This is a genomic window from Paraburkholderia aspalathi (assembly GCF_905220735.1).
GTDB classification, from domain to species: domain Bacteria; phylum Pseudomonadota; class Gammaproteobacteria; order Burkholderiales; family Burkholderiaceae; genus Paraburkholderia; species Paraburkholderia aspalathi.
The window spans coordinates 1,841,801-1,954,966 of record NZ_CAJNBA010000001.1; the positions used below are offsets into that span (position 1 = coordinate 1,841,801).

Consider the following 113,166-nt stretch of genomic DNA (forward strand, 5'->3'; position numbering starts at 1 on the left):
GGTGCGCTGTTTGTCTGGTGGATCCGGCGCGCGTTGCCGGAAAGCCCGCGTTGGCTCGCGCAACAGGGGCGTCTCGTCGAAGCCGATCGCGTGATGAGCGAGCTTGAAGCGAAAGTACGCAGTGAATACGGCCGTGAACTGCCGCCGCCGGCGCCGCCCGCGCCGGTCGCGCCGCGTGGCAGCTTCCGCGATATGTGGGTGCCGCCGTACCGCAGCCGCACGCTGATGATGACGATCTTCAATATCTTCCAGACCGTCGGTTTTTACGGCTTTGCGAACTGGGTGCCGACGCTGCTGATCAAGCAGGGCATTACGATCACCACGAGCCTGATGTACTCGAGCGTGATCGCGTTAGCTGCGCCTATCGGTCCGATTATCGGCCTTTTTATCGGCGACCGCTTCGAACGCAAGACGGTGATCGTAGTGATGGCGGCCGTGAATATCGTGTGCGGTTTGTGGTTTAGTCAGGCGTCCGGCGCGGTGTTGTTGGTGAGTCTCGGCGTGTGTCTGACGCTCGCGGGTAACATCATTTCGTACAGCTACCATGCGTATCAGACCGAGCTTTTTCCGACCAGCATCCGCGCGCGGGCGGTGGGCTTCGTTTATTCGTGGAGCCGCTTCTCGGCGATTTTCACGGCCTTTCTGATTGCGGCGGTGTTGAAGCACTTCGGGACGACTGGCGTGTTTGTGTTTATCGCTGGGGCGATGCTGATTGTGATGCTGGCGATTGGCTTGATGGGGCCGCGGACGAAGGGGCTTGAGTTGGAGAAGATTTCCAGGTAGACGGGGGTGGGGCACGAATGAGTGCTCCCGGCCCACAACGGTCCTTCAGTTGTGACTAGTTCGCTGAACCCTTCGGACGCGCTTCGCGTTCGAGATACCCTAGACAGAGCGACTCAAGTTGACCGCGAAGCTTGCGGATCATTGATTGCGGCAACTTCCCCTCAAGCAGCAAACGCATGGGGCCGACCAATGCCCCCGTGAACATGAAAATGGTCGTGGACATGTCGTCAAAATGCGCATCGGAAGCCGTCTTCAGCATAGCCTCCAGCGCCGCGCGGTTGCGAGCCTCCACTTCACGAACGTAGCCGCGTGAGTCGAGTTCGAGGGCAACCGCATATAGCGCACGCGATTCGTCCAGGTTCTCCGTCTTTGCTTTCACGAATGCTGCAACCACGGCCTTCACCATCGTCGACAAACACGCGTTATGCGCTGACGCAGTGGCGTCCTCGATCGCTTTCACCACTCTTTCCAGATGCCGCTGCAGCACGGCAAAAAGAAGCGCCTGCTTTTGAGGGAAGTACTGATAAAGCGTTCCGACAGATACGCCGGCTCTCTCGGCAACCCGGATAGTGGTAAGCCGCTGCAAGCCCTCAGCCAGCAAAACCTGAATAGTCGCATCGAAAATCGCGTCCACGGTAGCCTGGGAACGCGCCTGCTGCGGCTGTTTGCGGGCGTCCAGCCCCTGTCCGTTATCTGTCCGCATATGCGAATTCACAATCTGAATGATTATTCGTATTCTATCCGAACACTTTGCAGCTACCGAAACAAAACCCGAAAGAAGGAGTGCATCAATGGCTGACGTTACGCGAGCTGGTACTTTTCAACTTGGCGACCTGTCTGTTACGCGCATGGGCTACGGCGCGATGCAGCTAGCGGGTCCTCACGTTTTCGGCCCACCGAAAGACCGCGCCGCAGCGATAGCAGTGCTTCGTGCCGTTGTTGAAAGCGGAATCACGCACATTGACACGAGCGATTTCTATGGCCCCCACGTTACCAATCAGCTTATCCGCGAGGCGCTCCATCCCTATCCTGACGCTCTCACTATTGTCACGAAGGTAGGGGCCAGCCGGGGTAGCGATGGCTCGTGGAATGTTGCGTCATCGGCGGCCGAACTGGAATCGGCGGTGCATGACAACCTTCGCAATCTCGGTCTCGATACGCTGGACGTCGTGAATTTTCGTGTGATGTTCGACGTCGCAGCACCGACTGAGGGCGACATCGAAGAGCCTTTGACGGCGCTCGCGGAGCTGCAGACGAAAGGCTTGATTCGTCACATCGGGCTGAGCAATGTGACCGCACGGCAGGTGGCACAGGGTCGCGCGATTACGCGCATTGCGTGCGTGCAGAACATGTACAACCTTGCTCATCGGAACGATGACACGCTGATCGACAGTCTTGCGGAAGAGGGCATCGCCTATGTCCCGTTTTTTCCGCTCGGGGGCTTCTCTCCGCTGCAGGCTGATGCGCTGAGCCACGCTGCAGACCAATGCGAAGCGACACCGATGCAGGTAGCGCTTGCATGGTTATTACAGCGCTCTCCGAACATCCTCCTGATACCCGGTACCTCGTCAGTCGAGCATCTGAAGCAGAACATTAAAAGCGTCAACCTTCACTTGCCGGAGGATGTTTTGTCGTCGTTGGACAAAATCGGTTCCGGGAAGATGCAAGGCTAGGTCGGTCGTGTCAGCTGCTTCGGCTGCCGGTTTGACCTTTGATCTGCGCGGTGCAATCGGCGCGGTAACCGCTAGAAGCTAGAATTGCGGTTTTACCCCGGAATACGCCGATGTCTTTTGCCTCGCTTGGCCTGATCGATCCCTTGCTGCGTAATCTGCAGGACCTCAATTACCAGACACCTACGCCGGTGCAGGCCAAGGCGATTCCTGCTGTGCTCAGCGGCAAGGACGTCATGGCTGCGGCACAGACCGGCACTGGCAAAACGGCGGGTTTCGCGCTGCCGCTGTTGCAACGGCTGGTGCAACACGGCCCGGCGGTGTCCAGCAATCGCGCGCGCGTTCTGGTGCTGGTGCCCACGCGTGAACTGGCCGAACAGGTGCTGCAAAGCTTTATCGAATACGGCAAAGGCCTCGACTTACGATTTCTGGCCGCCTACGGCGGTGTGAGTATCAACCCGCAGATGATGAAGTTGCGCAAAGGCGTGGATGTGCTTGTTGCCACGCCGGGCCGTTTGCTGGATCTCCATCGCCAGAACGCAGTGCAGTTTGATCAAGTACAAACGCTGGTGCTGGATGAAGCCGACCGCATGCTGGATCTGGGCTTTGCGCGCGAACTCAACGCCGTCTTCGCCGCTTTGCCCGTTCAGCGCCAGACTATGCTGTTCTCTGCCACGTTTACCGACGATATCCGCGCCATGGCGGCGGGCATTCTGCGCGGCCCGGTCAATATCAGCGTCAGCCCGCCCAATGCCACGGCCAGCAAGATCAAGCAGTGGGTGGTGACGGTGGATAAAAAGAACAAGCCAGATCTCTTCATGCACCTTGTGGCTGAGAACAACTGGGAGCACGCGCTGGTGTTCGTCAAAACCCGCATTGGCGTGGATTACCTGGCGGCCATGCTGGATGACGCGGGCTATGCGGTCGACACCATCCACGGCGACAAACCGCAACCCGCGCGCCTGCGTGCGCTGGAGCGCTTCAAGACGGGCGAAGTCCATATGCTGGTCGCCACCGATGTGGCTGCGCGCGGGCTGGATATCGACGACCTGCCGCTGGTGATCAACGTTGATCTGCCGATCGTGGCGCAAGACTATGTGCACCGTATTGGCCGTACCGGGCGCGCGGGCGCCAGCGGCGTGGCGGTGTCCCTTGTGTGTGCCGATGAAGCGCCACAACTGGCCGCGATTGAAGCGCTGATCCGGCAGACACTGCGTCGCGAAGAAGAGCCGGGTTTTGAAGCCGAACACCGCGTGCCGCAAACTAGCACGACAGGCGAGATCATCAAGAAACCCAAAAAGCCCAAGAAGCCGAAAGTGCCGCAAGTTGCGCCGCGCGCCACGCAGGTGCTCAGCAATAAACCGCGCGCGCAAAGTGGCGAAAACAAACGCAAGCCTGCGGCGCAGCGCACTGTGGCCGCGGGCCAAGGCACAAGCTTCTCCAGCGGTAGCCCATTCAGCGTGCAAAAGCCACGCAGCAAACCCGCCAGCAAGCCAGCTGCGGGTTCACCTAAAGCGGCTGGCAAACCGGCCGGTGGCCGCGGCAAACGCTAACCCTGATCTGTGGGGATGAGGACGACGCGGTATTAGACCTTCAATGCATCCGTGTCGCCCGGACTTTGCGCCGGCGCCACCATTGCCATAGTCCCGTCGCCGCCATCGCGACGGCGGCCGGCACGGTGCCTGGCGCGCGCAATCAGCGACGAGGAATCGCCGCCTCGGTAATTCTCGGATGGGGCGCGCTAGCCGGTGCGATGTTCTGTGCCGCATGGGCCCTCGCGACACACTCAGCATTCACCTTTGACCCGTCACTGCGGTATATCGGCAGCCCCTGCTGTATCTCGCGGTCGCAGCGTCGTGCGGCGGCACCTCGCTTGCGACACTGGCCGCGAAGCTGGCGCGCTATGCGGACTTCGAACAGCGATTCGAATCGCGCTACGGCAAAGTGGTCGTGTTTGCGCCTTACGGCTACGACGCGATGATGTGGCTCGCCGATGCGATGCGTCGCGCGCATTCAGTCGATCCGCATGTCTAATCTGCCTGCGCTGGAAACCGCTAACTATACCGGCGTGATTGGCACGATTCGTTTCAACCCGCAAGTTTCCCCTCTCTTTGAGGCCGAAAGCGTCAAAGAATCATCTAGAGCGTAAGCCTGCTGCACGACGGATTCAGGCATGCAATAAGTCTTGCATTAATCGGTAAGGATTCTATTTATTAATTCTTAATAGAACATGATACCGTTGCGCAGGTGTGCACTGCTGGATAAGCTGCGCCGCCGACCTCCTGGTCTGGAAGTCGGAACATCCTGGTATCGGGAGTCAGAATTTGCGATGAGAGATTTTTCTCGCTATATACGGCTTGAATAATTTCGGCATTGTCCGGGTCGGCACGCTAAAAGCACATAATTCTGCATTGGTCATGTCATGCTCACAGCAACAAACGAAATATCGAATCCAGCTTCCACACTGGGTAGCAAGATACGCTCGCTGCGACTGCGGCTGAAACGCACTCTCGAAGAAACGGCAACGGGGGCGGGTATTTCGAAGCCCTTCCTCTCGCAAGTCGAGCGAGGTCTGGCATCTCCTTCTATCACTTCGCTGACAGGCATTGCAAACGCCCTCGGCGTAACTGTGCGGTATTTTGTCGAACGGCCCAGCGAAGAGCGCTCGGTCTGTCGTGGTGACCAGGTGAGTTTTTTTGGTTTTGCAGACTCGGCGAATCGGTTTGCACGGTTGACAAACTTGAGAGGCGGGTGTCAGTTAGATCCGATTCTTGTGAAGATGCCTCCCGGGCAAAAGCGTACCGAAGTCGCAACGCATGCAGCTGAGGAGTGCTTGTACGTCATTGCCGGCGAGGTGTTGCTGACATTGGAGGGCGAAACTTTCGTATTGAAGGCCGGAGACAGTGCGCATTACGAATCGAAGGTGCCGCACAGTTGGGAAAATACAGCACAGATTGAATCTGTCTTTCTTTGGGTCGGGACGCCCAGGCTCCTTTGAATAGCAGCGCAACTGTCAATTGGTTTCGGAAAGCGAAAGCGCTGCTGAGCGGCTCTTCCAATATTGCCTTCGCACGAGGGTATCGTCCCGCCAGGAGTCAGTCGCCTGGCGGGGGAAACGCGTACAGTGATCTATATCTTCGGTCGTCCGGCGAGGCATAGCCGGAGCTGTTCGCGCGCCTGCAGGCCGTCGTGGTAGAACGTGTCGATTACCTGCTTGCCATCCACGGACACTTTGAACGTCATATCGTTCTTGGTCATCCCTTGCAGCAGCGCCTCGGCAGTGGGGATGCCGAACGAGACGGCACCAAGCTTGCCCTGCGCCACGGCGTAATTGAAGACGTTCACGGTTTGCGGATTGCCATCGCCTTGATCCAGCGTGACTTTGATGTGCGCGACTGTCGAGGGCTTGGGGATATCCAGGCCCATCAAGGTGAGCATCGCTCCTTTGTAGGAGCTGCCAGGTCCCGACAGTTGGACGGCACCCTTGAGGTTCTGGAAAAGCGCCACGCACTTTTGTCCCGAGCTGGGCTGCTGGGTGTCGTGGAAGTAGCTCCAATAACCCGTTCGAAGCTTCCTGAATTCAGGGTCCTGCGCCGTTTTGCTCATATCCTCCAACAGATATATCTGGCTTGTGGCGAGGCCGCCCATCGCCTTCGCGAGCCCGGCAGCAGCATCCGCTTGCGGATCCGCGGCGCGGCCCGGTTGTGATTGCTGTTGGGATTGTGCGTCCTGGACGCACATGGGCACGGGTGCGACGCCGGGAGAGCCACCCGCCATGCCGATCTGGCGTTCGCCTGGCCCAGGGCCAGTCGGACACACAAAGCTCCCGCCGAAAGCGGCCGACGATATACCGAACGATATGGCCAAGACGCCCAATATTTTGCGATTCATTCCAGCAATCCGTAGTTGTTGATGGCGTTGCGAGTATAGCGGGCTGACCTGCTTCAGCAGCCCAGCCGTCAAGTCGCGCAGTGCTTGCGCGTCCAGGGCGTTGAGGTCAGGCGGGATGAGTGTCAGACGCTGCTTTGAGCCGCTGAGCCCCGGGCTTCGTGAAGAATCCATTTCGCAAATGCCTGTAGTGGGGCTTCACTTAACTCGATTGGCTCAGGAAGAACAAGGCAGAAGTTTTTGGTAATCGCTTTGCCGTCCGGCCAAGGCGCTACCAGGCGGCCTTGCTCAAGCTCTGCCCCGATGTAAAGACGCGGCACCAATGCAACACCCAAGCCCGCTAGCGCCGCCTCGATCAGCATGGAATGGAGATCGTAACGTGCGCCAACCGCCGAATTCGTCAGCACGATGCCGGCCTCTTGTGCATAAACCTGCCACGCGTCCGGGTTTTGTCGCCTGTGAAGGCGTGGGAGTTCGTTTAGCGACATGTTCGCATCGGCGTCTGCGAGGAGCGCGGGACTACAGACGGGAACAAGCACCTCCTCTAGCAGGCGATGTAGATGCATACCCGCCCATGCTGGATGCTCAAAATGGATTGCTGCGTCAAAACCGCTACCCGCAAGGATGAAGGGTTCCATACGTTCGGCGATATGCACCGTGATGTTCGGATGTTTATTTTGAAAGCGTTTCAGCCGAGGGATAAGCCAACGGGTGGCGAAGGTCGGAATCGCGGCGATATCAATGCTCGCGCCTTCGATGGGCTGCCCCATCAGATATAGGCTGTCCCGTTCCAGTCGATCCAGAATCTCGCGAACCTGCACAGCGTATCGCGTGCCGTTGGGAGCAAGCCGTACCCGATTTCCAACGCGCTCGAACAGCGCGACACCCAAAAATGCTTCCAGTCGACCGATCTGACGACTGACGGCGCCTTCGGTCAGCGCTAGTTCTTCAGCCGCGCGGGCGAAGCTGCCGTGTCGAGCCGCGGCCTCAAAAGCCTGGAGCGCGGAATTGCTTGGGATCTTACGTCGCATTGGGTCTCGCCGATTGATATGCGTTCAATGTCAGCTTGAGTAAATATCACTGAAGGCTGACTTTATATCGTTATATACGCCGAAAATCTCAGATTAGCATTACGTTACCGCAATGAACATGGATCGTTTGCAGCAATCTGCTTACGCGCCACGAAGGATAATCTGATGATCTACACCGTGGAATGCAGCTTCGCCGATCTAAGCAGCGAAGCCGAATGGAACGACTTCTACAGCCTTGAGAAACTGCCCGCCCTTATCTCGGTTACCGGCTTTCACACGTCACAGCGCTTCAAGTCGTTAAGCGATGGTTGCCCGGCCTACCTTGCCGTCCACACGATCGACGGTCTCGATGTCCTGACGGGAGAGGAATATCGCCAGAAAGGCGGCGGCAATTTTGCAAGGTGGCAGCAACACATCGCCGACTGGCACCGAAATCTCTACAGCGATATTGGCCTTGCGCCGGCGGTCAATGCAGACGAACTCCTCGTGCTTTGTGCAAACGGCCCCGAACCGCTGATCCAAATGGGCCTCACACCGTTGGCCATGCGAGCAGTTGCGCTGGAGAAGTTTCCGGAACACCGTTGGCTCGCAAAACTGCCTCGGCAAAACGCACAGCTTGTCGGGAGCATGCCCGAAGGTGTCCACCTCTACTCGCCGATGACGGAACAACTGACACGCTCCTCCACCGTTTCGACCGGACAGGAAAAATAGGTCCGCGATGCCCAATGTGACTATCTACATCCCTACCGGGCACATGCCGTCTGATGAGAGGCTTGCCGATCTTTCCTGCGACTGCGTCAAACTCTGTACTGGTGTCCTTGAAGCGGCACTCGAAAACGTTCATGTCATCTATGTCGACGTTCGGCAAGGGCACGGACATCCCGTCTTCGCGGAAGTCCAATATCGCCTTGAGACATTTCGCACGCCTCCGGTGATGAACCAGTTCATGGAAGCCCTGGACGACGCCATCGAGTGCTGCACGGGTCTCACAGCGCGCATCCGTTGTTTTGGTTATGCCGCGTCGAACATTCACGCCCGAAATTAGGAAGTCTTCCGGAGAAGAATTGTGTCCACCATTACCTTTCCAAGTCAGCGAGCCGGGGATTTCACGATCACCGCAATCAGCGACGGCTACCTCACTGCTAGTCTGGACTTCCTCTCGAATATCGACCCTTCCGAAGCCTCCAGAATACAAAGTGACGCAGGGCAGAAGGAGCCTTCCGCCGTGCATATCAACTGCTATGTAGTACGCGGAGCGGGCCGCACGATTCTCATCGACGGTGGGGCTGGAGGCATCAAGCAATGGGGCGGTCGCCTGAGAACCAATTTATCGCTTGCTGGCGTCGAACTATCCGAGATCGACACAATCCTGCTCACGCACGCCCATCCCGACCATGTCGGAGGGCTAGTTGACGCGGCCGGACAAATTACCTTTCCGAATGCGGAGCTAGTTGCCCATCATCGAGAGGTCGAATTTTGGCAGGATGACGGAAATCTAAGTCGTGCCAGCGAGCGTGCCCGCGGTAACTTCCTGATAGCGCGCCAAGTGTTCGACGGCTACCGCGACAAGCTCCGTACTTTCGATGAGGGGGAAGTGCTTCCCGGTATCAGAGCGATGCCACTACCGGGACACACAGATGGACACTCTGGATATCTGCTCGAATCCCGCGATCAGAGCCTGCTTGTCTGGGGAGATATTGTTCATTTTCCTCACATCCAGATTGAACGGCCAGACGTATCGATTGCATTCGATCAAGACCCTTCCCTGGCAGTCACCACACGATCACGGCTTCTGGACCTGGTCAGTTCGGAGAGACTGTTGATTGCCGGTATGCATTTGGGGGAACTCGGCTTCGCGCGAATAAAGCGAACAGGCGGGAGCTACGGCCTGCTTTACGAGACCGAAGCATGAGGCCGCGAACAGAAGCAACCACATCTGATACCACTCCGGCATTCTGCACTGGAGCAACTACGCACACTCCGTTGCGGTGACAACGGCCTTGGCCGCTTCGTGCTTTATAGGGGACATCCGGTTGCACTAACGGGGCAGCCGCTTCGGCCGAAAAAGGAGCGTTTGTCTCTCTCGATCGGATGATCGGTTACAGGGGCAAGCCGACGCATAAGCGTCCGACCGACAACGCATGTTAAAGGCGGCTCATGGCTGCACTGTGAGGGATGACGATCGGCTCAGGCCGACCCGATTCGGTCCTTCGACTCGGCGCGACCTCAACGGCGGCTTCCACGGTTCAGCGGTCATTCACGCCTTCCCCGTTCTAGTCATTCCGCAATGCCCGCTTTCGTGCATTGATCAATTTGAAGAATGGATTAGGTGTCCAGGTGGATCACATTTACTCGACTTCATAACTAAAGCAGGGCAGTTTTAAATCCACATTTATATATTGGCCCTTGGTCAATGTGCATGAGCGGAATTCATATTCGCCATTATTGTCGCGAATTTGACCCTCAAAATCACCCCACAGATACTGGATTCCATGCGGCGCCGCGCACCCCGCCTTACGACATGGGCACCATCGTGGGCAAATGATGTTTCACGCACCTGGACAGGATAATGAAATCCACTAATACGCCAAGAAATCACGTGTTGGAAAAATTCAGATTTTACGCGGTATTGACGCAAACCAGATTGAAACGCTTACCGACACTCCTGGTCTCGTCCAGTGTTGCTGTAATGCTGGGGGGATGTGGTGGTAGCGGCCCGTCGACCACGCCGACTATCACCATGACTGATGCCGGCGCGGTGCAGGGCGCGACGGCCAAGGGCGTCATTGCTTACAAGGGCATCCCCTTTGCGGCTCCGCCGGTCGGCAACCTACGCTGGCAACCACCTCAACCTGTGGCGGCCTGGAACGGCGTGCTCCAGGCCACGTCATTTGTTCACGACTGCATGCAGCCTGTCGACCCGGCGGTTACGCCGCTGGCCACGACGCCGTCCGAAGATTGTCTGTATCTCAACATCTGGCGTCCCACCAGCAGTTCCGGGTCCTCGTCAAACACCAAGTTACCGGTCATGGTCTGGATCTACGGCGGTGGATACGTCGTGGGCGGCACATCCATGCCCGAATATGACGGCACGCAATTTGCCAAGCAAGGCGTCATCCTCGTCACTTTAAATTATCGTGTCGGCCGCTTCGGTTTCTTTGGCCATCCCGCGCTCACCGCGGCCGCGGCGCAGTCCGGCCAGGTGTTGGGCAATTACGGCTACATGGATCAAATCGCCGCGTTGAAGTGGGTGCAGCGCAACATCGCCAATTTTGGTGGCGACCCCGGAAACGTCACGCTTTTCGGCGAATCGGCCGGCGGTGAGTCGATCCATAATCTTTTGACGTCACCATCGGCCGCAGGATTATTTCAGAAGGCAATTAACGAGTCTGGCAATGGACGCGTAAATCAATATTACGGGCGTTCCCTTACACGTAACTCAAAAACCGTCGGCGCCTCCGCCGAAGAACAGGGTACCGTATTCGCTCAGGAATTCGGTATCAATGGCGCCGACACGAACGCGCTGCAAGCGCTGCGCGCGCTGTCCGCAGATCAAGTCGTCAATGGACTCGACATTACGACGTTGAATACTCCGCAAAACGTCGCTACCTTTTCGGGCGGCGCGATCGTCGATGGCAAATTGGTGCTCGATGAACCCGAAAACCTATACAACAGTGGGCAATTCGCCAAAGTGCCTCTCATGCTCGGGGTAAACAATGCCGACCTCGGCTTTTCTACTCCCGGTATTACGACGAAAGACCAGGCGTACGCGATCTTTGGCGCTCAAAATGTAGCCGCAGCAAGCGCGGCATTTGATCCCACGGGCACGGCCACCGTCGCCGCCGTCGAAAGCCAGATCTCCCGTGTAATTACGATGGACGAGCCCGCGCGTTTTGTTGCACGAAACTTCACCTCCCGAGGCGCCCCCACCTACTTGTATCGCTTTTCGTACGTTGCACAATCAGTGCAAAACACGGTCAGCGGCGCAGTGCATGCTGCCGAGGTACCGTATGTCTTCGACACCCTTGCGTCACAGTACGGCAACGCGGTCACGAGTCAGGACGAGCAGGTCGCCCAACGCATGAATGCGTATTGGGCGGCGTTTGCCAAAACGGGAAATCCATCTGACGCGGGCGTCACCAACTGGCCGGTGTACAGCATCACGCTCGACAATCAGATCGAGTTTACCGCGGCCGGTACGGTGCAAGTGGATCAACCAAATCCGGTGAAAGCACAAATCGATCTTGTGCAGCCACTTAACGACGCAAACCTGACGGTTAACCGCCAATACCAGTAAGCATGCGAGATTAAGATCCATACCTGCTTAATGGTACTAAGGGAAAAGTGTCAGGACTATTTCGAATGGAGGGAATCGGTATTGGATGACGCTTTGGCTGACCAAATCGGCCAGCGTCATCCAAGGCGGTGCAAATAGTCGATATGCACCTCGCTATAGAATTCGTATCGAGCCTCGATTTTGCAGTTGGCATCTTTGAGCGATTTGAACCAACGGTAAACGCGCGATAGACAGTGTGGATTGCGCGACGTGAAAGGATTTGCGTCAGTCTACCGAAGCAATTAGCCGCCAAAGTAGGAGGGCAGCCAGCACCGGGCGAATAAAAGACGCATCGTGAGTGTTCATGGCCGCCAGCGATGACATCCTCGTCGGTTCCATGGCCGCCGAAGCAGGCAAGAATTTCCGAACCGACAACGTCAGTATCGCTATGGTTGTTCGGCATATAGGCTTTCGCCTGGGTTATACCCGGAAGCACTACCCTGGGCCCTTAAGGGCGTGCTAAAAATAGTCGATATCCCGTAAGCGCGGGTGAAGCTCCGGTCCGGAGATTGGAGAATCCCACGCGGTCTGTCGCACGGAATTCCGAGGTGAAAGTATGGAAAAAAAAGTGCTCGTCGCGGTAGCCGCTGCGCTTGTGTCTTCTGTGGGCGCGCTGCATCCCGAATCCGCCCGTGCCGCTGATGCTGCACCCTCGGCCTTCGAAGACTCCACCGTCGACGCATCTCTCGACCCCGGCGAGAAACGCGTCTCCACTGATGCCGACATTCAGGCGCGCCTGGCAGACCTGCGCTATGCGTATTTCATCGGCTATAACGCGCGCGCCAGGGAAGACTCGAAATCCTATGCGACGTTGGGCGACGAGGTGAAGCACCGGCAAAAGCAGCCTGCTGCGCCGGCCATACCCGCATCGCCGAAGCCGGTTGCCGAGCGTGTTGCACCCCCAAGGCGGGTCGTAGCGCAAGCCGCGCCGCCGAGGCAGGTATCCGCGTCGGTCACATTGCCGAAGCGGAATGCTGCTGCGCGAGCCACGCCGGTGAGGCAGGTCGTCGTGCAGGCCAGTCCTGCGCCGCTGAAGCATGCCCCCGTGCAAGTCGCGTCTGCGCCGCCGAAGCGGGTCACTGCACCGGTCGCGGTCGCGTCGATGAAACAGGCTTCACTGCGGGTTACGCCGCCTAAGCGGGCTGAAATGCAGCCCGTGCCGCTGAAGCAGGTTTCTACTCGGACCACGTCGCCGAAGCTGTTTGGTCCCGAGTCCCAGCCTCCCATACTGATTCCGACGCAAGCCGTGACGGCATTGCCGCATGATGACGACGCGCAGGTGACGCAGAGGCGCGATGTGCAGAACGCTCAGCGGGCGGTACCGCAGTATCGGCAGGCCGCCGATGAGGAGCCGCAATACGCGGCGGAGCAGGGAACTCAAGCGGCTTACAACCGGCAAGCCCGGCAATATCAGAATCAGCAGCCGCAGCAATACGCAGCGGCGCCGGCCTATAACCAGACGTCAGCAGAGTCTCAGGCGGCAGGTGGGTACGCGAGGCGGGACTACGCGCCGCCGGCTCGAACTGTTCAGGCTAACCAATACGCGCCAGCTCCGTATCCGCCCGCGCGATACCAAACGGCTGACGCGCAGTCCGCCTATGTGCCTCGGCCGCCCACTCAAGCGGCGCAGCAGGTCATCATAGTGGGCCGCCCGCCTGCCTATCCGGCATACAACGAGATGTACACGCCGCCGGAGCAGCGTCGGCCGTACCCTGCCGGTTACGGCAATCCGGCGCAGCCTGCGGGATATCAGGGATGGGAGTAGGCGCACTCACTCACATGAGCCGCTGCGTGCGCTGACTCACGTATGCAACGGGCCGTGACAGGCGTCCCGTTTCCATGATGGCGGCAACATGCGCATGCCGCACACGGGCGATGGCACTGCCGTGACTCCGCTCGCCCATCAGGGCGATTCCTGCGAAGGTCCATAATCGTACCGATTGTCGCCACTGGAGCATTCCCCACCGGCGTGACTCGACGGCTGGTTCATGCCGAAACTTGCTGGATAGGTAAGGCGGGGCGTCTCGACCGATACCGTTACAGGCGGCTTTCGTTAGAATGTGTTTGCGATCCTTATATTCGTCTAATAACCGGAGACAAACGTGCCAGGCTTACTTCCCGATGTCGACCGCGAGGGACTGCTCGAGTATTCAGTCGTGTACACCGACCGATCAATCAATCATATGTCGCAGCTCTTTCAAGGAGTCATGCGCGATATTTCCGCTTCGCTGAAGAAAGTCTACAGCGCGAAGTCGGCCGTTGTGGTGCCGGGCAGCGGGACGTTCGGCATGGAAGCCGTTGCCCGGCAGTTCGCCACCAACAAGAAGTGTCTTGTCATCCGCAACGGCTGGTTCAGTTTCCGCTGGTCGCAGATTTTCGACATGGGCAGCATTCCGTCTGAATCGATCGTGCTGAAAGCGCGCCCGGTCGAACAGGGGAGACAGGCTGCCTATGCACCGCCGCCGATCGAAGAGGTGGTCGCTGCGATCAGGGAAAACAAACCGGATCTGGTCTTTGCGCCGCATGTCGAAACCGCATCCGGGATCATGCTGCCGGACGCTTATTTGCGCGCGGTGGCCGACGCTGTGCATGACGTCGACGGCATGTTTGTACTGGATTGCATTGCCTCCGGCACGGTCTGGGTCGACATGAAGGCGAGCGGCGTTGACGTCCTGATCAGCGCGCCGCAAAAGGGATGGAGCGCGTCACCGTGCTGCGGGCTGGTCATGCTTAGCCCGCTTGCCCGCGAAAGAATCGACGGAACGACCAGCACCAGTTTCGCTTGTGATCTTCGCAAGTGGCTGCAGATCATGGAAGCCTACGAGAATGGTGGGTTCGCGTACCACGCCACGATGCCCACGGACGGTCTCGCTACGTTGCGTGACGTCATGAAGGAGACCGAGGCATACGGCTTCGATAAAGTGAGAGTAGAGCAGCTTGAACTCGGCAAGCGCGTTCGCTCACTCCTCGCGGACAAGGGATTCAAAAGCGTGGCGGCCGAAGGTTTTGAGGCTCCGGGCGTCGTCGTCAGTTACACGGACGATGACGGAATACGATCCGGTAAGAAGTTCGCTGATGCAGGGTTGCAGGTCGCGGCTGGCGTCCCGCTTCAATGTGACGAGCCTGCGGATTTCAAGACCTTCCGTATTGGGTTATTCGGCTTGGACAAACTGCATGACGTTGAAGGGGCGGTGGGCAGGCTTGCGAAGGCGCTGGACAGTATTCGTTAGGGCGGTTTTTCTTTTTGCGGAGGGAGGTTGATCTGTACAGGAAGCGCGTTCCCGCCAGCTTCGTAGAAATTGGAACCGTCACATCGCCTTCAGATCAGGCAGCAGTCTTTCGCACTCTTTCCTGACAACGCGATAGCACTCGCACGCGCGCTTTTCGACCAGATGCGGGGCGACGCGTGCCCACTCCGACTCGTCCAGCACCGCAAGAAGGTGATTACCGGTTCGATTGTCTTCCTTCAACATTTGCCGCATTCCTCGCAGACTGTCTGGAAACCGCACCGTGTTGCCGATCTGTTTCTGTGCGTGACACAACGATGAGGATATTGGAAGCACGGCGCATAGTACGGCGAGCATGGGAGCGCGAGTCTGTTTTCACATCAAACGCGTCCTCGCCGGGTCCGTTTGCGACGCTGGACGATAAAAGCTGAATGCCCCTGCGCCTGAAGTTCGATCAGCCGCCGCGTAATAGGCGCTACACTGGCGATCCAGCAGTCGTCTCCAGCGTGGCGCCATGAATGATTCCAATAACACTTCTGCTGCGCCAGGGCTGGTCGTCGCTCCCCGCATAGTCGCAATCGGTGCGTCGGCCGGTGGCCTTCATGCGCTGAGCCTGTTTTTCAGGGCGGCTTCCGAAATTCCGGCCGACGTTGCCTTCGTGGTCGTTGTCCACCTGGCTCCAGGCGCCGAGAGTCATCTCCCGGGGTTGCTGGCGAAAGACACGGCTTTGCCTGTGTCGGCGATTGAGGACGGCGCAATACCGCGTGCGGGGCACGTCTATGTCATCCCGCCGAAGGTGTCGGTTGTTATCGAGCAAGACGCGTTCAGGCTGCGTGCAGCCGTTGATCGTCCAGCAATCCCCATGCCGATCGACGCGTTCTTCACTTCGCTGGCCGCTGACCAGCACGATCGCGCTATCGGGATCGTGCTCACCGGCGCGAACGCAGACGGTTCAGCGGGCCTGAGAGCGATCAAGGCCGAGGGCGGCATGGTCATGGCGCAAACGCCTGACACGGCGGAGCACAGCGCAATGCCTGGCCATGCAATCGCAACGGGGTTGGTCGATTATGTGCTGCCGGTTGAAAACATGCCTGCTGCGCTGTTCGATTACATCACACGATCCACGGCAGGGACGTCACAGGCCGCCTTGGATGCCGCGCGGCCGGTCGATCTTGAACCGGTGCTCAGGGCGCTTGCGGCTGCCGGATCAGATTTCAGGGGCTACAAACGGGGAACGCTTCAGCGTCGCATTGCCCGCCGCATGGCGGTCAACCGGATTGATAGCCTTGATGCCTATTGCGGCGTCCTGTCGGCCTCGCCCGAGGAGGCTCAGGCACTCAGTCTCGATATGATGATCGGTGTGACGGAGTTCTTCCGCGATCCTGATGCTTGGACCGCACTGTCCGAACGCGTGCTGAGCGTTCTGCTGGAGGAGCCGCAGAGCGAGCAGCCGATTCGTGTATGGGTGCCGGGATGCGCAACGGGCGAAGAAGCCTATTCGATGGCCATGCTGCTGACCGAGGAGATCGAGAAGCGCCGGGTGACGCGGCCGTTCATGATCCTTGCCTCCGACGTGAACCGCGTTGCGCTGGGACGCGCACGCCAGGGCATCTATTCGGCCAGCGTCGCGTCACCAGTGGGTGAAGCGCGGCTCGAGCGTTTCTTTCAGACGCACAGCGATGGATTCCAGATCCGGCAGGAACTTCGCGAAACGGTTCTGTTCACCCCGCAGAACCTTATTGCTGATCCACCGTTTTCCCGCGTCGATCTGATCAGTTGCCGGAACCTGCTGATCTACCTCGAGCCCGAAGCCCAGCAGCGGGTATTTGAGTTATTCCACTTCGCGCTCAATCCGAAGCGCTACCTGTTTCTGGGACGATCGGAAAGTACCGATCCCGATTCCACCCAGTTCCAGGAGGTGTCAAGAGCCTGGCGTATTTACCAGCGCAGTCCGGTCATCGCACCGGCTGTCACTGGCTACCGGTTTTCCGCAAGTACGGCGCGCCGCGAGGAATTCCCGCCCGCAAGCCGCGTTGGTGTCCGCAGCAAAGGTTACGCGGAACTGGTCAACGCCACGCTGCTGGAAGAGCACCATGCCGCCTCCGTGCTGATCAATTCTGCTCACCAGGTGCTCTACGTGAGCGGCTCGACGGACGAATACCTGACGCAGCCGGCAGGTGAGCCAACCGGCAATATTCTCGACATGGCGCGCGACGGCCTGCGCCTCAAGCTGCGGATTGTATTGCGCCGGGCGGTCCAGGACCAGGCAGCCTCGCCGGTCAGTGAAATCGTCGCTGACGGTGGTGCGCCCGCGGTGAAAATCACGGTGACGCGACCGTTCGACACGATGCATGCCGGCAAGGCATTGCTTGTCATCTTCGCGAGGTTGCCGACGGCCGACCGGCCTGCGTCGACGGCGCCCTCCGGCGCGGATTCCGACCTCTGGCATCTCGAGAGCGAGCTTCGCACAACGCAGGTGGAGCTTGGCAGCACAATCGAGGAACTGGAGGAGAGCAATAGCGAATTGCGGGTATCGAACGAAGAAATCCTTTCGATGAATGAGGAACTGCGCTCCGCGAACGAAGAGCTCGAAACGTCGAAAGAGGAGCTACAGGCGGTCAACGAGCAATTGAATGTCGTCAATTCCCAGCTCGAGCAGAAGGTCCATCAGTTGGAGGTTCTCAGTGAGGACGTCACGAATCTGCTTGCCAGCACGGAAATATCAACACTGCTTCTCGACAGGCAGGGTCTGATCAAACGGTTTACGCCCAGCGCGGCGAGGATCCTGGGACTTGCGCCGCCGGACATCGGGCGCAGGATCGTAGAGGTTCTCGGCAACCCGCTCGGCAACGCGTTGCCGGAGGAGGTCGACAGGATACTTCTGGGCCTCAACGAGAAGGTGGAAAAGGAAATCGAAACCGCGACCGCGGAATGGTATGTCCGCCGCATTACGCCCTACATTGCGGTTCGCGGAATGCCGCCTGCTGGCGTCGTGGTCACATGGACCGATATCACCCAGGTCAAGCTGTCCGACGAACGTGCCCGGCGCCTTGCCGCCGTGGTTCAGGATTCGAACGACGCGGTGACGGTATTCGACCTCAAAGGCCGCTTTCTCGCCTGGAACCGCGCGGCTAGCGCGATGTACGGCTATAGCGAGACTGAAGCGTTGTGTATGACCGTCTCCGACCTGGTCCCACGCGGCGCCAGGCAGGATCATCTCGACTTCATCCACCACGCTGAGCACAATGAGGCGCTGCATTCCTACGAGACACAGCGGGTCACGAAGGACGGACGCGTGGTTGATATCTGGCTCACGCTGTCGGTCCTGTCGGACGACGCGGGCAACGCTATTGCGGTGTCATCAACTGAGCGCGATCTCGTCAATCGCAGTGTGAGCAATGCTCACCTTCGCGAGCGTGCCGAACAGCTGGCGGTCGCCGACCGGCGAAAAAACGAATTTCTGGCCATGCTTGGCCATGAGCTGCGTAATCCACTTGCAGCGCTGGTTTCCGCTGGAAATCTGCTCGCGTCGGAAACGGTCCCAGTCACGCAGAGGGACTGGGCTGCCGGCGTCATTCAAAGGCAGGGGCGTGCAATGATGCACCTCGTGAACGACATGCTCGATATCACCCGGATAACGAGTGGCAGCATCGAGTTGAACCGACAGACGGTTCTCCTTAAAACAATCGTTCAGAGCGCCATCGAAGTTTGCCAGCCGATCGTCGATGAGCGTCGCCATTCATTGTCCGTCTCCCTGCCGGAAGAACCCATCTGGCTAAACGCAGACCCGACCCGCCTGTCGCAGGTCATCGAGAACATCGTGATCAACGCGGCGAAATACACCGCGCCGGGCGGCTCCATACAGTTGCGGGCGACCACCGCGGCGCATCGGCTATCGCTCAGCATCAAAGACAACGGGAGAGGTATCCCATCCTCGATGCTCGGGAGTCTTTTCGACATGTTTGTCCAGGGGCCCGCGTCCAATAGCCAGCGCAACAACGGCCTGGGTGTTGGCCTGTCCGTGGCGCGGCGACTGGTCGAGTTGCATGGCGGTTCGGTTCGGGCCATTAGCGATGGCAAGACTGGCAGTGAGTTTGTCGTCGATCTGCCTCTCGATCCGGGACCCGTCCCCGGAGATCGGATCAGTTCGCAGCCGGCACCGGTCACCGCCCGCCCGCAGCGGATTCTGATTATTGATGACAACGCCGATGCGAGTGAGGCGTTGGGCATGCTTCTCGCCAATGAGGGGCATCAGGTCGAGACGCGCATAGACGGTGTTTCGGGACTCAGCGCTGCGGCGGCCTTCAACCCTGACTTCGTACTTCTCGACATCGGACTCTCAGGCATGGACGGATACGAAGTAGCGAGAAGGCTACGCGAATCCGGGGCAAATCCAAATGTGATCCTGGTGGCCGTCACGGGATACGGACTGCCGGCGGATCGCATCAAATCAGTCGAGGCGGGGTTCGACCATCATCTGACCAAGCCGGTCGACTATGAAGCCTTGATCCGCTTATTTGGCGCAGGGACGCAGGGGACGCCACGCACGTAGAGGTTCCTTCGGCCACCACGCGGTCCGCCACCGTACCGACTTTCTCCGGGTGACACGGCAGAGTGGGTTCAAGCGACGACAGTCGCGCGTCAGTTCAACCGCCCGAACAGACATGAACCACTGCGTACGGGCCGATCCAATGCAACCGGAGTTACCTACAATGAAAGCATTCGTTTATCTTGGTGCTGGCAAGAAGGCTGTTGAAGAACGGCCCAAACCCGAGATCGAGGCGTCCACCGACGCCATTGTCAAGATCAGCAAGACGACAATTTGCGGCACGGACCTGCACATTCTCAAGGGCGACGTCGCGACCTGTCAGCCCGGCCGCGTGCTCGGCCATGAAGGTACAGGCGTAATCGAGCGGGTCGGCGCAGGCGTCACGGCGTTCAAGCCAGGCGAACGCGTCCTGATTTCTTGCATCAGCGCATGCGGTAAGTGCATGTACTGCCGCAAACTCATGTATTCCCATTGTGTCAGCGGCGGCTGGATTCTTGGCAACAGGATCGACGGCACGCAGGCCGAGTTCGTGCGGATTCCGCACGCGGATACCAGTCTTTACCGGATTCCCGACGGCGCCGACGAAGAAGCGCTGGTGATGCTGAGCGATATCCTGCCGACGGGCTTCGAGTGCGGTGTACTCAATGGGAGGGTGCAGCCCGGCAGCATCGTGGCTATTGTCGGCAGCGGGCCGATCGGGCTTGCGGCATTGCTCACCGCCCGTTTCTATTCTCCCGCCGAAATCATCATGATCGATCTGGACGATAACCGGCTTGAGACCGCAAAGCGCTTCGGTGCGACCGCGGTGATCAACAACGCGGATGGTAGTGCGGTGAAGGCGATCATGAAACTCACGGCCGACCGCGGCGTCGATACCGCAATAGAGGCGGTCGGCATTCCGGCTACCTTCGAAATGTGCGAGGCTATCATCGCGCCGGGCGGGACGATAGCGAATGTCGGAGTGCATGGCGTGAAGGTGGATCTTCATCTGGAGCATCTGTGGGACCGAAACATCACCATCACCACGCGGCTGGTCGATACCGTCAGTACACCGATGCTGATGGATACGTTGCGCGCCCGCAAGCTCGACGCCAGCCTTCTGATTACGCACCGCTTCAGGCTCGATCAGATTCTCGACGCTTACGAGACCTTCGAGCGTGCTGCGGACACGCGCGCGCTGAAGGTGATCATCTCTGCATAGCCGGTCGCCCCTTGGGAAGCGGCACTTGGCGCGCGTATTTGCGCCACTGCGCTATTTCAGGTTGTTGAGCTCGGCACGTGCAAGCGTCTCGGCCGATTCCCATGCAGCATCTTCACGTTCGAAGAAAGTGTCGAGTTTGATGATGGGTTCGTTGCTCTTCGCTGCGCCCTTCGGAACGACACACACGCTCGCCACCCAGCCATCGGCAATATGGTCTCTGACTGTCATGTAAGCGTCATGTGTTGTGCTTGAGATGATTCTTTCCGCCATGGTGTCGCCCGTTTGAGTAAACGACAGCCACATTGGCCGTCGTCGCTGCTGGTAAATCTCGCGGGTCATCGATAACAGTCGGCGCTGCTATGTTCCGAACTTATGTTCCGCAATGTATTTGTCGCCGTACGCAAGTGCTGCCGCATAGCCTTCCTTGCTCGTCGCAAAAACGCCGACGTCGTAGTGCTTGTCGGCCGAAGGAAGGCAGCCTTCAACAGCATGCCGAAGATGAAAATCGAATGTCCCGTCCTGTAGTTCCTGACATTCGGGGGTGAATGTATGGATACGGGCTTGATACAATTTCTGAATGTTCTGCCTCATGACCTGCTCCCGCCTTAAACGCCTTTGAAGGTTCTCGTTTTCGGTTGATCTGGCACGGTCCGGATTTGATGAGGACCGTGGTCCGTGCGGCGGTTCATTCCGATGCGACTGGCTCGTCGGCGCCTGCGTCCGACCAATATCCATGCTTGTCGTAAAACTGGTGCAGAACGACCTCGTAACGCCGGTCGATCGGCATCGAGTCGTCATAAGCCGGGCTATTCTTGATGACGTCACGCGTCAATTTCGTCGATACGGTTGAATCGAACCAGTCGACTTCGTCTATCCAGTGAATCGCGATGAGCACGGCCTTGCCACCGGGCCACCAGTTGTGCGTCTCTACGACCAGGTAACGAATCGCCCAGTCGGTGTCGTCGTAAATGAAGTCCGATACGTGACCGATGCTGCCGTCGGCCGTCTTGAGGTGGTATCCCTTGACCTCGTCGGTGCTACGCAGATGGACGTCGGGTTGCGGTTTGCTCGTATCAAGGGTTGGCCCTGGCGGCTCATCGGGCAGGGCATCAGGCGCTACACCCGTTGGGTCATAGGCCGGGTAGGCGCCCATCCCCCATAGATTTGGGCCGCCCCAATAGGTCGGATAGCTGTAGTAGCGCAGATACTCGATCTCGTGCTGCCGCGATACCGGCTTGTGGGCGTCCAGCATTGGGCTGTCCCTCACTTGCTGCTGAGAGAGGCCGACATGCACGACGCTCGATCCGGGATCGGTGTGTTTCACCGAATACGGCGAAACCAGCACTTGCCGGTCATTGAGCCAATTGCCTGTTTCGACCACCAGGTAGCGCACACCCCATGACTCGTCGTCGAAATAGGCCTGGCTAACTGAGCCGATGTCGCCGTCCACTGCGCTAACTGTGCTTCCGTGCAAGTCTCGCATGCTTCGTAACATGGTTTCTCTACCCTGTGTTTCGACGAGGGCGCACATCACGCGCGTCCCTCGGCCTCAATTTCAAAGCGACGTGAGCCGCGTGACTTTTGTGCCTTCCAGCGACGCGCCCGCCATCAGGCCAGTGTTGGTCAACACGAAAGCGTCGACCTGTCCGGTCGCGGTGCTAGTGTCGAGATTGCCGTTCGCACCGACTTTCAGCAGGGCCACGGAGGCGTCGCCGCCAGCCGACCATCCGTCCCTGCTACGGAAGCGGTTGAGCGACTCGTCGGTCATGAACAGGAAGACGATTGCGCGCGATTGCGCGCCGATCTGCCAGCCGATCGAACCGGTCGCCGTGCTGTAGTAGCCGACCGTGTGTCCGCCGACGCGCAAGGAGCCTTCGCCATACTGACCGCCGACCACGAAGCCGGCATCGATCACCGACGGGAACGTCAGTACACCGTGCGCCTTGCCGACCAGTTCGCGTGATCCGCTTGCCATACCGTACAGGCGAGTCAGAGTCGAGTCGACGCCTGCATCGATGGTGCGGCGCTTGTCCATCTGCTGACTGCGGCTCGCATCGGAAGAAGAGGTGGTAGTGCAACCTGAGAGCGCTGCGCCGAGCACCAGAAGCGATCCGGATGTGCTCCAGATAAAGGTTCGTCTAAGCATGATTTTCTCCGCGCTGGTCAACGATAGAAGTCACGCTACGCGCACGCGCGGCAGAAAGCGGTACGACAACGTACAGAGATCTGTCTATGTTCAAACGCACAATCCGCGCAGACCCGTTAAGGCGTGGCCGGTGGCGCGCCGCGACGTACCACCAGACGCACGCGAACTATAATTTAAACAGGGTTTCATCTGGTTCGACGTCCTCTCCCCAGTCATCTGGCGCATTCATGCAACTACTGCTGATGCCTGATACTGTTAAGAACAATTCTGCGAAAACGGCGCAGTTTCTGGACGGGATGTCGGGGAGCGATAAATGGAAAACGAGCAACATTCCAAAGAAAACCACCTGCTTTCGGTTCTGCCGGAAGCAGAGCGGGCGCGCGTAGCGCCGCATCTCGTACCGGTCGAAATGCCCTTGGGGCAGGTCGTGTACGAGTCTGGCGATCGCCTTGATCATGTCTATTTTCCGACTACGTCCATCGTATCGCTGCTCTATGTGATGGAGGACGGCGCGTCCGCCGAGATCGCAATTGTGGGCAACGAAGGGATCATCGGTATTGCGCTCTTCATGGGCGGTGAAACAACGCCAAACCGGGCAGTCGTGCAAAGCGCAGGACGGGCGTATCGACTGGATGCGCGCATCCTGAAAGAGGAATTCCATCGCGCTGGCCCGGTGCAGCGGTTATTGCTGCGTTATACCCAGGCATTGATTACACAGATGGCCCAGACCGCCGTCTGCAACCGGCATCATTCGATCGACCAGCAATTGTGCCGCTGGCTGCTGCTCAGCATGGACCGCCTGCCGTCAAACGAGCTGAAGATGACACAGGAACTGATCGCCAACATGCTTGGCGTGCGCAGATCCGGCGTGACGGAAGCGGCGCTGAAACTCCAGGACGCGGGGCTGATCCGCTACGGTCATGGCCACATCGAGGTACTGGATCGACCGGGACTCGAAAAGCGTGTGTGCGAGTGCTATGGCGTGGTGAAACGGGAGTTCGACCGGTTGTTGCCTGATCTGAGGGCGATATAAACGCGCATTATTCCGTCGGACGAGGCGCGGCCCGGCCCCATTTTTAGCAAATTTTTCGTTCTTTCGATGGCGACGGATTAACTCCAAAATTGGCTTCTTTTTAACGGATTGGACTCCCCATCGTCGGCGCACACTGACATCGTGCCAATCGCGCAGGGAGCCTGAGATGTCTTTCCGCCACGACAAAAGTTACCAGTTCGAAGTTGGCCTGCCGGACGTATCTATGTCCGATGGGAACGGTCCTTCGCCATACTCCGACGCGGGCATGATGCGCGGCCTGCACCTCGCGTCGGAGTCCGTGTTGCGCCTCGCGACGCAGACTCACAACGCCGTCGCACGTGGCGACACGGTGGGTGCGGAAGTAGCGCGCGTATCGCTCGAAAAGCAACTGGCACTGACCACGTGCCTGATCGATGAGCTATTGCTCAAAGGTACCGACCAACCCACGACACATTGATTGGCCGTCAGGCCAGACAGAACTAATCGCAGTGTCGAACTTCTGAAGACTGAAATGAGTGCCTTGACCGTAATTCTTAGCATTTGGACGATGGTAGCTATCTGCGCGATCCTCTTCATCCGCGGCGCCAGCCCGCGCGTTGAGCGGACCACCAAATCGCCGCAACGCCGCCCGGCGCGCTTTTCAATCGCTGAGTAACGGCGATCAGCCTGCCAATACGGCGGCGGGCGCGGCCGCTTCTTCGACCTCACCCGAATTGCTTCCTTCGTTAAGTGATTGTCGTGAAGGGCAACACTTAGCAAACGCCGTGCTGCGGATACTCCGCGACGGCGAGGCAGACGAACACGAGGGGCGGTAGCCTCCATAGCCTAGCTGTCAGCTTGCGGCCACAAGTGGACGTTCGACACACCGGCTTAGATCCCCGACAATCGCGTGCAGAACCTTCATTAGCGACGTCGCTACCATGACTACCACCGTCTACGAAACAATCCTTTGGTTACAGTCGAAAACCAGCGAAAAGCAATTCCCCATCGTCGAATTTTCCGCTGATACCGACATGGCTACTCTCGGATGGGTGTCTTTAACGAGCACAGACCGACCCGAAATCGTTGTCACTCAGGCAACAGCAGAGGAGTTCCGAGCAATAGCAGATGACCTAGATGGTTACCTAGGAGTTGAACACCGAGTAAACACCGCTCTTAAGCGCTGCGACCTCAAATGCTCATGGCTGGTTCGTGTTGAAAACGTAACTTCAAGCGCCGAAGGCCTCTCGTTCCAAGAATTCAGAAAAGCGTATCAACCACCAAAGCTATTTTTTCGCGACATTCTGCATTGCGATTCACTAGCGGTGGAAGTCAGTCGTACCACACGCTCCGAGTTTGAGCGCAACGGCGGAAAATTCATCATTCTCCAATGAGGCACCACCAGCCAGCCGACTTGCTAGGGCACATTGTCAGCCGCCCCTCAGGTGAAGGACCATGTTAATGTCTGCTTCCGGGAGTTTTGACCGGCCGCTCGGGGTCGATCAGAGCCGGTCGTCGTCGGGCTCAGTTCGGCCACTAAGGGCCAGTCGCGAATGTGCGAGCGACGGCCGCAGCTTCGACGTTATCGGTCATTCGATTGATGCGAAATTCTGGACCGTGCGCCGTGCTCATGACAGCTAGTTGATACCTCAATTGTCGGCGTGCTCACGCGCGTTGCGGCGAATAGCCTGAGGTGGCTCACCGAAAGCTCGCAGAAACGCACGGCGCATTCTGTCTGGATCAGCAAAACCCGTTTCCCGCGCAACGACGTCAATCGGCAGCCTGCCCTGCTCGACCATGAGTCGCGCTGCTTCCAACCGCAAGTTCTCGACAGCTTTCGCAGGTGATTGCCCGGTCTCCTCACGGAACGCCCGGCTAAATTGCCGCACACTCAGATTGGCGGCTTCAGCGAGTCTGTCTACCGTCAGTGGGGTGTGCAAATTGCTTTTCGCGTAGACCAGCGCGGTTTGTATCCGGTCAGTTTTTGCATCGAGGTCCAGCAGTGTGGAGTGCTGTAGCTGTCCGCCGGCACGTCGATGGAACATGACCATTCGCTTGGCGACAATTCGCGCTACCTTTGCACCAAGATCTCTTTCCACCATCGAAACCGCAAGATCGGTCCCCGCAGTCATGCCCGCGGATGTCCATACTGGACCATCCACGATAAATATCCGATCTTCTTCGACTTTGACTTTCGGATACGTCGTCTGCAATTCGCGCGCGTGTGCCCAGTGAGTCGTGGCACGCCGATCGTCCAGAACGCCGGCTTGAGCCAAAAAGAACGCACCCGTGCACATTGAGGCAACGCGCCGGGTGTTTTTCACCGCGCCTCTTAAATATTCAATCAGCGCGGCGCTCGCCGGGTACGCGCCAGTGATGACGCCGCCGATGATCACCGTATCGAACCCACCTTCAGCGAAACTATCCGTCATGACGGAGTATCCGAGAGAACTTTGAACCGGCCCACCGCTTTCAGATATCAGACGTATCTCGTAGTACGGCTCCTTGGTCAGTCGGTTTGCGAGCTCAAACACTGTTAGTCCGCCGAAAACCATGACCTGGAAGCCTGGAACGACGATGTAGCCAATGCGCAGCATGATAGGTCCCGGAAAATAGCAGGACATAACGTTACGTCCTGCGCGCTGGCGCCTGGCGCGAGCCGTCGCCTGCTGAGCTGTGATTCTAACCAGCGATCCCGATGCCGATAAGAGTGGCCGCGCCAGAATGGCCAGAATTGTCGGAAATACGTCCCTCCTGCCTCGTTGAGGGCTTCTACCATTAGCGGATTCCCGAGTCTCACATCGGACCAATCGAGAAACCCCTATGGAAAGCAACCTCTCTGGAACAGTGTCTATTCCTGCACCCTCTATCTCGCGCCGCGCGTTCCTCGCGAGCGGGACGGCCTTTGGTGCAAGCCTGCTGCTGGATCGCGGGGCGCAGGCGCAAAGTCCTGGAACCGGCGGCGTACCGGGTATCAAGGAGTACGACGTCAATACCAATGGCATCACCATGCACGTAACCGAACAGGGAGATGGGCCAGCCGTACTCTTCTGCCACGGGTTTCCGGACACTTCCTACACGTGGCGCCGGCAGATGAAAGCGGTGGCGTCTGCCGGATATCGGGCAATTGCTCCCGATATGCGCGGCTACGGACGCAGTTCGGCGCCGACGGACCCAACCTTGTACACGCCACTGCAAACGGTCGGCGACCTGGTTGGCCTGCTCGATGCGTTGAAGATTCCAAGCGCTGTCCTTGTGGGTCATGACTGGGGTGCAACGCATGTGTGGCAAGCAGCGTTGATGCGTCCCGATCGATTCAAGGCCGTGTTCTGTCTGAGCGTGCCATTCGTTCCTCGTGGGGATGTCAGCGTCTTCGAGAAGATGCGCAGGTCCGGCCACCAGGATGATTTCTACATGTTCGAACAGATCCGGCCAGACGCCGATCAGATCTGGGCCGACGCCACGGTGACCATTCCAGGAATGCTGTACTGGGCATCGGGCTCCGCTCCCGCAGACAAGCGGTGGAGTCCGATGGATCCGGCACGCAGCCTTCACCGTGCGGCCCCCGGACCGTTACCGTCATGGGCGGAGCCTGATTACGTCGCTTATAACGTGGCGGAATTTCAGCGCACCGGCTTTCACGGTGCCCTGAACTACTATCGGGCCGCTGAACCGTACTTCTACCTGTCCGCTCCTTGGAAGGGCGCCAGGATTACCCAGCCTTCATTTTTCATCTGGGGGAAGGCGGATGGCTTGAAAGAGCTTTATCCGCTGACCATGGACCAGATGCGCTCCGGCGTTCCCAGTCTCATTGGCGGTCTCGAACTCGACAATGTGGGCCACTGGGTACAACACGAAGCCCCTGATGTGGTCAATGAGCAACTCGTGAAGTTTCTGCAAACCGTAACGACCACCTGACTCGCGCTGGGATTGATACGAGGAAGGGACATCTATCCTGCGTGATAGCACCCGATTCCACGCACTTTGCAGCAGCCGCGCCGGCAAGAACTACATCCAACTGAAACGGATTTAACGATGGTGACAGGCAAAAGCCCCGTGTACAGGTTGAACAATGGAATCGAGATGCCCGCATTCGGACTTGGGGTGTTTCGTAGCGAGCCTGAGAAGACCGTAGCTGCGGTCAGATCGGCAGTCGCAAACGGATACCGGCTGATCGACACCGCTGCGGCCTATATGAACGAGCAACAGGTTGGGGAAGGTATCTATGTCAGCTATGTCACGCCGCACTCTGCTCGCCAATGGAACCGCCTTTGGTGCAAGTCTGTTGATGAGTAAGACAGCTTTTGGGTCTGGGTCTGGGTCTGGGTCTGGCGCTGCCGGCGGCACGGTAGTCGTCGGTGCCAGTGCAGATAACGTCCCTAACCTGACCGTGCATACCTTCAGCTCGCCGCGCCACACAACGCGCTACCTGGCGGCTGGCCCGGCCGATGGGCCGTTGATGATTCTCCTCCATGGCTGGCCCGAGATCGGCCTGATGTGGCGCGCGCAGATCGAGGCGTTCGCATCCGAAGGCTGGCGCTGCGTTGCACCGGATATGCGTGGCTATGGCGGCTCATCGGCGCCGGCCGCTTCCGAGGCCTATGCCTTGAACGAGATCGTCCACGACATGGTCGAACTGCACGACCATTTGGGGGCACGCCCGGCAATCTGGGTTGGCCACGACTGGGGAAGCCCGGTGGCCGGAGCGCTCGCTGCGCACCACGGGGCGCGCAGTCGCGGCGTGGTGCTGATCTCAGTCCCTTACTTTCCGGAGGGCTTCGCGCTGCCCAATCTCGTGCCGCTGATCGACCGTCAGTTGTACCCTGCGGATCAATATCCGGATGGGCAGTGGGATTACTTCCGCTTTTACCTGACGCACTTCAGTCAGACGGTTAGCGATTTCGAGGCGGACACCCCGGCAACGCTCGCGTCGCTCTATCGGCGCGGCAATCCTGCGTCTGTCGGCCAGGTCTCTCCGTCCGCCCTGATCACAAAAAACGGCGGGCGTTATGGCTCGGCGCATCGCGCCCCGGCGACGCCGCCTGATCCAGCGCTCTGGACGCCCATCGACTTTGACGCGCTGGTCGATGCGTTCGATGTCAGTGGTTTCCGTTCGGTCAATGCCTGGTACCTGAACGACACCGCCAACATTGCATACGCGCGCACAGCGCCGAAAGGCGGCCAGCTACGCCAGCCCGTTTTGTTCGTCAACGGTGATTGGGACGCAATCTGCGACATCAACCGCAGTCGCCTCGGAGAACCCATGCGCAGCGCCTGTGCCGACCTTTCCATAACGAACCTGCCCGCTGGCCACTGGCTTCCGCTTGAGCGCAAGGCTGAGCTTGTCCAAGCGATTCGTGCGTGGCTTAAGACAAGCGGGTTGTAGCGGGTGGACCGGCCGGGTGAACGTTTCCCGGTCGAAGTGAACCAGTTCGTCGATTGGCTGAGGCAAAGCTTCCTCGCATGAGGTTAATCACGCACCCCGACGTGCCACAGATCCAACAGCCCTTTCCCTACAGCGTGGAGTGTTCGAAATGTCTGATAAGAAAATTTTTGTTGCCGGAGCGACAGGCGATACCGGTGGAGCAGCTACCGAAGCACTTGTAGCGGCCGGTGAAAAGGTACGCACGCTGGTGCGGAAGGAGGACCAACGTTCGGAACGACTGAAGTCGCGTGGAGTCGAGGTTTTGGTCGGTAACCTTTCCAGTCTGGACGACGTGGCACAAGCTCTCGAGGGCATTTTTTCCGCGTACTTTGTCTATCCAATCGAAGCAGGGGGAATACAGGCGAGCGTCTATTTTGCTCAGGCGGCCCGGGAGGCTGGAATCGGCGGGATCGTGAACATGTCGCAAATTTCCGCTCGCAGGAACGCAACGAGTCACGCCGCACGTGACCACTGGATCTCGGAGAGGGTATTTGACTGGTCGGGAATCCCGGTCACCCACATTCGCCCGACGTTCTTCGCACAATGGCTAACTTATCCCGGCCAGGTTGCAAACGTCAAAAAGGACGGAACGTTGAGGCTGCCCTTTGGTAACGGGCGTCATGCACCGATTGCAGCCGAAGACCAGGGGCGCGTCATCGCTGCGATTCTTCGTGATCCAGCTCCTCACGCTGGCAAGGTCTACCCGCTATACGGCCCCGTCGAGATGAACCACCATCAGATTGCTGATGAAATGAGCAAGGTTCTGGGCCGGGAAGTGAAGTACCAGCCGATTGACCTCGATATGTTCGAAAAGCGTTTGAATACCGATTCGAAATTTAGCGATGCATTTTCACAGCATCTCCTGTCTGTCGCTGTCGACTATCAAAATGGCGTTTTCGCCGGTACCAATACGCTGGTCGAGGAACTAACGGGCACCCCGCCCATGACCGTCGAGGCGTTCATCCGGAAGCACGTGGCGGTCTTCGCAGACTGACGGTCTAGTCCTGCCCTCGAAAGAAGCTGCTCGCGATTGTCTGGACTTGCGTAGGACGCTTCGTGAGCAGGTATCCCGATCACCAGAGAACGCATGAAGTAGTTGGCACTGAGCGCAAAGTGCGAACCCTTCCGGTTCCAATACCCGCGATATATGACGTAGTTGATTCTGAATCGGATTCGAAACTTTGACCCGAGAGAGCGGACTGTGCATACGGCCGCTACCGAATGCAAAGGAGTCGTTCCTGTGGCGGCGCCGACTGGCAGTTCCGGGTCAATGCTGGTGAAAAATGCTGGAGGACACTCCGAGTTCATGGGTTGCTTTGTGAGTGGGTATGCAGAGGCATGCGAGCGTATTCGCGCGACGCTGCTCGACGCTCCGCCTGAGAACGGAAAGCGTGTGCTGCTTTACATCTGCCCAGAGTGCGGCGATGTTGGCTGCGGCGCATATTCGGCCCTCGTGCGGCGCGATCGCGAATCCTACGTCTGGGAAAATTTTGCCTACCAGGTGGGCGAATATGATTCGACGTCACTTGAGGCAGTTGGACCGTTTGTTTTCGAATTAAGTCTATATAAAGCCGGTTTGCTCAATGGGTCACGATTTTGACGGACCCGAATAGGTGTGAGGCCCCAGTCGGCCACCAAGAGTCATTCGCCGGCAGCGTCGATTGGACATCAAGGCGATCGCTGCACACCGGCAACCGGCCGTTTGACAGGTGTTGCTGAAAGACTCGGGCCGACAATGCGCGCTTCCATCGGCTCGCACCAAGCCCGGTAGGTCTCTTCGAGCTGATGGTCACGCGACTGCCCCTTCGCGCCGATTCCCCCGTGCTCCGAACTGGATTAACGCGGCCGACGTATGTCAGTCACGATGATCCTCTGGGCTGTCGGGCCGTCTTGTAGTTCACCAGGCTAGTCATTGCGCAGCAGCAGTCGAGATTCCGGGCGAGCAGGAGCGCCGCTGGCGTCGTTCAGGTCGTCGAGCCTTTTCAAATCCCGAATCACGTGGAAACGATCACGCATTGAATCAAGATCAATCAGTCTCAAAAACGCAAAGGTATCCTGATAAGCTCGCATCCAGGGGCTCATTGCGGAAGCCACAGCTTTTCGTCCCTCGGTCGTCACGGCGAGCTGACGTGTCCGCCGATCTCCCTTGTGGGTGATCGATGAGATGAGCTTGCGACGGAACAATGGTGCCAGATTGGCCGACAGGTTCGATCGGTCCATTGCCAGTTCTGCTGCCATGTCGCCGAAAACCATTGGTTCGCGTAGATGTAGCAAGGCGAGCATACAAAACTGGGATGCGTTGACGTCGGTATCCCGCAGCGCTTCGTCGAAATGAGCCCATAAAGCGCGCATTGCGCGCTGGGCGAAAAAATGGTTGAGCGCGAGAGCGGAGATTTCTCCGATTGCGAGCATCGACGACTCGAAATTCTGACTTTCCATATGTGCGGTTCCGGGTGCGTACGGGCTCGGTTGCAAAGAGTTCCGTGCTGCTGCGGGCCGTGGTTGAAAGGCGCCGAAGTTGTCATGACCATGGACGGCTGAAGCTAATCACTCGTCGGCGCAGGGCAGGCCCGCGAACGTGATGCACGTTGCGGCGGGAGAGAGGATTTCACGCGAGCCCGAATGTTTTCCTCAAGCTTGCATCCACGGGGCCGGAGGGCATGAAGCGCCGCAATTTGCGCAACAGGGATGCTTCGCCGGCCGGCGTGCGACGCATACGCCAGGTACCGAGCGCCGCTTCAACGATTGTCTTCGCTACGCCGTCGGGCGCGGGGGCGCCATTGACACTGTTGACGACTGCACTTGATGCAAGGACCCGCTCGCGATCATAGTCGGCGATCTTCGAACTCACCTCCGGTGCATTGACATCGAGATTTGTGCGGGTAAAGGACGGCTCGACCAACGATACTCGGATACCGAACTGGCGCACCTCATGATCCAGGGTCTCGGTCAGCCCTTCGACGGCATGCTTGGACGCGGAGTAGAGTCCCATGTAGGGGGCGGGCAAGAACCCGAGCACCGAACTGACATTGATGATCCTTCCGCCATGTTGTGCACGCATATGGGGAAGTACTGCCTGCGTCGTGCGCAGAATGCTGAAGACGTTGGTATCGAACAGCGACAAGGCCTCGGCAGCCGAAGTTTCCTCCACGGCACCGATCAGGCTCGTTCCCGCATTATTGACGAGGACGTCGATTCGCCCGGTGCATTCGATGACGGACTGGATTCCGGCCTGGACCGAAGCATCGTCGCGAACATCCATCTCGACAAGCTCGACTCCGGAGATAGGCACCGCTTTTGCAATGCTGCGCACTGTGCCAAACACGCGGCAATCTCGCCTCGTAAACCTCTCGGCGGTGGCGCGTCCGATACCCGATGACACGCCGGTCACAACGACAACCGTGGAATGCGACATGAAAAGCTCCGTTTGGTGATTTGATGGTGTTTCAACGCGCGTCGAGCGCATCCTGGGTCATCGGTTCGGAGCGCGAAGACTGGTGATTCCGGCTCTTGTGCGAACCCACAGGGCTGCCGGGGCGGATCCTGAACCAGATCGCGAACATGGCCGGTAGGAACACCAGCGTGAGAATCGTTCCGGCTAACGTGCCGCCGATCAGCGTGTAGGCGAGGGTTCCCCAGAACACCGAATGCGTCAGCGGGATGAATGCCAGGATCGCCGCCATGGCCGTGAGAATCACCGGGCGCGCCCGCTGCACAGTGGCTTCGACGACCGCATGGAACGGATCCAGCCCGGCATGTTCGTTCTGGTGAATCTGCCCGATCAGGATCAGCGTGTTGCGCATCAGGATGCCCGACAGCGCGATGAGACCGACCAGCGCGTTGATGCCGAACGGCTGCCGGAACAGGATCAATGTCGGAACGACGCCAATGAGGCCGAGCGGACTCGTCAGGAACACCATCACCATCGCCGAGATCGAGCGAACCTGGAGAATGATGATGATCAGCGTGATCGCCAGCATGATCGGGAACAGCGGCAGCATCGCAGTCGTCGCTTTGCCCGATTCCTCGATGGAGCCAGCCTGCTCGATCCGGTAGCCGGTCGGCAGCTTCGCGATGATCGGCTGAAGCTGCCTGGTGATTGCCGTTGATACGTCCGGTGGCTGCAGATTTTCGGCAATGTCGCCACGTACCGTGATCGTCGGCACGCGGTCGCGCCAGCGAATGATCGGCTCCTCCATGCGCACGTCGACCTTGCCGACCTGCGACAGCGGAATGCGCTGCCCGTTGGCGCCGGCTAGCGTTAAGTCGCCGAGCCGGGCAGGGTCGAGACGCACATCGCCGGCCGAGCGCGCGATCACCTGCACGGTTCGGATATCCTCACGCACGGCGGTGACAGGCACGCCGGTGAGCAGGAACTGCAGCTGTTGCGCGACGGCGCTGGACGTCAATCCCACCGCCTGCAAGCGATCCTGCTGCAACGTGAAGTGCAGCGTCGGTGAGCGCGTGCCCCAGTCCGTGTTGACCGTGCGCATCATCGGACTGGCCTCCATCACCTGCTGGACTTGAGCCGCGATTCCACGCAGTTTGTCCGGGTCCGGACCGGTGACGCGATAGGCGACCGGGAACGGCGAATATGGCCCGAACACGAGTTGCGTGACGCGCACGCGCGCTTCGGGCACAAGACCATCGGCGATGGCTCGCCTCAGTCGCGCCTTCAGTGCATCGCGCTCCTCCTGACTGTCCGTGCGGATCACGATCTTTGCGAACGACGGATCGGGCAGTTCCGGTCCCATCGCCAGGAAAAAGCGCGGTGCACCTTGCCCGACGTACGCGGTGACGATCCTGGCGTCCTTCTGTTCAGACAACCATGCCTCCACCTTTCGCGTGGCGATGCTGGTCTGCGAAATCGATGTGCCGTAGGGCATCTGCACTTCGACCAGCACTTCGGGGCGATCGGAGATCGGGAAGAACTGCTTCTTGACCACACCCATACCGAGGATGGCCAGGGCAAAGAGGCCAACGACCGAACCGGCGACCAGCCATTTGCGCGCGATCACGCGCGTCAGCAACTGGCGGAAGCGGTTGTAGCGCGGCGTGTCATAGATCGCGTCATGCCCACCTTCGACCTTTTTGAAGTCGGGCAGCATCTTCACGCCGAGGTAGGGCGTGAAGAACACGGCAACGACCCAGGATGCGATCAGTGCAATGCCGACTACCCAGAACATATTGCTGGTGTATTCGCCCGCGGTGGACCGCGCGAAGCCGTTGGGCATGAAGCCCACGGCCGTCACCAGCGTGCCCGACAGCATGGGGGCGGCAGTGTGGCTCCAGGCATAGGCAGAGGCGGCCACACGGCTGTAGCCTTCCTCCATTTTCACCACCATCATTTCAATGGCGATGATCGCGTCGTCCACCAGCAGGCCCAGCGCCAGGATCAGGGATCCCAGCGTGATGCGATCGAAGTTCTTGCCTGTCGCGGCCATCACCACGAACACCACGGCCAGCGTCAACGGCACGGCGGCGGCAACCACCAGGCCCGCGCGCCAGCCCATGCTCACGAAGCTCACGAGCATGACCACCAGCAGGGCGACAAAAAACTTGAGCATGAACTCGTCGACCGCCGAATGAATGTTGACGGCCTGATCGGTGACCTTTGTCAGGCTCATGCCCAGCGGCAGCCCGGCGTTGATTGCGCCGACCTCGCTGTCCAGTGCCTTGCCGAGATCGAGCCCGTTCCAGCCGTCGCGCATCACGATGCCCAGCAGCAGCGCGGGCTCGCCGTTGTTGCGGATCATGAATGTCGCCGGATCTTCATAACCGCGCTCGACGGTGGCAATGTCCGACAGTTTCAGCGTGCGGCCCTGCACGACGACCGGCGTGTCGCGGATCTTCTGCAGGTTGTCAAAGGCGCCGTCCAGGCGAATGAACACCTCTGGACCTTTGGTCTCCACGGAGCCGGCCGGCGTCAGGGCGTTCTGGCCATTGAGCGCGGCGAATACGTCCTGCGGACTGACACCGAGCGTTGCCAGCCGGTCATGCGAGAACTGGACGTAGATGCGCTCGGCCTGCTCGCCGATGATATTGACCTTCTTCACGCCCGGCACATGCAGCAGCCGTTGCCGCAGCGTCTCGGCATCGCGCACGAGCAGCCGTTGCGGTTCGCCCCGGGCTTTCAGTGCGAAGAGCGCAAACGTGACGTCAGCATATTCGTCATTGACCATCGGCCCGATCACGCCAGCCGGAAGGTTGGCCGTTTCGTCGCCGATTTTTTTCCGGGCCTGGTAGAACTCCTCCTGCACTTCCGACGGCGGTGTGCTGTCGAGCAACGTCAGCGTTGTGAATGCCAGGCCAGGTCGTGTGTAGGTTTCGGTCCGGTCGTACCAGCGCAGCTCCTGCATGCGCTTTTCGATCTTTTCGGCGACCTGGTCGTGCATTTCCTGCGCAGTGGCCCCCGGCCATACGGTGATGATGGTCATCACCTTGATTGTGAACGCCGGGTCTTCGGCGCGACCCAGCTTGAAGAACGACAGGAGCCCGGCCAGCGAGATCAGGCAGATCAGGAACAGGGTGATGGAACGCTCGCGCACGGCGAGCGCCGACAGATTGAATCGGCCTTCGCTCACGGACGTGCTCCTTCGTTTGCCATCGCGACGGCCTGGCCGGACACGCGGACCTGCTCGCCTTCGCGCAGCAACTGGGCACCGAGCGCAATGACGCGATCGCCTTGCTTCAACGCACCGGACACGCGCGCGCTGTCGTCGTCCAGGTGAAGGACCGTCACCGGCTGCCATGCAACCCTGGCCGGCTCGCCGTTGGCGATCCACACGCCGGGCCCTTTGCCCGCGTCAAGCACCGCGCCGATCGGAACCTGCATGCCGTCCTGGAGCGCCACGCGTGCGTCCGGTATCTCGATCGTGACGGTTGCGCCTAGCGGCGCGTCGGCGAGCGCGTCCTGCAACACATAACGCGCTTCGAATGTGCGGGTACGCGGATCCGCCGTATCCGAGAGCTGGCGCAGCGTGGCTGGCACGCTGACGCCGCTGTTGCCGAACAGGGTCGCATGGGCGACCGAACCGATGGCGGGGCGCAGAGTTTCCGGTAGTTGGATCACGGCCTCGCGGCGCCCGGCATGGGCCAGGCGCACCACGGGCTGTCCGGCGCTGACGACCTGGCCCGGTTCGGCCAGCGTTTCCATCACGACGCCATCGCCGTCCGCGGCCAGATTGGCGTAGTCCGTCGCATTGCGCGCCACGTCGGCGTCGGCCTGGGCCGCGCTGAGCTGCGCCCTGGCGGCATCGGCGGCCGCCTTGGCCTGGTCGTAGGCCGAAGCCGAGATCGCACCCGTGCCGCGCAGGTCGCGATAGCGCTCCTCATCCTGCGCGGTCTGCTGCGCCCGCGCCCGCGCGGCGGTCACCGCCTCCTGCCGGGCCTGCGCGGCAAGCTTGAGATCGATGGGATCGAGGCGCATCAGCAGTTGGCCGCGTTTGACGGTTTGGCCGGTATCCACAAGCCGTTCCAGCACCTTGCCGGAAACACGGAAACCCAGGTCGCTTTGCACGCGAGCCGCGACAGTCCCCGTAAACGAACGGGCTGCGGGGACGGCGCTCTGAACGATGGCCGTGCGCACCAGCGGCACCTCGGTGCGCGGATCGGACGGTGCTTTTTCGCCGCAGGCCGCTAGCGCAAGCGGCAGCGCACAGGCGAGTGCGGAGGTGGCGAAGCGACGCGAGAACATGAAAGTCCCATCGATGAAGTGATGACGGCTTTCATTATGGTTCTAGTGACCAAGTTAGTCAAGAGTCACTAGTGTTGATCGCGTCAGGGCGACAGACTTCGGAGAACCAGGCTGGACAGCTGCGCAGGCGCGACATCGGTGGTGTCGCGGTTGTACTGCAGGAGTAGCGGGTTGAGGTACGGGCGCAGCACCAGGTAGATTGCCATCGCGGTTTCGTCCAGCGGCGTCTTGCGTTCGAAGTCTCCGCTTTGCCGACCTTCCTGCAGAACTTCCTGGAGCAGCTTCTGAACACGTGCCTCATAGGCTTGCACCGCCTGCCAGTTTTCCGTGGCGGCCGATGCTGCGATTTCGTATAGCTTGCGGTCCCGGAAAAACAGCCTGAGGCTCGCTTCGGTAAAGACCTTGAAGATCCGTCGCAGCTTCTCCGGCGGCAGATCGGTCTCTGCGACGGCTGTCCGGACCTCGCTTTCGATTTCGCGCAGGCAGTTGACGCAGATCATCTCGCCAATGGCCTGCTTGGATTCGAAGAACTTGTAGATGTAGGCCTTGGAAAACCCGATCGCCCTGGCAAGGTCAGAGACCGTCGTTTTCTCGTAGCCATACCGGCTGAAGTGCTCGGTGGCGGCGGCAACGATCTGGTCCCGCACTTCGTGATCAGCCGGGCCACGCGCGGGGGCGGAGGAAGTGGTGGTGTTTTTCATGGGCATAGCATACAGGAATGGACAACAAGTGACTATTTGGTATTATAGTCACATCCGGAACTTCGCTAAGACGCTCATGCTACCCAAACACCTCCTTGCTGCGGTCATTGTCGCCAGCCTCTCGGCGGCCTGCGCTGTCGGCCCCGACTATGTCCGGCCCGATGTAGCCATGCCGGACCATTTCCAGGGCCAGGCTGCGGTAGATCACCGGCAGGCGGCGGCGAGCGCAGACCTGGTCACGTGGTGGACGGGTTTCGGCGATCCGCAACTGACGCGATTCGTCGCGCTTGCGCTGGAGCAGAACCTCGACCTCGCGCAGGCATCCGCTCGCGTCGTGCAGGCGCGTGCAGGACTTGGCGCGGCGAATGCCGCGCTGCTGCCTTCTGGCAATGTTAGTGGCCAGGCGGCCCGGGTCTACCAGTCGGTCGAAACTCCGCTGGGACGTGTCCTGAACTCAACGCCTGGTTTCGATCGCTACGGTAACGACTACGAGGCCAATTTCAACGCGAGTTGGGAACTGGATGTGTTTGGTGGCCTGCGTCGCGGGCGGGAAGCGGCACTTGCCGACTATCAGGCTTCAGAGGCCGGCGAGATGGCCGCGCGCCTGGCTGTGGCAGCGCAGACGGCCGACATCTACATCACCATTCGTGGATTGCAGGCTCGTCTGCAGGTGGCCCGCAAGCAGTTGCAGACGCAGCAGGATCTGCTCTCGACCATCAAGCTTCTGTATGGGAAAGGCCTGGCGGCCGACCTTCAGGTGAGCCAGGCTGAAGGCGCGCTTGCGCAGGTTCAGGCGTCCATCCCGGTCCTCGAGGCCGGCCTGGATGCGGCGATGAACGCGCTGGATGTGATGCTGGGCTCACAGCCCGGCACGCATCGGGCGGAACTCATCGAGGGCGGCGATATCCCGGCCGCCCCGCGAATCGCAGGCACCGGATCGCCTGGCGAGTTGCTCAGGCGTCGGCCCGATCTGATCGTGGCCGAGCGCCGCCTTGCTGCATCGAACGCGCGTATCGGCGTGGCAGTCGCTGAGTATTACCCCAAGCTGTCACTCAGTGGACTGATCGGGAGCGCCACTTCAGTGGCCAGCGGCAACCTGTTCAGTAGCGGCGCCGGTCAGGCCGCTGGTCTGCTGGGGCTGCGCTGGCGTCTGTTCGATTTCGGCCGCATCAATGCCCAGATCAATGAGGCCAAAGGCCAGGACGCCGAGATGCTCGCCGCGTACCGGCTTGCCGCATTGCACGCAACGGAGGACGTCGAGAATTCTTTCTCTGCACTCGTGAAGCGCGAGGAGCAGGCCGCCGTTCTCGCGCAGGGTGTGAGCTCGCTCGGCCGGGCGCGAGCCGCCTCGTTTGCGGCCTACCAGAAAGGTGTCGTCAGCCTGATCGAAGTCCTGCAGGCCGATCAGAACTTGCTGAGCGCATCCGACGAGCGGGTGCAGGCGCAAACAGAATCGGCGCGCGCAGCGATCGCCGCATTCAAAGCGCTCGGCGGGGGGTGGCAACCCGCCGATCCTCAGGCCGTTGCAAGCCGATAGCACCACCACCCTGGGCCGGCTGCAGTTGGCCCGCTCGTTTGCAGAGGCTTCCTCCGACAGTCGGGACGCTGTTTCCGGCGCCTGCCGACGCGCAGCGCGCACGACGGGCAAGTGACCGTTGGTAATTCGAGAACGGCCACAGCTAGCGCAATGACCTGACTGAAGGAAACGGACCCGCAAAGCGGCCCTGTCCGTTATCGATCGATAGTGTCGTAGAGCTAATGTTTCATGGCCTCGATGCGGGCGGCCGCGGTCGCTGCGCTACCTTCCTTGACCGGAGCTAAAGAAGCCGTGATTCTCGTTAGAAAACGCTGGGAACCAGGTTCTCACCACCGGATACCTCGATGACGGTGCCGGTTACATAAGGGTTGGTCATCAGGAACAGCGCAGCGTGTCCAATATCATCTGCTGTGCCTGCGTGTCGCGCCGGAAAGGACTCACGTACTTTTGCTCTCAATGCCTCGCGCTCGTTATCGGACATGACGCGCCACAAGTTTGTGTCGACATAGCCGGGACGTATCGTGTTAACTCGGGTAGGGGCTAGTTCGAGTGCGAGTGAGCCCGATAAGGATTCCACCGCGACAAACGCAGAGGTGACAGCGCTGAAGCCGCTCTTATGTCGCGCTGCCAAGCCACCGGTAAGGAAGGTAATCGAGCCGCCGGCTCTCAGGTGGGGCGCTGCATAACGCGCACAGGCCCAACTGCCAAGGAACTTATTTTCTATATAGCTTCGGACGCCGCGCATATCGTCGTCCATGAAAGTCCCCCAGGTCCCCAAATCGGGCCCTGCTGTGACGGCGAGATGGTCGAATGGTCCTATGTTGTCAAAGGCCTTTCTCACCGCTGCCTCATCGCAGATATCCAAGGTCACCTGTTCGAAATTAGCCAAATCCCGACGTTCCTCCGCCGAGGTGATACGCCGACTTGCGACCGTCACGGACGCACCCGCTGCATACGCCGCGTGCGCAATTCCAAGGCCAATTCCTGTTTTCCCGCCAACCACCACCACTTTTTTTCCCGAGAGGCTCAGTAAGGGCGGTGACGAATGTTCTCGATGATTCATTGCGGTGCTCATGGCTCTAGTCCTATTTGATCAGTAGTTTTGTTGTTGATCCAGGAAGCGCCGCAACTTATCGACCAAAAAATCGATGAGCGGCGTTCCTTCCAACAGGGGTTTCAAGGTGCTCGATGGGCTTGGGCGGCTGTGACGCATTGTTTTGGTAAAAAACGTGTTGCCACGCTAGCTTCTGCTGTCGTTCGACCGATCGATCGGGCACGCATCGATACTAATTTGGTCGGTTAAGATTGATAATGGGCAAATATTTCATAGGTACCATTCTTTGAAAGAATAGGTCGATCTGCCCCGGGAGGTCCGCAGTCGATTCCTGGCAAGGTTCATGCGTGCCCCGCCAAGCTCGCCAAGGAAATGGAATGGATCGATTTCATGAATTGACCGCTTTCATCACGGTTGTAGAAGCGGGTGGTTTTTCCGCTGCCGCGCGCCGGCTTGATGATTCGCAATCTGGAATGAGCAAATCCATCAGTGCATTGGAGAAGCGGCTCGGTGTGCTGCTTTTCAACAGGAGCACGCGCAGTGTGACGTTGACCGATCAAGGGCGAAAATACTATGACCGTATCAAGCCGCTTCTCGAGGAAATGGACGAAGCGGACGGGGAGCTAACCAGCAGCTCGCTGGAAGTCTCCGGTCTTGTCAGGATCGCTGCGCCCTCTACATTTGGCCGGCTTCATGTCCTTCCGCTGATCCCACAATTGTTGGCACTTCATCCGAAGATCAAGTTGGATCTTGGTCTTTCGGACGGCGTCCGAGATCTGCTTGCGGACGGGATCGATTTAGCGATTAGAGTCGGTCCTGTGCACGATCCGGATGCGGTGGTGAAACGGGTGACGGACACTTCATTGGTATGTGTTGGGTCTCGCCGTTATTTTGCTCGACACGAGGCGCCCACGGTCCCGGAGGATCTTGTCAATCACAATTGTCTTGTCTACAACGAGATGACGAATTGGGCTTTTGGCGGCCCAAAAGGAGAATTTAGCGTGCCCGTGAGCGGTAATCTTTCTTCGAACAGTATGGAGACGATTCTTTCCGGGGTGCTTGCTGGTATAGGCATAGGCATGTTTTCCCGGGCGTCGTTGGTAGGTGAACTCCAGCATCCAGACATCGTTACCGTGCTCGATCCGTTTATGAATGAAGCGAGAGACGTCAGCCTCATCTGGCCAAAGCGTAGGTTTGTACCAGCCCGTGTGCGGCTGGTAACTGATTTCTTCGTGACAACGCTCTCTCAGCGTGTTTGAGCACCATGTGGCAAATAGCCCATGACGATCTCCGTTCATGCGAAGGGATGGTCAAGTTAGCGACTGAACGGGCAGGCCCCCGCATTCGCACCGATCCGACTGGCCGTTGAACAACCCCAAAGCGGACATATGCCTCTCGAGTGCGAACGACCGTTTCCGTCGTTCAACTGTCATCCGGTTTGATCTGAGACTGGCCGTCGTACTCCGAACGCGGATGCCCTCCACATTCTGGCAATACTGCTCGAAAGACATGGCGACTGATCGTTATACAGTGTCGCGTATGCAGCCGCACTTACTGCACCCGAGCGATCCACGGATCAGCGTCGCGGACGATATCATCGGGGCTCGATTTGGCCAAGCCGCTCCGTCAGCGATTGCGGGTGGCCATCAAACAGCGCCGCGTAGTAAACCGTGTTCGACAATACATTCTTGACGTAGTCGCGGGTTTCGTTAAACGGAATTGTCTCCGCGAAAATCGCGCCTTCCACCGGTCGCGGCAGGTTGGCCTGCCACTTACGCGGGCGCCCAGGGCCGGCGTTGTAGCCGGCGGTCGCGAGCACGGCAGAACGGTCAAGCTGGTTGTAAATCATCGATAGATAGGACGTGCCAAGCAGGATGTTCGTGTCGATGTCGTTCATCCTGGCCCGCGAGATCGTACCGAGCCCGATCTTCCTCGCGACCATGTCAGCGGTGTTCGGCATCACCTGCATCAGGCCGCCCGCGCCAACCTCCGAGCGCGCATTGATAATGAAGCGCGACTCCTGGCGAATGAGGCCATACGCCCATCCGACGTCGAACCCGGTGGACCGCGTATCGCGCTCGACAATCGTGCGGAATGGCGCCAGGTAGCGCAGCGAAAAATCATGTTCCGTCTGCGTCCTGTCGGCAGTGCTCACAGCCCGGTCATAAAGCTCGATGCGACGCGCGTACTCGGCGACTGCGAGCAGTTGTCGGTCAGTCATGCCGCGCAGCTGCCAGTTCCACTCACGGTTGCCTTCCGTACGCAGGTGCAGCGCGTAAAAGCGTTCTGCCAGCTCGAAGCCTGGTGTCCGGCCAGCCCGCTCAACTTCTTCGTCGGTCACCTTGGTCTGCGGCGGGATCACGATCTGCCGGCCGAGCGCCTCGGAGGCCAACTGGCCATAGAAGGTGTAGTTACCCGCGATCGTTCGGAATTCCTGGTCGGCTGCCTCCACCTCGCTGCTCTGCTTCAACGCGCGCGCGTACCAGTAGACCCATGCTGGCTGTGCGCGCAGCGCGGCCGGCATCTGCTCGATCGACCAGCGCACCATTGTCCAATCCCCGGTCAGCAGCGCGCTGCGCGTGCGCCACTCGTAGGCCTGACTCGACAGGGGCGCGTTCGCCGACAGCCGGTACCAGTTCACCGCGCCCGGTAGCTGCCTGAGCACCGCCTGATAGGCGATCGTGCCCCAACCGATAGCCCGTTCTGCCAGGGTGAGCGACGGTGCGATTGCGGTGAAGGTGGCCTCGGCGGCCTCCGGATCGCCGACCGCCAACTGTGTGATGGCGAGCAGCGCGAGTTGATGGGACGCTGCGTCCAGCTGGATGCCTTTCGCGAGCAACAGGCGTGGCTGGTTCGTCGCCTGCTCGAGGAGCCGCTGATCCGGGCGCGCCGCGCCCAGCGCATCGACCAGTCTGCCGCCTGTCGTCCTCGCGCCCTGTTCATAGGCCTGGCGAATCAGCTGCCACCCATCGTCCGGAGTGAACTGCTGGTTACGGACGAGCGCGGTGATCAGATCGACGCAGCCGTCACCGTACCAGTTCGGCTCGACGAGCAGCGCCCGCGCCGCGTTGGCCACATTTTCGCCTCGCGTGGCACGGGACTCGAGCGCATAGCACTTCACCTGCGTGTCGTCGTCCAGGACGAACTTTGAATATTGCGAATCGAAATCGTGCCAGTCGTGGCGCGCCCCGAGCACGCGAAGGTAGTCGTTGCGCAGACGGTCGGCAATCGCCTGTCCGTCGTAGCGTTGCAGAAATGACAGCACCGGTGCGTCCGGCGCGTCGAGATTCGCATGCCCCGCGCCGGTGAACAGACGCGGCTTGATCTGGAAATAGCTGAGATAAGCCGGCGCCGGATAATTCGGAATCAAGCTTGCCAGGTGCGCTGCGCGCGCGGGATCGTTGTCGCGTGCAGCGTCATGCAACTTGATGAAAATCTGATCGTCGGCGGACAACGAGGTGAACGGGGTGGGATGTCTGGCTAGCACCGTGCCAGACATGACCAATGTCACGGCGGCAAGGGCAAGGCCGACCGTGCGAGACACCCGGTGAAGTCGTGTGGACATCGCTGTTTTCTCGTTGTTTCAGTGCAGAACATTGAACCAAAGCTTAGGCCGCTACCCGGCGAAGCGAAGCTTCGAAAAAGACAGGACTCAACCCGCAATTCAGCTCTTTGCGAGCCGGATGCCTGGGACACGTCGGCACTTGCGTGTCCGCTGTTTCGTAGCGTGGGCCGGGAGCTGGATTCGGCAATGCGATCCAGAGGGTCTTGAACGCGGCGTTGGTCGTTCTGGCCGGGATGCTCGCTTCTGGGTGGTTTTGGAGCGGAGGGTCGTCAAAGAGCAGCGAGGACTAAATGAAACGGGCACCCACCTGGGTGGAGATTCCTCCGCTTATGTCGAGAAAGACTCTCGACTGACCAGCACGGCTAGAGCTCACGAGTGCTGCGAGTGAGGTGGTTGTTGGACCCAACCACGGTAGCCAGGCAGCGAGCGCGGGGGCACGGCCGAGACCTTGGCTAGTCGGATGGAAGTCGAGATCGACGAACGTGGCCGAGTTTGTGATCTACATCGTCAAAGGCCGTGACGCCTGGTGAACCGGCGGCCGGCTCGCATTTTTAGAGCGTAGTTTCCAGCTGAGCTGACCACCCGGGCTACTCCCATCGATTCAATTCGCAATCGCCACGTCGCCAGCCAACGTTAGCCAATATCGATCGTGCGGCTCGTGGATCGCTGCTGCTCCTGTTTCGGCACCGTCAACGTCAGGACGCCCTTGTCAAACTTTGCGAGAGCGTGGTCGGGATCGGCATTTTCCGGCATCGGGATTGTGCGCGTGAAGGCTCCATATGCGCGTTCAAGTCGATAGCAGCCGTCTTCCTCACTGTGCACATCCTGCTTCTTTTCGCCACGCAATACCAACGCTCCGTCCTCGACGCTAATGGTCAAGTCCTCCCGCTCCATGCCTGGCAGTTCGACGGTCACGCGCAGTATCTTTCCCTCGTCGACCACGTCGATGCGCGGCTGGAAACGCGATGAACTGAAGTCGCCAAACCATCGTTCGAGCGCGCCGCGCGCCGCGAACGGATCATGAAAGAAATCCTCCATCGCACGCCACGGATCACGGGGAAAAAGTCGCGAAATGTCGGGCCACGGAACACGTGACGGTTCGCTGTCCGGCGGGCTTTGCGCACTGTCCGCCTCGGGCTTGCGTCCTGAACCGCGGAGAAATTTGAAAGGGTTCCACTTTTTCGGATCGGTGTTCATCTTATGCTCCTCGACGGTCTGGCAGGAGAACCGGAGCGTGACGATCTGCATCTGCGCCTCGACGGGCCCGGGTGGTGGCGACCTCGCAGCCGCCACCGGTTTTTCTCCTGTCATCGTTGCGGGCCTTCCGGACTTAGTTGGTCTGCACCTCGATCCGCCGCGGCCGTGCTTCGTCGCGACGCGGAATCGTCAGCTTCAGCACGCCGTCCTGCAGGTTTGCATCGATCTTCGATGTGTCGAAGTCCGGGCTCAGCGAGAACGCGCGCGCGAAATGCGGTTCCCGGATCTCGGCGTGCTGCAGCCGCAGACCGGCGGGCGTCGGCACAACTGCTTCGGCCTCGATATAAAGATTGCCGTCGTGCACCTTCACGTCGAGTTTGTCCTTTGTGACGCCTGGCAGGTCCGCCCACAGCGTGATGCCCTGGCTGTCCTCGAACACGTCGACTGCCGGTGCGAGCGTCGTCCGCCGCGCCGGCTGGTCACCCTCGCGTCGTGCTACCGCGCTCTGGTCGCGCTCAGCGACCTGTGTCCTGTCGTTCATGGCTTGCTCCTTGAATGGCTGACATTACTGGACGGTAATGGCTCGCGGCTTCGACGCTTCACGCTTGCCCACGCAGATCGACAGGCAACCGTTGGTGTAGCGCGCCTGCACCTTGTCGGGGTCCGCATTCTGCGGCAGCTCGATCACGCGCCGGAAACTGCCGCTGAACCGCTCCTGTGCATAGGTGCGGGTGTCGTCCCGGGTTTTGTCATCGCTGCCGGTCTGGGCGGGCTTGCGCTCACCGCTGATTGTCAGCAGGCCCTTGTCGATCGACACGTCGAGTTCGACCAGCTTCAGACCGGGCGCGAACGCGACGATTTCGATTGAGTCGTCAGTCGTACCGATGTTCAGCTGCGGAAAGGCCCCGAAGCGGCCCGAGCGGATGCTGGACGGAAAACCGCCGAACAGGCTGTCCATCTGCCGCTGCAGACGGTCAAACTCACTGAACAGGTCGGTTCCGGAAAAGAGATCACTCATCGTATCCTCCTTCGATGCAGCGAGGAGGCGAACGGGCCTACGCGCTCCAGTCCGCCTGCCAGGCCGCTGGCAAACAAATCGAAACACGCAGCGCACCGGATGTGACCGGCGCATCTGCCTGAGCGAAATCAAAGATAGAACCTACGGTGAAAATTTCAAGGGGCGGTAGTGAAATTCCGGTCTTGAAAATCGCCTGCCAAATCCTATTATCGCGGTGCGTTGCAACGGAACCGGAGGACACCATGGAATTCGATTCAGACTGGCTCACGCTTGGCAGACACCGCGTCCGGCTGCGCTCGACCAGAGGCTTTCCGACGGAATTGATGCGCAGCGTGGCGGAGGTCGTGCAACTCGCGATCGACAACAACATGAGCGCCCGCGCGCGGCTGGTCGAGATCGTCTTCCAGCACGAACAAACCTACGATATCGCTGTCGGCACGACACTTACCGAAGACCGCGTTTGTGCGCCGCAACTGGAAGCGGCGATTGCGATGGTGCTCGGCGTGCTGCCGGATCAAGTGAACATCATCGTGACGACAGTAAGTCAGGAGGAAGTCGACCTGCACTTCGGCGTGTATGAGCGCATGCTGGCCGAGAAACTGGGCGTGGTGCCGCCAATCCAGTGATCTTCGGGCTATTGCGCTTGGCCGCAGGAGCCGCGATGCATAAGCACGGGAAGGCTGGCCTACCGGATCGTTTGCTTCTGCTGCCCTATTTGGGGCAGCGGGTCGCAGTCACGGGACGCGTCACCCGTTTTCCACCGTTCAGCCGACGACGACCTAACGTAATGCCGGCGGTCTTGCTGTCTGGGCGAGTCCGTCTTGATTCCGAATGGCTGCTTTGCAGAAAACTCGGTGGCCGCTCCGGGTCGACCTTAGCCAGTCGCCGTCCGGCTCAGTGCGGCCACAAACAGCCGGTCATCGAAGGCGATTGAGCGTCCGCTTTCTACCGGATACACGCCGCGCTGCCGCAGCCTTTGGGTCGCGCGCAAGACAGCGATGTCCAACTCGCGTGGCCCGCATTGTGCCTCGCGAGAGTTACCCAGCAAGCTGTCGGCGTCATCTTCGCGCAAGGCACGTGAGCCGGCGAGAGCCGCGAATTCGGGGATTTCATCGCTTCGATAAATATCGACCGCCTGAGACAACAAATCCTCCCGCCGGACTTGCGCGTTCCTTAGACCTGCGCGTACCCGCCATCAGCGAACAATTCACTTCCGGTCATGAAGCTGCTCTCATCGGAGGCAAGAAACAGGGCGGCGGCAGCGAGTTCGTCCGGTTTCCCCATGCGTCCGATAGGAACCCGTGCAATCAGGGCTGCTGCAGCGGCTTCTTGCTGGCCTGAGCGCGCCAAACCGTTGAGCAGACCAGGCGTTTCGGTTGGACCCGGCGAAAGGACGTTCACGCGAATCCCCGTGCCCTTTAAATCCCACGCCCAGCTCCTTGCAAGATTGCGGACTGCTGCCTTCGAGGCGCTGTAGACACTGAACGCTGGTGCGCCCATCGAGCCAGTCGTCGATCCGGTGAGGATGATCGATCCGCCTTGCTTCATTAACGGCAGCGCTTTCTGTACGGTGAACAGCGTCCCCTTGACGTTCACACCGAAAATCGTATCGAACGATGCTTCGGTGATGGAGCCGATCGGCTGCGTGCCGCCCAGTCCGGCATTAGCGAACAATATGTCGATTCGTCCTTTTGTGGCCTCTACTTTGGCGAAGATTCGATCGAGGTCGTCCAGGTGGGAGACATCGCCTTGGACAGCGGTCGCGCGAGACCCGATGGCTTTGAGCGCGTTGTCCAATTCTTCCTGGCGACGACCAACGATAACAACCTCCGCCCCTTCCGCTGCGAATCGCGTGGCAGCCGCCAGTCCAATACCACTGCTACCACCTGTCACCACTGCGACTTTTCCTTCTAGCCTGCTCATGTGCACCTCCGGTTGGAATCAGAAGTCACACAGTAGACCTGCACCATTCATCTGGATAGTATTTACCTTTTGGTAAGTACCATGAGAGAGGCAGCAGAATGGCTACGATTACCTTTAACTGTGGGCTTGACGCCGCGCTGGCAGTCCTTGGCGGGAAATGGAAACCGCTGGTGTTGTTTCATCTGGCGCATGGTGTGCATCGATATGGTGAGCTGAGGCGCGCGGTGGGTAGCGTCAGCGATAAAGTGTTGATTCAGCAACTGAAAGAGTTGCAGATGGATGAGGTAATAGAGCGCGTCGACTACAAAGAGATTCCGCCAAAGGTTGAGTACTCTCTCACGCCTTTTGGGCGTTCGCTGGCGAAGGCGCTTGGTCCCCTTTGCGTTTGGGGTACCGAGCATATGCGCGACGTCGAGCGAATCGCCTTACGCCGACAGACACCCGCGGATGCCGATGTCGGTCAAGATTAGTGGCGGCTCCGGCGTGGACTCACGCTGACGCTGCGTCAGTTAGCCTGGCGCCATTCGTTTCGTCAGGATTTGCTGCAATGAACCCATATTGGTCTCTGCGCGGACACTCGTGGTCAGGTAGCCGAAGGGCCGTAGAGGGTCGACTTCTGCCGATCGCATCAGGCTCTGTGTGGCCTATCAACGACCTTCGGCGACAGGCAACCATTTCTGTCCCGCGCGCCAATAGTTCGATGGCTAGCAAAGCCATGATGGTCCAGTGCTACGCGGATCGGCGGCCCGGTTGCCCGGTCCGCCGTTTTCCCCGATGCGTGGTTCCTTCGTTACTTCCTTGATGTCAGCCCACCGAGCACGGCGCTGGATGACCCGGACGTTCCTCCGCTGGCGCCGCCAAGCGCACTCGTCAGGGCGTTGACGAGGCCGGTCACGGGCGCGAGCAGGTTGGTCGTGCCGGACCCACCTGAACCGCCTGAGGCGTGTAGCGCGCCTGTCGACGATGATGCTACTGACGTCGCTGGTACTAGCGGGTTGTTGGCGCTGCCTGTCGCGCCGTTCAGCGCGACGCTTGCCGAGATGGCCACGCCGGTGAGCGGCGCTAATGGATTGCCAGGTCCTCCGACCATGCTGGTCAGCGAAGAGGTCAGCGAAGTCAGGGTGCCGGCCAGAGGTGCGAGTGGATTGGTCGAGCCGCCAATACTGCCAAGTCCGCCCGTCAGCGTGCCGGGCAGCGAAGTGAGGATGTTGGTGAGCGGTGCCAGCGGATTGCCGGACGAACTGCCGCCCGGATTGAGGATGCCGGTCAGGCCGCCGAGCGGATTACCGCTGCCCGAGCCACCTGTGGTCAGCAGGCCGCCGACCGAGGTAACCGTATTGCCCAACTGGGTCACGACGTTACCCAGGTTCTTGCCGATCGGATTACCCGTGGCGCTGCTGATCTGGCCGCCCGCAGTGTCGAGGCCGTGGCCGATGGTCGACAGCAGTCCATTGAGCGGCTTACCCAAACCGGTCGTGTCGCCGACGGTCTGGGTGGTCTGCGCGAGCGTCGCGGTGATTGGCGTGATTGCAGTGCTGAGGGTCTGCGTGAGCTGCTGCACCGGGCCGTTAGTGAGCGTCGAGCCGAGTTGCGTGCCCAGGCTGCTGACGGCGGTGCCCACGGTTGAGATCGTGCTACCGAGCGGGGCCGTCAGGGGGCTGAGCGGAGCAGTCGGACCGCTGCCGAGGCTGGTCACGAGCTGTCCGGCGCTATTGACGGCCTGGCCGGCGTCATAGACCAGGTTGCCGCTGCTGGCGAGGGTGGTACCGAGAGGGTCGGTCGAGTTCCCTAGCTGGCCGAGACCGTTGAAAGCGCCCGCGCCGAGTGCGGACACTCCGGCGCCGAGATTCGAAACCACACTGCCGAGCGCTGTGGCGGTAGCGGTGTTGCCGCCAGGGATCGGCGTGAGACCGATCTGGCTGCCGATGGCCGAGACAGTCTGGCCGGCCGCAGTGACGACATTGCCGGTGTTCTGCACCACGACGCCGAGTGGGTTCGCGCTCGACGGCGTGGGTGTCGGCGTAGGCGTAGGCGTCGGCGTCGGCGTAGGCGTAGGCGTCGGCGTGGGCGTGGGCGTGGGCGTGGGCGTGGGCGTAGGCGTGGGCGTGGGTGTGGGCGTCGGCGTAGGCGTAGGCGTAGGCGTTGGCGTGGGCGTGGGCGTCGGCGTAGGCGTAGGCGTAGGCGTTGGCGTGGGCGTGGGCGTCGGCGTGGGTGTAGGCGTGGGCGTGGGTGTAGGCGTGGGCGTTGGCGTTGGCGTTGGCGTAGGCGTTGGCGTGGGCGTCGGCGTGGGTGTAGGCGTGGGCGTGGGTGTAGGCGTGGGCGTTGGCGTCGGCGTTGGCGTCGGCGTTGGCGTTGGCGTCGGCGTCGGCGTGGGCGTGGGCGTGGGTGTGGGCGTCGGCGTGGGTGTAGGCGTCGGCGTTGGCGTAGGCGTGCCGTTACCTGAGCCGGACCCCGATCCGGAACCTGTACCGGACCCCGCCCCTCCTCCCGAACCACTGCCGGACCCGCCGCCTGTACCTGTGATGGCGCCGCTTCCCGAACCATTGCCAAGCGTTGGCGACTTCGTGGTCAATGTCGATCCACAACCTTGAAGAACCATCAGTGACGACACGCACATGGCGATCGTCGTCATTTTGAAATTGCGATTCATGCTTGCACCCCCCGGTGATGAAAATCCTGGGGTTGTGACTGCAAAGGTCATACCATATGGGGAGCGCACCGTGCGGTGCATAAGAAAGGTCAGCAAATCAAGGGCGCGCAGGCGATCGATTCCCGTGCGTCGCGATCTTGAATGCCAGTGTGGTGCGGAACATTGTCTTCCAAACCTCGAACGTAACGTAACGTGCGGAGCGGTTTTCACACATCTGCGTTTCCGCCGAGGCAGCTGTTCTTCAATAATGAACAGTCGTTTAAGAGCCGATTGCGATCGACGGTTGATGGTCGACGACTTTGCCTGACGACGACCGGCTCAGTTCGTTTAGGATTGTTCGACGCCTGCTCGCATGCGTCATGCGTGCGCTCACGCGGCAGCAGGCAAGGGCAGGTGTCGAACAAACCTAAACGGGTGTGGACGTTCGCCGTCGTAGGCGCTCAAGCACCCGATGCGGTTGCTTCCTTGCCCGCATTGCAGACTGGCGTACCGTTCGGGCTAGTTGTGGCATCCGGGCGAATGTCCGTTGTCGATCAATTCGAACGTCCCTATCGGGTCGACTGCAGACAAACGCATTGAGCAGCCAGCCGGCCACTCAATGCACTCACCGGCGCGCTCGCCTGCGGAACTCGCTTCCAACATTTCCGTAGGCCAGTCGACCAGCGAAGAGCCGAACCAGCCTGAGGCACTAACAGCACACCTCAAGCAAGCGCCACGACAGCAATCTCGACAAGCAACTCGGGCGCGGCCAATTTCGCCTGCACTGTCGCACGTGTTGGTGCGCAGCCTTGTGGAATCCATGCGTCCCATACTTCGTTCATACCGGCGAAATCGCGGCTAATGTCCGAAAGCCAGACCTGCGCGGAAACCAGACGCGTCCTGTCGATGCCAGCTTTCTCCAGAAAGCCGTCGATCTTCTCCAGTACTTTCGCGGTCTGAACCTTCACGTCGGGTGCGTGATCGGCCGACGTCTGGCCACCAACGAACACGAGGCCACCGGCTTTGACGACGCGGCTCATACGCTGATTGGTTTCGATACGAACGATATCGGTCATGAACATCTCTCCAGTTGAAGTCGAACGAAACCGTCGCGCGCCGACTCAATGCGCGTGACGGAGCAAAAAAAGAAAGCGATTAGTGCGTGACCAGTTGCGCAGTGCGTGAAAACGACGAGTCGCGGCCGAAGCGATCGATAGCGAACGCATCGAGCGGGATCGATGGCGCGCCGTCGAGTATCAGTTCGGACACGAGCTTGCCGCAGCCTGGCCCCAACTGAAAGCCGCTGCCGCAATAGCCAAACGAGTAATACAGATTCGACGCCTTGCGGCTCGCGGAGATCACCGGCAATTCATCCTCGGTGAAGGCTTCGACGCCGGCCCATGCGCGATTTACACCGAGATTGCGCAGGTGCGGAAACAGATCGGTCACGGTTCGCGCGCTGCGCACGAGGCGGGCGAAATCCACTTCGCCGTGACGATTCGCGAGGTCCGCGATACCGATCAGTTTGCCGCCGATCACCACCGTGCCGTTGTCGAATTGCTTGAACGACAGCGGCCTGCCCGTTGCGCCAAGCGTCGCGCGACAGAAGGGCGCGACACGATGCGTGACCATCAGCATCAAACCTTCGGGGTGCACCGGAACCGGTTCACCCACCTGCTTCGTGAGTTCGCCGGACCACGCGCCCGCGGTGACCAACAGTTTTTCCGCGCTGAACGTGCCACGCGATGTCACCGCGAACCACCGCGTGCCGCGCTGTTCGATGCGGCGCACCGGCGTGCCTTCCAGAAAGCGCGCGCCCAGTCTTTGCGCGGCGAGCCGGAAGGCAGTCGTTGTCCGATAGGGCAGTGCGAAGCCGTCGCGCTCCACCCAGATGCCGCCTGTCACGTGCCGCGCGAGCGCTGGCTCGAGTTCAAGTACGGACTCGCGGTCGATCACTTTCTCGTGCGTGAATCCATGCGATTCGAGCAACGCGACGCGCTGGCGGCACGCTTCGAGTTCGTCATCGGTTTCGGCAATTTTCAGCTGGCCGGACGGGACGAAGCCCCCATCCTCGCAGAGCAGATCGCTCATCCGATACCAGATTTCGCGCGACATCAACGCGAGCGGAATCTCGGGCAACGGGCGGCCCAGCGTGCGCACGCCGCCCGCGTTCACGCCCGACGAATGACGCGCGACGTAGTCGGCTTCGAGCACGATCACGTTCGCGCCACGCCGCGCCATGTGGAACGCGCTGCTGGTGCCGTGCAGTCCACCGCCCACTACAAGGACATCGACTTCGCGAAGGTGGGTGGTGTCATTCACCGGCGAGTTCTCCGAGCGTGAGCGGCTTGATCGGCGGACGGATGCGGTAATAGCCCACTTCGGCGGGCGAGACGCGGCGCGCTTCGGCGATCACTTCCGTCACCGTGAGACCGCACATGCGGCCCTGGCACGGTCCCATTCCGCAGCGTCCGAAAGACTTCGCCTGATTCGGTCCCACACAGCCCAGCTCGACGAACTTGCGCAACTCGCCCGCGGTGACCTCCTCGCAACGGCACACAATGGTCTCGTCGCGCGGAATGCGGTTGATGTCGCGCGGACGATAGAGGCTGTCCAGAAACGGCCGGATGCGCATGACGTCGGCGAGCGCGCGGCGATGCTGAGTGGCCTCGGTATCGCGAAGCGAGGCGGTGATGGCGTCCAGTTGCGTGGCGGCCGCGAGCCCCGCGAGCGACCCCTGTAATGCCGCGGCCTGCGCGCCGCCGATCCCCGCGCAATCGCCCGCCACGAAGATGCCCGGCACGTCGAGTTCGCCCCACGCATCGACTTGCGGCGTAAAGCAGAGTTGCCCGTTGTCCCAGCGGTGCGTGGCGCGCAGCGCCTGCGTGAATTGCGTGTTCGGCACGACGCCCTGGTGCAGCAAGATCACGTCGGCTTCAATGCGATGCGCCGTGCTTTGGGTCGTGAAGTGAAGCGCGGCGGCGCGCTCGACGTGATCCGTGCCGATGCGCCCTTCCACACGCAGATCGTCTGCCGCCTCGAAGATCGGCACGCCGGCTTCGCGCAGCGTGCGGATCAGTTGCAAGCCTTTGGAGAGCAACGGCCACGCGCGCAGCGCCGCAAACACATGACGCTTGGCGCGCCAGCGATCTTCATGACGCGTGGTGTCGACCAGCGCGCGAATCGGCACGCCGGCGCGCACGTATTGCCAGCCCAGCAGATAGAGCAGGGGGCCGCAGCCCGCCAGCACAGGCGGCGCGGCTGGCACTTCGCCCGCGCTTTTCAGGAGAATCTGCGCCGCGCCCGCGGTCAGCACGCCGGGCAGCGTCCAGCCGGGAATCGGAAAGGGCCGCTCCAACGCGCCGCTCGCGAGAATCACGCGCTGTGCGTCGAAGCTGCCAATCTTGCCGTCCTTCAGATAATTGACGCCGCGCTCGCGCGTGACTTGCCACACGCTCGCGTCGGTCACGTGGCGCGCGCCGGAAGCGACGAACGCGTCGGCAGTGGCGGCACCCGCTGCGTAGTCCGGGCCGAGAATTTCCTTCCGACGCGCGTCGGCACGGCCAATGCCGCGATAGATCTGGCCGCCCACGGCGTCCTGTTCGTCGATCAATACGGTTTTGAGGCCTGCGCGCGCGGTGCGCGTCGCCGCGCTCATGCCTGCGGGACCGGCGCCGACCACAACGACGTCGACAGTTTCAGAAGCGAAATCAGCGGCCATGTATGTTCTCCAGCGGTGCGTCAGTCACGGGCGGCAGGTCGCGCGCGCCTTCCTGCGAGCGAATCCGCATGCCGGCCTTCACTTCCACCATGCAGCTCTGGCGGCTCGGCACGCCGTCTATTTCGACGAGGCATTCGAAGCACGCGCCCATCATGCAGAAGGGCGCGCGCGGTGCGCCGGACACGGGCGTCGCACGAAAGCGCGAGACGCCCGACGCGAGCAGGGCGGCCGCGACGGACCGGCCGCCGGGCACGGTGAGCGGCTGATCGTTGAACAAGATGTCGACGTTCGCGGCGGCTGTGCCTTGCGCGTCCGCGAGTGGCTTGAACAGGGTATGGGTCGATTGCGAAGTCATATCGATGGTCAGTGAGCGGGAGTCAGTTCTCGGGCGTGCTCGAAGCGGCGCGCGGAAAAATTGGGCAGTTCCTCTGGCATCGGTCTGCCCATGATCCACGGCGCCACGCGCAACGCGTGCGCCGCCGCGAGCGTCACGCCGCTGTGACACGTCACGACGAACGCGCCGGGATGCTTCACGGACTGGTCGTAGATCGGGAAGCCGTCGGGGGTGTAGACGCGCAATGCGGCCCACATGCGCACGAGCCGCACGTGCTGCAACAGCGGGAATGCGCGCACGCCGCGTCGGGCGATGTCGGCCAGCACGTGCGTGGTGGTGAAGTCGTTGAAGCCGACTTCCTCCATCGAATCGCCGAACTGCACGGTGCCCTCGTCGGTCTGTCGCACGTTGAGCGTCGGATAGTCGAGAAACTGCGTCACGCGCTCGCTCACCAGCACCTGTCCCCGATTGGGCGCGACCGGCGCATTCAGTCCGACGAATGGCGCGAGCGCGCGATTGCCGAGGCCAGCGGCGAGAACCACTCGCGCCGCGCGATACGTGCCGCGTGTGCCATGCACGATGAAGCCATCGGCTTGCGGTTCGATGCGCTCCGCGCGTTCACCTGAGACGAGCCGTACGCCACGTGCCTGCATCGCGGTGTGCAGTCCGCGCAGGAGCTTGAGCGGATTCACGTGACCGTCCATCGGCGTATAACTCGCCCCAATCACATCGGGGCCGATCTGCGGAATGCGCGCGCGGACTTCGGCGGCATCGAGCATCTGATACGGGTAATCGCCGAGTTCGGCTTGCAGCGTGGAGAGGCGTTTCTCGCGCTCGGCGAGTTCGTCGTCGTTGAAGCAGAAGTGGAAGCCGCCTGGCTGACGCAACGCGACATCCACGCCGGTTTCCTTGAGCAGCGCTTCGGCGAGCAGGGGCCAGCGCGTGGCCGAACTGCGCGACCAGCGCGCGTAGGGCGACATGCCGTAGCCCTTGCCCTGAATCCAGACGAGGCCGAAGTTGCCACGCGAGGCGCGGAAGCCGCCGTCGTCCTCGTCGAGCACGGTCACGCGCGCGCCTTCGCGGGCGAGTCCGTAGGCCACGGCGGAACCGACGAGTCCGCCGCCGAGCACGAGCACGTCGGGGCAGACGCTGCTTGTCAATGTCATCGGGCTTCTCCGATCAGAATGCGATCGAGTCCAACCATGCGATCGAGCAGGATCATCAGGAGGACAGTGCCGACGATCAACACCGCCGACACCGAAGCGACCAGCGGATCGATCGTCTGCGCGATCTGGTTGTACATGGCGACGGGCAGCGTGGTGGTGCCGGGCGTCGCAACGAAGATGGTCATCGTGAGTTCGTCGAAACTCTGGATGAACGAGAGCACCCAGCCGCCTGCCACGCCGGTGCGGATCATCGGCAGCACCACGCGGCGAAACGCGGTGAACCGGCTGGCGCCACACGAGAGCGCGGCGCGCTCCGCATCGCGATCCAGTCCGACAGCGGACGACAACGCGAGCCGCAACGCATACGGCAGCACGATGATCACGTGTGCGCAAACCAGTGACCAGAACGATCCCGACAGATGCAGCAGCGACAGAAAGCGCAGGAACGCGATGCCGAGCACGACGGCGGGAATCATCATCGGTGAGAGAAAGAAGCTCGTGAGCGCGGCGCGGCCGGGAAAGCGATACCGCGCAATGGCGAGCGCGGCGGGCACCGCGAGAACCACGCCGATAGTCGCCGAAGCGAACGCGAGCCGCACCGAGAGCCAGAATGCCGAGACCATGTCGTCGTTCTCCAGGATCGCGCGGAACCAGCGTAGCGACGCGCCATCGAAAGGCATCGAGATATAGCCTTTATCGGTGAAGGCCACGAGCATTACCGCCGCGAGCGGCGCGATGATGAAGGTGAGAAAGAACGCGTTGTACACGAGCCCGAGAATGCCGTTCTGTTTCATGTTCGCTCTCCCTCGCTCAGTCGAAGATATGCCGGAAGCGGCGTTCTGTGAGACGGCTGCAGCCCATCACGATCGCCACGTTGGCGATCAGCAGCAGCACGGCGATGCTTGCGCCGAGCGGCCAGTTGAGCGTGCCGAGGAATTCGTCGTAAGCGGCGGTGGCGACCACTTTCAATCGACGTCCGCCGATCAGCGCTGGCGTCGCGAAAGCCGAAGCCGAGAGCGCAAACACGATGATCGAGCCCGACAGCACGCCCGGCATGATCTGCGGCAGCACCACGCGGCGGAACACCGCGAATGGCGAGCCGCCGAGCGAGCGGCCGGCCCATTCCACTTGGGGATCGAGCTTCTGCACGGTCGCCCACACCGACATCACCATGAACGGCACTAGCACGTGAGTGAGCGCGATGATCATGCCCGTCATCGTGAAGACGAGACGGATCGGTTCGCTCGTGATATGCAGCGACTGAAGCAGATTGTTCAGCACGCCGTTATTGCCGAGCAGGATTTGCCAGCCGAGCGTGCGCACCACCACGGAAATCAACAGCGGGCCGAGCACGATCAACAGACACAACGACTGCCATGGACGCTTCATGCGCGCGAGCACGATGGTCTCCGGCACGCCGAGCACGATCGAAAGCAGCGTGACGGCGAACGCGAGACCGGCAGTGCGCAGGAAGATCGTGCCATAGTAGGGATCGCTGACCACTTCCCAGTAGTTCGTGAGCGTATAGGCGGAGGTGACGCCGGCCGTATCGCTGAACACGCGGAACGACAGCATCAGCGTGAGCAGCAGCGGCACCAGCAGCAGGCCGACGAACAGCAGCAGCGCGGGCCCCGACAGCAGCCACGGCGCCGCGCCGGGGCGGCCGTCTTCAAGCGTGGCCATGAGCGCTCTCCCGATCGTCTTGCGTGAGTACGCGTAGGTCGTCGTCGGTCCATGCGAGACCCACTTCGTGACCTTCCTCGGGCGGCGGCGCGCCGAGGTTCGGCTGCGCCACGCGCAGCTTGCCGAGTTCAGTCTCCACTTCCAGCAGCCACTGATTGCCGACGAAGACCCGCGTCGCGATACGGCCGCGCACACGGGCGTCGCCATTCGCCAGATGAACCTTTTCCGGGCGGATATAGACGTTCACCGATCCATCTACCTGACGGCCCTCGTGCGGAACATGCAGCGTGGTGCCGGCCACCGCGACTTCCGCGCAACGCGGATTGCGGCGCAGCACTTCGCCGGGAAACGCGTTGGTGCGGCCGAGGAAGGTGGAGGCGAACGGCGTGGCGGGCCGTTCGTACGCGTCGTAGGGCGTGCTCAGTTGCGCAATCGCGCCGCGATGCATCACGGCAATGCGATCGCTCATGGTCATCGCCTCCACCTGATCGTGCGTGACGAGAATCGTCGTGATGCCGAGGCGCTTCTGGATGGCGCGCAGTTCGATGTGCATTTCCTCGCGCAGCTTCGCGTCGAGGTTCGACATCGGTTCGTCGAGCAACAGGAGTTCGGGCTGCATCGCGATGGCCCGCGCTATCGCGACGCGCTGCCGCTGACCGCCAGACAGTTCCTTCGGAAAGCGGTGGCCAAGGCCATTGAGGCGCACGAGCGAGAGCGCTTCGGCCACGCGCTCGTCGCGCTCCTTGCGCTTCACCTTGCGCATCTCCAGCCCGAAGCCGACGTTGCCGGCGACTGTCATGTGAGGAAACAGCGCGTAGCTTTGAAACACCACGCCAATGCCGCGCTTTTCCGGGCTTTCCTGGGTGATGTCGCGGCCATCGAGCAGAATCCGGCCCGTGGTCGGCGTGACGAAGCCCGCGACCATCTGAAGGGTGGTCGTCTTGCCGCACCCGGACGGGCCGAGCAGCGCGAGCAGTTCCCCACGTTCGACGGCCAGATCGAGCTGCTCGATGGCGGTGAAATCGCCGTAGCGCTTCGAAATGCCTTGCAGAGTCAAAAAGGCCATACGCCTCGCTCCTTCATCAGATCGCGCGCCGCGCGAAGAACTTACCAGTCACAGACGGCTGTGACGTACATCAGCGTTCGACCGAACGGTTCCAGCGCTCCGTCCACTCGGCGCGATGCTGGTTGATCGTGGCCCACCAGTCCATTGCGGTCAGCTTCGAGACCTGCTCCGGTCCATACGGCACGCGCGCGGCGATGTCAGGTGTGAGCTTCACCGTCTTGTTGACCGGACCGATGCCGATGCCTTGCGCCTGCAACACCTGCACTTCCGGGCTCAACAGGTACTGCACGAACTGCTGCGACAACTGCGGCTGCGCGTTCTCCGCGACAACGCATGCCGCCACCTGCAACGCGACCGCGCCTTCCTTCGGGTAGATGAACTTGAGCGGGAAGCCGGTGTTCTGGAGCGCCACGGCGCGGCCGCTGCCATAAGGCGCGAGGATCACGTCGCCGGCTTGCATCTGACCGTCCATCTCGCCGGGCGTCGGCGCCCAGGAGAGCACGTTCGGCGCGACTTCCTTCGTCATCGCGGCGAAGCCAGGATCGATATTCTTTTCGCCGCCGCCGGAGAGGCGCGCGAGCATCACGAGCGTATGCAGGCCGTAGGTGTTGGTGATCGGCGGCACGCCCAGCTTGCCCTTGAGGTGATTGTCGGTGAGCGCCTTCCACGAGTCGGGCGGCGGCAGGCCGGCTTTCTTGAACGCCTCTTCGTTGTAGCCGATTCCGGTCGCCACCATGCCGACGCCGATCGAGGTCGGGCCGAGTTTGGCGAGCGGATAGACGTCTTTCATCACGGGCGCGTCGTCGAGCTTCGCGCACAGGTTGAATTGCATCGCCTGATACATGGGGCCGTCGTCCATCACCGCCACGTTGATCTGCTGATGGCCTTTCTGCGCCTGGAGCTTGGCGAGCGTGTCGCTCGAATTCCCCGCGACGTAGACGATCTTGACGTCATGCGCCTTTTCAAACGGCGGAATGATCTTTTGCCGGTAGACCTGTTCGTTCGAGCCGCCGACGTTGGCCACGTAGAGCGTGGTCTCGGCCTGCGCGAAGAGCGGGGCGGCGAGGGCGGAAGCGAAGGAAACGGCCGCGATGGCGGCGCGCGACGGGGCGGACAGACGGCGATGCAACGCTCTTCTCATGACGACGATCTCCAGTTCCGGTGTGGGGAGGCGGGCTTGGTCGCCCGTCGTTAGAATGCAGTGTCACGCTGCCTAATCATGTCGTCCAATACGAATTAAATACCTACCTATGCATGAGTGATATGGGTTAGGGGTGGTCGTCTAAGGGAGAATACGGATGAATCTCAAGCACATCGAGGCGTTTCGCGCGGTGATGGTCTCGGGGTCGATGACCGCCGCGGCCAAGGCGCTCTTCACGTCGCAGCCGAATGTGAGTCGGCTGATCGCCCAACTGGAGCGCGATACGGGCTTGCAGCTCTTTCAGCGCAGCGGCGTGCGGTTGATTCCGACCAGCGAGGGCGAGGCGTTCTTTCGCGAAGTCGAACGCGCATTCGTCGGCTTGCAAGGTTTGGCCAATGCCGCGGCGCAGATTCGCAATCTCGGCAGCGGCCGTTTGCGCATTGCCGCCATGCCGTCGGCGGGCATGACGCTGGTGCCGCACGCGATCAAGCGGTTTGTCGAGCTATTTCCGGAAGTCACCGTATCGCTGCATGTGAATACGTCTGGCACGGTCAATCATTGGACTGCTTCGCAGTTCTGCGATCTGGGTGTGGCGGTGTACGTCAGCGAGGCGTCGGATTGCGAGGTCGAGCAGCTGTCGAAGGTGGCTGCCGTTTGCGTGATGCCGGCGGAACATCGGCTGGCGGGAAAGCGCAGCATCAAGCCGGAGGATCTGGAGGGTGAGTCGTTCATCTCGCTGTGTCACGGCGATGGCACGCGCGTGCTGATGGACGAAGTGTTCCAGCGCGCCGGCGTGCAGCGCGTCCTGGCGATCGAGGCGCAATACACCGCGATGTGCTGCGAGATGGTTCGGCATGGGATGGGCGTGACGCTTGCGCATCCCATCGTCGCACGCGACTTCGCCGGACCTGATATTGCAATTCGCCCATTTCTACCGGCCACACTCTTTCCGACTTATCTGCTTTTTCCTCCGCACCGGCCACGAGAGCGGCTCGCGTCAGCTTTTGTAGAAGTGTTGCGGGGGCTGCACGAGGAATTGCTTGCAGAGGTAGTTGCGCCGGTTCGGAGTATGGCGGGCCGCGCGCGAGCGCGCTCTCGGTCCGGGGCGTGACGGGAAACGTTTCGAATTGGCGGCGGCGTATTCTGGTCTTGTGGTGGGGCCGTCGGGCGGGGTTCGGCCAATTGCGGCCGTTGGTCAAGTCTTTGAGTCGGACGCTTAAACGTCGCTTTCTTGGTTGGCTGCTGACATTCGAACGCCAGTCGTGGTCGTCGCGATATCAGCCTAAGGACGGCCGCTTGCAGCGTATCGCGGGTACTGGCGTCACCGTCACCGCTGTGGTGCCGCGGCCAACGCGCTGCAAGTTTTAGGGCGACTTGATTGAGAAGCAGCCCGAGGGCAATTGCGTCACGCAAGAGGAAGTCAATCACGGTTTCCTGAAGGCGATGCATGATGGGTCCGACCACCCTCGTCCAGCTCGCGACCAAGGACGAGGTTATCAACATCATCGTTAATGTTTGTTTGGAGCAGGCAAGCGCGACGAGCGGCACTGAACTAAAGTCTCAGGCGGCGGCGTCCGCTGAGTCGACTGAGGCGGGAGCGACGAATACCTGATCGTGAAATGTGAAGATAAAAATACGGTATCGGCTGAAGCACTCAACCGGCTTTTTCGATTCGACCGTACGTACCGGAAATGGACCGACGCCCCAGTCGAAAAACGCTTGATCCACGACCTCTGCGTCCTTCACTGAACACGAAGGGCCGCACGAGGTTCTCCAGACTAAAGCGAGCGGTCGCGCTCGGCAAGAGTGTTCACCATCTCTGCCATGTTCTCTGTTCCCCAAGTGCATAGCGGGACAATCTTGTCGGCCAGACTACGACCGAGTGGGGTCAGCGCGTAGTCCACGCGTGGTGGCACCTCCTTGTAGTCCGTCCGCTCCAGTACACCATCGGCCTCCAGTTCCTTCAATTGCTGAATCAGCACCTTGGCGCTGATACCGTGGACATTGCGTTTAAGCTCGCCGTAGCGCTTCGGGCCGTCGAGCAGGAAGTAAAGGATCAGCGGCTTCCACTTGCCCGCGATGATGCTGAGGGTGGCTGCGAGCCCGTAGGAGTAGCGGCCACCACACTTTTCAGAGCAGTCGTTCATTTGATGGTTACCAAAAGGTGCATACTTGTACTCAGGTTATCAGAACTGCATACTGGACTCAAGTAAGCAGTTCGCTGCTTCCCAACAACTCCAAGGAAGGATGCAAGTGATGACCAGATTGAATGGAAAGACCGCTGTGATCACCGGTGGCGCTACCGGCATCGGACGCGCGGCAGCAAAGCGCTTCATCGAGGAGGGCGCCTTCGTCTTCATCTACGGCCGCCGACAAGAAGCGCTCGACGCCGCTGTAGCCGAGCTCGGCTCCAATGCCCGCGCGGTGAAGGGCTCGGTCTCGGATGAGGCCGACCTAGACCGACTCTACGCGGCGGTGAAAGCCGAACGCGGAACCCTCGACATCGTCTTCGCTAATGCCGGGGCTGGAAGCCAGCTTGCGCTCGGCAAGATCACCGCCCAGCACATCGACGAAACCTTCGACACTAACGTGAAGGGAACCATCTTTACTGTTCAGAAGGCGCTGCCGCTGATGGGCCAAGGCGGTTCGATCATCCTGACCGGATCGAGCGCGGGCACCACGGGTGCGCCGGGAATGAGTGCGTACAGCGCGAGCAAGGCGGCCGTGCGCAACCTCGCGCGGACCTGGGCGGAAGATCTCAAGGGCACTGGCATCCGGGTAAATGTGCTGTCACCAGGCGCGACAGCGACGGAACTCGCGAAGGAGGCGCTGGGCGAGGAAGGTCAGAAAGTCTATGCCTCCATGACTCCGCTGCAGCGTATGGCCGATCCGGCCGAGATCGGAGCGGTGGCGGCCTTTCTCGCGTCGCAGGACAGCAGCTTCATGACCGCTAGCGAGGTCGCCGTCGACGGTGGTCTGGCGCAACTGTGACACCCAGCGCATAGCAACTCAACGCGCGTGAGCTATCCATCACGGTCTATGTTCATTGCCGATACGGAAAGGCAAGTGCCGGAAGCTTGTCCGCGTCAGAGGCCGGCACTTCACACCTGACGATCCACCGCAGCAATTGGAGAATCCTCGTGAATGCGCAAACGAATGTTCGGATAGCGAAGGCGTTTTTTTCCGCTATCGGGAAAGGCGATAAGCAAGTCGTGATCGCGCTGTGTGCCGAAGACATCGAATGGATCATTCCAGGCGAATGGGCGTGGGCCGGCGCACATCGCGGACATGCGGGATTGACAGATTTTATTCAGAGATCGTCTGAAACGGTGGAGATTTCATCTTCTGAGCCACCGACATTCATCGCGGAAGGAGACCGGGTTTTGGCAGTCGGTGTGGCGAAAGGAAAAGTCAAAGCCACAAACAAGACTTTCGAGGACCATTTCATCTTCGACTTTACCGTTCGCGAAGGAAAGGTGACAAACATTCGGGAGTATATCGACACGCTGGCACTCGCAAGGGCCTCCGAGACGGCCTAAAGCTACGGACTAACACTTCTAGAGAACAGTTATGAGCTACGCAATTATCGGCTTCGGCAAGATAGGACAGGCGCTTGCCACGGCGTTCGCGCGCAGCAACATCGAGGTATCGGTAGCAACCACACGCGACCCGGCAAGCTTTGCATCCGCTGCGGCCGCGATTGGACCCACGATCATTCCCAAGACACTGGCCGAAGCGGTCAAGGCGGATATCGTTTTTCTGGCTGTCCGTTTCGAGTCGCACCAGGATGTCGCGAAGACGCTGACCGACTGGCAGGGTAAAACTATCGTCGATGTGACGAACGCCTACGGCGTATCGCCTGAGGAGCTGGGTGGGCGACCTTCGTCCCGCTTTGTCGCGCAGAGCTTCGTTGGCGGCAGGCTGGTCAAGGGCTTCAATCACTTGGGCGCTGCCGTCCTTGCCCAAGACCCAGCTATTCATGGCGGGAAGAGAGTCGTGTTTCTGGCGAGCGACGATGACGACGCGGCAGCGGAAATCGGCGCGCTCGCGGACAGACTCGGATTTTCGCCGATCGAACTTGGCGGCCTTTCGGAAGGTGGACTGCTTGTGCAGGCGCGCGGAAAAAGCTGGGGCCGACTAATCTTCAAGGACCTGGTCAAGTTCGACTGACGGTAGGGGACCTCTATTCCCCTGCTTTTAGTGCAGACGCCGGTAGTCATAGCGGTGAGCAAGCCAAGGCCTCGCTGTTCCATCTGCGAGGATGAAATACTGATCTTTCGTTTCATGATCGGGGCCATCGCGCGTAATCACTTCTTCCATGCGAAGCATGCGCCCGGCCCAACCGGGCGCAACCGGCGGCGCGGCGAACGGTTCAAATCGTACGGTTATGCGCTCCGGCGTGTCCCGCGCAAAACTCGACGCCGACATCGGCGCAACAAGAATGCGCGCTTCGATCGAGACGTAGCGCCATTGTCCTGCTGTCGTGTCGTAGCCGAGGTAGTCGATACGAAGAGGTCTGGAGGTCTCCGATGTGTGCAGCGTCTCCTCGAGGAAGCTTCCTACCATCCGACGCTCGGCAACCAGCCCCTTGCTGACCTCCGGCGCCATGTCTGGTCCCGCCTTGAACGTATCGACCACTGACCAACTACCTTCCTGTTCTGATAGCGCCGCTGTTTCTCGCGATGTTTGTGCGGAGGCAGGCAGGCTCGAAAAGAAGAAAGCGGCCGGCATTGCCACGCGCCGTTATGGTAAGTTCCGACGATCCCGGCTCCTTCGATCGCGTCAACCAGCCAAGCTGGCTGGCCTCCAAACCGATCGGCAGGCGCACGATGCCCGCAGCTCAGGTCTTATTCGCGGACGATCCGGCGGACGAAGTGCAATTCCACAGCCGAAAGAGGGCCGCCGAGCTGTTGCATCGCACCGCCGTCCGCGAGAGAACCGAGGTCGAGCGCGACCAGGCCCGTCGAATTAATAAGTTCGACCACGAGCACCTTGGCATCGCGATCGTCGCCCGACACGAACAGTACGGTTTTCGGCTTCTGTGGCGAGAAATCCTGTATCCAGGCCATCGGCATATTGCTGATCGACTTCACCAGCCTGGCCCCGGGCGCCATTGCGGCGACTGTCTCGCTCGACGTGCGGCCCTCCAGCGCGGCAACCGATCTCGCTACGCCGACAGCGCTGATGTCCGGTTCCTCGCCCATGTGGGCGTTCGTCCCGTCGACGAGGATGCGGCCGCTCCAGTCGATACCCTTGAGCGCCTCCGGCGCATCCGCCCAATTCGTGGCGAGGATCACCACATCGCATTCCGCAGCGTCCTGCCTGGATCCTGCGCTGGCGGCCGGACCCAGATCGGCGACGAGCCCCGCTAACGCTTCCGGCCCCCGCGAACTGGACAGGACGACCTCATGGCCCGCACCGAGAAAATGACGACCCATGGTCGTAGCCATGCGACCGGCGCCGATGAACCCAACTTTCATGACCGTTTCTCCGAGATCAACCGACGACTCGAGCAGCCGCGGCCGATGCAATCACTTCGCCGAACGCCTCCACCGCCGTCTCGCCTGACATTCCAGCGCGCGCCGATCCGGCGAGTACGATGTCCAGATGTGTAATTCCGATGAACCCCAGCACCTGACGGAGGTAGCTGCTGGCGTGATCGTAGCCTTCGATCGGAGAGCCAGGACTGAAATCACCCCCGCTCGCAAGAATGACGGTGGCCTTCTTGCCGGTTAGCTGCCCGACATTGTCGACGACCGTGACACCGACCCGGACGATATGGTCGATGTAGGCCTTCAGCACCGCCGGGATGGTGAAGTTGTACATCGGTGTGGCGATGATGATGCGATCAGCTGCTTGCAATTCGGCGACCAAATCGTTGGAAATCTTGATGGCGGCAGCGCTCTCCGGCGAATGTTGCTCCGGGGGCGTAAACGCGCCGCCAATCCATGGCAGATCGACAAACGGCAGATTGGTCTTCATCAGATCGCGTTCAATGGCTTTGCCGCCGGGGTGTGCGGCCAGCCATTTCTCGACGAACACCGCCGAGAGCTTGCGGGAGGTCGAGTATTCGTGGCGAGGGCTTACCTGTATCGCGAGAAGTGTCGGCATTTCGATCTGTTTCCTATCAGCTTTGAAGCGTTGCCCAAGTGGGCTTGCGTGATATGCAAGATAGGGAAAGTGAATCATCTTGAAAACTGACAAAATATCGCTTCTATCCATCTAAGGAGTAGATGACGTGCTCGACACCGTCTCAATCAACCAACTTCACACCTTCGTCGCGGTGTGTGAGGAGATGAGCTTCACGGGCGCGGCCCGCCGGCTTCGGCGAGCCCAATCCGCCGTTAGCCACGCGATCTCCGCCTTGGAAACCGCGCTAGGCCTGGAACTCTTTCAGCGAGATGCCCGGAAGGCCGAGCTCACCGCTGCAGGACGGGGCCTTCTTCCTGACGCGCGAGCCGTGATTGCACGTATGGAAGAGATGAAGAACCGGGCGAAGTCGATGTCGGCGGAAGGCGTGCCGAGCCTCTCAATCGCCGTCGATACGTATTTCCCAAGGGGGCGCCTGATCGACTGCCTGCGTGCACTCGAACGCGAATCGCCAACGGCCGCCATTAGCCTGCGCATGGTCACCATGCAGGGTGGTGAGGCGCTGGTACTGGCAGGCAGCTGCTCGCTCGCGGTTACCGTTTCAGACGTGCCCGAGATCAAGAAAGGCGCGATCGAAAGGCACTGGCTTTGCGAAGTAGAGATGGTCACCGTGTGTGCGCCGACCCATCCGTTAGCGAATATCGAGCGGCCAATCTCCCTCGAACAATTTGGTCAGCATGTGCAGTTGGTGGTGACAGACAACCAGCCGGGTGCAGAGAAGATCCAGATGGGCGTAGCAGGAGAGCGCCAGTGGCTCGTCAACGACCTCGGCGCGAAACGTGACCTTCTGATTTCGGGGCTCAGCTGGGGCCACATGCCTGCGAACCTGGTCGCTGAAGACCTGGCTATCGGTCGTCTGGTCGAGCTTCGTCGCCGGGCATGGCACCTCCGCCCTCTTGTGTTTGTCCTCTCGCGCATGCGCGGCAGCGAGCTTTCTCCGTTTGAAGAGCGTGCCGTACAGCTTCTGGCGGATCGGGCGATGTCAGACTCTTCGCAATATCCTTGAGATCGGACATTCAGTCCCGCGCGCGGCCAAATTCGGCTTGAGCGCGTTCCAGTTCAGCGCCATAGGTCAGCGCCCAAGTTTGCACCCATTGGGGAGGTCGACATGAAGTTGGTGCCGGGATCTGTCAGGGCTTCACGAACCGATAGGCGAAGCGATCGGTCTCGCCCTTGATCGCAGGATCGAACACCTTGATCGAGTGCGGATCGTCCTTGTTCGCGAGCATGGTGCTTTCCGCGTCCAGTACGAAGCCGGCGGCCTCCACCTCCTCGCGAACGGACTCAGGCTCGATCCGATGCAGCGACTGGGCGTCGCTCGTGCCCTGCCCGACGGCGGCGGCGTGGTCCACGATGACGTAGTACCCGCCGGGCTTCAGCTGCTCGTAGACCACTCGATTGAAGTGGGCCGCCGTCGCGCCCCTGGCCTGCATCAGCGGTGTGTGGAGATCGTGATAGAACAGATGCAGCCAGAGGACATCTGCTGGTTGCGTGACCTTCGGCATCGCGATGAGATCCGCCGAGACGGCTTCCACGTTCTCTCGGCCCGGCTCCGTTGCAAGCGTCCGCATGCGGCCGACCGGATCGTTCTTGAAGTGGGCGACTTCGGCCGGTACGAAGCTGTAGACCCGTCCTTTGGGTCCCACGATGTCGGAGAAGAGACGGGTCCAGTCGCCGTCGCCTGGGTAAACGTCGATGACGGTGGAGCTCGCATCGACTTGTGCAAACCGGATCAACTCGGATAGCGTGGATTGGTCGTACATAGAGCTTTCCTTTACGGTTGGGTATTCGACGAGCGCGCGGCATGCGAGGGGCGATCCACGGCTGATCCACCGTCTATCCCGACCCGATGGCCGCAGATGGCCAGCGCTACGCCGGCCCGGACGTGTCCGTCTGCGAGGCCCGCGCCAGTGCTTGCGTGTCGATGTACTCCCGGATGCTCGTCAGTTTGCCGTCACGGACCGTGATGGCGAAGATCCAGTTGTCCTCGAACGTCTTGTTCGTGGCTTTGATCGTCCCCCTGGCGAAGCCGACGACAAGGACCCTGTCTCCTTGCGCTATGAACTCCCGGGGTTCCACGGACGTTTCTATCGACTTGGATGCGGTCTCAAGCAAATCCGCCAGCCCCGCGTGTCCGCGGCGCGTTCCGGCCAACGGCCAGTCCTCGCCCGGAATGATCCACTCGATGTCTTCGGCGGCCAGCGCCAGCAGATCCTTTCTGTCGCCGCGGCCGATCGCGGCGAAGAAGTCCTTCACGGTCTGGACGTTCTTATCGGTACTCATCGGATTTTCTCCATTTCTCTCGGATCGGGTCGCGCGCGAAGTGTCTCAATCAGGCTCGCCGTCAATATCCGTCGCCCCTAGCGGCCTGTCTTCGGTCACGTCGATCAAACGCCTCAACAAGCGCCCGGCCGATATTGCAGAAACGTGGTCCCACGACTGGCGCGGCTTGTGGGCCAGCCACGGGAGCGCGCCGGGGTCAGACCTGCGCCATGCCTCCATCGACGGCGAGATCCACACCCGTGATGTAGGAACTTTCATCGGAAGCGAGGAACGTGACTGCCGCCGCGATTTCCTCGGGCATGCCTCTGCGGCCCATCGGGATCTGCGCGGTGAACTGTGCAACTGCCTGCTCGGCCTGTTCAGCGGTAAGGCCTGTCGTCGTCGCCAAGGCCGGGGTGTCGATCGCTCCGGGACTCATGGCATTCACGCGGATCTTGCGGTCTTTCAATTCCATAGTCCAGCCGCGCGCGAAGTTGCGTACAGCCGCCTTACTCGCGGCGTAAGCAGTAAATCCCGGAAGCCCGAGCACGTTTGAGACCGAAGAGTTCAGGATGATCGAACCGCCGTCTCTGAAGAGGGGAAGGGCCTTCTGCACCGTAAAGAACATTCCCTTCACGTTCACGTCGAAGGTCTGGTCGAAATGGCCCTCTGTAGCTACCGCGAGCGGCGCGATTGTCCCTGCGCCCGCGTTCGCGAAGAGAACGTCAATGTGACCATGCTTCTCTTTCACCACGGCATAGAGCCGGTCCAGATCTTCCAGGCTCGACACGTCGCCCACGACCGTCGTAACGTTTCTCTCGATGGCGGCGGCGGCCTCCTGCAGCTCTTTCTCTCGCCGCCCGGTGATCACGACGTGCGCACCTTCTTCCACGAAGCGCCTGGCTGTGGCCAAGCCAATCCCGCTGCTTCCGCCCGTGATGACTGCAACCTTACCTTCCAATTTCTTCATGATCTTTCGCCTTTCGTTTGAGGTGTCAGCAGCGCCGCTGTTCCCATGGGTACAAAGGCGCTGTATCATTTGGACCACCGATCCAGATCCTGATTCGCGACATCCGGACCAGTGATCCAAATATACGGATCAGCGATCCGTTTGTCAAGGGACCCCATGCGAGCCGACGCCCAAAAAAATTACAGCCATCTACTTGCAGTCGCGCACGACGTTGTCGCCGAGCACGGTGTCGACGCGTCGATGCGAGATATCGCCCGCCGGGCTGGCGTCGGGTTGGCGACACTGCTGCGTCATTTCCCGACGCGAGAAGCCTTGTTCGACGCGTTGTTGTGTACGAATCTGGACGAACTGACGCGGAAGGCAGGCGAACTCGAAACGTCGAACTCACCTGACGAAGCGCTCGTGTCCTGGTTTCGCGAATGGATCGCATTTGCCCAAAGCTATAGGGGTGTTGTCGCCCTGATGGCGGCAGCTCATACCAACCCGGACTCCGCGCTTTACGCTTCATGCGCAGCCGTGCACTCAGCGAGCGCACGGCTGTTGCTGCGTGCCCAAGCCACGGGGACAGCACGTGCCGATATGAATGGGGACGACATGTTCGGCCTGATGGCAGCGCTCGGCTGGCTTGTTGATCTGCCCTCATTCGCGCCACGGGCAGATCATCTTGTTCACCTTATTACGAGCGCCATCCTGACAAATCGGCCCGGCAACGACGTCAAAAAGAAAGATGTCAAAAAGGCCATGCGCTGAATCAGATCGGCTTAGAAGGATTGCTGCGGGTCAGTCGAACTTGACTAAGTCCTTGAAGATCAGTTGACCCCAGCTATTGCCGCCTGCCAGGGCCTATTCGTCGCAAGTTCATAGCGAACCACGGCGAGAACATGATCGTCGACGTGGGTCTCCCGCAGCTCGGCATCGGTCGCGGCAAGCTTGCCAAGAGTTGATGCCAGGTCAGCAGCTCGAACTGCCGTGTATCGCTCAATCGCGCTAGTGAGCGTTTGGGGTACGAGGCCACGCGTGGCGACGAGGCACGGGAGCATCCGCTTCCAGTTCTCGATCCACACGCGAGAAGCAGCGATTTCAGCCGACGAAACTTCCCTGACCGTCGTAGAACACATTAAAGATGTCAACGTTGCGCCTATAAAGTCGCCAACTCGGCACTACGGATCGCCCTGCGATTCAAATCATGGCTGCTAGCGTTCGCCTTGAGCGCAGCGTGTGCCGGTTTCGTGGCATGCCTGAACCTGGTACTCGACAATCCGGAATATCCGCAACCGCCCTGGTTGATCTATTTACATGTGGCTTGTGCATTCATCGGCGCGCTGGCCATCACTCGTTTCATTCAGGGCATTCCCGCCGCACTGCAGGGACCGAGTTCACGGTCCACCGTCGCACAAACCTTTGTCGCCCACAACAGGGTGGCGGTCGTGAACATCGTCGTGCCAGGTAAGAGTGCATTCTTCTCGACGGTCCGGTGCGCCATGATTCTCTGCTTTGTGCTGTGCCTCATGGCACGCTTTCAATCGCGATTCCTCTGAAGAGCATCAACCGCACCGAAGCGTTCGCGCCGGCGCGAACTCTCCTTCTCTATTTCAAAGGGGCGTCGGCGCCCGATGTGGTGGTCTCAACAAATGCTGCCGGCATTTCCGCCAGGCCGTTCGCATATCAGCACTATCTGGATTCAGAAAACAGCCATCAGTCATTCAGCCAGCGTTATGGATCGCAGATCAGCACGGTCGGCATCACCGCACTATTTGCGCTTTGGTTTGGTTGGTCGATCTGGTTGATCCTCGCTGGTCGGAAGCGCGAAGTCGCAAATATGGTTCATGCAGTGACAGTAGTTGAGAACTTGATCCAAGGGCTCCCATCCCAGCCGATGTCGCCAGGGCAACAGCATGACTTCGCGAAAAATTTGGTTTTCGAGATCTGGAGCGCGGCATACCACCGGGCATGGCGCATCAGCAGACTTCTCTCGGTAGCACCTGATCGATCCAAGCTTTGAAACTGCGACGGTGATTGGGAACCGAGAGGTATGCTGGCTACGAAGTCAGAGTCATCCCTTTCACATAGCGGAGGAAGAAGGGGGGGGGAACTTAAGCATTTTGCCGATGCGAGGCGAGGAGACCCGGGAAGTCAGGCGACCACACACTGCGGGCGTCGCCCTCGCTCCGATCAAACAGTAATTGCGGCTATCGCCCTTTGGAGCTTTCAGCGTCTACGCGGCGTGGAGCTTAATTGAGGCGCTTACGCATCCCCTTGTCAGAAGCCGTTCCGTGAAGCTGAAGTCTGGGAGCAGATAAAGAGGCTCGGCGGAACCGACAGCAACCCCCTTAGAGCAGCACATCGATCGGATCGTTTGGGAACCTTACTGATTTTATGGTCAGCCGATCACGAAGATTAATACCGGTCCCTTGGAACTCAAGTTTCCAACTCAGCGGGCGGAAACACGTGGCAGGTTTTGTTTTTCTATGGCAGATACTTCCCGGACCGCCTCGCTGGTCTTCCCTGAAACGACGGGTTCTTCGATTTTGCGCGCTTTCGAACGACCACTTTCGGCATCGGCGCCGGTGCGCTCCGGGTCGATCAGAGCCGGTCGTCGTCGGGCTCAGTTCGGCCAGGAGCGGTCAGTTACCGTCGTTATTCAAATGACCGCAGCTGGGTCGGCAATGGACATTTATTCCGCAACATCCGGACCGGGCGCTAATGTCTCATACCAAATCAAGAACGATAACGAAGCGAGTCGATGACGACACGTACAGCGACCGGAAGTTGGCGTCGGTCGGGATAATAGAGGAAGCTTCCCGCTAGCGTGACAGACCATCCCTCTAACACTTGCGTCAATGTGCCTGACTTCAGGTGGGGTTGCACCTGTTCTTTGAGAACATAGGCGAGGCCGTTTCCCGCCAGGGCGGCATGGATAAGGATATCGCTGTCATTGGAGATAAAGACCGGATCGACTGGCACCTGGACGGATCGGCCCTCTCGCTCAAAGTCCCAGAAATGGAGGGCCTTCGAACTTGGTCGTTGATATCCCAGACATGCATGGCCGGCCACATCGTCCGGAGTGAGCGGCGCGGCATTGTTCTTCAGGTAAGAGGGCGATGCAACCACCGCGGTTCGGTAGTCTGCACCGATGCGAACTGCCACCATGTCCTTAGCCAATAGTTCGCCATTCCGGATGCCCATGTCGAAGCCAGCCGCGACGATGTTTGCCAAGGAATCATCTACCGACAATTCAACTACGACCTCAGGATAGTCGCGCCGAAGTTGTGTGAGCTTCGGCACGACGAACATAAGCGCTGCCGTGCGATGAACACTGATACGGACACGGCCTGCTGGCCGGCTTCGATTATCCGCAAGCGTCGTCAAGCCTGCCCCGATCTCGATGAAAGCGGGCCGCAACCGGCTCAACAGCTTTTCTCCCGCAGCGGTCGGTGCGACGTTTCTTGTGGTTCTATTGAGCAGCTTGACGCCGAGGCGCGCCTCCAGCAAGCGAATGGAATGACTGAGAGCAGAAGCGGAAACACCGAGCCGCGCGGCTGCACGCGTGAAGCTGGATTCCTCGGCGATGGTTGCAAAAGTTAGCAGATCGGCCAGATCCTCGCGGTTCATTGTTGAGTCTCACTCATGATTTCATACAAAATTATGTCACTAATCAACAAAGCCGACAGGCACTAGACTGCTGGAACTGATGACAGTCCGACGCAATAAGGCGTCGTACAGTGCGCAGGAGGATCGATGACAGCAAACATGATCGCAGTGGTGACGGGTGCGAGCAGAGGCGCCGGAAAGGGCATCGCGATCGCGCTTGGAGAAGCCGGGGCCACGGTCTATGTCACCGGGCGCAGTGCCACTGGGGGCGAAACGCCCTTCGGCGGTTCAGTAGATGAAACAGCCGAACTCGTGTCTCGCGCAGGCGGGACAGGAATAGGAGTTGTGCTCGATCACGCAGACGATCTGGCAGTGGCAGATTTCTTCGCCGACATCCATCGTCAACACGGCCGTCTCGATATCCTCGTGAACAACGCTGCAAAGGTTGGTGCACCCGCTCAAGGCGGCTTCTGGCAGAAGCCGTTGGATACGGCCGATGTGATTACTGTCGGCCTGCGCTCGCACTACGTGGCTAGCTACTATGCTGCGCCGCTTCTGATTGCCAATGGCCGTGGGTTGATTGTCAACACCGGACACTACGGTGCCGTCAGCTACCATCAGAACCCGGCCTACGGCGCCCAAAAGGCAGGTGCGGACAAAATGGCGGCCGATATGGCGAAGGAGCTACGGCCATACAATGTCGCCGTGGTTTCCGTCTGGATGGGCGGTTTAGATACCGAACGTGCTCGCGCCTATCTCGCTACGCTCCTCGAAGACAAGCGCCCCAAACAAAAGCGCGAGTCTCCACAATTTACAGGCCGCACTATCGCCGCGCTCTATGAATTTGAGTCCATGATGGCACTTTCAGGCAGGGCGCTGATCGGCGCGGAGATCGGCGCAACACTCGGGGTGACCGACATCGACGGTAGCCGGCCACTCTCTGATCGCTACGCGATGGGTGGCCCGCCTGAGTTACATCGTTCCCTTACCATTTAAGCCGTCCTGCCATATACAAATCTGAACACACGCGAAGCGTGTCGGATGAAACCGTGCGATGTCGGCTTTTGTCCGGGCAACGGCCATTCGTGATCGTAGCCTACAGGGCGGCTGTGGGTCGAACCCAGTCGCTCGCCATCCGGCTGAGTTCGGCCTTGGATTCAACCGGTCGCCGGCTCGCGAATTTCAGGCTGCGAACGCCACTTGCGTGAGGCAGACAGCGGCCATCAGCGGACCTTCGACAACCACACCAGAATCGTCGACAATTTGCGTGCTCAACGTCAGAGGCAACCGGGAAGAGAATCATGGACTGCAAGTCTGCCGTATTCGCTGTGGGGCTGCTTTTTGCCGGTGTTGGTCCGATTCAAGCCCAAAACGAGGTCACGTCGTCAGATCCAACGGCGGTCAGGCCAATTCACACAGCCCCTATGGTTCCACCCGCGATGAGTCAAGAGGGTAGGGATGCCTTATGTACCATCTTCAATCGCATAAGTGTCGCGACGAAATCTTTGGAACCTGGGAGCGACTCTCCACCAGTAATCGGCTATAGCGTCCATGTTGACAGTAGTGGGCAGGTTACGAAAGTGATGAAGAACGCGCGTGCTGAAGATTCCGATTTTGATAACGCTGTCAGGCACGCTCTCGTAGGTTACAACGTGTCTCAACGCCCCGATGGCTTTCCATATGTTGTGACTATCGGGTTCGACGGAGAAGGGCACCTCGATGACAGCTACCATCTGGGAGACTGCCTTATCGCGCACTGACAAGCTTGGCAAACAGCGAGTGTGCAGGTCCAAAGGAGTCTCGCTAAAGCGCATCGGGCCGCGATCTGCCAGGAACGGCCTTTCATTGGTGCCCAATGATTATCGCAGGAATGGCGGTTTTCGATCCGTGAGCCGACGCCCTTGATTAATCGGTTTTTCGAGCGCTACCCGTGCGACGACAAATATCTGATTGACACAAGATAGACCGATTAGTATCTTTGCGTACGCAATCAGGCCATCACATGACCTTTATGTGACGCTATTTCGTCATGTCGTCGTGAAGCGCTTCATCACCCGCTAATGGCGCCGGCATGGCTTCCCATTTTCAAAACGGAAATACCACGCCGATGATATTCTTGTCCATCCGCCGTCTTGCGTTCGGTGTCGCCGTCATGCTGTCCTTGACCGCACTGGGCGGCTGCGCGGTGCCCTCATCCAAGACGCAGTCCGAGCGTGAAGCCGAGGTGGCTGCACACGAAAAAGCCGCCGCGGAATCTGGCAATGTGATGGCCGAGTATCTTTACGCCTCGCACCTCGTAGGTCAGAACGACCTCGCCGGGGCCTTCGTCTATTTCCTGAAAGCCGCGCAGGCCGGCGATGCTTTGGCACAAGCAAAAGTCGCCGGGTACTACTACTACGGAAGTGGTGGCGTAACCAAAGACTATGCCGCCGCCGCGTCATGGATGCGGAAATCCGCCGAACAAGGCAACGACCGCGCGCAATTTTCGCTGTCTACCATGTATGCGGAGGGGGTAGGCGTGCCGAAGGACAAGGCCAAGCAGATTGAATGGTTGGAGAAGGCGGCCTGGCAGTACAACCGCGATGCGCTTAACGCCCTTACTCGCGTGGGCGATCCTCACGGAGTCGTGCAAAAGGTAGAAGCGAACAGAGACGCGTTCCTCCGGGCATCGAACGCGAACGTTCAGGCCGAACGACTCCAGCAGGCGGTACAGCAGCAGAATTCACAACCGGCGCCGCAGCGGCTGTGCCCGGTGACTATGGGTAGTGTTACCGGCCTGGCACCGTGCTGAGAGATCAGGCCGCCGGCAAAGCTGAGAATATGGCGTCCACCGAGGACACGCAAATGGCCGTTGGACTCCGGAAGCGGACTTTCAAGTAAAGCTGGCTCCAATGGCGGTAGAGGGTCGACAAGACTCAGTTGAGTTTCTTGAAAACGACCGTTCGTAGACGAAGATGTGTGTCCCTTCGATTAACGGCTATCGCTGAGTGCCAGCCGTCCAGCGGCGACAAAGAAAACGGGCCGAAAGTGGATCGCGCATCCAGCGTTAAAAAACACGGGATGCGCGATCGATGCTCAATGATCGTCGTCAGCCGCGCACATACGGTTATGGTCTTGGCCGCGACCGTGACCGTTGCCGCGCGTGTCGTCATCCACTCCGGGCAGGCGCTGCGCGACATAGGCCGGCAAGTCGCTCGGATCCCACGCGAACACGAAGAACTGATTCGGGTTCGCGATACCGGCCGGATGATTGGAATCGGTTATCGTCCCGATAAAATCGTTATCGTTCGCAATGAACAGCGTGTGCTTTTTCACGCCGCCGACCATGACATCGGGACCGAACGCGAGGCCTTCGAGCTTCGCCGGTATATCGTTGGCGCTGAGACCGTGTGCATTTAGCGTGGTGACGACATCGAGGAACAGGGCCTTCTGGACCGCGTAGGGTGCGAGCCCCGCCTGACTGCTTGCGTTGCTCACATCCTGGGCGCCCGTCAGGTCAATGTGAAACACCTTCTTGAACACTGCCGTCGAATTGTCGCCAAGACCCTTGCCGTCGCGTTCGTCCATCAGCAGTTCGTGATCGTTGACGGCGACCACGTCGCTGATGGTCGGGTACTTCGGCTTGGCTGCCGTGCCGATGTTCGTTAGCGGATACGCAAATTGCGTCATCTTGCCGCTGCGTATATCGATTTTCACGATGCGCGTATAAGCGCCGTCCGTGCCGCCATCCTGGATCAGCGGGCTTTGCATCGCGCCGAACAACGTCTTTCCGTCGGGCGAGATCGCCAGGCCTTCCATGCCCTTGTTCGCCACGCGGCCGGAGGTGTTGAGCGTGATTTCATCGCTACCGAGAGGGCTGAGCGTCGAGACCGCGAACGTATCCGGCAGCTTGTAAGTGTCGATGCGGCGTCCACTGCGGCGATCGAACCGGTAAACGTACGGACCGTATTCATCGGAGATGAATACGGTCTCGCCGTCATTGCTCACGCGCACACTTTCCGGGTCGAAGCGCGCGTTGCGATCATTCGTCGACAAGCGTGAAGGGTCAAAGTTGTCCGAGCGGCCCGAGAAGTAATGCGTGTGATTGCGGCGGTTAAGCGTTGGGGCGCCATCGGGGACGCCGGCAGCCGCGCCCGTTCCGTAGACCAGTGGTTCGGAGGCGTGGAGCAGGGTGGTATCGAGGAGTTTAGGTGTCAGCGTGTACGGCAGTGCTGCGCTCGCCGACGCCGGTTTCAGGCGCAGGCTCAAGGTCTGGAAGCGGTTGATGTACGACGCGGTATCGTCGATCGCGGCGTTGTACGACACGGCATTCGGGCCGCGGTCCGGAACAGCCACGAACGTTTGGCACCCCGCGTAAGCGATGCCCGAACCCAGGCCGCCGAGCAGATTGCCCGCTACACCGTTTTCCAGCGGCGCAGCCGTTTCCTTCGATAAATCGCCGGTCAGACCGCTCAGTTGGCCCATCGCAATGAGATCCACGCCCGCATACGCCGTAGTTGTAAATATGAGCGACGACGCAATCGCCGTCAGAGCCAGCAGTCTTGAACGTGACACGGTGTTTTTCCTTGAGTGGGATTGGTTCTTGTCGAGCGCGTATGGCGCTGAGTCTTGTCCTCGCTTGTCTTGCTCGCCCGGATGTTTGCATCGGACGAGGACGGACTCGCGCGCAGATCGTCGGCCATTTGAAGGCTGCCGGTAATACTGCGTGAGGGTTGTGACCGATTGATGACGCTAATTAGTTGGATCGGCCGGACGCTCAGATTGGCCAGTCTTGTGCCGCTTGCGCTAGAAACCGGGCCCTATTGCTCGCTGTACCTTGCTGGCTCAGGAGAAACGTCGGAGCCAATTCCCGGAGCGCGCCGGCTGCCTTTCTGTGTTACCTGAAGGGTTTGAGTGCTCACTGGCCGACAATCGCGAAGAGCGGTCTACTGTCGCGGGAATGAGAATATTGGGTGCCTCGTACAGACAGATCCACTCGGATCTACCGCGTTCTAGCGGATCTGTTTCGTGTATCCAGTTGAAGCCACAGTGCTTGCAGCGATAGCGATGTAGAACAACCGGCGGTCGGCCGAAGGGGCGAAGAATTGCTGGGTTGCGATATGTCAGCAGCCCATCGTGGGAACCGTCTGAATCGCCAACCAACAATTTCTGGCACGCTTCGCAGGGCATGGTTTCCTGAAGCCGACCGGGGTGAGCATCGAAGGTAGCACGTTCGCGAAGAAAGGAAAGAACGTTTGGGCGAAAAAATACCCGCTTTGTGGCGGGCTCAATTCATATCAATGGAGACATGGAGGAGACGTAACGAGTACAAACCCTTGGGGCTCGATTGCAATCGCACAACTATGCGCTCTATCTGGCAACCAGTGTCGATGGCATAGCTGCCTGCAATCTGTTCAGCCGTCCGGCGGTGCTGGCGAAGTCGTTCCCCGCTGGCGATTGTAGGTCGAAACTATGACGAGCCTGACGGGACCTTCGAGTGCTTAGGCGGTGCCTAAGCGCGATTCGGCAATCCGCTTCAGATCATCGGGAGTTGAAGCAGATTCAGCCAACCGCCCGAGCAGCTCCGTGGCCCTGTTTTCGTCTTTAGGCCCACCATCGCCAAGCGTCAAACTCACCGCCAGGTTAAGTATTGACCTGGGGAGCCCTCGCGAGGCCAGAGCCTCAAGGAGGTGACGAGCCACTTCGGGTTCTCGCTTTCGGTTGCCGCTTAGCAACTCATCAGCAATCGATTCTACAAACCTCAGCGAGCTTTCGTTTTCCGTTCTGTGTATGCCAGTCATGAGCGCTTGTTCGAAGTGGCCAACGGGACGGTCCGCGGCGTGAGCCAATGTGCTCAGCGCCTCCTGAAAACTCAGATCTTCCTTTGAGCCGGCAAACGGCGCTTCTGTCGGGTTCGGGCCCTCTTCGTGCGCATGTGCGGACGACGGTTGCCACCATCGAACAAATTCGTCGGCGGATTCACCGTGAAGATCAACTGACGATGCGAGCAATTGCGACGCCTGATATACGCGTCTCTCGGTTAGTGTCACGCTGTCACACGCCTCGTCGAGCGCGGAAGCCGCTTTGCTGCCCAGGTCGCGGTGGAGGTCGGTCCAGTCTCTATAGCCGAAGACTTCGGAGGTTACCTGTCGCGCCTGGGATTCCTTTAGCGAAAGGCGGAATTTAAGCCGATTGGCGGCCCGCGTCGGGATAGACGCGTTCTGGAAGTAGATACGCATGGCTTCGGTCCGAGTATCCGTGCCGATGAGCCTCCACAGCCGGCACGGAATCGAAAAGAACTGTGAGGCGGCGCAGGGGGCGTGACGCCCCATCAGAAAAAATACCGTTGGTTTCTCAAGTAGTCAATCCCATGCAAAGAGGTCGGTATTCTGCGCGATAACACAACCTTTCACTTCCAAGCAGACCCGCTCCGCGACAAATTGATTGACTCTCTGGACAAGCAAGATAGTGGGGTCTGGATTCGCGGTCTGAACAAGCAACTGGAAGCCTTCCTGATACGGGCACTACCGATCAAAGAGACCATGGATAAACGGGCGAGGAACGGGCCGCCGAAGGTTCCTCTCAGCATGAAGCTGGGCACTCTGCTTCAGTGGGGCAAAAAAATAGGCATCACGCAGTGTCAGTGCGCCGCACCGTAGCACGTGAATGTCCGCTCAGGACAAATCCCACAGACCGCTCAGGGTCGACTTCAGTCCTCCGCGTTCTCCGAGAGCAGTCATTCAACCGGTTGCGATCAGATGGAGGTCCACCGTCCCTTAGGCCGATGAACCTACATCAACCGCCAAGTTCGGACACTGACGAACCCCAGATACGCCTACGCGCTCACTATCACCGCAGAGCCAACCAACCGCCCGCGTCCTCTACGGCCTCCGAGTTCACGCCAACCCGCCAACCGCCGCCGCCGACGATGCCTTATCCAATCGGCCAAACGCAAACACTTAGCCTGCCTGGTTGATCGCTACGCGGCTGCCTTCATTTATAATCATCAAGCCGTTGGGAAACACCCGGCGGTCAGGTGTGGAAGCCTGAAGTCAGAAACCGCACACCCGCTCGCGCGGGTCGTGCGTCTACCCCTGCACGTCTGTTGTTTTCAATGGGCGGGCTGTGGTGGGGGAGCCGCGAGGCTCGCCGGCATGTTTCTGATCCGGTCTTCCAAACCCGCCACGTGCCCGCTCACCCACTTCCCCAAGCAAGCGAGTGTCGGGCGATCAAAGAAGTACCAGGGAGGTCGCACCATGAGCAACAAACCTACAAAACAATCTCAACCCGTGTCACGCCCGCCAGTCGACGCGCTCCAGTACGAAAAGCTCGCGCTTTCCACCTTCGCCCTCTGTAACCGGCAGTTGAGCCAACTCAACACATTGATCACACTTGCGTCCTCGATGTGTAGGAATCCTGCCATCACGAGCGACGAAAGACGACGCCAGCAGACCATGCTTGAATTGCTCGTCGACACAGCAGAGCAATATCATCGCGAGCTCGAATGTGACCGTGAGCTATACCAGGTGATCGCGCTCGATGCGAAGGGCATCCCTCAAAGCCGCATCACCGCGAGCCGTGCAGCGCGCCTTCTCGCAGAGGCGTCACAAATAGCGACGACGGAAACACCGGCAGCCACGAAGCCGAGCCCGGCCAAACAAACGTCAGCCAAATCCGCGACAAACGAAGAAGATGACGCGGACGAACAGCCGGCTCCCGTGCACCACTAACCACCGAGAAAGGCGGACGGCTTCAGTTGGCCGACTGCCGTCCAATGCTCAGCCGCCCGAAAGCGGGCGGCTCTTCCAACCTTGCATCCAACCCGTTCTAACCGCCGAATTTCGCCGCGTACACCTGACTCGCCCAATCCACGAAAGCACGGACCCTCGGAGCGAGCTGCCGGTGCTGGGGATAGAGAATATTGATAGGTAAGCCCGGACTCTCCCAGTCCTGCAGGACCTCGACAAGACGACCATCGGCAAGCTCGTCCTCCACGTGGAAGCGGGGCAACTGAATCAGACCCGCCCCGCGCAACGCGCAGACGACATAATTCTCAGCGTCGCCCACCGAGATCCATCTACGCAGCTTGAATTCAGTGATCTTCCGCTCGATGCGCAGTTCGATCGCATAGGAGGACTCGCTCGTCTGAGAAAAGAAGCCGACGGCTTCATGCGAGGCCAGATCAGCCGGTACCGCGGGCATACCCCATCGCTCAAGATAGGCGGGGCTCGCGCAAATGATCTGCGGCACGACGGCCACGGGCCGCGCAATCAGCGACGAGTCGCGCGGACGCCCCCCACGGATCACGCAATCGACACCTTCGCGCACGAGATCGACGAGGCGATCGCCGCTACTCACCACCAGCTCGATACCCGGATAGCGTGCCCGAAACTCGTCGATGCGCGGCAACACGATGCGTGTGGCGTGCGTGCCATGCAGGTCCAGCCTCAATACGCCACGCGGGTTGCTAGTCTGATGCGAGAACGACGACTCCGCATCGTCGATCTCGCCCAGGATGCGCACGCAGCGCTCGTAAAAAGCCTGGCCGTCGAGTGTCGGCCGCACGTGCCGCGTCGTTCGTTCCAGCAGCCGTGTGCCGAGCCGCGCCTCAAGTGCCTTGATGGCATAGGTCGCCGTCGCGCGCGGGATGTCCACCATGCTCGCGCCTTTGGTGAAACTGCCCTGCTCGACGATCCGGACGAACAACTGCAGCGTGTCAAAACGATCCATATCCGCCGATCTCGATTAGTTATTCCCATTGAATAGTCATGGCAATTTACCACCATTTATCCAGGTGCTCTGGGTGGGAATAATCGCTCTCAAGGCAGTCGGCCACCTGACGGTCACCCTGTAAAGGAGCAGAAATGGAAACTGTTTCTTCACGCGTGGCTATCCAGGTGCCGAAAACCGACACCTCGTTTTCAAACCCCAATCAAGGAGTTTTTCATGCCATTTGCCAATTACAAGTTTCCGCAAGGCACGCTCGATGCCGCGAAAAAAGAAGAAATCATCCATCGCACGACGGCCATGTTCGTCGAGTACTTCGGGGAGGGCGTCCGTCCTTACTCGATGGTTCTCGTGGATGAGGTCGCCGACGGTGGTTGGGGGCGCGCCGACGAAACCCTGACGATGGAGAAGATGGGTATCCCGCGGAACTGATGTCCACACGGGTGCGAGGATGACCGCCTTGCACCCATTCAATCGCAAGTCAAACGGTCAAGTGTTGAAGCCTGCAATACTGAACCCTGAACCGCCCGAAAGCGGGCGGTTCTTCCATCAGCGGATAGCGCAAAGAGATGGACTAAGACAGAAGGAGCAAAGACTTACTGTCCCACGAGCGGCGCAACGCCACCGGCATGCGCGGCCTCTGCGCCGTCGTGATGCGCGCCGGCCGTCGCCGTCGAACCCGTTTGCCCCTGCACACGCGCAAGGCTCAACCGGAACTGCTTGCACCCCAACCACAACAACCCTGCAGCCAGCAGCGTGGCAACAAGATTAACAATCGACATCGAATCACCAACCGCTTTCGGCGCACCGAACACCTTGTCAGTCAGCAACGCGACGAGCGTCGTACCGATGCCAAGTGCGATGAGATTGGAGACCAGCAGAAACACCGCTGAAATCTGCGCACGCATCTGGTTCGGTGCGAGCGTCTGCATCGCGGCGGTCGACGTGGGCATCGGGAACGAAGCGAAGAACATCGCAACGACCAGCAGCGCAAGCGACGCGTTCAGACTATCGACCTGTGTGAAAGCAACGGCCGGCACCAGCATCCCAACCGCGCCGATGAACCCCGCCAGCATCGGGCCGTCCGTACGGCCTTTCTTCATGAGCCAGTCGTTGAGCCACCCGCCGCAGAACACGCCGATGGTGTTCGCGACCAGCAGGATCGTGCCGAGCGTGTAACCGGCTTCAGCCGGCGTGAGTCCGAAGTGGCGGATATAGAACGCGGGCGTCCAGCTCATCAGGCAGAACAGCGTCATCGCATAGAACGAGAAGCCGAGGTAGTGGCAGGCGAACGTCTTGCCATGCGTACCGATGAAGCGCAGCGAGTCGCCCATCGACACGCGCTTTGCCTGGCCGGCGCCATCCCGCACGAGTCCTCGACGCGCCGGATCGCGCACGGTGAGGATAAACAGCAGCGCGACGAGAAAACCCGGCAATCCGACGATAAAGAACGTGAGTTGCCACGAACGCACGTCGCCGAGAAGCGGCACGCTGATTGTCGTCATCTGCTTGAGCAGATGGATCACGTATCCGCCGATCAGAAATGCCATTCCGCCGCCGATGAATGAACCCAGCGAGTACACGCCCACCGCGCGTCCCAGTTTCTCCTTCGGAAAGTAGTCGCTCAACATCGAATACGTTCCGGGCGACAGCGCGGCTTCGCCCACGCCGACACTCATGCGGGAAAGGAACATGTGGATGAAGTTCTGGCTGACGCCGCAGGCCGCGGTGGCGAGGCTCCATAACGCAATGCCTGTCGCGATGATGCGAGGGCGGGCGAAGCGGTCGGCAAGATAGGCGAGCGGCATGCCCATCACCGCGTAGAAGAGCGAAAACGCGAAGCCTTGCAGCAGGCTGAACTGCGTGTCGGTCAGATGCAGATCCTTTTTGATCGGCTCGATCATCAACGCGAGAACCTGTCGGTCGACGAAGGAAAACACATACGCAAGCATGCAGATCAGGACCACGTACCACTCGTACGTATAGCGCCTGCGTGCAGGGTTATTGCTCGTTGATACGGCCATGCCGGTTCTCCTGTGCCTGATATTCGACGAAGTTGCGATGAGGTTTCAATGAGGTTGCGAAGCAGCGTATGTAAACAAATTTCCGAAACATATACGCAAGGTCTGCGCACACACGGCGAGATTCCCCTGGGTCACTAAAGTTTTCCCCAGGAGGCGGCCGGAAAGGCTTGTCCCATAAGGCTCAAGAGGCCGTGGTACGGTGCGCGGCCCACCTCATTCGCACTGTCTATAAGTGTTATATGTGCGCATTCATCGACGCTCGAAATTGGTGTTCCTAGACTCGCTTCGTTTTCCGCTCCATCAAACGAAAGGCTTTGGAGAAGACGGAAAACACGAGCGTCGCGACGGCAAATCCGCGCGGCAGTTAGAACCAGACTTTCGCCGGGACTAAGGGAATGACCAAACGGATGTGGTGCGTGTCGCTGCTGAGCCTCGCAGCGGCACCCGCGCTTGCGCAATCGAGCGTGACTTTGTACGGACGGATCGACACGTCGATCGAATACGCGAATTTCGGCCCCAACCACGTGGTGCGGATGGGCAGCGGCGATATCTTCGCGACGCAATTCGGCTTGAAGGGCAGTGAAGATCTTGGCGGCGGTTATCGCGCGATCTTCAAGCTCGAAAACGGCTTCAATTCGGCTAACGGTACGCTCGGCAACAACGGCGCGCTGTTCGGACGCGAAGCGTGGGTCGGGCTGTCGGGTCCGTTTGGCGCGATGCAGGCGGGCGTCAATTACACAGTCCTGCATACCTCGTTCGTGACCTACAGCTTGCCGGGCGACGGCGCCGGCCTCGCATGGGGCAATGCGGCGAATAACTTCGTCGGGCCGACCTTTCTGCGCGTGAACAACTCGATACGCTATTCCTCGCCTCGTATAGGCGGCGTGCTGGTGCGGGCTATCGCCGCGCGCGGAGCGAACGGTGCATCGAACGTTCCTTCGACGCTGGGCGATACGTATGGCGCCTCGGTTAACTACGTGAACGGCAGTCTGTCGATCGACGCCGACTACATGCAGCAGACCTTCAGTCCGGCGAGTGCGGCGGCACTGAACGCGAAAAGTCCGACGGCCGCCGGCAATTACGCGCTTGGGGCAATCTCGTACGATTTCGGCTTCATCAAACCGGCTTTCATCTATCTACGGCATCGCGGCGGGCCGGACGTCACGACGAGCGTGAACGCCGCCAGTTCGAATCCGCACAACGATCTGTTCGAACTCGACGCCACCGTGCCGGTGGGCCGTTCGCTGGTGTTGCTGAGCTACGGTCATTACCGGAAAGTGGCCGACAGCGCAGGCAATGCAGATTCGTTTGGCGTGCGCTGCGACTATCCGCTTTCGAAGCGCACCGTGCTCTATACGGGCGCAGCGATGATCCGCAACGGCGCGCACGCGAACTTCACGGTCAATGGCGCGGCGGGTGGCGGGGTATCGGTGGCGAAGGCTGGCGCGACTGCAAGCTCGGTGGTGGCTGGCATCATGACGGCCTTCTAGGCGGCCGATCAAGCTGACCCGCTGGTGAAGCGGCGGGTCGCTCCCGACGCGTTCAGACGCTACGTACGCCTTCCGGATTGAGATCGAGCGGCGCGCTGAGCCAGCTGTCGAAAGGCTCACGGGCGCCGATCCGGAACAGCTCCATGAGCACACCGCGCAACCACCGGTGGCCGGGATCGGTATCGAAACGGCGATGCCAGTAGGCGTTCACGGGCCACGTGAGCGCATCTTCGAGTTCGAACACGGCCGATTCACCGAGCGTGGAGAACGCGCGCGCAACGGTGCGGGGCAGAATCAGCGCGTAATCGCAGCGGCTCAGGATAGCCGGCACCACCATGAAGTTCGGCACGGCAATCCGCACGCGCGAGGTGAGCCCATAGCGCTCGAGCAGTTCGACCGATTGCGGGTGAGAAGTGACCGCGATGAAGTGCAGCCCTGCGGGCACGTTCGCATTCAGCGTATAGCCTTCCCGCAGTTCGAACTGCTCCGCCACGCGCCGCGCCATCAGCAACACATAACGCTCCTGCAGCAGTTCGCTATGGTGAAAGTGGCTCGACGCATGCGGAAAATGCCCGAGCGCAAAGTCGATGCGGCCCGATTCGAGCGCGACATTGAACTGGCTGTCGTCGATCTGATGGGTTTCGATCACCACACCGGGCGCTCGCGTATCGAGTTCGCGCATTAGCGTCGGCAGAAACGCGGCTTCGGCGAAGTCGCTCATATGCAGGCGGAACACACGGCGCGACGTGGCCGCGCGGAACTGCGCGCCTTCGTCGAGCATGTCCTGGAGAATCTCCAGCACGCGATCGATGGAAATCGCGAGGCGCTGCGCACGCGGCGTTGCTTCGACACCGCCGGGCGTACGCACGAACAGCGCGTCGCGAAACACGAGCCGCAGGCGGGCAAGCGCATGGCTCACGGAAGGCTGCGTGATCCCCAGCCGCAACGCCGCGCGGCCGACGTTTTTCTCGATGTACACCGCGTGAAATGCCTTCAGCAGATTTAGATCGAGGTCTCGCACACGCGGAGCCCCGGCGGTCTCTGCGAAGGACAACGGGTCATGTTCGTGCGAAACGGAATCGGCGGAAGCGGTCGGATCAGCGGAGTTGGCGGGATCGGTCTGCATGGGAGTCAGTTGCGCACCATGCGCTTCGCGGTGGCCGATGGCAGGCAGCCGAAGCGCCGCGCGTACGCCTTGGCGAAATGCCCAAAGCTGTGCACGCCGTGCTCGATGAAAATATCGGTCACCGAGCGTTCAGACTGCGTCTGTAGTGCGCGGTGCACGGCTTCGAGTCTCCGTTCGCGGATATAGCCCCCGGGCGACGTATTGAGGAACTGGCTGAAACCGTTCTGTAGCGTGCGCGTCGAAACACCGGCGGCGCGCGCCAGGGCGTCCATCCGCAGCGGCTCGTCGAGGTGGGCGTCGATATAGTCGCGCGCGCGGCGCACATGGACCGGCAGTGGCGACGAGGAGGCACGGGCCAGCGTCGCGCTGTACGAATGCGGCAGCTGGCTGAGCAGAACCGTCATCAGCCACTGCGTCAGATCGCGGCCGAAGATCCGTTCCTGCGCGGGCTCGTCGAACTGATCGCACAGATTGCACAGGTAGCGCAGGGTCGACAAAAAAACCGTGGTGCCCGTGTGTGCATTGTCGAAAGCGAGATCGAACACGAGCGGTTGTTTGACGCTGTCGTTCAACATCTCGGCAAGCTTGACCTCGAGCGCCTGGCGGTCGATCCGCAAGAGCAGGTTACGGCATTCGCGGTCCGTGACGATGCGGCTCATGCGCGCGGGCGATGACACGCTCAGGCTCCCGGCCCGCAGCGAAACGCGTTCGCCGCCTGATTCAAGTGCGCATTGGCCGCTGAGCGTGGTGCGAAACAGGTAGTGATTGCCGATGTCGCCGGCATCGATGTGGGTTTCGCTGCCGTAGTGGAGTTCGAGGAGCATCGCCTGATGCAGCGCGACGCCGTATAGCTCGGCGTTGAGCGGGCCACGGTGAGGGACTTCCATCCGGTGCGGACAGAGCACCTGTGAGACTTCCCGCTCGATATCCTCGCGGGCGTGCGATGCGATCAGACGGTTACGGTTTCTGCGTGAAATCGCGATTTCCATTCATGGGCCTCGAAGCGGGGAGCGGGCAGCGCGCTCATCATGCGATGGCCATTTTTTTCGCGCAAGAACGGATCGACCCGGATAGCGAGATTGTTCAGCAGGCGCGCGACGGCGTTCTCATTGAGTTGCCGGATTTGAATGCGGCTTGCGCGCGGTGAAGCGTCTTTGTGCCGGCGACCCCGTAGTCTGATGATCATCGAACAAGGAGAAGTGTGATGAATGTCAGCGTACTGGGCGGGGGGCATGGCTGCTATGCGGCCGTGATCGACATGCTGGAAAAAGGCCATAACGTGACGTGGTGGCGCCGCGATACGGTCGCCGCGGCGCGGCTGCGCGAACTCGGCGCGCTCAAGGTCAAGGACTTTCGCGGCGAGCGGCGGGTGCCGATCGGCGCGCAGCCAGGCGCGATACGTCTCGTCGACGATCTGGCGGAAGCGGTGGAGGGCGCAGCGCTCATCGTGATTCCGTTGCCTTCAACGACGCACGAAGCGCTGGCGGCTCAACTGGCACCATTTCTCGCGGACCATCAGGTGGTGTTCCTGCCGCCCGGCACGTTCGGCAGCTATGTGTTCGCGAAGGCGATGCACGAGGCGGGCAACGCGCACGAGGTGGCCTTCGCGGAGACCGGCACGTTGCCGTACCTCGCACGCAAACATGGCGAGGACAATGTGGTGGTGAGCGCATACGCTACGCGCCTGCCGAGCGGCGTCTTTCCCGCACGGTTTGCGACGTGGGCGGTTCCGGTGCTGCAGCAGGCCTATCCGTCGGTCGAACCGATCGAGGATGCGTTGAGCGGCGCCCTGATGAACGCCGGACCGGTGATCCACCCGCCATTGATCATGATGAACGCCGGACCACTCGAGCACTTCGACGCCTGGGACATCCACAACGAAGGCACGCAACCGTCGATCCGCCGCGTGACGAGTGTGCTCGACGCCGAACGTATGGCGGTACGCGAGGCCCTCGGCTACGGCGCGCCGCATTTTCCGCTCGCCGACCACTATGCGAGCGAGGGCGACGAGTGGATGTACGGCCGCGGCGCGCACGGCAAGCTGACCGATAGCGGCGACTGGCGCGAGGACATCGATCTGAAGACGCACCGCTATATGCTCGAAGATACGCGGCTCGGTTTGTCGTTTCTTGTTTCGGCGGGACGCTGGGCTGGCGTGCCGACGCCCGTCGCCGAAGGTCTGCTGAATCTGGCGAGCGCGGTGTCGGAGCGCGACCTGTACGGCGAAGGCCGCACGCTCGAGCGGCTGGGCCTTGCGTCGCTTTCGCGCGAGGCGATGACGGCCTTGCTCGAACGGGGTTTCGGCCAATGAGCGCCGCCGTCGACATCCAGCACGTTCATATCCTCGGTGCAGGGCGGATGGGGCAGGGCATCGCGCTTGCCTTCGCTTATGCCGGCTTGCGCGTGACGCTGATCGACTTCAAGGAGCGCGACCCGGCAGCCCGTAGCGCTTTTGCGACGGCCGCGCGTGGCGAGATCGTGCGACAGTTGCAGACGCTGGTGGTGTTGGGCCGCATCAGCGAGGCGCAGGCTGCGGAGACGATGGCGCGCATCGTCATCGTGGATTGTGAGCGCGCGCGGGAAGAGCTTGCCGAAGGCGAGATCGTCTTCGAGGCCGTCCCGGAAGTGATGGAGGCCAAGCAGGTCGCGTTCGCATGGCTATGCGAACACGCCGGGGCGGACGTGTTGTTTGCATCGACCACGTCGACGTTTCTTGTGACCGAGCTTCAGCAGGTGGTCGTGCATCCCGGGCGGCTTCTCAACGCGCACTGGCTCAACCCGGCTCACTTGATGCCGCTTGTTGAAGTCAGTCGTAGCGATGCCACGGCCGCAGCGACCGTTGAGCGCGTGGTCGCCTTGTTGCGCCGGGTCGGCAAAGTGCCGGTGGTGTGCGCGCCGTCGGCGGGATACATCGTGCCGCGCATCCAGGCGCTGGCGATGAACGAGGCCGCGCGCATGGTCGAGGAGGGCGTTGCCAGCGCGGAAGACATTGATACGGCTATCCGTACCGGTTTCGGTCTGCGGTTTTCCGTGCTGGGTCTGCTCGAATTTATCGACTGGGGCGGCTGCGACATTCTCTACTATGCGTCGCACTATCTGGCGCGGGCGATCGATCCGCGCTTCCTGCCCGCCACGATCGTCAGCGACAACATGCGTGAAGGCCACGATGGTCTGCGCGATGCGCGTGGCTTCTACGATTACGCGGATGTCGATGTGCCGGCGTATCTGCACAAACGGCTCGGTGAATTCAGCAGCTTGCTCGACAACACGGGACTCGCGCCTGTGTTTAATGCCGCGTTGAAAAGCTGAACGGCGTCTGCGAAGAAAGTTCGTTGAGGGCGAAACGGTGTGGACGCCCCTCATGAATCAGATGACGACTCTATCGTCTGGATTCGCAGCCGTTGCGTATCGCCCTGGCGTCGTCCCCATCACTCGCCGGAACATGTCGATAAACGCGCTGACGTTGTCGTAGCCGAGTTCAAGCGCAATCGTCGTGACAGGCAGGCCGTCCGCGACGAGCTCGAGCGCGCGAAGCAGACGGGCTTGTTGACGCCATTGCGCGAACGTCAGGCCCGTCTCCGCCACGAAACGCCGGCTCAGCGTACGCGGTGCGACGCCAGCCCACGCGGCCCATTCTTCGAGGCGGCGATTATCTGAAAGATCGCTCGCCAATGCGTCGGTGATCCGGACGAGCCTTGGATCTTCCGGGCTCGGCAGACCTAGTGATTCCTCTTTCGCTGCGGCCAGTTCATCGATGATGACGTCCGCAATGCGCGTCTGCGCTTCGTCGAGTTCGATACCCGGCCAGGTCGCGGCGCGCCGCACGGCCTCGCGCAACAAGGGGGCTGTTCTGATCGCGCGAGGTTCGCGAGGTAAGGGCGTGCACCTCTCTTCTGCGATGAACACGCTCCACCCTGAGAACGGGCCATACGACCGCACGGAGTGGACGCAATGCGGCGGAATCCAGATCGCGTGTATCGCAGGAACAACCCATTGCTGCTTGTCGAGTCCGACCGAGACGAGGCCGCTCAGCGCGCCCATGAGCTGTCCGCGCGCATGACTATGTGGCGCCGTCGCGCGCGCTTCGTTTTGCGTCAGCTCGGCCGCGGCGAGATAGGGACCTTCCTGCGAGGTCACGAGATCGGGGCGAATGAGGTAAGTGGACATGGCCGAAACACCGTATGGAATGGCCTTTATACCGGAGACGGGCCGCTTTTGCACGACTACACTGGTTTTGTTCTTTTAACGACCGGAGTGCAGTGCGATGCGAGCAGAACAGATTCTTCCCGATCACGTCGACCAGGTCGACTTCAACGGCACGACGGTCCGCAAGGGCACCGTCGCGGCTTTTCTCGCCAGTGCGCGTATCTGGAGCGATGAAGGCGCCAGTGAAGAGGCGCGTGCCCATGCCGAGGCCGACATTGTCGAAGGGCTGCCTGCACTGCGCGCAATAGGACTCTTCGATGTGCTCGAGATCCGTGATGTTTCGCTGCGCAATTGGCTCGACGCACATTGATCGGGACGCAGGTTCACTCTTACCTTCGAGGAATTCTCATGAAAGCTGCAGTAGTTAAAGGTGCGGGGCAGCCTCCCGTTTACGAAGACTTCGATCGTCCCACTGCGCTGGCTGGTCATCATCTGATCGACGTCGCCGCTTCAGCGTTGAGCCGGATTACCCGCAGCAAGGCAGCGGGCTCGCATTACTCGGGCTCTGGCGCGTTCCCATTCGTGGCGGGCGTCGATGGTATCGGGCGCCTCGAAGACGGCCAACGTGTCTATTTCTTCGCCCCACAGGCGCCGTTCGGCGCGCTGGCGGAACGCAGCCTCGTGCCTGAGGCAAACTGCATTCCGCTACCCGATGCGCTTGACGATGTCACAGCGGCCGCTATCGCGATTCCGGGCATGTCGTCTTGGGCGGCACTGACCGAGCGGGCCAGGTTTGTGCGAGGCGAGACGGTGCTGGTCAACGGTGCAACGGGCGCCTCCGGACGACTTGCTGTGCAGATCGCGAAGCATCTCGGCGCCGGAAGAATCATCGCGACCGGTCGTAATCCGGCCAGCCTCGAATCGCTCAAACGTGCCGGTGCCGATTTCACGATCTCGCTAGAGCAGGACGAAAACAGCCTGAGCCGCGCCTTCGAATCACATTTTCGCCAAGGGGTGGACGTCGTATTGGATTACCTGTGGGGACCCAGCGCACGGTCATTGTTGATCGCTGCGGCAAAAGCATCGGCTGACGCTTATCCGGTTCGCTTTGTCCAGATCGGTGCGATTAGCGGTGCCGATATCGTGTTGCCGGCAGCCGTGCTGCGCGCGACCGCGATCACGCTGCTGGGCAGCGGAATCGGCAGCGTGACTTTGCCTCGTCTCCTGCATGCGGTAAAAGAAGTGTTCAATGCAACGGTACCCGCCGGACTTCAGATTGCAACGGAGGCCGTGCCGCTTTCCGATCTGAACCTGCATTGGGGCAGCAGCGATAGCCAGGTCCGCACTGTCTTCACGCTCCGGTAGTTCCATTTGTCGTTGCCGCGTCTCGATGCCCGAAGCAGACTACACTTGCCGTAAGCAAGGCAGACTACGGGCCACAGAGACCGGAGGAGACAAGATGGACCTGTTCATGTCGATGGAAGCGTTCGTGCGGGCGGCGGAAGCGCAGAGCTTTGCCGGTGCCGCGCGCCAGCTGGGCGTGGCCAAATCGGTGGTGACCTCGCGCGTCAAGCAACTCGAAGACCATTTCGGCGTGCCGCTTTTTCATCGTTCAACGCGGGCAGTGCGCCTGTCGGAACTCGGCGAAACGTACTACCGTGAATGCGCCGAACTGGTCAACAAGGTCCACGACCTGTCCGGCCGCTCACGCGGCGATCCTCAGGCGCTCGCCGGCACGCTCAATATCCACGTTCTACCGGGCTTCGCGCTGGGGCATTTTTCGCAAACGCTGATCGAATTCCGCGCCGCTTACCCACGCGTCGAGTTCGTCGTGACGGTCAATGACCGCGTGATCGATCCGGTGCAGGAAGGCTTCGATCTGGCCTTGCAGATCTACCCGCCGGCTTCCAACCTGCTGGTGGAGCGACGCCTCTTTCCCGTGCGTGGCGTGCTGTGCGCGGCGCCCGGTTATCTGAAGGAAGAGCCGGTGATCGAAACGCCGCTCGATCTGTTGCGGCACGATTTCGCCCGTTATTCGTACTACCCATGGGGCGACAAGTGGCCGCTGATGCGCGGCAACGAGTGCTTCGAAATCGCGCTGAATCCGGTACTTAAAACCAATAGCGTGCACCTGCTGCTCGAGTTCGCGCGGGCCGGTGCGGGCGTCGTCTATTTGCCGACGATGGTCGCCGCAGCCGATCTGCTCGAACGGCGCCTTGAACGCGTGCTGCCGGAGTACGCGGCGCCGCCGCTGTGGCTGTCGGCGGTCTATCCTGCCTCGCACCGCTCGACCACCAAGGTCAAGGCTTTCGTCGACTTCCTGCGCGCCCGCTATCTGCGCGAACCGCAGTGGGACAAGGCGCTCGGCATTTCACCACCGGACGACGAGACCAAAAGCGTCGGCGAGGAGCTGGCCGAAGACTGAGAACTACCCACGAACCCCCGGGAGAACCCCGCGGGTTCTCCACCAGGTAGTTTCCCTGGCGCGATTTTGAAGCACCCATGGTTCGCGTTTCCCGACCCTCAGATCATTGCTGTTGCGCCTGCCGCCACTTAATCTTCGATCCAAGCAACGCATTCGCGGATTCGTAGATCAACTGGAGGCAGACATGCAAGAGACCTGGTTCGGTAGCCTGGACAATTTCCGCAAAGGCTCCATCGAAATCATCAAGGGCAAACCGGAGCACTATGCGATGTCGAACGTATTCGACGTCGCAAGCCGCGCAGAGCCCTACGAGAAAGTCGTCGTCGGCAAGAATCTCAAGTACGTGATCGAGACACTGCGCGCGGAGGGTTCGTCGCCGTGGTTTGCTGCGTCGCACGATGAATTCGCGGTCGTGCTCGACGGCGAGATCGACATCTTTTTCATCAAGCCGTCGGACGGCCCGCTGGTCGACGCGCAGACCGAAGGCAGCGTGCGGCTCGAAGGCCAACCGTCGGGCCAGTCGATGGGTTATGTGCGGCTGCGTCGCGGTCATCAGGCCCTGCTGCCTGCGGGCGCCGCGTATCGCTTCGAAGCGAGGACGAAAGGCGTGCTGCTCGTGCAGACGATCCTCGGGCGCTATTCGGTCGAGAAGTGGGCCGACATCTGCATCCACTGATTCCCTCTACCGATCGATCCTCTACTGGAGCCCATCATGGACAAAGCCAGCACCCTGCAAAACGTCACCGCGAGCGAGGCAGACGCGGTGAGCGGTTATCGCACGTTCCGTCTCGGCGATTTCGAATTTAGCCGAGATGCTTATTTCGCCACCGTCAAATGGCCCGCGAAAGGCCAGATCCGCTCGCACCAGATGCATGCCGACGACTTCCTGCGCGCCATGATGCGCGATGTGGCGTGGGGCTTCTTCTACGGCTGGGTCAACTTCGACGAAGTGATCGGCACGCGCAATCACTACGGCAAGGTCGACATGTATGCCGGCGCGTACAACGCAAGTTTCAAGGAAGCGGGCGTCGATCATATGCAGCAGTTCGACACGCCGCTCATCATGGCCACCTTCAAGGCGATTCTGCGGGACTGGGTCAACGAAGGCTTCGATCCGTTCGCCGCGCCTGAAGAAACCGGCTCCGCGTTCGGCACGAAACATGGCGACAACATCGCCGCGATCGAGCGCACGCGGATCGCGACCAAGCGCATGCCGGGTCTCGAAGGCGATTCGCCATTGCGTGACGACTTGCCGGTCAATCGCCAGTTCGCCGATGTGGTTCAGGATGAACCCGAGATTCATGCAGAGCCAGGATTTGAGAGCGCGTTGCATGCGTTCAGCCTCTTCAAGTACCTGTCTCGCTCAGACGTGACGTGGAATCCGTCGGTCACGTCGGTCTGCCAGCAGAGCCTGTTCTGCCCGACCACCGAGGAATTCGTGCTGCCGGTGTTTCATGGCAACGACCGCGTCGAGTGGTTTCTGCAACTGTCCGACCAGATCATCTGGGACGTCGCCGATAAAGACAGCGGCGAGCCGCGTGCACGCATCACGATGAACGCGGGCGATATCGCCGCGATGCCGGCCGACATCCGCCACAAGGGCTACTCGCAGAAACGCTCGATGCTGCTGGTGTGGGAGAACGCCACGCCCGACCTGCCCAAGCGCTACGAAAGCGGTGAATTGCCGCCGTATCCGATCCAGATCTAACTCTCAGACATTCCCTCCGATCGTCGATCGAACGGCGCCAGATCGCTGGCGCCGCGGGGATTGTCACGTCCAAAGTTTTACTTGCGCGGGATTGACATGCAAACGCAACTCTTCATCGGCGGCCGCTTCGTGCCGGCTGCAAACGGCGAAACCCTCGCCTCCCTTAATCCGCACGACAACTCGGTGATTGCCGAAGTCGCGATGGCCGGACCCGCCGATGTCGACCGCGCCGTGGCGGCTGCGAAAGCGGCGTTTCCGAAGTGGAGCAATCTCGCCGCGATGGAGCGGGGGCGTTTGTTGCTCAAACTCGCCGACGCAATCGAAGCGAATGCCGATGCGCTCGCGCGCCTCGAATCGCTCGATACCGGGCACCCGATTCGCGACACACGCAATCTCGATGTGCCGCGCACGGCGGCGACGTTCCGCTATTTCGGCGGCATGGCCGACAAGTTCGAAGGCTCGGTGATTCCGGTCGAACAAGGCTTTCTGAACTACATGACGCGCGAGCCCGTCGGCATTGTCGGGCAAGTGGTGCCGTGGAATTTTCCGCTGATGTTCACGAGTTGGAAGATGGCGCCGGCGCTTGCGGCAGGGAATTGCGTGATCATGAAGCCCGCTGAACTCACGCCGCTCTCGAGTCTCGCCATCGCCGAACTGATGGCGGAGGTTGGATTTCCAGAGGGTGTCGTCAATATCTTGCCGGGCCTCGGTCATGTGGCAGGTCAGTACATCGCCGAGCATCCGGAGATCAGCAAGGTCGCCTTCACCGGTTCGACTGCGATCGGCCGCAAGATCGTGCAGGCGTCGAGCGGCAATCTGAAGAAGGTCCAGCTCGAACTCGGCGGCAAAGGCGCGAACATCGTATTCGGCGACGCGAATATCGATGCCGTTGTGCAAGGTTCCGCGTTCGCGATTTTCCATAATCAGGGGCAGGCGTGTATCGCCGGCTCGCGGATGATCGTGCACGAATCGATCGCCGACGAAGTGCTGGAAAAGTTCGTCGCGTTGAGCCGTACGATCCGGATCGGCAATCCGCTCGATCCCCTGACCGAAATGGGCCCGCTCACCTCGCGTCAGCATCGCGACCGCGTGCTGTCGTTCGTCGACGTCGCACGTGAACAGGGTGGCCGCGTGCTGGCGGGCGGCAAGGCGCCGGACGATGCCACGTTGGCGAATGGTTGTTATGTCGAGCCGACCATTGTCGAAGCGAAGCCGGAGCATCGCGTGTCGCAGGAAGAAGTGTTCGGTCCGTTCATGACGGTCACCACATTCCGCACGGATGAAGAAGCACTCGCGATTGCGAACGGCACCGAATATGGTCTCGGCGCGGGTCTCTGGACACGCGACCTGCAACGCGCGCATCTCGTGGCGCGCGAGATTCGCGCCGGCATGGTGTGGATCAACTGTTACAAGCGCGTGAGCCCCGCGTCACCGTTCGGCGGTGTCGGCGCGAGCGGCTATGGACGCGAGATGGGTTTTGAAGCGATGCGCGAATACACGCAGCCCAAGTCGGTCTGGGTCAACGTGGATGCGCAGATTCCGCCTTACTACCCGCGCTGAACCGCCATGGAATCGTTCGTCTATAACGGCCTGCCGTCACGCGTGATTTTCGGTGTGGGCAGTCTCGACCAGCTCGATCGAGAGATCGGCTTGCTCGGCGCCACGCGCGCGATCGTGCTGTCCACGCCACAGCAGCGTGCCCAGGCCGAAGCGCTGGCGGCAAGTCTTGGCTCGCTGGCGGCGGGCGTCTACGCCGAAGCCGTGATGCACGTGCCGATCGAAACCGCTCGCGCGGCCCGCGACTTCGCCACGCAGGTCGGCGCCGATTGCGCGATCGCGATAGGCGGCGGTTCGACGACAGGTCTCGGCAAGGCGATCGCGCTCGAAACCTCGCTGCCGATCATCGCGATTCCGACCACGTATGCAGGCTCCGAAATGACGCCGATCTACGGCCTCACCGAGGACGGCATCAAGAAAACCGGCCGCGATCTGCGGGTACTGCCGAGAACGGTGATCTACGACCCGTCGTTGACCACGTCGCTGCCGCCCGCGTTATCGCTGACGAGCGGCATCAACGCAATCGCCCACGCGGCCGAAGGGCTCTACGCGCAGGACACGAACCCGATTATTGCGCTGATGGCGGAAGAGGGTATCCGTGCGCTTGGTCAAGGTCTGCCTCGGGTGATGCTGAAACCGGACGATCTCGCCGCACGCGGTGACTGCCTCTACGGTGCATGGTTGTGCGGCGCCGTGCTCGGCAGCGTGGGCATGGCGCTGCACCACAAGCTGTGCCATACGCTCGGCGGCACGTTCAATCTGCCGCACGCGGAGACGCACACGATCGTGTTGCCGCACGTGCTCGCCTATAACCGCGAGGCCGCACCGGGGGCGATGAAGCGTATCGCACACGCGCTGCATGCCGACGACGCCGCGCAAGGTGTATTCGACCTCGCACGCGACAACGGTGCGCCTACCGCGTTGAAAGACATTGGTGTAAGCGCAAGCGATCTCGACCTCGCGCTCGATCTCGCGTTGAAGAACCCGTACTGGAATCCGCGGCCGGTTGAACGAACGCCGCTACGCGCGCTGCTGGAAGCTGCGTTCGAAGGCAGACGGCCTGATTAGCACGAACGCCCCCACTCATACAAAAAAATTCAGGAGACAACCATGGACGCATATTCCTTCGATGCGAAGCGCCGCCGCTTCGTCACACTCGCCGCGGGTGGCGCGCTCGCCGCGTCAACCTCGGCGTTCTCGCCGCTCGTCTTCGCCGCCGGCCCGCGCACGCTGAAAATCGGCTACGTGTCGCCGCAAACCGGCCCGCTCGCGCCGTTCGGCGAAGCCGACCGCTTCACGATCCAGCAGATGCAGACGACGCTGAAAAACGGCATCGTGATCGGCGGCAAAACCTATCCGGTGTCGATCGTCGTCAAGGACAGCCAGTCGAATCCGAATCGCGCCGGCGAAGTCGCCAACGATCTGATCCTGAAGGACAAGGTCGACATCATGCTCGTATCCGGTACGCCCGAGACCGCGAATCCGGTGAGCGATGCGTGCGAGTTGAACGAGATGCCCTGCGTGTCGACGGTCGTGCCGTGGCAGCCCTGGTTCTTCGGCAGAAAGGGCGATCCGAAGAAAGGTTTCCGCTTTACCTATCACTTTTTCTGGGGACTCGAGGATGTGATCACCGTCTACACCGGCATGTGGCAAGCGGTGCAGACCAATCACAGTGTTGGCGGCCTGTTTCCGAACGATGGCGACGGCAACGCCTGGGGCGACGCGAAGCTTGGGTTCCCGCCAGTGCTCGCGCAGAAGGGCTTCACGCTGAAGGACCCGGGTCGCTTCCAGAGCATGACGCAGGACTTCTCCGCGCAGATTTCGTCGTTCAAGCAGGCGAATGCGCAGATCGTGACCGGCGTCGTGATTCCGCCCGACGCGAAGAACTTTCTCGTGCAGGCGCGTCAGCAAGGACTGAAGCCCAAAGTCATTTCGATCGGCAAGGCGCTGCTGTTTCCCACTTCGATCGAAGCGCTCGGCGATCTCGGCGATGGACTTTCCACCGAGGTGTGGTGGTCGCCTTCGCATCCGTTCAAGTCGTCGCTGACGGGACAAAACGCGCGGCAAGTCGCGGACGACTACGAGCGCATCACGTCGAAACAATGGACACAGCCGATCGGCTTTGCGCATGCGCTGTTCGAAATCGCCGTCGATTCGCTAAGGCGCGCGAAAGATATCGACTCTAACGAATCGATCCGCGACGCAGTGGCGGCGACGAAGCTCGACACGCTGGTTGGTCATGTCGCATGGGGCAGCGGACCGGTGAAGAACGTCGCGAAGACGCCTTTGGTAGGCGGCCAATGGGTGAAGGGGCAGCAGCATCGCTTCGATCTCGCCATCGTCAACAACCAGCTCGCGCCGAGCGTGCCGCTATCCGGCCCGCTCAAGCTGATCGCGTGAACGCATAGCGGAGAGCGGTGATGAACCCAGTTCTCAGATTAACCGGCGTGTCGAAGCGTTATGGCGCGCTGCAGGTGACTGACGACATCAGCTTCGCGGTCGAACGCGGCGAGACCTACGGCATTCTCGGTCCGAATGGTGCGGGCAAGACCACGCTGTTCAACCTCGTTAGCGGCGACGTGCGGCCCGATCAAGGCAGTGTCGAATTCGACGGCGCAGACGTGAACCACTTACCGCCGCATCGCCGGTGCGCAGCCGGGATTGGCCGCTCATATCAGGTGCCGCGTCCGTTCGGCGGCATGACGGTATTCGAAAACCTGCTGGTCGGCGCGACCTTCGGCGGCGAACTGGCCGAGCACGCGGCCTACGACGTCTGCATGGATGTACTCGAACGCACCGGCCTCAAGGCGCGCGCCAACCAGTTGGCCGGCACGTTGGGCCTGCTGGACCGCAAGCGCCTCGAACTGGCCCGCGCATTGGCCACGCAACCGCAGTTGTTGCTGCTGGACGAAATTGCAGGCGGACTGACCGAACCCGAAACGCACGAACTCGTCGACGAGATTCGTCGCGTGAAAGAGGCGGGCGTGACGATCGTGTGGATCGAACACGTCGTGCATGCCTTGCTCGCAGTGGCCGACCGGCTGCTCGTCATCAACTTTGGCAAACGGCTCGCTGAAGGCCTGCCCGGCGCCGTGATGGACGACCCCGAAGTGCGGCGCGTGTACCTCGGACTGGAGGCCTGACCATGTCGGCATTACTGGAGACTCGCGCGCTGAGCGCGTTTTACGGCGACTTCCAGGCGCTGTTCGGCATCGATGTGACGGTGGCGCCCGGTGAGGTCATCGCGCTGATCGGCTCGAACGGCGCGGGCAAGTCGACCTTTCTGAAATCGGTGGCGGGCCTGCTGCGCCCGCGTTCCGCCGGGCAGATCCTGTATCGCGGCGAGCCAATTGGCGGCGCGGCTGCGGCGAGCATTGTCGGCAAGGGCATTGCCCTGGTGCCGGAAGGGCGGCGTCTGTTTGCGAGCCTGAGCGTCGAAGAAAACCTGCTGCTCGGCGCATTTTCCAAACGGCCCGGCCGCTGGAACCTGCAAAGCGTCTACTCGCTGTTTCCGGCCTTGCGGGAGCGTCGTCACCATGCGGCCACGGCCTTGTCGGGCGGTCAGCAGCAGATGGTCGCGATCGGCCGCGCGCTGATGAGCAATCCCGATCTGCTGATGTGCGACGAACTTTCGCTCGGCCTCGCGCCGGTGATCGTGCGCGAGATCTATGCGGCGTTGCCCGCGATCGTCGCTGACGGCATGAGCGCCATCGTCGTCGAGCAGGACGTGCAACTGGCGCGTCGCGTGTCGTCGCGTTTCTATTGCTTCCAGGAAGGACGCGTGTCGCTGGCGGGCGTGTCGGCCGAGGTGTCGGACGAGGCCATCACGCGGGCATATTTTGGAGCGGTCGCATGAACACGTTCATCAATATCGTCGTACAGGGCGTGCTGCTCGGCGCGCTGTATGGGCTCTTCGCGATGGGTCAATCGCTGGTGTTCGGCGTGATGCGGCTCACCAATACCGCGCACGGCGATTTCATCGTGCTGCTGGTGTTCGTGCTGTTCGCGCTCACGAACTACGCGCATCTGCCGCTCGCCGTGTCGCTGGTCCTGCTGCTCGTGATTGCGTTTGGCGCGGGTTACGCGGTGCAGTACACGGTCCTGAACCGGGTAAGCAGCCGTGATCCGTTGCCTTCGCTGATCGTCACGTTCGGCTTGTCGATCGTGATCCAGAACGTATTGCAACAGGTGTTCTCCGCCGATCCGCGTTCGATTGCAACGGGCAGCTTCGAGTCGAAGAGTCTCACGCTCGCGGGCGGTATCACGCTGGGCTATCTGCCGCTCGTCACTTTGGTCGTCACCACCGCTTTGGCTTTCGCCATGCAGTGGCTGTTTGGCCGCACGCCACTTGGACGCGCGTTTCGCGCCACCTCGGATGACCGCGAGATCGTGCAACTGATGGGCGTTTCCTATCGCCGCACCTATGCACTCGCGATGGGCATCGCGTTCGTTCTGATCGCGGTCGCTGCCGCGCTCTATTCGATGCGCACCGCGGTGTCGCCGACCGATGGCCCGGCATTGCTGCTGTACGCGTTCGAAGCCGTGATCATCGGCGGGATGGGCTCGTTCTGGGGCACCTTCGTCGGCGGCATGGCGCTTGGAATTGCGCAGCAGGTGGGTTTTTACTTCGATCCCGGCTGGGGTATCTGGCTCGGCCACGTGGTGTTTCTCGGCGTGCTGGTGGCCCGGCCGCAGGGCTTGCTGCCCAAAACCGCATAGAGGCTCGATATGACGATGATGCATATGAACCGGCCCGCAGGGGGCTTCGAAGTGCGGCGCGCGACGCGTGCGAGCCGCGTGGCGATGATCGTGCTGCTGATCGTCGCGCTGGCGGTGGCGAGCGCGCCATGGTGGGCCGGGCGCGATGCGATGCGCGACTTCGTGCAGCTCGCGTCGTATCTGGTGTTCGCGTTGATGTGGAATCTGCTGGCGGGCTATGGCGGGATGGTGTCGATCGGGCAGCAGGCGTTCTTCGGGATCGGGGGCTATGGGATGCTGATTCTCGCCAACTACTGCGGGATCTCGCCGTTCGTCGCTGTGCCGATCGCGGCGGTAATCGCAACGGTCATCGCAATTCCCGTATCGATGGTGGCGTTCCGGCTGGAAGGCGGCTACTTCGCAATCGGCACGTGGGTGATCGCCGAAGTGTTCCGGTTGACGGTGGCGAACGTCTCGGTGTTGGGCGGTGGTTCGGGCACCAGCCTCACCGCGCTGCAGGACGTGCCGCGTGCGCTGCGCGAATCGCTGACGCTATGGCTCGCGCTCGTTATCGTCGCGGCCGCGATCGGTCTGCTGTATCTGTTTCTGCGTTCCACAGCCGGTCTCGCATTGACCGCGATGCGCGACAACGCCGTGGCTGCCAGCAGTCAGGGTGTCGACGTGAAGCGTGCGCGGTTGCTCGTTTATCTGGTATCCGCGTGCGGTACAGCGTTGGCCGGTGGCCTGTATTTCGTCGGCAACCTGCGTATCTCGCCGGACGCGGCGTTCTCGGTGAACTGGACCGCGTTCGGCATTTTCATCGTGATGATCGGCGGCCTGGGCACGCTCGAAGGGCCGATTGTCGGCGCGCTGATTTTCTTTGTGCTCAACCAGTTCCTTTCCGACTTCGGCACCTGGTATCTGATCGGGCTCGGTGCGCTGGCGATCGTTGTGACGATGTTCTTCCCGCAAGGGCTGTGGGGCTTCGTATCGCGCCGCTACGGACTGCAATTGTTCCCCGTGGGACGCCGCGTTGTATTCGTCGATGCCGGCGCTTCTCAACAAGATTCACAGCAAGCTTCGCCGCACGATGCATCGCCCGATTCCGTCGAAGCGCCGTCGGCTCCCCATCGCGCATGAGGTCGACAATGAACGACGAAACCATTCACCCCTTGACGCAGAACGTGCTCAGGACGTTTGCCGACTGCACCGATCCTCGACTCAAGCAGATCATGACCGCGCTGGTCAAGCATCTGCATGCATTTGCCAGCGAGGTTGAACTGACTGGCGAGGAGTGGCGCCGCGGCATTGAATTCCTGACGGCGACCGGCAACAAGTGCAGCGGCATTCGCCAGGAGTTCATCCTGCTGTCGGACACGCTCGGCCTGTCGATCATGGTCGACGCGATCAATCATGAACGCACCGGTGACACGACCGAGAGCAGCCTGCTCGGCCCGTTCTACCGCGAGGGCGCGAAGGATGAGGCCTTCGGCGCCAACATCGCGCGTACCGAAGGCGAGCCGACGCTGATCCACGGCCGTCTCGTCGATGAACGTGGCGCACCGGTGTCCGGAGCTTTGATCGAGGTGTGGGAAACGGCCAACAACGGCATGTACGAAGGCCAGGATCCTGATCAGCCCGAGAGCAATCTGCGCGGCAAATTCCGTTCTGGACCGAACGGCGAATACGCATTCAGAACCATCAAGCCGACCAGCTATCCGATTCCGACCGATGGCCCGGTTGGACAGATGCTGCTGGCGACCGGACGTCATCCGATGCGACCTGCGCATATCCATTTCCTGATCGAAGCGCCTGGTTACGAGACGCTCACCACCGCGTTGTATTCCGCTGGTGACCCGTATGTCGACTCCGACGCGGTGTTTGGCGCGAAGCCGTCGCTCGTAATCGACTACGTGCCGAACGACAGCGTGGCGGCCGCGAAGGAATGGGACTTGCCGAGCCCGTTCTTCGAAGTCCAGCGCGACTTCGTGATGAGTCGACGAGTCGCGTGAGGAGGGCACGTCATGAATGCGGTGAGTCCCGAACCTCAAGCGGGTTTTCTGTGCGCGCTCGACGATATCCCGGACGGCGGCGCGCTGGAAGTTGCCGCTGAGCAAGCCGGTGCCCCTGGGATCGTCGTGGTGCGCCGGGGTGACGACGCCTGGGCTTATCGCAACATCTGCCCGCACTTTTCGATTCCGCTGAACTACGAGCCGAACACGTTCTGGGCCTACGACGCCGAATTGCTAATGTGCGCGCATCACAGCGCGATGTTCCGTTTCGAAGACGGTCAGTGCATCGACGGTCCGTGTCAGGGGGCGGCGCTCACGCGCGTTGCCATTCGTATTGAGCAGCGAAACATATTCAACAACGACGGAAGGGGACAGGCATGAAAAAGACGAAGCACATCTCGATAGCAGGCTGCACGGTCGCGTTGATGGCGCCGGGTTTTGCAGGCGCGCAAAGCAGCGTGACACTGCAAGGTGTGATCGACGCGGGCGTCACCTATGTGAACAACCAGCATGGCGGCGCCGCGACGCTGTTCGACAGCGGTGTGCTGTCGCCGGATCTGCTGACCTTTAAAGGCAGTGAAGACCTGGGGGGCGGCAATAAGGCGATCTTCGAACTCACCTCGCAGTTCGATCTGGGCAGCGGCGCGACGATTCCCGGCGCAGGACAGCTTTTCAATCGCACAGCGCTGGTGGGGCTCACCAACGACCGCTTCGGCTCGCTGACCTTCGGCAATCAGTATGACTTCATGTTCGAGACGCTGACGCTCGGACTGTATGACGGCGCGTTCCTGTTCGGCGGTATCTACGATTTTCGTCAGGGGCCGTTTACTGCGTTGGGCGTGCCGAACAATCCGACCGGTTCGTTCGACTTTGACCGGATGGCGGGCGCAACGCGTGTGGGGAACTCGGTCAAGTATCGCAGCCCGGATATATCGGGCTTCACTTTCGGCGCGCTCTTTGGCTTTGGTGGCGTTCCGGGTTCGTTCTCGGAAGACTCCACCATGAGCTTCGGTGCGAACTATGCGAACGGTCCGTTCGGCATCGGCGCGGCGTATGTCGAAGTGAAATATCCGCAACTGGGCGACGGTCACGACGGTATCCGCAATTTCGGGGTCGGCGCGCACTATAACTTCGGCAGCGTTCTGGCCATGCTGCTGTACACAAACACGAAGAATACGGCGAGTGGTGCGAAGATCGACGTGTACAAGGGCAGTGCGGCGTGGACGATCTCCGGGGCATGGACCCTCGGCCTCGACTATGCGTATATGAAAGGCAACGACGTGCTGCTGGACAACAAGGCGCAGCAGATCACCACGGCGCTGCAATACAGTTTCTCGAAGCGCACCACTGGCTATATTGAAGCGATGTATCAGCGAGCGGGCGGCGATGCGGCGGTGACGCGGGCGTGGATCAACGGTTTGTTGCAACCGGACGGTGCGGCGAGCAACCGGTCGCAGACGCTTGCACGCATTGGCTTGCGCACGAGCTTCTGAGGATGCGGCGGTTGTTTTTCAAGCAGACGTGTCATGTGGCTTCTGCGAAGCATTCATTGCCAATGCTGCTCTCAGAACAACTGTCTCTGCCCCGACACCAAGGTCGTAAAATCATCGCGCAATAACGGCAGAATCGCGTCGGCGACCGGTTGCAACTGCCGGGTCAGATAGTGTTCGTAGTCGATCGCCGAGCGCAAGGTTTCGAGCGGTTCTGGTCCGGCGGTTGTCATCACATAGCTGATCCAGCCGCCGTCCTGGTATTGCAGCGGACGCCCCTGTTGCCGGTTGAACTCGTCGGCCACACGAGCCGCGCGCACATGGGGCGGAACGTTGCGCTCGTAGTCGCCGAGCGAGCGGCGTAGCCGCTTGCGGTACACGAGTTGATCGTCCAGTTTTCCTGCCAGCGTATCGCGCACGTAGTCGCGCACATAGTCCTGATACGGCTGTTGCCTGAAGATTCGCCCGTAGAGTTCCTGCTGGAACTGCTGGGCGAGCGGCGTCCAATCAGTCCGCACCGTTTCGAGCCCTTTGTAGACGATCTCCTCGCCACCGTCCGGCAAGATAGTCAGCCCGGCATAGCGCTTCTTGCTGCCTTCCTCGGCGCCGCGAATCGTCGGCATGAAGAAGCGCTTGTAGTGCCGCTCGAATTGCAACTCGAGCGCGCTCTCGAGGCCGAAACGCTCCTGCAGATTTTGCCGCCAGCGGGCGTTGATATGCTCCACAAGCGCGCGGCCGATGCGACTCGCTTCTTCCTCGCTATGCGCGTGCTTCAACCACACGAAGGTCGAATCCGTGTCGCCGTAAATAACCTCGTAGCCTTGCGCCTGAATGAGCTCACGCGTGGTGTGCATGATTTCATGGCCGCGCATGGTGATCGACGACGCAAGGCGCGGGTCGAAGAACCGGCAGCCTGTGGAGCCGAGCACGCCGTAGAAGGCGTTCATGATGATCTTCAACGCCTGCGAAAGCGGCTTGTTGTTCTCGCGCTTGGCGGTTTCGCGCCCCTGCCACACCTGGCCGACAATCGACGGCAAACAATGGCGGGTGCGCGAGAAGCGTGCGCCGAGAAAACCCGGCACCGATTGATCGTCGCCAGGATTGAGCATGCCTTCCACGAGACCCAGCGGGTCGATCAGAAAGGTGCGAATGATCGACGGGTACAGGCTTTTGTAGTCGAGCACCAGGACCGAGTCGTAGAGGCCGGGCCGCGAATCCATCACGAAGCCACCGGGGCTCGCGGCACCGGCTACGTCACCGAGATTCGGTGCAACGTAGCCTTGCCGATGCATCCGCGGCATGTACAGATGCGTGAACGCCGCGACAGATCCGCCGCTTCGGTCCGCAGGCAGGCCGGTGACCGTCGCGCGCTCCAGCAAAAACGGTAGCAACTCGGTCTTCGCAAAGATGCGCGTGACCAGTTCGCAGTCTTTCAGGTTGTACTGCGCGAGAGCGGGCTTGTCCTCATCGAAGCGGCGCTGGATTTCATCCATGCGTTGATACGGATTGTCGATGGATTTGCCTTCGCCCAGCACAGTGCGCGAAACGTATTCGAGGCTGAACGAAGGGAAAGTCCACGTGGCGGAGCGCAGCGCTTCGATACCGTCGATGATCAATCTTCCGGCGGCACCTGCGAAGAAATGGTTCTGCTTATGGCCATGCTCGCGCCATTCCATGACCGCGCCGCCGCGGCCGAGCCGTAATGGCACGCGATATTGTTCGGCATGCTGCTGCAGCACACGCAAATCGAACTGCACGAGGTTCCAGCCGATGATCGCGTCGGGGTCATGCCGTTCCAGCCACGCGTTCAGTTTTTCGAGCAACTGCGCGCGTGTTTCGCAGTATTCGAGGTCGAAGTCGACGCCGCTCGCATCGCCGTTCGGCGGCCCCAGCATATAGACCTGACGCTGTCCGCAACCTTCGAGCGCGATCGAGTAGAGTTCGGCGTGCGCGCTGGTTTCGATATCGAGCGACACCAGCTTCAAAGACGGGCGGTAGTTCGTGGCCGGCTTCAATTCCCCGTTCAGAAGCGGACCGCCATGTTGTGCGTCGCCGGCGAACCACACCGGCGCGGTAATGAAACGCTCCATCATGTAGCGCTCGGGCGGGAAGATATCGGCCTCGTAGACATCGACGCCGCCTTGTTTCAGGCGTTTTTCGAAACCCGTCAATTGCCGGTATTGCGGGCAATAAAGCCCCATCACCGGCCGATGCTGGAAGTCGCACAGTTCGAGCGGGCGCAGATCGAGCGGCGCTTCGCGGCGCAGGATGGTTTCCGCTCGCTCGCGGTGGTCGGCCGGAATGAAGGCTACCGAAGGCTGAGGACGTAAGCGCACGTGACGGGGCCCGCCGTCTGTTGCCAGCCAGAAATCTACCTCCGTACCGGCGGGGGTATCCCGCCAGTGTCGGGTCAAAATGAAACCCTGTTCAAGCTCAGTCAAACTTCCACCTCTAAACGGGCGTCATCGCCTGGCTCGATTTTACCGTTATGCGCTTTGGGCCGCGCCTCCGCCTTTTCGTGGCAGCGACCGGGGGGCGTTTCGTTCGCGCGACAGGTCTGGATGCAGACCCGCCGCGTAGTCTGTATCATCGTTTGGCAGCGATTCCTTCGGCGCAAACCATGCGCCGGTCAAGTCTACTAAGAACGGAGTGAGCGATATGACGTTGAGCAAACTTGTTGTCGTGGTCGCGGTAGCTGCAACCAGCTTTGGTGCACAGGCGCAAGTCGCCGGCACACAACCCTTGAGCGTCACGGTCGAACAGTCCAATGCGCTGCTGAGCGGCTGGAGCGTGAAGAAGAGCATTCTCGGCAAGGCCGTCTACAACGACCAGAACGAGAAGATTGGTTCGATCCGCGATCTGGTGGTCGCTCCCGACGGCTCGCTGTCTGCTGCCATCGTCTCCGCAGGTGGATTTCTCGGCGTGGCGTCGCATGACGTAGCGGTGCCGATCGCTGCGCTGGATATTCGCGGCGGGAATTTCTATCTGGCCGGCGCAACCAAGGATGCTTTGAAGGCGACGCCGGAGTTTCAGTACAACAAGGTTCAGGCGCCGCCGAAGCCTAAAAAGCTGACTGGCCAGTAATGCGTCAAGTCGGCGGATTCAGCGGCGGGGCTGCACCAGGCGGCTTCTGAATCACCCGGCAAAAGAAAACGGCGCTTGCGGCGCAGAACGGTAGCTGAATCCAAACCGTTTCACGCTTGCGGCGCCGTTTTTGCATTCAATTCGGCCCCGTGGGACTACCGTTCAGGCTTCCAATGCGAGCGTGGCGAACGTGCCCAGCCAGTGTTCGCCCATATAGTCGCCCGCCACATGCGGCAGGGCGCTTAGAAGATGCCGCTCGGCCGAATCGAACAGGGCAGTCCGGCGCACGTCGCCGGCGGGCAGTGCGCGCGCCAGCGACCGCTGGCACCATGCACGGCTCAGATTCAAACCGTCCAGGTGAGCGATCTTGCCGTCGGTACGGTCGGTTACTGTGACGGGTTCGAACAGCGTGGCAGGCTTTTTCGCGCCGAGATCGGGCAGAAAGCGCCGGAACCATTCAACGAATTGCGCGGGCGGCAACACGCGCCGCATCAATTCCGCTTCCATCAGCGAAGGCGACAAAAACTCGTCGCCGGCGGGCTCCCAGGCCTGACAGGCAACGTCGTTCAGGAACCAGCGCTCCGCCGTATTCACCAGCAGCGCCTCCAGCGATTCACGCGAAGTCTGCCGCGCGAAATCGAGCGTGAACGCAAGCGCGAACGCCATATTGAAGTGCGTGCCGACGCGCAACGGGTAGGTCGCCTTCGGCAGAAATTCTTCGAAGCGGCTAACAAAAGTCGCGGTAAGCGGCGCAAAGATCTTGGACCAGCGCGCGGCCTCCGAGAGCTTCAGCGAATGAAGTTGCGCGCTCAGCGCGAGCAGCCATGCCCATCCATACGGGCGCTCGAAACCGCGATTGTGCGGCAGGTCGAGATACGCCAGCTCACCGGCCACATTCGCTTCGGTGAAATGCTCGTCGACTACCGCGACGATGCGCGCGGCTTCAGGCAGATCGGGAAAGCGGTCGAGCAGATGCAGGATCAGCCAGTAGCCATGCACGCATGAATGCCAGTCGTAGCTGCCGTAGAAAATAGGATGCAATGCGCGCGGACCTTGCACGTCTTGCGGACCGGCGAGCGAGTGGGTCAGCTTGTTCGGATACTCGCGCGTGAGGTGGGCGAGCGCGAGATTGGCGAATTTGGACGCGAATTCGGGCGTGAGTTGGACAGTCATCGGCGCCTCCTCAAAAACGGAATGCAATAAGTACGACAGTATGATATTGACGACCGAAAATAGTAAAGCCGCCGGTCGCCGCGCCCGGATCGGGTCATTCGGGCCATTCCGGCCTTTCAGTTCCAGCAGCGCGGCCGGCGCGATATTGAAGTTCGGCGCCGTCGGCGCCATCAAAGTGCCGCAAAAGCCGCACAGTATGCCGATCTATCCAGAAAATGAATACAGGCCATTCCAACATTTAATTTGTGGATATATCGGCGGTCCGATATGGTTCAACGATCCATTCCCCACAGGACCATGCGGCGCAACGAACGCAACCCGATCAGGGCGCGCTGGATGCGTGCTTGAGTCCTGATTTGCAGAGGCCAGAACCATGTTCGACCGCGTATTCGTCAATGCCGTAGACGCCGACGGCAACCCGCTCAACCTCGCCGTGCGTGAGGGGCGCCTTGCGGCCATCGGTCCGGAACGTCCCGCGATCGGCGGCGCGGAAGTCGTCGATCTGGCCGGGCACCTGGTGTTGCCCGGTTTCGTCGACGGACATATTCACCTCGATAAAAGCTTCGTTGGCGATCGCTGGCGTCCTCATCGTCATGTCACAAGCCTGCGTGAGCGGCTCGCTATCGAAAAGCAGGAACTGGCAAGCGCCGGGCCTATCGTCGAGCGCGCCGACGCGCTGATCCGCCAGGCTGCGTCGTTCGGCACCATTGCGATGCGCAGCCATGTCGACGTCGACGCGACGACGGGTCTAACCAATCTGCATGCCGTGATGGAAGCGCGCGAGAAATGGCGTGGCGTGGTGGATATCGAACTCGTCGCGTTCCCGCAGGCGGGCGTCGTGTCGTGTCCGGGGACGGCGGAGGTGCTCGATGCGGCAGCCCGGGAAGGCGCGCAGGTGATTGGCGGTATCGACCCGACAACGCTGGATGGCGACGCGGATGGCCAGCTCGATATTGTCTTTGGCATCGCTGAAAAGCGCGGGGTGAAAATCGATATTCACCTCCATGAGCCGGGGCAGCAGGGGATCGATCAACTGCACCGTATTGCCGGGCGTACCCGTGCATCGGGGTTGAACGGCCGGGTTTCGGTGAGCCACGCCTACGGGCTCGGCGACGTCGCACCCGAGGTGGTGGATCGTATCGCCGCCGCGCTTGCAGAAGCCGGTGTATCGATCATGACGAATGCGCCGGGCGACCGCGCGTTCCCGCCGATCCTGCAATTGCGCGCAGCCGGAGTGCGTGTGTTCACCGGTAATGACAACATTCAGGACGCGTGGTGGCCGTATGGCAACGGCGACATGTTGCAACGAGCCATGCTGGTTGGTTATCGCTCCGGGTTTTATACGGATGAAGAACTGGGCGTCGCGCTTCACATGGCGACGGAAGCAGGCGCTGCGGTGCTGGGGAAAAGCGGTTACGGATTGAAGGTCGGCAATGAGGCGACCTTTGTCGTCGTGAAAGCGCCGAACGCTGCCGCTGCGGTTGCTGCGGTACCGGCAGATCGTGCCATTGTTCGAAGCGGGCAATTCTGGGGCGAATCGTCCCGCGTGCAGTTCAAGGTCACGGCGGCAGGCGTGGGCTCTGCCGGCTGAGGTTGAGGTTGTTGTCGGGCACCGAGCCGGTGCCTGACGTGGCTGGCGCGGCTTGCGCCGCCGCAAGCCGCGCCACACTCAATAACGACTACGTCGCCACAGCGTTGGCGGCGTTTCCAGCAAATGACGCAGCCCTGCGCGGTCGAACGCTTGATCCGCGGCCACCTGCACGCGCTCCAGAATGTCCCCTTCGTCGACCGACAACACCCGGTAGTTCTCCATCAGGACTTTGCCGCCGACCATCGTCATGCACACGTCGCCGGCATTCGCGAAGCAGGTGACGCGATGAACAGGCATATTCATCGGCATGAGGTGCGGCTTGAACAGGTCGACCAGAATGATGTCGGCCTGCTTGCCCACTTCGAGCGAACCGAGCTCGTGGTCAAGCGACAACGCCTTGGCGGCATCGATCGTGACCATTTCGAGCACCTTGCCGTGCGGCAGGACGTCCGGGTCACGAAAATGTCGACGGTGGTAATGCATGCATTGCCACATGTGGCGGAACATGTCGTAGCCTCGATCGGGCGCCGCGCCATCCGAGCCGATCGCCACCGTCACGCCGGCATCGATGAGTTCCGGAACCGGGCAACGTCCGATGATCGACATGATCGCGCTTGGGTTGTGCACGATCGAGGCGCCGGTTTCAACGCACGCCGCGATATCCTCGGAGGTGAGATCGATGGCATGCGACATGAACGACTTCGCGTTCAGCAGTCCCAGCTCGCGATGCGCGAAATCGAGCGAACCGGCGCGATGGCCGTCCTGCGTCAGACTTAGACCGCGCTCGCGGGCCAGCGCCGTGTAGCGCTCGGCCTGAAGCCGGACGCTGCGTTCGTGTGCCGCGTGCTCGGGATAGTGCTGCGGAGCGTAGACGGGCAGCGTCAACGCAATCTGGATACGGCCGTTGGCATCGCCATGGCATGCGTCGATGATCTCTTTGCAAACCTCATACATCTGCGCGAAATCGACGTCGCGCGTCACGCTGCCGTTCGCGCCGTGCCGGGTGTAAGCGCGTGGTTCGGGTGGCCGCGACGGACCGACCGCGACGATCGAACGTGTGCCCGTTTTAACCACCGCGTCGCAGTGACGCCGCGCGTACACGGGGTCGTCGACGCGCATGATCGAGTCCCCGCCGCCGAGCAGCGATACACCCGTTGTCACGCCCGCCTTGAGGCGCTCCAGCGCCGCAAGATGCGATTCCATTTCCCAGAACGTTTCGTCCGAGGCGCGCGTATAGATCGCCTCGCACGCCGCCGACCACGCATCGCCGTTCGCGCCGCCAATCGTCCTCAACATCGCGTGCCCGGCATGGGCGTGTGCATCGATCAGGCCTGGCAGCACCGCTTTGCGGCGCGCGTCGATTACGCGGTCTGCCTGGTATTGCTGCGCAAGCTCGCTTGTCTCGCCGACGGCGACGATGCGGTCCCCTTTGATGGCCACTGCGCCATCTTCGATAACGCGGCGTGTGGCATCGATTGTGATCACGCAGCCGTGCTCGATCAGGATGTCGACCTGTTGCTTATCGTTCATATGCCAATTCTTCTTGTGTCTTTTAAGGTGCTCTCGCACAGTTACGCGGCGTCGACCAGCGCTCCGTTGCGCGCGACGATGCGTCCGTTTGCGATAACCAGCTTGCGTTTTGGCCGTGCAACCACGGCATGCGCGACGCACTCGGCATCGACCAGTACGAGATCCGCGCGTGCACCGATACGCAGGCCATAGTCGGCGAAACCGCAACCTCGAGCGGCAGCGTCGCTCACGCAGTCGAAGGCAATTGCGAGGTCGTCGTCGCGTCGCAAGTCGTAGCGCATGCCGATCAGCATCGCGCGCTCGAGCATGTCCGGCACGCCATACGGCGACCAGGTGTCGCGAATGCCATCGTTGCCGCCGAAGATCGTGATGCCTTTGTCCCTGCAAACCTTGAGCGGCGGAACGGGACGAGACGGCGGCGCGCTGGTCAGAAGCGCTACACGCAAATACGAGATCCGTTCGAGCAGCGCGTCGCGTTCACGTTCGGGCAATGCGCCGAGGCAAAATGCGTGGCTGACGACGACTTGCCCCTGCATGCCCGTAGCGGCAACGCGATCGAGCAGCAGTTTCAGCGTGAACGCGCCGACTTCACCGGGTTCGTGCAGATGGATGTCGATCGGCTTGCGATAGCGCTCCGCCAGCTCAAAGGTCGCGTTCAACGACGCGACGGGATCGCCGTCGATCAACGCAGGATCGAGCGCGCCGAGAACATCAGCGCCCGCAGCGAGTGCGCTGCCTAGCAGTTCGACAGTACCGGGACGGATCAGCATCCCCGATTGCGGAAACGCGACGATCTGCATGTCCAGCACATCGCGTATTGTCTGCCGCGTGCTGAGCACGCCTTCGACATAACGCAGCCCGGCGTCGGTATCCACGTCGACATGGGTACGCAGTCGCGTCGTGCCTGCCTGCACAAATGCCCGAGACAACGCGAGCGACTGGCTGGCCGCATCGTGTCCCGACGTCTTACGCCATTCGCGCTCGTTGCTGATCCGGTCGGTGAGTGCGGGTCCGACCTCGTTGCGATACCACGCGCGGCCCCAGTGGCTCTTGTCGATGTGCGTGTGCCCTTCGACGAAACCCGGCAGCAGCAACGCGCCGCCCCCGTCTTCGGCCAGCACGCCAGGTTGCGCTTCGACATGCGGGCCGAGCGCCGTGATGCGGCCATCGGCGATGGCTACGGAAACCGCCTGGCCGTCGGCCAGCCGGACGTTGGAGAGAAGAATAGAGCGAGTCATGGTGGTCACGCCGATTCGACGGAAGTGGCGATACGGGCCCGCAGCGCGCGCTGCGCGGCGCTGATCGCGATGAACACCACGGCATTGGCGAACAACGCGACGAGGCCCGTGTTGATGGAGGTGAAGGTGATCGGTGCGGCCGGGAAAACAGTGGCCAGCGTCATGCCGCGCCAGTTCGCCAGCGCCAGCACGATTGCGCCCGCGAAGATGCCGCCGAACGCGGCTTCCCGGGTGCCGAATGGGTGCTTCAGGAAACTCGAGGCGAGCATGGGGACGAGTTGCGTCAGCAGGCTCGACGAGAAGATTGCGAGCGCAACGAAGTTCGACCCGCCACGCAGAACAAAGTAGACGACAACCAGCGTGAACAGCGGCAACGCGATACGTGCGACGCGGCCGACTTGCCGGTCGCTCGCCTGCGGTGCGAAACCTTCGCGATAGATGTTGCGGGCAATCATAGTCGACGCATTGAGCATGATCAGCGAGCCTGGCACCAATG

At 60.6% G+C, this 113,166-nt stretch carries 105 protein-coding genes and 3 pseudogenes (2 of these 108 only partly in view); 57 read left to right on the forward strand and 51 right to left on the reverse strand.

Annotated features, from left to right (window positions below; translation table 11 throughout):
- A protein-coding gene (locus KHO30_RS08175) for an MFS transporter (RefSeq protein ID WP_211700526.1) crosses the window boundary here: on the forward strand, positions 1–783 show its 3' portion. Its footprint begins 687 nt before the window's first position; 783 of the gene's 1,470 nt are visible here — the last part of the coding sequence; the start codon falls outside the window, past its left edge; the stop codon is at positions 781–783.
- A gap of 55 nt (positions 784–838) precedes the next feature.
- Here the strand turns inward: KHO30_RS08175 and KHO30_RS08180 are convergent, their stop codons facing one another.
- Entirely contained in the window at positions 839–1,417 is a 579-nt protein-coding gene (locus tag KHO30_RS08180) for a TetR/AcrR family transcriptional regulator (protein WP_244863968.1), read from the reverse strand.
- A gap of 157 nt (positions 1,418–1,574) precedes the next feature.
- On the opposite strand from KHO30_RS08180, the gene KHO30_RS08185 reads away from it, so the two are divergent.
- The 4 genes and pseudogenes from KHO30_RS08185 (at position 1,575) to KHO30_RS08195 (ending at position 5,451) form a co-directional block, all read left to right on the forward strand.
- Positions 1,575–2,456, forward strand: a complete 882-nt coding sequence (locus KHO30_RS08185) for an aldo/keto reductase family oxidoreductase (RefSeq protein WP_093647114.1) — start codon at positions 1,575–1,577, stop codon at positions 2,454–2,456.
- Between the two features lie 110 nt (positions 2,457–2,566).
- Positions 2,567–4,006, forward strand: a complete 1,440-nt coding sequence (locus tag KHO30_RS08190; protein ID WP_211700527.1) for a DEAD/DEAH box helicase — start codon at positions 2,567–2,569, stop codon at positions 4,004–4,006.
- A gap of 334 nt (positions 4,007–4,340) precedes the next feature.
- Positions 4,341–4,602: pseudogene (locus KHO30_RS39190) on the forward strand (ABC transporter substrate-binding protein); the annotation flags it as partial.
- A gap of 273 nt (positions 4,603–4,875) precedes the next feature.
- Entirely contained in the window at positions 4,876–5,451 is a 576-nt protein-coding gene (locus tag KHO30_RS08195; RefSeq protein WP_093647110.1) for a helix-turn-helix domain-containing protein, read from the forward strand.
- Between the two features lie 131 nt (positions 5,452–5,582).
- On the opposite strand, the gene KHO30_RS08200 is transcribed toward KHO30_RS08195, so the two are convergent.
- Together KHO30_RS08200 and KHO30_RS08205 are read right to left on the reverse strand one after the other, a co-directional pair.
- Entirely contained in the window at positions 5,583–6,515 is a 933-nt protein-coding gene (locus KHO30_RS08200; protein WP_093647107.1) for a hypothetical protein, read from the reverse strand.
- Entirely contained in the window at positions 6,467–7,372 is a 906-nt protein-coding gene (locus KHO30_RS08205; protein ID WP_093647105.1) for a LysR substrate-binding domain-containing protein, read from the reverse strand. Before KHO30_RS08205 ends, KHO30_RS08200 begins: the two co-directional genes overlap by 49 nt.
- A 165-nt stretch (positions 7,373–7,537) precedes the next feature.
- Here KHO30_RS08205 and KHO30_RS08210 point away from each other — a divergent pair, with 165 nt between their 5' ends.
- The 6 genes from KHO30_RS08210 (at position 7,538) to KHO30_RS08235 (ending at position 14,938) form a co-directional block, all read left to right on the forward strand.
- Positions 7,538–8,083 (forward strand): sugar ABC transporter, encoded by a 546-nt coding sequence (locus tag KHO30_RS08210; RefSeq protein WP_093647103.1) that lies wholly within the window; start codon positions 7,538–7,540, stop codon positions 8,081–8,083.
- Between the two features lie 7 nt (positions 8,084–8,090).
- Positions 8,091–8,417, forward strand: coding sequence for a hypothetical protein (locus tag KHO30_RS08215; protein WP_093647101.1), 327 nt, complete (start codon positions 8,091–8,093; stop codon positions 8,415–8,417).
- 21 nt (positions 8,418–8,438) lie between these two features.
- Complete coding sequence (locus KHO30_RS08220; protein ID WP_093647098.1) at positions 8,439–9,284, forward strand: MBL fold metallo-hydrolase; 846 nt, start codon at positions 8,439–8,441, stop codon at positions 9,282–9,284.
- A gap of 657 nt (positions 9,285–9,941) precedes the next feature.
- Positions 9,942–11,669 (forward strand): carboxylesterase/lipase family protein, encoded by a 1,728-nt coding sequence (locus KHO30_RS08225; RefSeq protein WP_211700528.1) that lies wholly within the window; start codon positions 9,942–9,944, stop codon positions 11,667–11,669.
- Positions 11,670–12,264: 595 nt separating this feature from the next.
- The gene (locus KHO30_RS08230) at positions 12,265–13,473 is read left to right on the forward strand and encodes a hypothetical protein (RefSeq protein WP_093647093.1); all 1,209 of its coding nucleotides are present in this window, start codon (positions 12,265–12,267) and stop codon (positions 13,471–13,473) included.
- A 337-nt stretch (positions 13,474–13,810) separates the two neighbouring features.
- Positions 13,811–14,938, forward strand: coding sequence for a pyridoxal-phosphate-dependent aminotransferase family protein (locus KHO30_RS08235; protein WP_093647091.1), 1,128 nt, complete (start codon positions 13,811–13,813; stop codon positions 14,936–14,938).
- 78 nt (positions 14,939–15,016) lie between these two features.
- Here the strand turns inward: KHO30_RS08235 and KHO30_RS39195 are convergent, their stop codons facing one another.
- Positions 15,017–15,181, reverse strand: coding sequence for a hypothetical protein (locus KHO30_RS39195; RefSeq protein ID WP_167378543.1), 165 nt, complete (start codon positions 15,179–15,181; stop codon positions 15,017–15,019).
- Positions 15,182–15,449: 268 nt separating this feature from the next.
- Between KHO30_RS39195 and KHO30_RS08245 the strand changes: the two genes are divergently transcribed.
- Positions 15,450–19,487 (forward strand): CheR family methyltransferase, encoded by a 4,038-nt coding sequence (locus KHO30_RS08245; protein ID WP_211700529.1) that lies wholly within the window; start codon positions 15,450–15,452, stop codon positions 19,485–19,487.
- A 160-nt stretch (positions 19,488–19,647) separates the two neighbouring features.
- On the forward strand, positions 19,648–20,685 hold the full coding sequence (locus tag KHO30_RS08250; RefSeq protein ID WP_211700530.1) for a zinc-dependent alcohol dehydrogenase family protein: 1,038 nt from the start codon (positions 19,648–19,650) through the stop codon (positions 20,683–20,685).
- A gap of 51 nt (positions 20,686–20,736) precedes the next feature.
- Here KHO30_RS08250 and KHO30_RS08255 read toward each other — a convergent pair whose 3' ends face one another.
- The 4 genes from KHO30_RS08255 to KHO30_RS08270 all read right to left on the reverse strand — a co-directional run bounded on the left by KHO30_RS08255 (position 20,737) and on the right by KHO30_RS08270 (position 22,831).
- Positions 20,737–21,024 (reverse strand): hypothetical protein, encoded by a 288-nt coding sequence (locus KHO30_RS08255; protein ID WP_143131861.1) that lies wholly within the window; start codon positions 21,022–21,024, stop codon positions 20,737–20,739.
- 18 nt (positions 21,025–21,042) lie between these two features.
- Complete coding sequence (locus KHO30_RS08260; protein ID WP_211700531.1) at positions 21,043–21,276, reverse strand: hypothetical protein; 234 nt, start codon at positions 21,274–21,276, stop codon at positions 21,043–21,045.
- Positions 21,277–21,370: 94 nt separating this feature from the next.
- The gene (locus KHO30_RS08265) at positions 21,371–22,180 is read right to left on the reverse strand and encodes a PRC-barrel domain-containing protein (RefSeq protein WP_211700532.1); all 810 of its coding nucleotides are present in this window, start codon (positions 22,178–22,180) and stop codon (positions 21,371–21,373) included.
- Between the two features lie 60 nt (positions 22,181–22,240).
- Entirely contained in the window at positions 22,241–22,831 is a 591-nt protein-coding gene (locus KHO30_RS08270; protein ID WP_054042588.1) for a BPSL1445 family SYLF domain-containing lipoprotein, read from the reverse strand.
- Positions 22,832–23,144: 313 nt separating this feature from the next.
- Between KHO30_RS08270 and KHO30_RS08275 the strand changes: the two genes are divergently transcribed.
- The 3 genes from KHO30_RS08275 (at position 23,145) to KHO30_RS08285 (ending at position 25,237) form a co-directional block, all read left to right on the forward strand.
- Positions 23,145–23,864, forward strand: a complete 720-nt coding sequence (locus tag KHO30_RS08275) for a Crp/Fnr family transcriptional regulator (protein WP_200652893.1) — start codon at positions 23,145–23,147, stop codon at positions 23,862–23,864.
- A 166-nt stretch (positions 23,865–24,030) separates the two neighbouring features.
- On the forward strand, positions 24,031–24,321 hold the full coding sequence (locus tag KHO30_RS08280) for a hypothetical protein (RefSeq protein WP_200652894.1): 291 nt from the start codon (positions 24,031–24,033) through the stop codon (positions 24,319–24,321).
- 463 nt (positions 24,322–24,784) lie between these two features.
- A complete protein-coding gene (locus tag KHO30_RS08285; RefSeq protein ID WP_211700533.1) occupies positions 24,785–25,237 on the forward strand; it encodes a hypothetical protein in 453 nt (150 codons plus the stop codon).
- Between the two features lie 255 nt (positions 25,238–25,492).
- Here the strand turns inward: KHO30_RS08285 and KHO30_RS08290 are convergent, their stop codons facing one another.
- Entirely contained in the window at positions 25,493–26,440 is a 948-nt protein-coding gene (locus KHO30_RS08290) for a GlxA family transcriptional regulator (protein ID WP_054041342.1), read from the reverse strand.
- A gap of 226 nt (positions 26,441–26,666) precedes the next feature.
- On the opposite strand from KHO30_RS08290, the gene KHO30_RS08295 reads away from it, so the two are divergent.
- The 5 genes from KHO30_RS08295 (at position 26,667) to KHO30_RS08315 (ending at position 30,868) form a co-directional block, all read left to right on the forward strand.
- Positions 26,667–27,761: an alpha/beta fold hydrolase gene (locus KHO30_RS08295; protein WP_211700534.1), complete on the forward strand. Its 1,095-nt coding sequence runs from the start codon at positions 26,667–26,669 to the stop codon at positions 27,759–27,761.
- A gap of 117 nt (positions 27,762–27,878) precedes the next feature.
- Positions 27,879–28,139 (forward strand): aldo/keto reductase, encoded by a 261-nt coding sequence (locus KHO30_RS08300; RefSeq protein WP_093647331.1) that lies wholly within the window; start codon positions 27,879–27,881, stop codon positions 28,137–28,139.
- Entirely contained in the window at positions 28,132–29,229 is a 1,098-nt protein-coding gene (locus KHO30_RS08305) for an alpha/beta fold hydrolase (RefSeq protein WP_211700535.1), read from the forward strand. Before KHO30_RS08300 ends, KHO30_RS08305 begins: the two co-directional genes overlap by 8 nt.
- A 148-nt stretch (positions 29,230–29,377) precedes the next feature.
- Positions 29,378–30,262 (forward strand): NmrA family NAD(P)-binding protein, encoded by an 885-nt coding sequence (locus tag KHO30_RS08310; protein ID WP_093647335.1) that lies wholly within the window; start codon positions 29,378–29,380, stop codon positions 30,260–30,262.
- Positions 30,263–30,508: 246 nt separating this feature from the next.
- Entirely contained in the window at positions 30,509–30,868 is a 360-nt protein-coding gene (locus KHO30_RS08315; protein WP_211700536.1) for a hypothetical protein, read from the forward strand.
- A 305-nt stretch (positions 30,869–31,173) separates the two neighbouring features.
- Here the strand turns inward: KHO30_RS08315 and KHO30_RS08320 are convergent, their stop codons facing one another.
- The 5 genes from KHO30_RS08320 to KHO30_RS08340 all read right to left on the reverse strand — a co-directional run bounded on the left by KHO30_RS08320 (position 31,174) and on the right by KHO30_RS08340 (position 37,665).
- Positions 31,174–31,707: a MarR family winged helix-turn-helix transcriptional regulator gene (locus tag KHO30_RS08320; protein WP_054041336.1), complete on the reverse strand. Its 534-nt coding sequence runs from the start codon at positions 31,705–31,707 to the stop codon at positions 31,174–31,176.
- Positions 31,708–31,876: 169 nt separating this feature from the next.
- A complete protein-coding gene (locus KHO30_RS08325; RefSeq protein ID WP_093647339.1) occupies positions 31,877–32,683 on the reverse strand; it encodes an oxidoreductase in 807 nt (268 codons plus the stop codon).
- Positions 32,684–32,714: 31 nt separating this feature from the next.
- Entirely contained in the window at positions 32,715–35,852 is a 3,138-nt protein-coding gene (locus KHO30_RS08330; RefSeq protein WP_211700537.1) for an efflux RND transporter permease subunit, read from the reverse strand.
- The gene (locus KHO30_RS08335; protein ID WP_211700538.1) at positions 35,849–36,964 is read right to left on the reverse strand and encodes an efflux RND transporter periplasmic adaptor subunit; all 1,116 of its coding nucleotides are present in this window, start codon (positions 36,962–36,964) and stop codon (positions 35,849–35,851) included. Before KHO30_RS08335 ends, KHO30_RS08330 begins: the two co-directional genes overlap by 4 nt.
- 83 nt (positions 36,965–37,047) lie before the next feature.
- Positions 37,048–37,665, reverse strand: coding sequence for a TetR/AcrR family transcriptional regulator (locus KHO30_RS08340; RefSeq protein ID WP_093647345.1), 618 nt, complete (start codon positions 37,663–37,665; stop codon positions 37,048–37,050).
- A gap of 76 nt (positions 37,666–37,741) precedes the next feature.
- Between KHO30_RS08340 and KHO30_RS08345 the strand changes: the two genes are divergently transcribed.
- A complete protein-coding gene (locus tag KHO30_RS08345) occupies positions 37,742–39,202 on the forward strand; it encodes an efflux transporter outer membrane subunit (RefSeq protein ID WP_211700539.1) in 1,461 nt (486 codons plus the stop codon).
- Positions 39,203–39,503: 301 nt separating this feature from the next.
- Here KHO30_RS08345 and KHO30_RS08350 read toward each other — a convergent pair whose 3' ends face one another.
- On the reverse strand, positions 39,504–40,277 hold the full coding sequence (locus KHO30_RS08350) for an SDR family oxidoreductase (RefSeq protein WP_200621490.1): 774 nt from the start codon (positions 40,275–40,277) through the stop codon (positions 39,504–39,506).
- A gap of 356 nt (positions 40,278–40,633) precedes the next feature.
- Between KHO30_RS08350 and KHO30_RS08355 the strand changes: the two genes are divergently transcribed.
- Positions 40,634–41,515, forward strand: coding sequence for a LysR family transcriptional regulator (locus KHO30_RS08355; RefSeq protein ID WP_211700540.1), 882 nt, complete (start codon positions 40,634–40,636; stop codon positions 41,513–41,515).
- Positions 41,516–41,850: 335 nt separating this feature from the next.
- Here the strand turns inward: KHO30_RS08355 and KHO30_RS08360 are convergent, their stop codons facing one another.
- The 4 genes from KHO30_RS08360 to KHO30_RS08375 all read right to left on the reverse strand — a co-directional run bounded on the left by KHO30_RS08360 (position 41,851) and on the right by KHO30_RS08375 (position 46,036).
- The gene (locus tag KHO30_RS08360; protein ID WP_211700541.1) at positions 41,851–43,821 is read right to left on the reverse strand and encodes a lytic transglycosylase domain-containing protein; all 1,971 of its coding nucleotides are present in this window, start codon (positions 43,819–43,821) and stop codon (positions 41,851–41,853) included.
- A 633-nt stretch (positions 43,822–44,454) separates the two neighbouring features.
- Positions 44,455–45,018: an Hsp20/alpha crystallin family protein gene (locus KHO30_RS08365; RefSeq protein ID WP_200621496.1), complete on the reverse strand. Its 564-nt coding sequence runs from the start codon at positions 45,016–45,018 to the stop codon at positions 44,455–44,457.
- 133 nt (positions 45,019–45,151) lie between these two features.
- Positions 45,152–45,559 (reverse strand): Hsp20/alpha crystallin family protein, encoded by a 408-nt coding sequence (locus KHO30_RS08370; RefSeq protein WP_211700542.1) that lies wholly within the window; start codon positions 45,557–45,559, stop codon positions 45,152–45,154.
- A gap of 24 nt (positions 45,560–45,583) precedes the next feature.
- Complete coding sequence (locus KHO30_RS08375) at positions 45,584–46,036, reverse strand: Hsp20/alpha crystallin family protein (RefSeq protein WP_211700543.1); 453 nt, start codon at positions 46,034–46,036, stop codon at positions 45,584–45,586.
- A 242-nt stretch (positions 46,037–46,278) separates the two neighbouring features.
- Between KHO30_RS08375 and KHO30_RS08380 the strand changes: the two genes are divergently transcribed.
- On the forward strand, positions 46,279–46,662 hold the full coding sequence (locus KHO30_RS08380; RefSeq protein WP_200621485.1) for a hypothetical protein: 384 nt from the start codon (positions 46,279–46,281) through the stop codon (positions 46,660–46,662).
- A 547-nt stretch (positions 46,663–47,209) separates the two neighbouring features.
- On the opposite strand, the gene KHO30_RS08385 is transcribed toward KHO30_RS08380, so the two are convergent.
- Positions 47,210–47,959, reverse strand: a complete 750-nt coding sequence (locus KHO30_RS08385) for an SDR family NAD(P)-dependent oxidoreductase (protein WP_200621484.1) — start codon at positions 47,957–47,959, stop codon at positions 47,210–47,212.
- A gap of 98 nt (positions 47,960–48,057) precedes the next feature.
- Here KHO30_RS08385 and KHO30_RS08390 point away from each other — a divergent pair, with 98 nt between their 5' ends.
- Positions 48,058–48,429, forward strand: coding sequence for a winged helix-turn-helix transcriptional regulator (locus KHO30_RS08390; protein WP_093644093.1), 372 nt, complete (start codon positions 48,058–48,060; stop codon positions 48,427–48,429).
- Between the two features lie 320 nt (positions 48,430–48,749).
- Here KHO30_RS08390 and KHO30_RS08395 read toward each other — a convergent pair.
- The 10 genes and pseudogenes from KHO30_RS08395 to KHO30_RS08440 all read right to left on the reverse strand — a co-directional run.
- Positions 48,750–50,054 (reverse strand): annotated as a pseudogene (locus KHO30_RS08395) (collagen-like triple helix repeat-containing protein); the annotation flags it as partial.
- Between the two features lie 1,256 nt (positions 50,055–51,310).
- Entirely contained in the window at positions 51,311–51,664 is a 354-nt protein-coding gene (locus KHO30_RS08400; protein WP_211700545.1) for a RidA family protein, read from the reverse strand.
- A gap of 79 nt (positions 51,665–51,743) precedes the next feature.
- Positions 51,744–52,910, reverse strand: coding sequence for an NAD(P)/FAD-dependent oxidoreductase (locus KHO30_RS08405; RefSeq protein ID WP_211700546.1), 1,167 nt, complete (start codon positions 52,908–52,910; stop codon positions 51,744–51,746).
- Entirely contained in the window at positions 52,903–54,309 is a 1,407-nt protein-coding gene (locus KHO30_RS08410; RefSeq protein WP_211700547.1) for an NAD(P)/FAD-dependent oxidoreductase, read from the reverse strand. The genes KHO30_RS08405 and KHO30_RS08410 overlap by 8 nt, the downstream gene beginning before the upstream one ends.
- Positions 54,299–54,664: a (2Fe-2S)-binding protein gene (locus KHO30_RS08415; RefSeq protein ID WP_093647361.1), complete on the reverse strand. Its 366-nt coding sequence runs from the start codon at positions 54,662–54,664 to the stop codon at positions 54,299–54,301. The genes KHO30_RS08410 and KHO30_RS08415 overlap by 11 nt, the downstream gene beginning before the upstream one ends.
- A gap of 8 nt (positions 54,665–54,672) precedes the next feature.
- Positions 54,673–55,809: an NAD(P)/FAD-dependent oxidoreductase gene (locus KHO30_RS08420; protein ID WP_211700548.1), complete on the reverse strand. Its 1,137-nt coding sequence runs from the start codon at positions 55,807–55,809 to the stop codon at positions 54,673–54,675.
- Positions 55,806–56,603 (reverse strand): ABC transporter permease, encoded by a 798-nt coding sequence (locus KHO30_RS08425; RefSeq protein WP_200621479.1) that lies wholly within the window; start codon positions 56,601–56,603, stop codon positions 55,806–55,808. Before KHO30_RS08425 ends, KHO30_RS08420 begins: the two co-directional genes overlap by 4 nt.
- A gap of 16 nt (positions 56,604–56,619) precedes the next feature.
- Positions 56,620–57,492, reverse strand: coding sequence for an ABC transporter permease (locus tag KHO30_RS08430; RefSeq protein ID WP_211700549.1), 873 nt, complete (start codon positions 57,490–57,492; stop codon positions 56,620–56,622).
- Positions 57,479–58,558, reverse strand: coding sequence for an ABC transporter ATP-binding protein (locus tag KHO30_RS08435; protein WP_211700550.1), 1,080 nt, complete (start codon positions 58,556–58,558; stop codon positions 57,479–57,481). The genes KHO30_RS08430 and KHO30_RS08435 overlap by 14 nt, the downstream gene beginning before the upstream one ends.
- Positions 58,559–58,628: 70 nt before the next feature.
- Positions 58,629–59,699 carry an ABC transporter substrate-binding protein gene (locus tag KHO30_RS08440; protein WP_211700551.1) on the reverse strand — a complete coding sequence of 357 codons (1,071 nt, stop codon included), beginning with the start codon at positions 59,697–59,699 and terminating at the stop codon, positions 58,629–58,631.
- 157 nt (positions 59,700–59,856) lie between these two features.
- Between KHO30_RS08440 and KHO30_RS08445 the strand changes: the two genes are divergently transcribed.
- The gene (locus KHO30_RS08445; RefSeq protein ID WP_211700552.1) at positions 59,857–60,810 is read left to right on the forward strand and encodes a LysR substrate-binding domain-containing protein; all 954 of its coding nucleotides are present in this window, start codon (positions 59,857–59,859) and stop codon (positions 60,808–60,810) included.
- A 667-nt stretch (positions 60,811–61,477) separates the two neighbouring features.
- On the opposite strand, the gene KHO30_RS08450 is transcribed toward KHO30_RS08445, so the two are convergent.
- Entirely contained in the window at positions 61,478–61,846 is a 369-nt protein-coding gene (locus tag KHO30_RS08450; protein ID WP_211700553.1) for a winged helix-turn-helix transcriptional regulator, read from the reverse strand.
- Positions 61,847–61,955: 109 nt separating this feature from the next.
- On the opposite strand from KHO30_RS08450, the gene KHO30_RS08455 reads away from it, so the two are divergent.
- From KHO30_RS08455 to KHO30_RS08465, 3 genes are all read left to right on the forward strand, one after another.
- Positions 61,956–62,690, forward strand: a complete 735-nt coding sequence (locus KHO30_RS08455) for an SDR family NAD(P)-dependent oxidoreductase (RefSeq protein WP_122155410.1) — start codon at positions 61,956–61,958, stop codon at positions 62,688–62,690.
- A gap of 149 nt (positions 62,691–62,839) precedes the next feature.
- On the forward strand, positions 62,840–63,238 hold the full coding sequence (locus KHO30_RS08460; RefSeq protein ID WP_123385462.1) for a nuclear transport factor 2 family protein: 399 nt from the start codon (positions 62,840–62,842) through the stop codon (positions 63,236–63,238).
- A gap of 31 nt (positions 63,239–63,269) precedes the next feature.
- Entirely contained in the window at positions 63,270–63,869 is a 600-nt protein-coding gene (locus tag KHO30_RS08465; protein ID WP_211700554.1) for an NADPH-dependent F420 reductase, read from the forward strand.
- 27 nt (positions 63,870–63,896) lie between these two features.
- Here KHO30_RS08465 and KHO30_RS08470 read toward each other — a convergent pair whose 3' ends face one another.
- From KHO30_RS08470 to KHO30_RS08480, 3 genes are all read right to left on the reverse strand, one after another.
- Entirely contained in the window at positions 63,897–64,337 is a 441-nt protein-coding gene (locus tag KHO30_RS08470) for a hypothetical protein (protein ID WP_211700555.1), read from the reverse strand.
- Positions 64,338–64,546: 209 nt separating this feature from the next.
- Positions 64,547–65,179: an NADPH-dependent F420 reductase gene (locus KHO30_RS08475; RefSeq protein WP_211700556.1), complete on the reverse strand. Its 633-nt coding sequence runs from the start codon at positions 65,177–65,179 to the stop codon at positions 64,547–64,549.
- A gap of 16 nt (positions 65,180–65,195) precedes the next feature.
- A complete protein-coding gene (locus KHO30_RS08480) occupies positions 65,196–65,810 on the reverse strand; it encodes an FMN-dependent NADH-azoreductase (RefSeq protein WP_211700557.1) in 615 nt (204 codons plus the stop codon).
- A 127-nt stretch (positions 65,811–65,937) separates the two neighbouring features.
- Here KHO30_RS08480 and KHO30_RS08485 point away from each other — a divergent pair, with 127 nt between their 5' ends.
- A complete protein-coding gene (locus tag KHO30_RS08485; RefSeq protein ID WP_211700558.1) occupies positions 65,938–66,855 on the forward strand; it encodes a LysR family transcriptional regulator in 918 nt (305 codons plus the stop codon).
- A gap of 124 nt (positions 66,856–66,979) precedes the next feature.
- Here the strand turns inward: KHO30_RS08485 and KHO30_RS08490 are convergent, their stop codons facing one another.
- The 3 genes from KHO30_RS08490 to KHO30_RS08500 all read right to left on the reverse strand — a co-directional run bounded on the left by KHO30_RS08490 (position 66,980) and on the right by KHO30_RS08500 (position 69,081).
- The gene (locus tag KHO30_RS08490) at positions 66,980–67,612 is read right to left on the reverse strand and encodes a class I SAM-dependent methyltransferase (RefSeq protein ID WP_211700559.1); all 633 of its coding nucleotides are present in this window, start codon (positions 67,610–67,612) and stop codon (positions 66,980–66,982) included.
- A gap of 106 nt (positions 67,613–67,718) precedes the next feature.
- Complete coding sequence (locus KHO30_RS08495; protein ID WP_211700560.1) at positions 67,719–68,132, reverse strand: nuclear transport factor 2 family protein; 414 nt, start codon at positions 68,130–68,132, stop codon at positions 67,719–67,721.
- A 196-nt stretch (positions 68,133–68,328) separates the two neighbouring features.
- Entirely contained in the window at positions 68,329–69,081 is a 753-nt protein-coding gene (locus KHO30_RS08500; protein ID WP_083086790.1) for an SDR family NAD(P)-dependent oxidoreductase, read from the reverse strand.
- Positions 69,082–69,237: 156 nt separating this feature from the next.
- Between KHO30_RS08500 and KHO30_RS08505 the strand changes: the two genes are divergently transcribed.
- Together KHO30_RS08505 and KHO30_RS08510 are read left to right on the forward strand one after the other, a co-directional pair.
- A complete protein-coding gene (locus KHO30_RS08505; RefSeq protein ID WP_122152105.1) occupies positions 69,238–69,831 on the forward strand; it encodes a TetR/AcrR family transcriptional regulator in 594 nt (197 codons plus the stop codon).
- 724 nt (positions 69,832–70,555) lie between these two features.
- Positions 70,556–71,083: a hypothetical protein gene (locus KHO30_RS08510; RefSeq protein ID WP_211700561.1), complete on the forward strand. Its 528-nt coding sequence runs from the start codon at positions 70,556–70,558 to the stop codon at positions 71,081–71,083.
- A 716-nt stretch (positions 71,084–71,799) separates the two neighbouring features.
- Here the strand turns inward: KHO30_RS08510 and KHO30_RS08515 are convergent.
- Positions 71,800–72,693, reverse strand: coding sequence for a LysR family transcriptional regulator (locus tag KHO30_RS08515; RefSeq protein ID WP_093645171.1), 894 nt, complete (start codon positions 72,691–72,693; stop codon positions 71,800–71,802).
- Positions 72,694–72,819: 126 nt separating this feature from the next.
- Between KHO30_RS08515 and KHO30_RS08520 the strand changes: the two genes are divergently transcribed.
- Both KHO30_RS08520 and KHO30_RS08525 read left to right on the forward strand, forming a co-directional pair.
- Positions 72,820–73,668 (forward strand): SDR family NAD(P)-dependent oxidoreductase, encoded by an 849-nt coding sequence (locus tag KHO30_RS08520; protein WP_200654328.1) that lies wholly within the window; start codon positions 72,820–72,822, stop codon positions 73,666–73,668.
- Positions 73,669–74,743: 1,075 nt separating this feature from the next.
- The gene (locus KHO30_RS08525; RefSeq protein WP_093645165.1) at positions 74,744–75,463 is read left to right on the forward strand and encodes a tetratricopeptide repeat protein; all 720 of its coding nucleotides are present in this window, start codon (positions 74,744–74,746) and stop codon (positions 75,461–75,463) included.
- A 284-nt stretch (positions 75,464–75,747) separates the two neighbouring features.
- Here KHO30_RS08525 and KHO30_RS08530 read toward each other — a convergent pair whose 3' ends face one another.
- The gene (locus KHO30_RS08530; RefSeq protein WP_211700562.1) at positions 75,748–77,226 is read right to left on the reverse strand and encodes an esterase-like activity of phytase family protein; all 1,479 of its coding nucleotides are present in this window, start codon (positions 77,224–77,226) and stop codon (positions 75,748–75,750) included.
- Positions 77,227–78,152: 926 nt separating this feature from the next.
- Positions 78,153–78,890 (reverse strand): SEL1-like repeat protein, encoded by a 738-nt coding sequence (locus KHO30_RS08535; protein WP_200620411.1) that lies wholly within the window; start codon positions 78,888–78,890, stop codon positions 78,153–78,155.
- A gap of 1,017 nt (positions 78,891–79,907) precedes the next feature.
- Between KHO30_RS08535 and KHO30_RS08540 the strand changes: the two genes are divergently transcribed.
- Positions 79,908–80,381, forward strand: coding sequence for a hypothetical protein (locus KHO30_RS08540; RefSeq protein WP_211700563.1), 474 nt, complete (start codon positions 79,908–79,910; stop codon positions 80,379–80,381).
- Positions 80,382–80,478: 97 nt separating this feature from the next.
- On the opposite strand, the gene KHO30_RS08545 is transcribed toward KHO30_RS08540, so the two are convergent.
- Complete coding sequence (locus tag KHO30_RS08545) at positions 80,479–81,381, reverse strand: LysR family transcriptional regulator (protein WP_211700564.1); 903 nt, start codon at positions 81,379–81,381, stop codon at positions 80,479–80,481.
- 216 nt (positions 81,382–81,597) lie between these two features.
- Here KHO30_RS08545 and KHO30_RS08550 point away from each other — a divergent pair, with 216 nt between their 5' ends.
- Positions 81,598–81,810, forward strand: coding sequence for a tautomerase family protein (locus tag KHO30_RS08550; protein ID WP_200620408.1), 213 nt, complete (start codon positions 81,598–81,600; stop codon positions 81,808–81,810).
- 164 nt (positions 81,811–81,974) lie between these two features.
- On the opposite strand, the gene KHO30_RS08555 is transcribed toward KHO30_RS08550, so the two are convergent.
- On the reverse strand, positions 81,975–83,402 hold the full coding sequence (locus KHO30_RS08555; RefSeq protein WP_211700565.1) for a spinster family MFS transporter: 1,428 nt from the start codon (positions 83,400–83,402) through the stop codon (positions 81,975–81,977).
- A gap of 395 nt (positions 83,403–83,797) precedes the next feature.
- Between KHO30_RS08555 and KHO30_RS08560 the strand changes: the two genes are divergently transcribed.
- Entirely contained in the window at positions 83,798–84,892 is a 1,095-nt protein-coding gene (locus KHO30_RS08560; protein ID WP_093645141.1) for a porin, read from the forward strand.
- A 52-nt stretch (positions 84,893–84,944) separates the two neighbouring features.
- Here the strand turns inward: KHO30_RS08560 and KHO30_RS08565 are convergent, their stop codons facing one another.
- Together KHO30_RS08565 and KHO30_RS08570 are read right to left on the reverse strand one after the other, a co-directional pair.
- A complete protein-coding gene (locus KHO30_RS08565) occupies positions 84,945–86,018 on the reverse strand; it encodes a LysR family transcriptional regulator (protein WP_093645139.1) in 1,074 nt (357 codons plus the stop codon).
- A gap of 5 nt (positions 86,019–86,023) precedes the next feature.
- Positions 86,024–87,007 (reverse strand): AraC family transcriptional regulator, encoded by a 984-nt coding sequence (locus KHO30_RS08570; protein WP_093645137.1) that lies wholly within the window; start codon positions 87,005–87,007, stop codon positions 86,024–86,026.
- A 2-nt stretch (positions 87,008–87,009) separates the two neighbouring features.
- On the opposite strand from KHO30_RS08570, the gene KHO30_RS08575 reads away from it, so the two are divergent.
- The 3 genes from KHO30_RS08575 to KHO30_RS08585 are packed head-to-tail and all read left to right on the forward strand — an operon-like array spanning position 87,010 to position 89,327.
- Positions 87,010–87,165, forward strand: a complete 156-nt coding sequence (locus KHO30_RS08575) for a hypothetical protein (protein ID WP_200653972.1) — start codon at positions 87,010–87,012, stop codon at positions 87,163–87,165.
- A 57-nt stretch (positions 87,166–87,222) separates the two neighbouring features.
- Positions 87,223–88,329, forward strand: a complete 1,107-nt coding sequence (locus KHO30_RS08580; protein WP_211700566.1) for an NAD/NADP-dependent octopine/nopaline dehydrogenase family protein — start codon at positions 87,223–87,225, stop codon at positions 88,327–88,329.
- The gene (locus tag KHO30_RS08585) at positions 88,326–89,327 is read left to right on the forward strand and encodes a 3-hydroxybutyryl-CoA dehydrogenase (RefSeq protein WP_211700567.1); all 1,002 of its coding nucleotides are present in this window, start codon (positions 88,326–88,328) and stop codon (positions 89,325–89,327) included. Before KHO30_RS08580 ends, KHO30_RS08585 begins: the two co-directional genes overlap by 4 nt.
- 57 nt (positions 89,328–89,384) lie before the next feature.
- On the opposite strand, the gene KHO30_RS08590 is transcribed toward KHO30_RS08585, so the two are convergent.
- The gene (locus KHO30_RS08590) at positions 89,385–90,185 is read right to left on the reverse strand and encodes an AraC family transcriptional regulator (RefSeq protein ID WP_211700568.1); all 801 of its coding nucleotides are present in this window, start codon (positions 90,183–90,185) and stop codon (positions 89,385–89,387) included.
- A 97-nt stretch (positions 90,186–90,282) separates the two neighbouring features.
- Here KHO30_RS08590 and KHO30_RS08595 point away from each other — a divergent pair, with 97 nt between their 5' ends.
- The 15 genes from KHO30_RS08595 to KHO30_RS08665 all read left to right on the forward strand — a co-directional run bounded on the left by KHO30_RS08595 (position 90,283) and on the right by KHO30_RS08665 (position 104,057).
- Positions 90,283–90,534 carry a hypothetical protein gene (locus KHO30_RS08595; protein ID WP_093645129.1) on the forward strand — a complete coding sequence of 84 codons (252 nt, stop codon included), beginning with the start codon at positions 90,283–90,285 and terminating at the stop codon, positions 90,532–90,534.
- 38 nt (positions 90,535–90,572) lie between these two features.
- Positions 90,573–91,529, forward strand: coding sequence for a quinone oxidoreductase family protein (locus tag KHO30_RS08600; RefSeq protein ID WP_211700569.1), 957 nt, complete (start codon positions 90,573–90,575; stop codon positions 91,527–91,529).
- Positions 91,530–91,623: 94 nt separating this feature from the next.
- Positions 91,624–92,589 carry a LysR family transcriptional regulator gene (locus KHO30_RS08605; RefSeq protein WP_093645125.1) on the forward strand — a complete coding sequence of 322 codons (966 nt, stop codon included), beginning with the start codon at positions 91,624–91,626 and terminating at the stop codon, positions 92,587–92,589.
- Between the two features lie 184 nt (positions 92,590–92,773).
- Positions 92,774–93,265, forward strand: a complete 492-nt coding sequence (locus tag KHO30_RS08610; RefSeq protein WP_200653977.1) for a cupin domain-containing protein — start codon at positions 92,774–92,776, stop codon at positions 93,263–93,265.
- 36 nt (positions 93,266–93,301) lie between these two features.
- Complete coding sequence (locus tag KHO30_RS08615) at positions 93,302–94,297, forward strand: hydroxyquinol 1,2-dioxygenase (protein WP_093645123.1); 996 nt, start codon at positions 93,302–93,304, stop codon at positions 94,295–94,297.
- Between the two features lie 96 nt (positions 94,298–94,393).
- Positions 94,394–95,857, forward strand: coding sequence for an aldehyde dehydrogenase family protein (locus KHO30_RS08620; RefSeq protein ID WP_200653979.1), 1,464 nt, complete (start codon positions 94,394–94,396; stop codon positions 95,855–95,857).
- A 6-nt stretch (positions 95,858–95,863) separates the two neighbouring features.
- A complete protein-coding gene (locus KHO30_RS08625) occupies positions 95,864–96,922 on the forward strand; it encodes a maleylacetate reductase (RefSeq protein ID WP_211700570.1) in 1,059 nt (352 codons plus the stop codon).
- Positions 96,923–96,964: 42 nt separating this feature from the next.
- Positions 96,965–98,254, forward strand: coding sequence for an ABC transporter substrate-binding protein (locus KHO30_RS08630; RefSeq protein WP_200620398.1), 1,290 nt, complete (start codon positions 96,965–96,967; stop codon positions 98,252–98,254).
- A 20-nt stretch (positions 98,255–98,274) separates the two neighbouring features.
- Positions 98,275–98,997, forward strand: coding sequence for an ABC transporter ATP-binding protein (locus KHO30_RS08635; RefSeq protein WP_097396162.1), 723 nt, complete (start codon positions 98,275–98,277; stop codon positions 98,995–98,997).
- 2 nt (positions 98,998–98,999) lie between these two features.
- Entirely contained in the window at positions 99,000–99,710 is a 711-nt protein-coding gene (locus KHO30_RS08640) for an ABC transporter ATP-binding protein (protein WP_211700571.1), read from the forward strand.
- The gene (locus tag KHO30_RS08645) at positions 99,707–100,573 is read left to right on the forward strand and encodes a branched-chain amino acid ABC transporter permease (protein ID WP_093645111.1); all 867 of its coding nucleotides are present in this window, start codon (positions 99,707–99,709) and stop codon (positions 100,571–100,573) included. The genes KHO30_RS08640 and KHO30_RS08645 overlap by 4 nt, the downstream gene beginning before the upstream one ends.
- A 9-nt stretch (positions 100,574–100,582) precedes the next feature.
- Positions 100,583–101,692, forward strand: a complete 1,110-nt coding sequence (locus tag KHO30_RS08650) for a branched-chain amino acid ABC transporter permease (RefSeq protein WP_244863969.1) — start codon at positions 100,583–100,585, stop codon at positions 101,690–101,692.
- 8 nt (positions 101,693–101,700) lie between these two features.
- Positions 101,701–102,564, forward strand: coding sequence for an intradiol ring-cleavage dioxygenase (locus KHO30_RS08655; protein ID WP_244863970.1), 864 nt, complete (start codon positions 101,701–101,703; stop codon positions 102,562–102,564).
- A gap of 12 nt (positions 102,565–102,576) precedes the next feature.
- A complete protein-coding gene (locus tag KHO30_RS08660; RefSeq protein ID WP_211700573.1) occupies positions 102,577–102,945 on the forward strand; it encodes a Rieske (2Fe-2S) protein in 369 nt (122 codons plus the stop codon).
- Positions 102,942–104,057 (forward strand): porin, encoded by a 1,116-nt coding sequence (locus KHO30_RS08665; RefSeq protein WP_211700574.1) that lies wholly within the window; start codon positions 102,942–102,944, stop codon positions 104,055–104,057. Before KHO30_RS08660 ends, KHO30_RS08665 begins: the two co-directional genes overlap by 4 nt.
- Positions 104,058–104,128: 71 nt before the next feature.
- Here the strand turns inward: KHO30_RS08665 and KHO30_RS08670 are convergent, their stop codons facing one another.
- Positions 104,129–106,495 (reverse strand): DNA polymerase II, encoded by a 2,367-nt coding sequence (locus KHO30_RS08670; protein ID WP_211700575.1) that lies wholly within the window; start codon positions 106,493–106,495, stop codon positions 104,129–104,131.
- A 217-nt stretch (positions 106,496–106,712) separates the two neighbouring features.
- On the opposite strand from KHO30_RS08670, the gene KHO30_RS08675 reads away from it, so the two are divergent.
- On the forward strand, positions 106,713–107,138 hold the full coding sequence (locus KHO30_RS08675) for a PRC-barrel domain-containing protein (RefSeq protein WP_054041262.1): 426 nt from the start codon (positions 106,713–106,715) through the stop codon (positions 107,136–107,138).
- A 162-nt stretch (positions 107,139–107,300) separates the two neighbouring features.
- Here KHO30_RS08675 and KHO30_RS08680 read toward each other — a convergent pair whose 3' ends face one another.
- Entirely contained in the window at positions 107,301–108,311 is a 1,011-nt protein-coding gene (locus KHO30_RS08680; protein WP_211701007.1) for a DUF2891 domain-containing protein, read from the reverse strand.
- 36 nt (positions 108,312–108,347) lie between these two features.
- Positions 108,348–108,515: pseudogene (locus KHO30_RS39500) on the reverse strand (5-oxoproline transporter, DUF979 family subunit); the annotation flags it as partial.
- 169 nt (positions 108,516–108,684) lie between these two features.
- On the opposite strand from KHO30_RS39500, the gene KHO30_RS08690 reads away from it, so the two are divergent.
- On the forward strand, positions 108,685–109,902 hold the full coding sequence (locus KHO30_RS08690) for an amidohydrolase family protein (RefSeq protein WP_211700576.1): 1,218 nt from the start codon (positions 108,685–108,687) through the stop codon (positions 109,900–109,902).
- Between the two features lie 78 nt (positions 109,903–109,980).
- Here KHO30_RS08690 and KHO30_RS08695 read toward each other — a convergent pair whose 3' ends face one another.
- The 3 genes in view from KHO30_RS08695 to KHO30_RS08705 are tightly spaced (at most 41 nt apart) and all read right to left on the reverse strand, a layout consistent with a single transcriptional unit that may run on beyond the window.
- Positions 109,981–111,432 (reverse strand): amidohydrolase family protein, encoded by a 1,452-nt coding sequence (locus tag KHO30_RS08695; protein WP_211700577.1) that lies wholly within the window; start codon positions 111,430–111,432, stop codon positions 109,981–109,983.
- 41 nt (positions 111,433–111,473) lie between these two features.
- On the reverse strand, positions 111,474–112,670 hold the full coding sequence (locus KHO30_RS08700) for an amidohydrolase family protein (RefSeq protein ID WP_211700578.1): 1,197 nt from the start codon (positions 112,668–112,670) through the stop codon (positions 111,474–111,476).
- Between the two features lie 5 nt (positions 112,671–112,675).
- Positions 112,676–113,166 carry the 3' end of a sodium:solute symporter family protein gene (locus KHO30_RS08705; protein WP_211700579.1) on the reverse strand. It continues 988 nt past the right edge of the window, so the window shows 491 of its 1,479 coding nt (coding positions 989–1,479); its start codon lies off the right edge, out of view — the gene reads right to left on this strand; it ends in the stop codon at positions 112,676–112,678.

What these genes read in the sequence shown, in the direction of transcription:
- KHO30_RS08185 (WP_093647114.1), top strand. Translation starts at nt 1,575, where the DNA reads ATGGCTGACGTTACGCGAGCTGGTACTTTTCAACTTGGCGACCTGTCT.
- KHO30_RS08190 (WP_211700527.1), top strand. Translation starts at nt 2,567, where the DNA reads ATGTCTTTTGCCTCGCTTGGCCTGATCGATCCCTTGCTGCGTAATCTG.
- KHO30_RS08195 (WP_093647110.1), top strand. Translation starts at nt 4,876, where the DNA reads ATGCTCACAGCAACAAACGAAATATCGAATCCAGCTTCCACACTGGGT.
- KHO30_RS08200 (WP_093647107.1), bottom strand. Translation starts at nt 6,515, where the DNA reads ATGGATTCTTCACGAAGCCCGGGGCTCAGCGGCTCAAAGCAGCGTCTG.
- KHO30_RS08205 (WP_093647105.1), bottom strand. Translation starts at nt 7,372, where the DNA reads ATGCGACGTAAGATCCCAAGCAATTCCGCGCTCCAGGCTTTTGAGGCC.
- KHO30_RS08210 (WP_093647103.1), top strand. Translation starts at nt 7,538, where the DNA reads ATGATCTACACCGTGGAATGCAGCTTCGCCGATCTAAGCAGCGAAGCC.
- KHO30_RS08215 (WP_093647101.1), top strand. Translation starts at nt 8,091, where the DNA reads ATGCCCAATGTGACTATCTACATCCCTACCGGGCACATGCCGTCTGAT.
- KHO30_RS08225 (WP_211700528.1), top strand. Translation starts at nt 9,942, where the DNA reads ATGAAATCCACTAATACGCCAAGAAATCACGTGTTGGAAAAATTCAGA.
- KHO30_RS08230 (WP_093647093.1), top strand. Translation starts at nt 12,265, where the DNA reads ATGGAAAAAAAAGTGCTCGTCGCGGTAGCCGCTGCGCTTGTGTCTTCT.
- KHO30_RS39195 (WP_167378543.1), bottom strand. Translation starts at nt 15,181, where the DNA reads ATGTTGAAGGAAGACAATCGAACCGGTAATCACCTTCTTGCGGTGCTG.
- KHO30_RS08245 (WP_211700529.1), top strand. Translation starts at nt 15,450, where the DNA reads ATGAATGATTCCAATAACACTTCTGCTGCGCCAGGGCTGGTCGTCGCT.
- KHO30_RS08250 (WP_211700530.1), top strand. Translation starts at nt 19,648, where the DNA reads ATGAAAGCATTCGTTTATCTTGGTGCTGGCAAGAAGGCTGTTGAAGAA.
- KHO30_RS08255 (WP_143131861.1), bottom strand. Translation starts at nt 21,024, where the DNA reads ATGACCCGCGAGATTTACCAGCAGCGACGACGGCCAATGTGGCTGTCG.
- KHO30_RS08260 (WP_211700531.1), bottom strand. Translation starts at nt 21,276, where the DNA reads ATGAGGCAGAACATTCAGAAATTGTATCAAGCCCGTATCCATACATTC.
- KHO30_RS08265 (WP_211700532.1), bottom strand. Translation starts at nt 22,180, where the DNA reads ATGTTACGAAGCATGCGAGACTTGCACGGAAGCACAGTTAGCGCAGTG.
- KHO30_RS08270 (WP_054042588.1), bottom strand. Translation starts at nt 22,831, where the DNA reads ATGCTTAGACGAACCTTTATCTGGAGCACATCCGGATCGCTTCTGGTG.
- KHO30_RS08275 (WP_200652893.1), top strand. Translation starts at nt 23,145, where the DNA reads ATGGAAAACGAGCAACATTCCAAAGAAAACCACCTGCTTTCGGTTCTG.
- KHO30_RS08280 (WP_200652894.1), top strand. Translation starts at nt 24,031, where the DNA reads ATGTCTTTCCGCCACGACAAAAGTTACCAGTTCGAAGTTGGCCTGCCG.
- KHO30_RS08285 (WP_211700533.1), top strand. Translation starts at nt 24,785, where the DNA reads ATGACTACCACCGTCTACGAAACAATCCTTTGGTTACAGTCGAAAACC.
- KHO30_RS08290 (WP_054041342.1), bottom strand. Translation starts at nt 26,440, where the DNA reads ATGCTGCGCATTGGCTACATCGTCGTTCCAGGCTTCCAGGTCATGGTT.
- KHO30_RS08295 (WP_211700534.1), top strand. Translation starts at nt 26,667, where the DNA reads ATGGAAAGCAACCTCTCTGGAACAGTGTCTATTCCTGCACCCTCTATC.
- KHO30_RS08300 (WP_093647331.1), top strand. Translation starts at nt 27,879, where the DNA reads ATGGTGACAGGCAAAAGCCCCGTGTACAGGTTGAACAATGGAATCGAG.
- KHO30_RS08305 (WP_211700535.1), top strand. Translation starts at nt 28,132, where the DNA reads ATGAGTAAGACAGCTTTTGGGTCTGGGTCTGGGTCTGGGTCTGGCGCT.
- KHO30_RS08310 (WP_093647335.1), top strand. Translation starts at nt 29,378, where the DNA reads ATGTCTGATAAGAAAATTTTTGTTGCCGGAGCGACAGGCGATACCGGT.
- KHO30_RS08320 (WP_054041336.1), bottom strand. Translation starts at nt 31,707, where the DNA reads ATGGAAAGTCAGAATTTCGAGTCGTCGATGCTCGCAATCGGAGAAATC.
- KHO30_RS08325 (WP_093647339.1), bottom strand. Translation starts at nt 32,683, where the DNA reads ATGTCGCATTCCACGGTTGTCGTTGTGACCGGCGTGTCATCGGGTATC.
- KHO30_RS08335 (WP_211700538.1), bottom strand. Translation starts at nt 36,964, where the DNA reads ATGTTCTCGCGTCGCTTCGCCACCTCCGCACTCGCCTGTGCGCTGCCG.
- KHO30_RS08340 (WP_093647345.1), bottom strand. Translation starts at nt 37,665, where the DNA reads ATGAAAAACACCACCACTTCCTCCGCCCCCGCGCGTGGCCCGGCTGAT.
- KHO30_RS08345 (WP_211700539.1), top strand. Translation starts at nt 37,742, where the DNA reads ATGCTACCCAAACACCTCCTTGCTGCGGTCATTGTCGCCAGCCTCTCG.
- KHO30_RS08350 (WP_200621490.1), bottom strand. Translation starts at nt 40,277, where the DNA reads ATGAGCACCGCAATGAATCATCGAGAACATTCGTCACCGCCCTTACTG.
- KHO30_RS08355 (WP_211700540.1), top strand. Translation starts at nt 40,634, where the DNA reads ATGGATCGATTTCATGAATTGACCGCTTTCATCACGGTTGTAGAAGCG.
- KHO30_RS08360 (WP_211700541.1), bottom strand. Translation starts at nt 43,821, where the DNA reads ATGTCCACACGACTTCACCGGGTGTCTCGCACGGTCGGCCTTGCCCTT.
- KHO30_RS08365 (WP_200621496.1), bottom strand. Translation starts at nt 45,018, where the DNA reads ATGAACACCGATCCGAAAAAGTGGAACCCTTTCAAATTTCTCCGCGGT.
- KHO30_RS08370 (WP_211700542.1), bottom strand. Translation starts at nt 45,559, where the DNA reads ATGAACGACAGGACACAGGTCGCTGAGCGCGACCAGAGCGCGGTAGCA.
- KHO30_RS08375 (WP_211700543.1), bottom strand. Translation starts at nt 46,036, where the DNA reads ATGAGTGATCTCTTTTCCGGAACCGACCTGTTCAGTGAGTTTGACCGT.
- KHO30_RS08380 (WP_200621485.1), top strand. Translation starts at nt 46,279, where the DNA reads ATGGAATTCGATTCAGACTGGCTCACGCTTGGCAGACACCGCGTCCGG.
- KHO30_RS08385 (WP_200621484.1), bottom strand. Translation starts at nt 47,959, where the DNA reads ATGAGCAGGCTAGAAGGAAAAGTCGCAGTGGTGACAGGTGGTAGCAGT.
- KHO30_RS08390 (WP_093644093.1), top strand. Translation starts at nt 48,058, where the DNA reads ATGGCTACGATTACCTTTAACTGTGGGCTTGACGCCGCGCTGGCAGTC.
- KHO30_RS08400 (WP_211700545.1), bottom strand. Translation starts at nt 51,664, where the DNA reads ATGACCGATATCGTTCGTATCGAAACCAATCAGCGTATGAGCCGCGTC.
- KHO30_RS08410 (WP_211700547.1), bottom strand. Translation starts at nt 54,309, where the DNA reads ATGGCCGCTGATTTCGCTTCTGAAACTGTCGACGTCGTTGTGGTCGGC.
- KHO30_RS08415 (WP_093647361.1), bottom strand. Translation starts at nt 54,664, where the DNA reads ATGACTTCGCAATCGACCCATACCCTGTTCAAGCCACTCGCGGACGCG.
- KHO30_RS08420 (WP_211700548.1), bottom strand. Translation starts at nt 55,809, where the DNA reads ATGACATTGACAAGCAGCGTCTGCCCCGACGTGCTCGTGCTCGGCGGC.
- KHO30_RS08425 (WP_200621479.1), bottom strand. Translation starts at nt 56,603, where the DNA reads ATGAAACAGAACGGCATTCTCGGGCTCGTGTACAACGCGTTCTTTCTC.
- KHO30_RS08430 (WP_211700549.1), bottom strand. Translation starts at nt 57,492, where the DNA reads ATGGCCACGCTTGAAGACGGCCGCCCCGGCGCGGCGCCGTGGCTGCTG.
- KHO30_RS08435 (WP_211700550.1), bottom strand. Translation starts at nt 58,558, where the DNA reads ATGGCCTTTTTGACTCTGCAAGGCATTTCGAAGCGCTACGGCGATTTC.
- KHO30_RS08440 (WP_211700551.1), bottom strand. Translation starts at nt 59,699, where the DNA reads ATGAGAAGAGCGTTGCATCGCCGTCTGTCCGCCCCGTCGCGCGCCGCC.
- KHO30_RS08445 (WP_211700552.1), top strand. Translation starts at nt 59,857, where the DNA reads ATGAATCTCAAGCACATCGAGGCGTTTCGCGCGGTGATGGTCTCGGGG.
- KHO30_RS08450 (WP_211700553.1), bottom strand. Translation starts at nt 61,846, where the DNA reads ATGAACGACTGCTCTGAAAAGTGTGGTGGCCGCTACTCCTACGGGCTC.
- KHO30_RS08455 (WP_122155410.1), top strand. Translation starts at nt 61,956, where the DNA reads ATGACCAGATTGAATGGAAAGACCGCTGTGATCACCGGTGGCGCTACC.
- KHO30_RS08465 (WP_211700554.1), top strand. Translation starts at nt 63,270, where the DNA reads ATGAGCTACGCAATTATCGGCTTCGGCAAGATAGGACAGGCGCTTGCC.
- KHO30_RS08475 (WP_211700556.1), bottom strand. Translation starts at nt 65,179, where the DNA reads ATGAAAGTTGGGTTCATCGGCGCCGGTCGCATGGCTACGACCATGGGT.
- KHO30_RS08480 (WP_211700557.1), bottom strand. Translation starts at nt 65,810, where the DNA reads ATGCCGACACTTCTCGCGATACAGGTAAGCCCTCGCCACGAATACTCG.
- KHO30_RS08490 (WP_211700559.1), bottom strand. Translation starts at nt 67,612, where the DNA reads ATGTACGACCAATCCACGCTATCCGAGTTGATCCGGTTTGCACAAGTC.
- KHO30_RS08495 (WP_211700560.1), bottom strand. Translation starts at nt 68,132, where the DNA reads ATGAGTACCGATAAGAACGTCCAGACCGTGAAGGACTTCTTCGCCGCG.
- KHO30_RS08500 (WP_083086790.1), bottom strand. Translation starts at nt 69,081, where the DNA reads ATGAAGAAATTGGAAGGTAAGGTTGCAGTCATCACGGGCGGAAGCAGC.
- KHO30_RS08505 (WP_122152105.1), top strand. Translation starts at nt 69,238, where the DNA reads ATGCGAGCCGACGCCCAAAAAAATTACAGCCATCTACTTGCAGTCGCG.
- KHO30_RS08515 (WP_093645171.1), bottom strand. Translation starts at nt 72,693, where the DNA reads ATGAACCGCGAGGATCTGGCCGATCTGCTAACTTTTGCAACCATCGCC.
- KHO30_RS08520 (WP_200654328.1), top strand. Translation starts at nt 72,820, where the DNA reads ATGACAGCAAACATGATCGCAGTGGTGACGGGTGCGAGCAGAGGCGCC.
- KHO30_RS08525 (WP_093645165.1), top strand. Translation starts at nt 74,744, where the DNA reads ATGGCTTCCCATTTTCAAAACGGAAATACCACGCCGATGATATTCTTG.
- KHO30_RS08535 (WP_200620411.1), bottom strand. Translation starts at nt 78,890, where the DNA reads ATGCGTATCTACTTCCAGAACGCGTCTATCCCGACGCGGGCCGCCAAT.
- KHO30_RS08540 (WP_211700563.1), top strand. Translation starts at nt 79,908, where the DNA reads ATGAGCAACAAACCTACAAAACAATCTCAACCCGTGTCACGCCCGCCA.
- KHO30_RS08545 (WP_211700564.1), bottom strand. Translation starts at nt 81,381, where the DNA reads ATGGATCGTTTTGACACGCTGCAGTTGTTCGTCCGGATCGTCGAGCAG.
- KHO30_RS08550 (WP_200620408.1), top strand. Translation starts at nt 81,598, where the DNA reads ATGCCATTTGCCAATTACAAGTTTCCGCAAGGCACGCTCGATGCCGCG.
- KHO30_RS08555 (WP_211700565.1), bottom strand. Translation starts at nt 83,402, where the DNA reads ATGGCCGTATCAACGAGCAATAACCCTGCACGCAGGCGCTATACGTAC.
- KHO30_RS08560 (WP_093645141.1), top strand. Translation starts at nt 83,798, where the DNA reads ATGACCAAACGGATGTGGTGCGTGTCGCTGCTGAGCCTCGCAGCGGCA.
- KHO30_RS08565 (WP_093645139.1), bottom strand. Translation starts at nt 86,018, where the DNA reads ATGCAGACCGATCCCGCCAACTCCGCTGATCCGACCGCTTCCGCCGAT.
- KHO30_RS08570 (WP_093645137.1), bottom strand. Translation starts at nt 87,007, where the DNA reads ATGGAAATCGCGATTTCACGCAGAAACCGTAACCGTCTGATCGCATCG.
- KHO30_RS08575 (WP_200653972.1), top strand. Translation starts at nt 87,010, where the DNA reads ATGGGCCTCGAAGCGGGGAGCGGGCAGCGCGCTCATCATGCGATGGCC.
- KHO30_RS08580 (WP_211700566.1), top strand. Translation starts at nt 87,223, where the DNA reads ATGAATGTCAGCGTACTGGGCGGGGGGCATGGCTGCTATGCGGCCGTG.
- KHO30_RS08585 (WP_211700567.1), top strand. Translation starts at nt 88,326, where the DNA reads ATGAGCGCCGCCGTCGACATCCAGCACGTTCATATCCTCGGTGCAGGG.
- KHO30_RS08590 (WP_211700568.1), bottom strand. Translation starts at nt 90,185, where the DNA reads ATGTCCACTTACCTCATTCGCCCCGATCTCGTGACCTCGCAGGAAGGT.
- KHO30_RS08595 (WP_093645129.1), top strand. Translation starts at nt 90,283, where the DNA reads ATGCGAGCAGAACAGATTCTTCCCGATCACGTCGACCAGGTCGACTTC.
- KHO30_RS08600 (WP_211700569.1), top strand. Translation starts at nt 90,573, where the DNA reads ATGAAAGCTGCAGTAGTTAAAGGTGCGGGGCAGCCTCCCGTTTACGAA.
- KHO30_RS08605 (WP_093645125.1), top strand. Translation starts at nt 91,624, where the DNA reads ATGGACCTGTTCATGTCGATGGAAGCGTTCGTGCGGGCGGCGGAAGCG.
- KHO30_RS08610 (WP_200653977.1), top strand. Translation starts at nt 92,774, where the DNA reads ATGCAAGAGACCTGGTTCGGTAGCCTGGACAATTTCCGCAAAGGCTCC.
- KHO30_RS08615 (WP_093645123.1), top strand. Translation starts at nt 93,302, where the DNA reads ATGGACAAAGCCAGCACCCTGCAAAACGTCACCGCGAGCGAGGCAGAC.
- KHO30_RS08620 (WP_200653979.1), top strand. Translation starts at nt 94,394, where the DNA reads ATGCAAACGCAACTCTTCATCGGCGGCCGCTTCGTGCCGGCTGCAAAC.
- KHO30_RS08625 (WP_211700570.1), top strand. Translation starts at nt 95,864, where the DNA reads ATGGAATCGTTCGTCTATAACGGCCTGCCGTCACGCGTGATTTTCGGT.
- KHO30_RS08630 (WP_200620398.1), top strand. Translation starts at nt 96,965, where the DNA reads ATGGACGCATATTCCTTCGATGCGAAGCGCCGCCGCTTCGTCACACTC.
- KHO30_RS08635 (WP_097396162.1), top strand. Translation starts at nt 98,275, where the DNA reads ATGAACCCAGTTCTCAGATTAACCGGCGTGTCGAAGCGTTATGGCGCG.
- KHO30_RS08640 (WP_211700571.1), top strand. Translation starts at nt 99,000, where the DNA reads ATGTCGGCATTACTGGAGACTCGCGCGCTGAGCGCGTTTTACGGCGAC.
- KHO30_RS08645 (WP_093645111.1), top strand. Translation starts at nt 99,707, where the DNA reads ATGAACACGTTCATCAATATCGTCGTACAGGGCGTGCTGCTCGGCGCG.
- KHO30_RS08650 (WP_244863969.1), top strand. Translation starts at nt 100,583, where the DNA reads ATGACGATGATGCATATGAACCGGCCCGCAGGGGGCTTCGAAGTGCGG.
- KHO30_RS08655 (WP_244863970.1), top strand. Translation starts at nt 101,701, where the DNA reads ATGAACGACGAAACCATTCACCCCTTGACGCAGAACGTGCTCAGGACG.
- KHO30_RS08660 (WP_211700573.1), top strand. Translation starts at nt 102,577, where the DNA reads ATGAATGCGGTGAGTCCCGAACCTCAAGCGGGTTTTCTGTGCGCGCTC.
- KHO30_RS08665 (WP_211700574.1), top strand. Translation starts at nt 102,942, where the DNA reads ATGAAAAAGACGAAGCACATCTCGATAGCAGGCTGCACGGTCGCGTTG.
- KHO30_RS08675 (WP_054041262.1), top strand. Translation starts at nt 106,713, where the DNA reads ATGACGTTGAGCAAACTTGTTGTCGTGGTCGCGGTAGCTGCAACCAGC.
- KHO30_RS08680 (WP_211701007.1), bottom strand. Translation starts at nt 108,311, where the DNA reads ATGACTGTCCAACTCACGCCCGAATTCGCGTCCAAATTCGCCAATCTC.
- KHO30_RS08690 (WP_211700576.1), top strand. Translation starts at nt 108,685, where the DNA reads ATGTTCGACCGCGTATTCGTCAATGCCGTAGACGCCGACGGCAACCCG.
- KHO30_RS08695 (WP_211700577.1), bottom strand. Translation starts at nt 111,432, where the DNA reads ATGAACGATAAGCAACAGGTCGACATCCTGATCGAGCACGGCTGCGTG.
- KHO30_RS08700 (WP_211700578.1), bottom strand. Translation starts at nt 112,670, where the DNA reads ATGACTCGCTCTATTCTTCTCTCCAACGTCCGGCTGGCCGACGGCCAG.